Source organism: Candidatus Mycoplasma haematobovis (genome assembly GCF_001645765.1).
In the GTDB taxonomy this organism is placed as follows: Bacteria; Bacillota_I; Bacilli_A; order Mycoplasmatales; family Mycoplasmoidaceae; genus Eperythrozoon_B; species Eperythrozoon_B haematobovis.
Map to the genome: position 1 here is coordinate 1 of NZ_LWUJ01000010.1, position 115,343 is coordinate 115,343.

General features: G+C 32.0%; 186 protein-coding genes (1 of these 186 running past the window's edge). 170 read left to right on the forward strand and 16 right to left on the reverse strand.

Annotated features, from left to right (window positions below):
* A partial coding sequence (locus tag A6V39_RS00260; RefSeq protein ID WP_370664254.1) for a DUF3713 domain-containing protein occupies nt 1-1,350 on the reverse strand: 1,350 nt, incomplete at its 3' end.
* A gap of 174 nt (nt 1,351-1,524) precedes the next feature.
* On the opposite strand from A6V39_RS00260, the gene A6V39_RS00265 reads away from it, so the two are divergent.
* The 11 genes from A6V39_RS00265 to A6V39_RS00315 all read left to right on the forward strand — a co-directional run bounded on the left by A6V39_RS00265 (nt 1,525) and on the right by A6V39_RS00315 (nt 8,288).
* A complete protein-coding gene (locus tag A6V39_RS00265; RefSeq protein WP_187149665.1) occupies nt 1,525-2,211 on the forward strand; it encodes a hypothetical protein in 687 nt (228 codons plus the stop codon).
* 6 nt (nt 2,212-2,217) lie between these two features.
* Entirely contained in the window at nt 2,218-2,841 is a 624-nt protein-coding gene (locus A6V39_RS00270) for a hypothetical protein (protein ID WP_187149666.1), read from the forward strand.
* Nucleotides 2,842-2,866: 25 nt separating this feature from the next.
* Nucleotides 2,867-3,505: a hypothetical protein gene (locus A6V39_RS00275; protein ID WP_187149667.1), complete on the forward strand. Its 639-nt coding sequence runs from the start codon at nt 2,867-2,869 to the stop codon at nt 3,503-3,505.
* 28 nt (nt 3,506-3,533) lie between these two features.
* Complete coding sequence (locus A6V39_RS00280) at nt 3,534-3,998, forward strand: hypothetical protein (protein ID WP_187149668.1); 465 nt, start codon at nt 3,534-3,536, stop codon at nt 3,996-3,998.
* 7 nt (nt 3,999-4,005) lie between these two features.
* Entirely contained in the window at nt 4,006-4,695 is a 690-nt protein-coding gene (locus A6V39_RS00285) for a hypothetical protein (protein WP_187149669.1), read from the forward strand.
* Nucleotides 4,696-4,782: 87 nt separating this feature from the next.
* Nucleotides 4,783-5,229: a hypothetical protein gene (locus A6V39_RS00290; protein ID WP_187149670.1), complete on the forward strand. Its 447-nt coding sequence runs from the start codon at nt 4,783-4,785 to the stop codon at nt 5,227-5,229.
* A gap of 6 nt (nt 5,230-5,235) precedes the next feature.
* Nucleotides 5,236-5,649, forward strand: coding sequence for a hypothetical protein (locus A6V39_RS00295; protein WP_187149671.1), 414 nt, complete (start codon nt 5,236-5,238; stop codon nt 5,647-5,649).
* Between the two features lie 6 nt (nt 5,650-5,655).
* The gene (locus tag A6V39_RS00300; protein ID WP_187149672.1) at nt 5,656-6,216 is read left to right on the forward strand and encodes a hypothetical protein; all 561 of its coding nucleotides are present in this window, start codon (nt 5,656-5,658) and stop codon (nt 6,214-6,216) included.
* A gap of 76 nt (nt 6,217-6,292) precedes the next feature.
* Complete coding sequence (locus tag A6V39_RS00305) at nt 6,293-6,949, forward strand: hypothetical protein (RefSeq protein ID WP_187149673.1); 657 nt, start codon at nt 6,293-6,295, stop codon at nt 6,947-6,949.
* Complete coding sequence (locus tag A6V39_RS00310) at nt 6,949-7,623, forward strand: hypothetical protein (RefSeq protein WP_187149674.1); 675 nt, start codon at nt 6,949-6,951, stop codon at nt 7,621-7,623. Before A6V39_RS00305 ends, A6V39_RS00310 begins: the two co-directional genes overlap by 1 nt.
* A 101-nt stretch (nt 7,624-7,724) precedes the next feature.
* A complete protein-coding gene (locus A6V39_RS00315; protein ID WP_187149675.1) occupies nt 7,725-8,288 on the forward strand; it encodes a hypothetical protein in 564 nt (187 codons plus the stop codon).
* On the opposite strand, the gene A6V39_RS00320 is transcribed toward A6V39_RS00315, so the two are convergent.
* Nucleotides 8,285-10,273, reverse strand: coding sequence for an iron ABC transporter substrate-binding protein (locus tag A6V39_RS00320; protein ID WP_187149676.1), 1,989 nt, complete (start codon nt 10,271-10,273; stop codon nt 8,285-8,287). The genes A6V39_RS00315 and A6V39_RS00320 overlap by 4 nt on opposite strands.
* A 128-nt stretch (nt 10,274-10,401) precedes the next feature.
* Here A6V39_RS00320 and A6V39_RS00325 point away from each other — a divergent pair, with 128 nt between their 5' ends.
* The 79 genes from A6V39_RS00325 to A6V39_RS00715 all read left to right on the forward strand — a co-directional run bounded on the left by A6V39_RS00325 (nt 10,402) and on the right by A6V39_RS00715 (nt 52,328).
* Entirely contained in the window at nt 10,402-11,073 is a 672-nt protein-coding gene (locus A6V39_RS00325; protein WP_187149677.1) for a hypothetical protein, read from the forward strand.
* A 1-nt stretch (nt 11,074) separates the two neighbouring features.
* Complete coding sequence (locus tag A6V39_RS00330) at nt 11,075-11,734, forward strand: hypothetical protein (RefSeq protein WP_187149678.1); 660 nt, start codon at nt 11,075-11,077, stop codon at nt 11,732-11,734.
* Nucleotides 11,721-12,107, forward strand: coding sequence for a hypothetical protein (locus A6V39_RS00335; RefSeq protein ID WP_187149679.1), 387 nt, complete (start codon nt 11,721-11,723; stop codon nt 12,105-12,107). Before A6V39_RS00330 ends, A6V39_RS00335 begins: the two co-directional genes overlap by 14 nt.
* A complete protein-coding gene (locus A6V39_RS00340) occupies nt 12,100-12,522 on the forward strand; it encodes a hypothetical protein (RefSeq protein ID WP_187149680.1) in 423 nt (140 codons plus the stop codon). The genes A6V39_RS00335 and A6V39_RS00340 overlap by 8 nt, the downstream gene beginning before the upstream one ends.
* 3 nt (nt 12,523-12,525) lie before the next feature.
* The gene (locus tag A6V39_RS00345; RefSeq protein ID WP_187149681.1) at nt 12,526-13,173 is read left to right on the forward strand and encodes a hypothetical protein; all 648 of its coding nucleotides are present in this window, start codon (nt 12,526-12,528) and stop codon (nt 13,171-13,173) included.
* A gap of 35 nt (nt 13,174-13,208) precedes the next feature.
* A complete protein-coding gene (locus tag A6V39_RS00350) occupies nt 13,209-13,862 on the forward strand; it encodes a hypothetical protein (protein WP_187149682.1) in 654 nt (217 codons plus the stop codon).
* Complete coding sequence (locus A6V39_RS00355) at nt 13,862-14,524, forward strand: hypothetical protein (RefSeq protein ID WP_187149683.1); 663 nt, start codon at nt 13,862-13,864, stop codon at nt 14,522-14,524. Before A6V39_RS00350 ends, A6V39_RS00355 begins: the two co-directional genes overlap by 1 nt.
* A complete protein-coding gene (locus tag A6V39_RS00360; protein ID WP_187149684.1) occupies nt 14,524-15,171 on the forward strand; it encodes a hypothetical protein in 648 nt (215 codons plus the stop codon). The genes A6V39_RS00355 and A6V39_RS00360 overlap by 1 nt, the downstream gene beginning before the upstream one ends.
* Before the next feature lie 60 nt (nt 15,172-15,231).
* Nucleotides 15,232-15,894, forward strand: coding sequence for a hypothetical protein (locus A6V39_RS00365; RefSeq protein ID WP_187149685.1), 663 nt, complete (start codon nt 15,232-15,234; stop codon nt 15,892-15,894).
* Nucleotides 15,895-15,921: 27 nt separating this feature from the next.
* Nucleotides 15,922-16,566: a hypothetical protein gene (locus A6V39_RS00370; protein ID WP_187149686.1), complete on the forward strand. Its 645-nt coding sequence runs from the start codon at nt 15,922-15,924 to the stop codon at nt 16,564-16,566.
* Nucleotides 16,566-17,228, forward strand: a complete 663-nt coding sequence (locus tag A6V39_RS00375; protein WP_187149687.1) for a hypothetical protein — start codon at nt 16,566-16,568, stop codon at nt 17,226-17,228. Before A6V39_RS00370 ends, A6V39_RS00375 begins: the two co-directional genes overlap by 1 nt.
* 5 nt (nt 17,229-17,233) lie before the next feature.
* The gene (locus A6V39_RS00380) at nt 17,234-17,896 is read left to right on the forward strand and encodes a hypothetical protein (protein ID WP_187149688.1); all 663 of its coding nucleotides are present in this window, start codon (nt 17,234-17,236) and stop codon (nt 17,894-17,896) included.
* Complete coding sequence (locus A6V39_RS00385) at nt 17,896-18,237, forward strand: hypothetical protein (protein WP_187149689.1); 342 nt, start codon at nt 17,896-17,898, stop codon at nt 18,235-18,237. Before A6V39_RS00380 ends, A6V39_RS00385 begins: the two co-directional genes overlap by 1 nt.
* Nucleotides 18,238-18,798: 561 nt before the next feature.
* Complete coding sequence (locus tag A6V39_RS00390; protein WP_187149690.1) at nt 18,799-19,149, forward strand: hypothetical protein; 351 nt, start codon at nt 18,799-18,801, stop codon at nt 19,147-19,149.
* 42 nt (nt 19,150-19,191) lie between these two features.
* Complete coding sequence (locus A6V39_RS00395; RefSeq protein WP_187149691.1) at nt 19,192-19,770, forward strand: hypothetical protein; 579 nt, start codon at nt 19,192-19,194, stop codon at nt 19,768-19,770.
* 3 nt (nt 19,771-19,773) lie between these two features.
* On the forward strand, nt 19,774-20,457 hold the full coding sequence (locus A6V39_RS00400) for a hypothetical protein (protein WP_187149692.1): 684 nt from the start codon (nt 19,774-19,776) through the stop codon (nt 20,455-20,457).
* 28 nt (nt 20,458-20,485) lie between these two features.
* On the forward strand, nt 20,486-21,034 hold the full coding sequence (locus tag A6V39_RS00405) for a hypothetical protein (RefSeq protein ID WP_187149693.1): 549 nt from the start codon (nt 20,486-20,488) through the stop codon (nt 21,032-21,034).
* Complete coding sequence (locus A6V39_RS00410; RefSeq protein WP_187149694.1) at nt 21,034-21,372, forward strand: hypothetical protein; 339 nt, start codon at nt 21,034-21,036, stop codon at nt 21,370-21,372. Before A6V39_RS00405 ends, A6V39_RS00410 begins: the two co-directional genes overlap by 1 nt.
* Complete coding sequence (locus A6V39_RS00415) at nt 21,372-21,692, forward strand: hypothetical protein (RefSeq protein WP_187149695.1); 321 nt, start codon at nt 21,372-21,374, stop codon at nt 21,690-21,692. The genes A6V39_RS00410 and A6V39_RS00415 overlap by 1 nt, the downstream gene beginning before the upstream one ends.
* On the forward strand, nt 21,692-22,114 hold the full coding sequence (locus A6V39_RS00420) for a hypothetical protein (protein WP_187149696.1): 423 nt from the start codon (nt 21,692-21,694) through the stop codon (nt 22,112-22,114). Before A6V39_RS00415 ends, A6V39_RS00420 begins: the two co-directional genes overlap by 1 nt.
* A gap of 7 nt (nt 22,115-22,121) precedes the next feature.
* On the forward strand, nt 22,122-22,631 hold the full coding sequence (locus A6V39_RS00425; protein ID WP_187149697.1) for a hypothetical protein: 510 nt from the start codon (nt 22,122-22,124) through the stop codon (nt 22,629-22,631).
* A gap of 84 nt (nt 22,632-22,715) precedes the next feature.
* Nucleotides 22,716-23,252 carry a hypothetical protein gene (locus A6V39_RS00430; protein WP_187149698.1) on the forward strand — a complete coding sequence of 179 codons (537 nt, stop codon included), beginning with the start codon at nt 22,716-22,718 and terminating at the stop codon, nt 23,250-23,252.
* The gene (locus A6V39_RS00435) at nt 23,252-23,989 is read left to right on the forward strand and encodes a hypothetical protein (protein ID WP_187149699.1); all 738 of its coding nucleotides are present in this window, start codon (nt 23,252-23,254) and stop codon (nt 23,987-23,989) included. The genes A6V39_RS00430 and A6V39_RS00435 overlap by 1 nt, the downstream gene beginning before the upstream one ends.
* Entirely contained in the window at nt 23,990-24,655 is a 666-nt protein-coding gene (locus A6V39_RS00440) for a hypothetical protein (protein ID WP_187149700.1), read from the forward strand.
* A 130-nt stretch (nt 24,656-24,785) separates the two neighbouring features.
* On the forward strand, nt 24,786-25,457 hold the full coding sequence (locus A6V39_RS00445; RefSeq protein WP_187149701.1) for a hypothetical protein: 672 nt from the start codon (nt 24,786-24,788) through the stop codon (nt 25,455-25,457).
* A gap of 33 nt (nt 25,458-25,490) precedes the next feature.
* Entirely contained in the window at nt 25,491-26,165 is a 675-nt protein-coding gene (locus tag A6V39_RS00450) for a hypothetical protein (RefSeq protein ID WP_187149702.1), read from the forward strand.
* A gap of 3 nt (nt 26,166-26,168) precedes the next feature.
* Nucleotides 26,169-26,849: a hypothetical protein gene (locus A6V39_RS00455; RefSeq protein ID WP_187149703.1), complete on the forward strand. Its 681-nt coding sequence runs from the start codon at nt 26,169-26,171 to the stop codon at nt 26,847-26,849.
* The gene (locus A6V39_RS00460; protein ID WP_187149704.1) at nt 26,839-27,078 is read left to right on the forward strand and encodes a hypothetical protein; all 240 of its coding nucleotides are present in this window, start codon (nt 26,839-26,841) and stop codon (nt 27,076-27,078) included. The genes A6V39_RS00455 and A6V39_RS00460 overlap by 11 nt, the downstream gene beginning before the upstream one ends.
* 204 nt (nt 27,079-27,282) lie before the next feature.
* Entirely contained in the window at nt 27,283-27,537 is a 255-nt protein-coding gene (locus A6V39_RS00465) for a hypothetical protein (RefSeq protein WP_187149705.1), read from the forward strand.
* Nucleotides 27,538-27,579: 42 nt separating this feature from the next.
* A complete protein-coding gene (locus A6V39_RS00470; protein WP_187149706.1) occupies nt 27,580-27,852 on the forward strand; it encodes a hypothetical protein in 273 nt (90 codons plus the stop codon).
* 45 nt (nt 27,853-27,897) lie between these two features.
* Nucleotides 27,898-28,317, forward strand: coding sequence for a hypothetical protein (locus A6V39_RS00475; protein ID WP_187149707.1), 420 nt, complete (start codon nt 27,898-27,900; stop codon nt 28,315-28,317).
* Between the two features lie 15 nt (nt 28,318-28,332).
* Nucleotides 28,333-28,971, forward strand: a complete 639-nt coding sequence (locus A6V39_RS00480) for a hypothetical protein (protein WP_187149708.1) — start codon at nt 28,333-28,335, stop codon at nt 28,969-28,971.
* On the forward strand, nt 28,964-29,680 hold the full coding sequence (locus A6V39_RS00485) for a hypothetical protein (RefSeq protein WP_187149709.1): 717 nt from the start codon (nt 28,964-28,966) through the stop codon (nt 29,678-29,680). The genes A6V39_RS00480 and A6V39_RS00485 overlap by 8 nt, the downstream gene beginning before the upstream one ends.
* Entirely contained in the window at nt 29,680-30,039 is a 360-nt protein-coding gene (locus A6V39_RS00490) for a hypothetical protein (RefSeq protein ID WP_187149710.1), read from the forward strand. The genes A6V39_RS00485 and A6V39_RS00490 overlap by 1 nt, the downstream gene beginning before the upstream one ends.
* 37 nt (nt 30,040-30,076) lie before the next feature.
* A complete protein-coding gene (locus tag A6V39_RS00495; protein ID WP_187149711.1) occupies nt 30,077-30,703 on the forward strand; it encodes a hypothetical protein in 627 nt (208 codons plus the stop codon).
* A gap of 3 nt (nt 30,704-30,706) precedes the next feature.
* Nucleotides 30,707-31,111, forward strand: coding sequence for a hypothetical protein (locus tag A6V39_RS00500; RefSeq protein WP_187149712.1), 405 nt, complete (start codon nt 30,707-30,709; stop codon nt 31,109-31,111).
* Between the two features lie 7 nt (nt 31,112-31,118).
* Complete coding sequence (locus A6V39_RS00505) at nt 31,119-31,745, forward strand: hypothetical protein (protein ID WP_187149713.1); 627 nt, start codon at nt 31,119-31,121, stop codon at nt 31,743-31,745.
* A complete protein-coding gene (locus A6V39_RS00510; protein WP_187149714.1) occupies nt 31,745-32,038 on the forward strand; it encodes a hypothetical protein in 294 nt (97 codons plus the stop codon). The genes A6V39_RS00505 and A6V39_RS00510 overlap by 1 nt, the downstream gene beginning before the upstream one ends.
* 9 nt (nt 32,039-32,047) lie before the next feature.
* Nucleotides 32,048-32,461: a hypothetical protein gene (locus A6V39_RS00515; RefSeq protein ID WP_187149715.1), complete on the forward strand. Its 414-nt coding sequence runs from the start codon at nt 32,048-32,050 to the stop codon at nt 32,459-32,461.
* Nucleotides 32,461-33,081 carry a hypothetical protein gene (locus tag A6V39_RS00520; RefSeq protein WP_187149716.1) on the forward strand — a complete coding sequence of 207 codons (621 nt, stop codon included), beginning with the start codon at nt 32,461-32,463 and terminating at the stop codon, nt 33,079-33,081. The genes A6V39_RS00515 and A6V39_RS00520 overlap by 1 nt, the downstream gene beginning before the upstream one ends.
* 6 nt (nt 33,082-33,087) lie before the next feature.
* Nucleotides 33,088-33,402, forward strand: a complete 315-nt coding sequence (locus tag A6V39_RS00525; RefSeq protein WP_187149717.1) for a hypothetical protein — start codon at nt 33,088-33,090, stop codon at nt 33,400-33,402.
* Entirely contained in the window at nt 33,402-33,875 is a 474-nt protein-coding gene (locus A6V39_RS00530) for a hypothetical protein (RefSeq protein ID WP_187149718.1), read from the forward strand. Before A6V39_RS00525 ends, A6V39_RS00530 begins: the two co-directional genes overlap by 1 nt.
* 3 nt (nt 33,876-33,878) lie before the next feature.
* Nucleotides 33,879-34,292, forward strand: a complete 414-nt coding sequence (locus A6V39_RS00535) for a hypothetical protein (RefSeq protein ID WP_187149719.1) — start codon at nt 33,879-33,881, stop codon at nt 34,290-34,292.
* A gap of 468 nt (nt 34,293-34,760) precedes the next feature.
* Nucleotides 34,761-34,943 carry a hypothetical protein gene (locus A6V39_RS00540; protein ID WP_187149720.1) on the forward strand — a complete coding sequence of 61 codons (183 nt, stop codon included), beginning with the start codon at nt 34,761-34,763 and terminating at the stop codon, nt 34,941-34,943.
* Nucleotides 34,943-35,470: a hypothetical protein gene (locus A6V39_RS00545; RefSeq protein WP_187149721.1), complete on the forward strand. Its 528-nt coding sequence runs from the start codon at nt 34,943-34,945 to the stop codon at nt 35,468-35,470. The genes A6V39_RS00540 and A6V39_RS00545 overlap by 1 nt, the downstream gene beginning before the upstream one ends.
* A gap of 4 nt (nt 35,471-35,474) precedes the next feature.
* The gene (locus A6V39_RS00550; protein WP_187149722.1) at nt 35,475-35,759 is read left to right on the forward strand and encodes a hypothetical protein; all 285 of its coding nucleotides are present in this window, start codon (nt 35,475-35,477) and stop codon (nt 35,757-35,759) included.
* Nucleotides 35,760-36,272, forward strand: a complete 513-nt coding sequence (locus tag A6V39_RS00555) for a hypothetical protein (RefSeq protein ID WP_187149723.1) — start codon at nt 35,760-35,762, stop codon at nt 36,270-36,272. It begins immediately after the preceding gene.
* A 3-nt stretch (nt 36,273-36,275) separates the two neighbouring features.
* Nucleotides 36,276-36,524, forward strand: coding sequence for a hypothetical protein (locus A6V39_RS00560; RefSeq protein WP_187149724.1), 249 nt, complete (start codon nt 36,276-36,278; stop codon nt 36,522-36,524).
* Nucleotides 36,525-36,541: 17 nt separating this feature from the next.
* Complete coding sequence (locus A6V39_RS00565) at nt 36,542-36,889, forward strand: hypothetical protein (protein WP_187149725.1); 348 nt, start codon at nt 36,542-36,544, stop codon at nt 36,887-36,889.
* Between the two features lie 33 nt (nt 36,890-36,922).
* Nucleotides 36,923-37,426 (forward strand): hypothetical protein, encoded by a 504-nt coding sequence (locus A6V39_RS00570; protein ID WP_187149726.1) that lies wholly within the window; start codon nt 36,923-36,925, stop codon nt 37,424-37,426.
* Nucleotides 37,427-37,438: 12 nt separating this feature from the next.
* The gene (locus tag A6V39_RS00575) at nt 37,439-38,077 is read left to right on the forward strand and encodes a hypothetical protein (RefSeq protein WP_187149727.1); all 639 of its coding nucleotides are present in this window, start codon (nt 37,439-37,441) and stop codon (nt 38,075-38,077) included.
* Nucleotides 38,077-38,526 carry a hypothetical protein gene (locus A6V39_RS00580; protein ID WP_187149728.1) on the forward strand — a complete coding sequence of 150 codons (450 nt, stop codon included), beginning with the start codon at nt 38,077-38,079 and terminating at the stop codon, nt 38,524-38,526. The genes A6V39_RS00575 and A6V39_RS00580 overlap by 1 nt, the downstream gene beginning before the upstream one ends.
* A 3-nt stretch (nt 38,527-38,529) precedes the next feature.
* Nucleotides 38,530-39,108, forward strand: a complete 579-nt coding sequence (locus A6V39_RS00585; protein ID WP_187149729.1) for a hypothetical protein — start codon at nt 38,530-38,532, stop codon at nt 39,106-39,108.
* Between the two features lie 2 nt (nt 39,109-39,110).
* Nucleotides 39,111-39,716: a hypothetical protein gene (locus tag A6V39_RS00590; protein ID WP_187149730.1), complete on the forward strand. Its 606-nt coding sequence runs from the start codon at nt 39,111-39,113 to the stop codon at nt 39,714-39,716.
* Complete coding sequence (locus tag A6V39_RS00595; protein WP_187149731.1) at nt 39,716-40,348, forward strand: hypothetical protein; 633 nt, start codon at nt 39,716-39,718, stop codon at nt 40,346-40,348. Before A6V39_RS00590 ends, A6V39_RS00595 begins: the two co-directional genes overlap by 1 nt.
* Before the next feature lie 9 nt (nt 40,349-40,357).
* On the forward strand, nt 40,358-40,819 hold the full coding sequence (locus A6V39_RS00600; protein WP_187149732.1) for a hypothetical protein: 462 nt from the start codon (nt 40,358-40,360) through the stop codon (nt 40,817-40,819).
* 10 nt (nt 40,820-40,829) lie between these two features.
* Nucleotides 40,830-41,423: a hypothetical protein gene (locus tag A6V39_RS00605; protein WP_187149733.1), complete on the forward strand. Its 594-nt coding sequence runs from the start codon at nt 40,830-40,832 to the stop codon at nt 41,421-41,423.
* Between the two features lie 6 nt (nt 41,424-41,429).
* Nucleotides 41,430-42,107 carry a hypothetical protein gene (locus tag A6V39_RS00610; RefSeq protein ID WP_187149734.1) on the forward strand — a complete coding sequence of 226 codons (678 nt, stop codon included), beginning with the start codon at nt 41,430-41,432 and terminating at the stop codon, nt 42,105-42,107.
* Nucleotides 42,108-42,168: 61 nt separating this feature from the next.
* A complete protein-coding gene (locus A6V39_RS00615; protein ID WP_187149735.1) occupies nt 42,169-42,324 on the forward strand; it encodes a hypothetical protein in 156 nt (51 codons plus the stop codon).
* Entirely contained in the window at nt 42,278-42,565 is a 288-nt protein-coding gene (locus A6V39_RS00620) for a DUF31 family putative serine protease (protein WP_187149736.1), read from the forward strand. Before A6V39_RS00615 ends, A6V39_RS00620 begins: the two co-directional genes overlap by 47 nt.
* A gap of 112 nt (nt 42,566-42,677) precedes the next feature.
* On the forward strand, nt 42,678-43,109 hold the full coding sequence (locus A6V39_RS00625; RefSeq protein WP_187149737.1) for a hypothetical protein: 432 nt from the start codon (nt 42,678-42,680) through the stop codon (nt 43,107-43,109).
* Nucleotides 43,110-43,152: 43 nt separating this feature from the next.
* Complete coding sequence (locus A6V39_RS00630) at nt 43,153-43,491, forward strand: hypothetical protein (RefSeq protein ID WP_187149738.1); 339 nt, start codon at nt 43,153-43,155, stop codon at nt 43,489-43,491.
* Nucleotides 43,491-43,886: a hypothetical protein gene (locus A6V39_RS00635; RefSeq protein WP_187149739.1), complete on the forward strand. Its 396-nt coding sequence runs from the start codon at nt 43,491-43,493 to the stop codon at nt 43,884-43,886. The genes A6V39_RS00630 and A6V39_RS00635 overlap by 1 nt, the downstream gene beginning before the upstream one ends.
* Complete coding sequence (locus A6V39_RS00640) at nt 43,887-44,510, forward strand: hypothetical protein (protein ID WP_187149740.1); 624 nt, start codon at nt 43,887-43,889, stop codon at nt 44,508-44,510.
* A 21-nt stretch (nt 44,511-44,531) separates the two neighbouring features.
* Nucleotides 44,532-45,230, forward strand: a complete 699-nt coding sequence (locus A6V39_RS00645; RefSeq protein ID WP_187149741.1) for a hypothetical protein — start codon at nt 44,532-44,534, stop codon at nt 45,228-45,230.
* 5 nt (nt 45,231-45,235) lie between these two features.
* Nucleotides 45,236-45,691 (forward strand): hypothetical protein, encoded by a 456-nt coding sequence (locus A6V39_RS00650; RefSeq protein ID WP_187149742.1) that lies wholly within the window; start codon nt 45,236-45,238, stop codon nt 45,689-45,691.
* Nucleotides 45,691-46,353, forward strand: a complete 663-nt coding sequence (locus A6V39_RS00655; protein WP_187149743.1) for a hypothetical protein — start codon at nt 45,691-45,693, stop codon at nt 46,351-46,353. Before A6V39_RS00650 ends, A6V39_RS00655 begins: the two co-directional genes overlap by 1 nt.
* Nucleotides 46,343-46,783 (forward strand): hypothetical protein, encoded by a 441-nt coding sequence (locus tag A6V39_RS00660; protein ID WP_187149744.1) that lies wholly within the window; start codon nt 46,343-46,345, stop codon nt 46,781-46,783. The genes A6V39_RS00655 and A6V39_RS00660 overlap by 11 nt, the downstream gene beginning before the upstream one ends.
* On the forward strand, nt 46,783-47,424 hold the full coding sequence (locus tag A6V39_RS00665) for a hypothetical protein (protein WP_187149745.1): 642 nt from the start codon (nt 46,783-46,785) through the stop codon (nt 47,422-47,424). Before A6V39_RS00660 ends, A6V39_RS00665 begins: the two co-directional genes overlap by 1 nt.
* Nucleotides 47,425-47,428: 4 nt before the next feature.
* The gene (locus A6V39_RS00670; protein WP_187149746.1) at nt 47,429-47,851 is read left to right on the forward strand and encodes a hypothetical protein; all 423 of its coding nucleotides are present in this window, start codon (nt 47,429-47,431) and stop codon (nt 47,849-47,851) included.
* Nucleotides 47,851-48,270, forward strand: a complete 420-nt coding sequence (locus A6V39_RS00675) for a hypothetical protein (RefSeq protein ID WP_187149747.1) — start codon at nt 47,851-47,853, stop codon at nt 48,268-48,270. Before A6V39_RS00670 ends, A6V39_RS00675 begins: the two co-directional genes overlap by 1 nt.
* Before the next feature lie 130 nt (nt 48,271-48,400).
* On the forward strand, nt 48,401-48,796 hold the full coding sequence (locus tag A6V39_RS00680) for a hypothetical protein (protein WP_187149748.1): 396 nt from the start codon (nt 48,401-48,403) through the stop codon (nt 48,794-48,796).
* A 5-nt stretch (nt 48,797-48,801) separates the two neighbouring features.
* A complete protein-coding gene (locus A6V39_RS00685) occupies nt 48,802-49,269 on the forward strand; it encodes a hypothetical protein (RefSeq protein ID WP_187149749.1) in 468 nt (155 codons plus the stop codon).
* A 2-nt stretch (nt 49,270-49,271) separates the two neighbouring features.
* Nucleotides 49,272-49,835 (forward strand): hypothetical protein, encoded by a 564-nt coding sequence (locus tag A6V39_RS00690; RefSeq protein ID WP_187149750.1) that lies wholly within the window; start codon nt 49,272-49,274, stop codon nt 49,833-49,835.
* A gap of 2 nt (nt 49,836-49,837) precedes the next feature.
* Nucleotides 49,838-50,239 (forward strand): hypothetical protein, encoded by a 402-nt coding sequence (locus tag A6V39_RS00695; RefSeq protein WP_187149751.1) that lies wholly within the window; start codon nt 49,838-49,840, stop codon nt 50,237-50,239.
* On the forward strand, nt 50,239-50,868 hold the full coding sequence (locus A6V39_RS00700; RefSeq protein ID WP_187149752.1) for a hypothetical protein: 630 nt from the start codon (nt 50,239-50,241) through the stop codon (nt 50,866-50,868). Before A6V39_RS00695 ends, A6V39_RS00700 begins: the two co-directional genes overlap by 1 nt.
* Nucleotides 50,868-51,260: a hypothetical protein gene (locus A6V39_RS00705; RefSeq protein WP_187149753.1), complete on the forward strand. Its 393-nt coding sequence runs from the start codon at nt 50,868-50,870 to the stop codon at nt 51,258-51,260. The genes A6V39_RS00700 and A6V39_RS00705 overlap by 1 nt, the downstream gene beginning before the upstream one ends.
* A gap of 24 nt (nt 51,261-51,284) precedes the next feature.
* Nucleotides 51,285-51,935 (forward strand): hypothetical protein, encoded by a 651-nt coding sequence (locus tag A6V39_RS00710; RefSeq protein WP_187149754.1) that lies wholly within the window; start codon nt 51,285-51,287, stop codon nt 51,933-51,935.
* Between the two features lie 9 nt (nt 51,936-51,944).
* Nucleotides 51,945-52,328 carry a hypothetical protein gene (locus A6V39_RS00715; protein ID WP_187149755.1) on the forward strand — a complete coding sequence of 128 codons (384 nt, stop codon included), beginning with the start codon at nt 51,945-51,947 and terminating at the stop codon, nt 52,326-52,328.
* Nucleotides 52,329-52,330: 2 nt separating this feature from the next.
* On the opposite strand, the gene A6V39_RS00720 is transcribed toward A6V39_RS00715, so the two are convergent.
* The gene (locus tag A6V39_RS00720) at nt 52,331-53,611 is read right to left on the reverse strand and encodes a hypothetical protein (protein ID WP_187149756.1); all 1,281 of its coding nucleotides are present in this window, start codon (nt 53,609-53,611) and stop codon (nt 52,331-52,333) included.
* A 62-nt stretch (nt 53,612-53,673) separates the two neighbouring features.
* Here A6V39_RS00720 and A6V39_RS00725 point away from each other — a divergent pair, with 62 nt between their 5' ends.
* From A6V39_RS00725 to A6V39_RS00805, 17 genes are all read left to right on the forward strand, one after another.
* Nucleotides 53,674-54,063, forward strand: a complete 390-nt coding sequence (locus tag A6V39_RS00725; protein ID WP_187149757.1) for a hypothetical protein — start codon at nt 53,674-53,676, stop codon at nt 54,061-54,063.
* A gap of 1 nt (nt 54,064) precedes the next feature.
* On the forward strand, nt 54,065-54,724 hold the full coding sequence (locus A6V39_RS00730) for a hypothetical protein (protein ID WP_187149758.1): 660 nt from the start codon (nt 54,065-54,067) through the stop codon (nt 54,722-54,724).
* 5 nt (nt 54,725-54,729) lie between these two features.
* Nucleotides 54,730-55,404: a hypothetical protein gene (locus A6V39_RS00735; RefSeq protein ID WP_187149759.1), complete on the forward strand. Its 675-nt coding sequence runs from the start codon at nt 54,730-54,732 to the stop codon at nt 55,402-55,404.
* A complete protein-coding gene (locus tag A6V39_RS00740) occupies nt 55,404-55,820 on the forward strand; it encodes a hypothetical protein (protein WP_187149760.1) in 417 nt (138 codons plus the stop codon). Before A6V39_RS00735 ends, A6V39_RS00740 begins: the two co-directional genes overlap by 1 nt.
* Nucleotides 55,821-56,431: 611 nt before the next feature.
* Complete coding sequence (locus A6V39_RS00745) at nt 56,432-57,265, forward strand: DUF31 family putative serine protease (protein WP_187149761.1); 834 nt, start codon at nt 56,432-56,434, stop codon at nt 57,263-57,265.
* Between the two features lie 45 nt (nt 57,266-57,310).
* Nucleotides 57,311-57,499, forward strand: a complete 189-nt coding sequence (locus A6V39_RS00750; protein ID WP_187149762.1) for a hypothetical protein — start codon at nt 57,311-57,313, stop codon at nt 57,497-57,499.
* Nucleotides 57,493-57,930, forward strand: a complete 438-nt coding sequence (locus tag A6V39_RS00755; RefSeq protein ID WP_187149763.1) for a hypothetical protein — start codon at nt 57,493-57,495, stop codon at nt 57,928-57,930. Before A6V39_RS00750 ends, A6V39_RS00755 begins: the two co-directional genes overlap by 7 nt.
* Nucleotides 57,931-57,933: 3 nt before the next feature.
* Complete coding sequence (locus tag A6V39_RS00760; RefSeq protein ID WP_187149764.1) at nt 57,934-58,437, forward strand: hypothetical protein; 504 nt, start codon at nt 57,934-57,936, stop codon at nt 58,435-58,437.
* On the forward strand, nt 58,437-58,946 hold the full coding sequence (locus A6V39_RS00765) for a hypothetical protein (protein ID WP_187149765.1): 510 nt from the start codon (nt 58,437-58,439) through the stop codon (nt 58,944-58,946). The genes A6V39_RS00760 and A6V39_RS00765 overlap by 1 nt, the downstream gene beginning before the upstream one ends.
* Entirely contained in the window at nt 58,946-59,554 is a 609-nt protein-coding gene (locus A6V39_RS00770) for a hypothetical protein (protein ID WP_187149766.1), read from the forward strand. The genes A6V39_RS00765 and A6V39_RS00770 overlap by 1 nt, the downstream gene beginning before the upstream one ends.
* Before the next feature lie 78 nt (nt 59,555-59,632).
* A complete protein-coding gene (locus A6V39_RS00775) occupies nt 59,633-59,980 on the forward strand; it encodes a hypothetical protein (protein WP_187149767.1) in 348 nt (115 codons plus the stop codon).
* A gap of 56 nt (nt 59,981-60,036) precedes the next feature.
* The gene (locus A6V39_RS00780; protein ID WP_187149768.1) at nt 60,037-61,302 is read left to right on the forward strand and encodes a type I restriction endonuclease; all 1,266 of its coding nucleotides are present in this window, start codon (nt 60,037-60,039) and stop codon (nt 61,300-61,302) included.
* Nucleotides 61,303-61,448: 146 nt separating this feature from the next.
* A complete protein-coding gene (locus tag A6V39_RS00785; RefSeq protein ID WP_187149769.1) occupies nt 61,449-61,850 on the forward strand; it encodes a hypothetical protein in 402 nt (133 codons plus the stop codon).
* Between the two features lie 4 nt (nt 61,851-61,854).
* A complete protein-coding gene (locus A6V39_RS00790) occupies nt 61,855-62,511 on the forward strand; it encodes a hypothetical protein (RefSeq protein WP_187149770.1) in 657 nt (218 codons plus the stop codon).
* A gap of 324 nt (nt 62,512-62,835) precedes the next feature.
* The gene (locus A6V39_RS00795) at nt 62,836-63,192 is read left to right on the forward strand and encodes a hypothetical protein (RefSeq protein ID WP_187149771.1); all 357 of its coding nucleotides are present in this window, start codon (nt 62,836-62,838) and stop codon (nt 63,190-63,192) included.
* 70 nt (nt 63,193-63,262) lie between these two features.
* Nucleotides 63,263-63,736, forward strand: coding sequence for a hypothetical protein (locus A6V39_RS00800; protein WP_187149772.1), 474 nt, complete (start codon nt 63,263-63,265; stop codon nt 63,734-63,736).
* Nucleotides 63,737-63,847: 111 nt separating this feature from the next.
* The gene (locus A6V39_RS00805) at nt 63,848-64,486 is read left to right on the forward strand and encodes a hypothetical protein (RefSeq protein WP_187149773.1); all 639 of its coding nucleotides are present in this window, start codon (nt 63,848-63,850) and stop codon (nt 64,484-64,486) included.
* A 75-nt stretch (nt 64,487-64,561) separates the two neighbouring features.
* Here the strand turns inward: A6V39_RS00805 and A6V39_RS00810 are convergent, their stop codons facing one another.
* Nucleotides 64,562-64,957, reverse strand: a complete 396-nt coding sequence (locus A6V39_RS00810; protein ID WP_187149774.1) for a hypothetical protein — start codon at nt 64,955-64,957, stop codon at nt 64,562-64,564.
* Nucleotides 64,958-64,962: 5 nt separating this feature from the next.
* Complete coding sequence (locus A6V39_RS00815; protein WP_187149775.1) at nt 64,963-65,445, reverse strand: coiled-coil domain-containing protein; 483 nt, start codon at nt 65,443-65,445, stop codon at nt 64,963-64,965.
* Nucleotides 65,446-65,560: 115 nt separating this feature from the next.
* Between A6V39_RS00815 and A6V39_RS00820 the strand changes: the two genes are divergently transcribed.
* From A6V39_RS00820 to A6V39_RS00835, 4 genes are all read left to right on the forward strand, one after another.
* A complete protein-coding gene (locus A6V39_RS00820) occupies nt 65,561-65,821 on the forward strand; it encodes a hypothetical protein (RefSeq protein ID WP_187149776.1) in 261 nt (86 codons plus the stop codon).
* A 68-nt stretch (nt 65,822-65,889) separates the two neighbouring features.
* Entirely contained in the window at nt 65,890-66,543 is a 654-nt protein-coding gene (locus A6V39_RS00825; protein WP_187149777.1) for a hypothetical protein, read from the forward strand.
* A gap of 482 nt (nt 66,544-67,025) precedes the next feature.
* On the forward strand, nt 67,026-67,196 hold the full coding sequence (locus A6V39_RS00830) for a hypothetical protein (protein WP_187149778.1): 171 nt from the start codon (nt 67,026-67,028) through the stop codon (nt 67,194-67,196).
* Nucleotides 67,197-67,272: 76 nt separating this feature from the next.
* Nucleotides 67,273-67,668, forward strand: coding sequence for a hypothetical protein (locus tag A6V39_RS00835; RefSeq protein WP_187149779.1), 396 nt, complete (start codon nt 67,273-67,275; stop codon nt 67,666-67,668).
* Nucleotide 67,669: 1 nt separating this feature from the next.
* On the opposite strand, the gene A6V39_RS00840 is transcribed toward A6V39_RS00835, so the two are convergent.
* On the reverse strand, nt 67,670-68,305 hold the full coding sequence (locus A6V39_RS00840; RefSeq protein ID WP_187149780.1) for a calponin homology domain-containing protein: 636 nt from the start codon (nt 68,303-68,305) through the stop codon (nt 67,670-67,672).
* A gap of 24 nt (nt 68,306-68,329) precedes the next feature.
* On the opposite strand from A6V39_RS00840, the gene A6V39_RS00845 reads away from it, so the two are divergent.
* The gene (locus A6V39_RS00845; protein WP_187149781.1) at nt 68,330-68,917 is read left to right on the forward strand and encodes a hypothetical protein; all 588 of its coding nucleotides are present in this window, start codon (nt 68,330-68,332) and stop codon (nt 68,915-68,917) included.
* Here A6V39_RS00845 and A6V39_RS00850 read toward each other — a convergent pair whose 3' ends face one another.
* The gene (locus tag A6V39_RS00850) at nt 68,918-70,174 is read right to left on the reverse strand and encodes a hypothetical protein (RefSeq protein WP_187149782.1); all 1,257 of its coding nucleotides are present in this window, start codon (nt 70,172-70,174) and stop codon (nt 68,918-68,920) included.
* Between the two features lie 86 nt (nt 70,175-70,260).
* Between A6V39_RS00850 and A6V39_RS00855 the strand changes: the two genes are divergently transcribed.
* The 3 genes from A6V39_RS00855 (at nt 70,261) to A6V39_RS00865 (ending at nt 71,736) form a co-directional block, all read left to right on the forward strand.
* Nucleotides 70,261-70,614, forward strand: coding sequence for a hypothetical protein (locus A6V39_RS00855; protein WP_187149783.1), 354 nt, complete (start codon nt 70,261-70,263; stop codon nt 70,612-70,614).
* Nucleotides 70,614-71,111: a hypothetical protein gene (locus tag A6V39_RS00860; RefSeq protein WP_187149784.1), complete on the forward strand. Its 498-nt coding sequence runs from the start codon at nt 70,614-70,616 to the stop codon at nt 71,109-71,111. Before A6V39_RS00855 ends, A6V39_RS00860 begins: the two co-directional genes overlap by 1 nt.
* A 178-nt stretch (nt 71,112-71,289) precedes the next feature.
* Entirely contained in the window at nt 71,290-71,736 is a 447-nt protein-coding gene (locus tag A6V39_RS00865) for a hypothetical protein (protein ID WP_187149785.1), read from the forward strand.
* A gap of 7 nt (nt 71,737-71,743) precedes the next feature.
* On the opposite strand, the gene A6V39_RS00870 is transcribed toward A6V39_RS00865, so the two are convergent.
* Nucleotides 71,744-72,994, reverse strand: a complete 1,251-nt coding sequence (locus A6V39_RS00870; RefSeq protein ID WP_187149786.1) for a hypothetical protein — start codon at nt 72,992-72,994, stop codon at nt 71,744-71,746.
* 66 nt (nt 72,995-73,060) lie between these two features.
* On the opposite strand from A6V39_RS00870, the gene A6V39_RS00875 reads away from it, so the two are divergent.
* The 7 genes from A6V39_RS00875 to A6V39_RS00900 all read left to right on the forward strand — a co-directional run bounded on the left by A6V39_RS00875 (nt 73,061) and on the right by A6V39_RS00900 (nt 77,324).
* Nucleotides 73,061-73,744, forward strand: coding sequence for a hypothetical protein (locus A6V39_RS00875; RefSeq protein WP_187149787.1), 684 nt, complete (start codon nt 73,061-73,063; stop codon nt 73,742-73,744).
* Nucleotides 73,745-73,747: 3 nt separating this feature from the next.
* Nucleotides 73,748-74,443, forward strand: coding sequence for a hypothetical protein (locus tag A6V39_RS00880; protein ID WP_187149788.1), 696 nt, complete (start codon nt 73,748-73,750; stop codon nt 74,441-74,443).
* Nucleotides 74,427-75,113: a hypothetical protein gene (locus A6V39_RS00885; RefSeq protein ID WP_187149789.1), complete on the forward strand. Its 687-nt coding sequence runs from the start codon at nt 74,427-74,429 to the stop codon at nt 75,111-75,113. The genes A6V39_RS00880 and A6V39_RS00885 overlap by 17 nt, the downstream gene beginning before the upstream one ends.
* A gap of 34 nt (nt 75,114-75,147) precedes the next feature.
* The gene (locus A6V39_RS05925) at nt 75,148-75,270 is read left to right on the forward strand and encodes a hypothetical protein (RefSeq protein WP_281178725.1); all 123 of its coding nucleotides are present in this window, start codon (nt 75,148-75,150) and stop codon (nt 75,268-75,270) included.
* 136 nt (nt 75,271-75,406) lie between these two features.
* The gene (locus A6V39_RS00890; RefSeq protein WP_187149790.1) at nt 75,407-75,889 is read left to right on the forward strand and encodes a hypothetical protein; all 483 of its coding nucleotides are present in this window, start codon (nt 75,407-75,409) and stop codon (nt 75,887-75,889) included.
* Nucleotides 75,890-75,992: 103 nt separating this feature from the next.
* Nucleotides 75,993-76,667 (forward strand): hypothetical protein, encoded by a 675-nt coding sequence (locus tag A6V39_RS00895; RefSeq protein WP_187149791.1) that lies wholly within the window; start codon nt 75,993-75,995, stop codon nt 76,665-76,667.
* 3 nt (nt 76,668-76,670) lie between these two features.
* A complete protein-coding gene (locus A6V39_RS00900) occupies nt 76,671-77,324 on the forward strand; it encodes a hypothetical protein (RefSeq protein ID WP_187149792.1) in 654 nt (217 codons plus the stop codon).
* A gap of 60 nt (nt 77,325-77,384) precedes the next feature.
* Here the strand turns inward: A6V39_RS00900 and A6V39_RS00905 are convergent, their stop codons facing one another.
* Complete coding sequence (locus A6V39_RS00905; protein ID WP_187149793.1) at nt 77,385-78,608, reverse strand: hypothetical protein; 1,224 nt, start codon at nt 78,606-78,608, stop codon at nt 77,385-77,387.
* Between the two features lie 49 nt (nt 78,609-78,657).
* The gene (locus A6V39_RS00910; RefSeq protein ID WP_187149794.1) at nt 78,658-79,926 is read right to left on the reverse strand and encodes a hypothetical protein; all 1,269 of its coding nucleotides are present in this window, start codon (nt 79,924-79,926) and stop codon (nt 78,658-78,660) included.
* 100 nt (nt 79,927-80,026) lie between these two features.
* On the opposite strand from A6V39_RS00910, the gene A6V39_RS00915 reads away from it, so the two are divergent.
* On the forward strand, nt 80,027-80,674 hold the full coding sequence (locus tag A6V39_RS00915; RefSeq protein WP_187149795.1) for a hypothetical protein: 648 nt from the start codon (nt 80,027-80,029) through the stop codon (nt 80,672-80,674).
* A 63-nt stretch (nt 80,675-80,737) separates the two neighbouring features.
* Here A6V39_RS00915 and A6V39_RS00920 read toward each other — a convergent pair whose 3' ends face one another.
* Nucleotides 80,738-81,916 carry a hypothetical protein gene (locus A6V39_RS00920; protein ID WP_187149796.1) on the reverse strand — a complete coding sequence of 393 codons (1,179 nt, stop codon included), beginning with the start codon at nt 81,914-81,916 and terminating at the stop codon, nt 80,738-80,740.
* Between the two features lie 152 nt (nt 81,917-82,068).
* On the opposite strand from A6V39_RS00920, the gene A6V39_RS00925 reads away from it, so the two are divergent.
* From A6V39_RS00925 to A6V39_RS00945, 5 genes are read left to right on the forward strand one after another with little or no spacing between them, the layout of a single operon-like run.
* A complete protein-coding gene (locus A6V39_RS00925) occupies nt 82,069-82,449 on the forward strand; it encodes a hypothetical protein (RefSeq protein WP_187149797.1) in 381 nt (126 codons plus the stop codon).
* A gap of 1 nt (nt 82,450) precedes the next feature.
* Nucleotides 82,451-83,074 (forward strand): hypothetical protein, encoded by a 624-nt coding sequence (locus A6V39_RS00930; RefSeq protein ID WP_187149798.1) that lies wholly within the window; start codon nt 82,451-82,453, stop codon nt 83,072-83,074.
* Nucleotides 83,064-83,444, forward strand: a complete 381-nt coding sequence (locus A6V39_RS00935) for a hypothetical protein (RefSeq protein WP_187149799.1) — start codon at nt 83,064-83,066, stop codon at nt 83,442-83,444. The genes A6V39_RS00930 and A6V39_RS00935 overlap by 11 nt, the downstream gene beginning before the upstream one ends.
* A 1-nt stretch (nt 83,445) precedes the next feature.
* The gene (locus A6V39_RS00940) at nt 83,446-84,093 is read left to right on the forward strand and encodes a hypothetical protein (protein ID WP_187149800.1); all 648 of its coding nucleotides are present in this window, start codon (nt 83,446-83,448) and stop codon (nt 84,091-84,093) included.
* Nucleotides 84,094-84,096: 3 nt separating this feature from the next.
* Nucleotides 84,097-84,780, forward strand: a complete 684-nt coding sequence (locus tag A6V39_RS00945) for a hypothetical protein (RefSeq protein WP_187149801.1) — start codon at nt 84,097-84,099, stop codon at nt 84,778-84,780.
* Between the two features lies 1 nt (nt 84,781).
* Here A6V39_RS00945 and A6V39_RS00950 read toward each other — a convergent pair whose 3' ends face one another.
* On the reverse strand, nt 84,782-85,927 hold the full coding sequence (locus A6V39_RS00950) for a hypothetical protein (protein WP_187149802.1): 1,146 nt from the start codon (nt 85,925-85,927) through the stop codon (nt 84,782-84,784).
* 140 nt (nt 85,928-86,067) lie between these two features.
* On the opposite strand from A6V39_RS00950, the gene A6V39_RS00955 reads away from it, so the two are divergent.
* The 6 genes from A6V39_RS00955 (at nt 86,068) to A6V39_RS00980 (ending at nt 89,911) form a co-directional block, all read left to right on the forward strand.
* A complete protein-coding gene (locus A6V39_RS00955) occupies nt 86,068-86,658 on the forward strand; it encodes a hypothetical protein (RefSeq protein ID WP_187149803.1) in 591 nt (196 codons plus the stop codon).
* A 146-nt stretch (nt 86,659-86,804) separates the two neighbouring features.
* A complete protein-coding gene (locus A6V39_RS00960; protein ID WP_187149804.1) occupies nt 86,805-87,416 on the forward strand; it encodes a hypothetical protein in 612 nt (203 codons plus the stop codon).
* Nucleotides 87,416-88,054: a hypothetical protein gene (locus A6V39_RS00965; RefSeq protein WP_187149805.1), complete on the forward strand. Its 639-nt coding sequence runs from the start codon at nt 87,416-87,418 to the stop codon at nt 88,052-88,054. Before A6V39_RS00960 ends, A6V39_RS00965 begins: the two co-directional genes overlap by 1 nt.
* A gap of 61 nt (nt 88,055-88,115) precedes the next feature.
* Nucleotides 88,116-88,727 carry a hypothetical protein gene (locus tag A6V39_RS00970; protein ID WP_187149806.1) on the forward strand — a complete coding sequence of 204 codons (612 nt, stop codon included), beginning with the start codon at nt 88,116-88,118 and terminating at the stop codon, nt 88,725-88,727.
* A 2-nt stretch (nt 88,728-88,729) separates the two neighbouring features.
* Nucleotides 88,730-89,311, forward strand: a complete 582-nt coding sequence (locus tag A6V39_RS00975; RefSeq protein WP_187149807.1) for a hypothetical protein — start codon at nt 88,730-88,732, stop codon at nt 89,309-89,311.
* Nucleotides 89,312-89,314: 3 nt separating this feature from the next.
* Complete coding sequence (locus tag A6V39_RS00980) at nt 89,315-89,911, forward strand: hypothetical protein (RefSeq protein ID WP_187149808.1); 597 nt, start codon at nt 89,315-89,317, stop codon at nt 89,909-89,911.
* A gap of 276 nt (nt 89,912-90,187) precedes the next feature.
* On the opposite strand, the gene A6V39_RS00985 is transcribed toward A6V39_RS00980, so the two are convergent.
* Entirely contained in the window at nt 90,188-91,435 is a 1,248-nt protein-coding gene (locus A6V39_RS00985; protein ID WP_187149809.1) for a hypothetical protein, read from the reverse strand.
* A 113-nt stretch (nt 91,436-91,548) separates the two neighbouring features.
* Here A6V39_RS00985 and A6V39_RS00990 point away from each other — a divergent pair, with 113 nt between their 5' ends.
* From A6V39_RS00990 to A6V39_RS01000, 3 genes are read left to right on the forward strand one after another with little or no spacing between them, the layout of a single operon-like run.
* Nucleotides 91,549-92,223, forward strand: coding sequence for a hypothetical protein (locus tag A6V39_RS00990; protein ID WP_187149810.1), 675 nt, complete (start codon nt 91,549-91,551; stop codon nt 92,221-92,223).
* Between the two features lie 2 nt (nt 92,224-92,225).
* A complete protein-coding gene (locus A6V39_RS00995) occupies nt 92,226-92,831 on the forward strand; it encodes a hypothetical protein (protein WP_187149811.1) in 606 nt (201 codons plus the stop codon).
* A 3-nt stretch (nt 92,832-92,834) separates the two neighbouring features.
* The gene (locus tag A6V39_RS01000; protein ID WP_187149812.1) at nt 92,835-93,488 is read left to right on the forward strand and encodes a hypothetical protein; all 654 of its coding nucleotides are present in this window, start codon (nt 92,835-92,837) and stop codon (nt 93,486-93,488) included.
* A 1-nt stretch (nt 93,489) separates the two neighbouring features.
* Here the strand turns inward: A6V39_RS01000 and A6V39_RS01005 are convergent, their stop codons facing one another.
* Nucleotides 93,490-94,695, reverse strand: a complete 1,206-nt coding sequence (locus tag A6V39_RS01005; RefSeq protein ID WP_187149813.1) for a hypothetical protein — start codon at nt 94,693-94,695, stop codon at nt 93,490-93,492.
* A 54-nt stretch (nt 94,696-94,749) separates the two neighbouring features.
* Between A6V39_RS01005 and A6V39_RS01010 the strand changes: the two genes are divergently transcribed.
* The 14 genes from A6V39_RS01010 to A6V39_RS01075 all read left to right on the forward strand — a co-directional run bounded on the left by A6V39_RS01010 (nt 94,750) and on the right by A6V39_RS01075 (nt 103,075).
* A complete protein-coding gene (locus A6V39_RS01010; RefSeq protein WP_187149814.1) occupies nt 94,750-95,394 on the forward strand; it encodes a hypothetical protein in 645 nt (214 codons plus the stop codon).
* Between the two features lies 1 nt (nt 95,395).
* Nucleotides 95,396-95,728 (forward strand): hypothetical protein, encoded by a 333-nt coding sequence (locus A6V39_RS01015; protein ID WP_187149815.1) that lies wholly within the window; start codon nt 95,396-95,398, stop codon nt 95,726-95,728.
* Nucleotides 95,729-96,007: 279 nt separating this feature from the next.
* The gene (locus tag A6V39_RS01020; protein WP_187149816.1) at nt 96,008-96,382 is read left to right on the forward strand and encodes a hypothetical protein; all 375 of its coding nucleotides are present in this window, start codon (nt 96,008-96,010) and stop codon (nt 96,380-96,382) included.
* A 191-nt stretch (nt 96,383-96,573) separates the two neighbouring features.
* Complete coding sequence (locus tag A6V39_RS01025; RefSeq protein ID WP_187149817.1) at nt 96,574-97,077, forward strand: hypothetical protein; 504 nt, start codon at nt 96,574-96,576, stop codon at nt 97,075-97,077.
* A gap of 70 nt (nt 97,078-97,147) precedes the next feature.
* Entirely contained in the window at nt 97,148-97,732 is a 585-nt protein-coding gene (locus A6V39_RS01030) for a hypothetical protein (RefSeq protein WP_187149818.1), read from the forward strand.
* Nucleotides 97,733-98,356, forward strand: coding sequence for a hypothetical protein (locus A6V39_RS01035; RefSeq protein WP_187149819.1), 624 nt, complete (start codon nt 97,733-97,735; stop codon nt 98,354-98,356).
* Between the two features lies 1 nt (nt 98,357).
* The gene (locus A6V39_RS01040) at nt 98,358-98,954 is read left to right on the forward strand and encodes a hypothetical protein (protein ID WP_187149820.1); all 597 of its coding nucleotides are present in this window, start codon (nt 98,358-98,360) and stop codon (nt 98,952-98,954) included.
* The gene (locus tag A6V39_RS01045; protein ID WP_187149821.1) at nt 98,954-99,553 is read left to right on the forward strand and encodes a hypothetical protein; all 600 of its coding nucleotides are present in this window, start codon (nt 98,954-98,956) and stop codon (nt 99,551-99,553) included. The genes A6V39_RS01040 and A6V39_RS01045 overlap by 1 nt, the downstream gene beginning before the upstream one ends.
* Before the next feature lie 3 nt (nt 99,554-99,556).
* Nucleotides 99,557-100,201: a hypothetical protein gene (locus A6V39_RS01050; protein ID WP_187149822.1), complete on the forward strand. Its 645-nt coding sequence runs from the start codon at nt 99,557-99,559 to the stop codon at nt 100,199-100,201.
* 2 nt (nt 100,202-100,203) lie between these two features.
* Nucleotides 100,204-100,815 (forward strand): hypothetical protein, encoded by a 612-nt coding sequence (locus A6V39_RS01055; protein WP_187149823.1) that lies wholly within the window; start codon nt 100,204-100,206, stop codon nt 100,813-100,815.
* Nucleotides 100,816-100,848: 33 nt separating this feature from the next.
* Entirely contained in the window at nt 100,849-101,472 is a 624-nt protein-coding gene (locus tag A6V39_RS01060) for a hypothetical protein (RefSeq protein ID WP_187149824.1), read from the forward strand.
* Nucleotides 101,473-101,477: 5 nt separating this feature from the next.
* Nucleotides 101,478-102,080 carry a hypothetical protein gene (locus tag A6V39_RS01065; RefSeq protein WP_187149825.1) on the forward strand — a complete coding sequence of 201 codons (603 nt, stop codon included), beginning with the start codon at nt 101,478-101,480 and terminating at the stop codon, nt 102,078-102,080.
* Between the two features lies 1 nt (nt 102,081).
* Nucleotides 102,082-102,474, forward strand: a complete 393-nt coding sequence (locus tag A6V39_RS01070) for a hypothetical protein (RefSeq protein ID WP_187149826.1) — start codon at nt 102,082-102,084, stop codon at nt 102,472-102,474.
* Nucleotides 102,464-103,075, forward strand: a complete 612-nt coding sequence (locus tag A6V39_RS01075) for a hypothetical protein (protein WP_187149827.1) — start codon at nt 102,464-102,466, stop codon at nt 103,073-103,075. Before A6V39_RS01070 ends, A6V39_RS01075 begins: the two co-directional genes overlap by 11 nt.
* On the opposite strand, the gene A6V39_RS01080 is transcribed toward A6V39_RS01075, so the two are convergent.
* The gene (locus A6V39_RS01080; RefSeq protein WP_187149828.1) at nt 103,076-104,320 is read right to left on the reverse strand and encodes a hypothetical protein; all 1,245 of its coding nucleotides are present in this window, start codon (nt 104,318-104,320) and stop codon (nt 103,076-103,078) included.
* Between the two features lie 43 nt (nt 104,321-104,363).
* Between A6V39_RS01080 and A6V39_RS01085 the strand changes: the two genes are divergently transcribed.
* Complete coding sequence (locus A6V39_RS01085) at nt 104,364-105,047, forward strand: hypothetical protein (RefSeq protein WP_187149829.1); 684 nt, start codon at nt 104,364-104,366, stop codon at nt 105,045-105,047.
* Nucleotides 105,048-105,668: 621 nt separating this feature from the next.
* Here A6V39_RS01085 and A6V39_RS01090 read toward each other — a convergent pair.
* A complete protein-coding gene (locus A6V39_RS01090; RefSeq protein ID WP_187149830.1) occupies nt 105,669-106,280 on the reverse strand; it encodes a hypothetical protein in 612 nt (203 codons plus the stop codon).
* 165 nt (nt 106,281-106,445) lie between these two features.
* Between A6V39_RS01090 and A6V39_RS01095 the strand changes: the two genes are divergently transcribed.
* The 18 genes from A6V39_RS01095 to A6V39_RS01180 all read left to right on the forward strand — a co-directional run.
* The gene (locus A6V39_RS01095) at nt 106,446-107,087 is read left to right on the forward strand and encodes a hypothetical protein (protein ID WP_187149831.1); all 642 of its coding nucleotides are present in this window, start codon (nt 106,446-106,448) and stop codon (nt 107,085-107,087) included.
* A 37-nt stretch (nt 107,088-107,124) separates the two neighbouring features.
* Nucleotides 107,125-107,541, forward strand: a complete 417-nt coding sequence (locus A6V39_RS01100) for a hypothetical protein (RefSeq protein WP_187149832.1) — start codon at nt 107,125-107,127, stop codon at nt 107,539-107,541.
* 1 nt (nt 107,542) lies between these two features.
* Nucleotides 107,543-108,178, forward strand: coding sequence for a hypothetical protein (locus A6V39_RS01105; RefSeq protein WP_187149833.1), 636 nt, complete (start codon nt 107,543-107,545; stop codon nt 108,176-108,178).
* Nucleotides 108,179-108,208: 30 nt separating this feature from the next.
* A complete protein-coding gene (locus A6V39_RS01110) occupies nt 108,209-108,856 on the forward strand; it encodes a hypothetical protein (protein WP_187149834.1) in 648 nt (215 codons plus the stop codon).
* Entirely contained in the window at nt 108,844-109,482 is a 639-nt protein-coding gene (locus A6V39_RS01115; protein WP_187149835.1) for a hypothetical protein, read from the forward strand. The genes A6V39_RS01110 and A6V39_RS01115 overlap by 13 nt, the downstream gene beginning before the upstream one ends.
* A complete protein-coding gene (locus A6V39_RS01120; protein WP_187149836.1) occupies nt 109,472-109,861 on the forward strand; it encodes a hypothetical protein in 390 nt (129 codons plus the stop codon). Before A6V39_RS01115 ends, A6V39_RS01120 begins: the two co-directional genes overlap by 11 nt.
* The gene (locus tag A6V39_RS01125) at nt 109,861-110,523 is read left to right on the forward strand and encodes a hypothetical protein (protein ID WP_187149837.1); all 663 of its coding nucleotides are present in this window, start codon (nt 109,861-109,863) and stop codon (nt 110,521-110,523) included. The genes A6V39_RS01120 and A6V39_RS01125 overlap by 1 nt, the downstream gene beginning before the upstream one ends.
* A 12-nt stretch (nt 110,524-110,535) precedes the next feature.
* Nucleotides 110,536-111,192, forward strand: a complete 657-nt coding sequence (locus tag A6V39_RS01130; protein WP_187149838.1) for a hypothetical protein — start codon at nt 110,536-110,538, stop codon at nt 111,190-111,192.
* 2 nt (nt 111,193-111,194) lie between these two features.
* Complete coding sequence (locus tag A6V39_RS01135; RefSeq protein ID WP_187149839.1) at nt 111,195-111,848, forward strand: hypothetical protein; 654 nt, start codon at nt 111,195-111,197, stop codon at nt 111,846-111,848.
* Between the two features lie 51 nt (nt 111,849-111,899).
* Nucleotides 111,900-112,475, forward strand: a complete 576-nt coding sequence (locus A6V39_RS01140) for a hypothetical protein (RefSeq protein ID WP_187149840.1) — start codon at nt 111,900-111,902, stop codon at nt 112,473-112,475.
* 3 nt (nt 112,476-112,478) lie between these two features.
* Nucleotides 112,479-113,342 (forward strand): hypothetical protein, encoded by an 864-nt coding sequence (locus A6V39_RS01145; RefSeq protein WP_187149841.1) that lies wholly within the window; start codon nt 112,479-112,481, stop codon nt 113,340-113,342.
* 62 nt (nt 113,343-113,404) lie between these two features.
* Nucleotides 113,405-113,584 (forward strand): hypothetical protein, encoded by a 180-nt coding sequence (locus tag A6V39_RS01150; RefSeq protein WP_187149842.1) that lies wholly within the window; start codon nt 113,405-113,407, stop codon nt 113,582-113,584.
* Nucleotides 113,585-113,595: 11 nt separating this feature from the next.
* Nucleotides 113,596-113,847, forward strand: coding sequence for a hypothetical protein (locus A6V39_RS01155; protein WP_187149843.1), 252 nt, complete (start codon nt 113,596-113,598; stop codon nt 113,845-113,847).
* Between the two features lie 190 nt (nt 113,848-114,037).
* Nucleotides 114,038-114,241, forward strand: a complete 204-nt coding sequence (locus A6V39_RS01160) for a hypothetical protein (protein ID WP_187149844.1) — start codon at nt 114,038-114,040, stop codon at nt 114,239-114,241.
* On the forward strand, nt 114,229-114,549 hold the full coding sequence (locus A6V39_RS01165) for a hypothetical protein (protein WP_187149845.1): 321 nt from the start codon (nt 114,229-114,231) through the stop codon (nt 114,547-114,549). The genes A6V39_RS01160 and A6V39_RS01165 overlap by 13 nt, the downstream gene beginning before the upstream one ends.
* The gene (locus tag A6V39_RS01170) at nt 114,542-114,736 is read left to right on the forward strand and encodes a hypothetical protein (RefSeq protein WP_187149846.1); all 195 of its coding nucleotides are present in this window, start codon (nt 114,542-114,544) and stop codon (nt 114,734-114,736) included. Before A6V39_RS01165 ends, A6V39_RS01170 begins: the two co-directional genes overlap by 8 nt.
* Nucleotides 114,737-114,747: 11 nt before the next feature.
* Nucleotides 114,748-115,011, forward strand: a complete 264-nt coding sequence (locus A6V39_RS01175) for a hypothetical protein (protein WP_187149847.1) — start codon at nt 114,748-114,750, stop codon at nt 115,009-115,011.
* Between the two features lie 80 nt (nt 115,012-115,091).
* Nucleotides 115,092-115,343: the 5' end (the start) of a hypothetical protein gene (locus tag A6V39_RS01180; RefSeq protein WP_187149848.1), read on the forward strand. Its footprint extends 420 nt past the window's final position; only the first 252 of its 672 coding nucleotides appear in the window; the start codon lies at nt 115,092-115,094; its stop codon lies beyond the right edge, outside the window.

The following is a 115,343-nucleotide window of genomic DNA, read 5'->3' on the forward strand; positions in this document are numbered from 1 at the left end:
TGATCCATTTCTACGGGCTCCAGCACTATCAACAGCAACTGCATGTATTCCTGCTTGGTTTCTGATAAAGATTCACGGAGAATCTTTAATCTCTACAGCATCAGCATATTTGTTGCCATTGCCATTGTTGAAAATATTACTCTTATCTACAGCTAGTGTTCTGGAGTTGGAGTTGGCAAAGAATTCAAATAATTTACTCTTATGCGAACTTACCGAACTTGATTTATCCTTTCCGTTTATGTATGTAGTGTGACCTTCGTTAAGTAATTCTTTTTGATATTTGTAGTTAGCGGCGGCCGCAAATTTAACAAATCAACTACCATCATACATATTTGATGCTTCCATATACAATGAAGTGCCACTATCATCTGTGTAAAGATTAGGGACATAAAGATCTTTACTTGGTTTAGTTTGAGAAGTCTTAATTACAGTCCCAAAGAACTTCTCAAATTTAGAAGCAGTACTTAACTTACTTCCATCAGTTGCATCAAAATAAGGAAACTCATAACTAGCTTTTGAAGGGAAATCAGCTCCTAAATCTTTTTTTCAAACTGTCTCTAACTCTGCTCTAGTAGCATTCTCTTTGTATTTTCATAAAGACATCCATACATAGAATGGTTGTACTTCCTCAAATCATTCTTTGTAAGCTCAATTAATGAAATCAAATTTATCTTTTTGAAAATGCTCTAATGAAGGATTATTAATAACATTTCTAGTAACTAAAGGATAAAATCCAATCTTACTTCAGTTATTACTATCCTCTAGTTCTGATTTGGAGAAGAAGTGTGAATCTCTAATAAAGGAAGTATTAGATCTATTAGGGTCGTAGTGTCTATTAAGAGTAAAGTTATTTTGATCAAACTCTAATATCTCTTTCTTTAAGAATTCATAACTACTATTATTAAGCTTTCGCCTAATCATATCTTCTCTAGTACCGCCATTTTCATCCAAAATTCTATTAATAGCTGGTTTACCTGTAGGATGTCTCTTAGTTAAATCAGCTAATTCTCTTTCAAAGTCTTTTGCTTCTTTTGAAGCAAACTCTGAATACTTATTTCTTAAATAAGAGCTATTAGTTTTTCTTAAATAGTTACCTACTATATCTCTAGCAAAAACTCCTTCGATAGGAGCTTTCATTTGATCTACATTAAAGATCTCTCTAGTAAATTCATCAAATCCAAATCTTTCTGCAAATCTAAGACTATATGCTCCTCTTCTTTTCTTAAATTCAGAAAAATATTGATTCTTTCCTCATGCACTATATTTACTAATAAGAAATAAAGGAGTAGTAGATAATCCTGCAACAGAACCAGCTAATATAAATTTCTTAAGAAAGACTCAATTCAACATAGTCCAATAAAGCTAAATGTTTATATTTAAAAGAAGCAATAGCTCTTGAATACTAAGCACTCCTACTTTATTAAATATTTTTAAATATTAAGGCAGTTGAAATATTTAATGCTACAAATAAGAATTTTTAATAGTACATTACTAAACAACAAGACAATATAAAAGAAGAGTAATATGTCAGTAATTACTAAAGTATTAGCAACTGGTGGAATTTTAGGTGCAGTTGGAAGTGGTGGCTATGTAGCCACCTACTTACTATCTAATAATTTTACTGATAAATCAATAAAGAATAAAGAAGACGATAATTCTTTAGGTAAATCACTAAGAGATAAAGGACATACATTATTAGATTTTGATACTAGTAAGACTGAAAGCGATAAAGCAACCTGAAATCCTATTCTTGTTGCTTATTCCAAAAGTAACAAAAAACTAAATGGAAAAACAATTAATGTAGCTGGCGATGCTCCAACTCCCGAAAATATTAATGATCTTAAAAAAGAGTGCGCTAAAGCTACAGCATCTAGTGACTACAATAACGATACTTTATTAATTACAGAACAATTTTGTATGAGGCCTATATCTATTAAAGAATTAGCTGAAAATAATCGTGCCACTCCTTTAGATGCAGATGTAACAAATGAAAATGACTCCGATAAATGAGATATTAAAGTGGATAAATATTTGGAAACGACAGAAGAAAAAAGAATTACTAATGTCACTTTAGAGACTAAATCTGAAACAAATCAAAAAGCAAATAGAGATAAATTAAGAGCAGAATGTAAGAAGTTTGAAATTATAAAAACTCACGAAACAGACTTCCATACTAAATACGAAAAATACCTTGCTTGATGTGTAGTTTAACAAACAATGAATACTCCTGTTAAATCTTTAATTGGTCTTAGTGCTGTAGGTGGAGTTGCTGGTGGGTGTTATGCTATTAGTCAACAATTATCAACAAAAAGTATTAACGATAAATTAAAGGATAACGGATACAAAATACTAACTGATAGCAGTGGAGATTGAGGCAAAATATTAGCTCAATACAAGTTAGTGGCTACTGGTAATAGCGCCCTGAAGTTTGCTGGTGTAACCATAGAGTCTGAGGCAAATCTTCAAGAGCAATGCAAAAAAGTTCTTAAAGAATCTTCCTCTAACAGTGATAGTTACAATAGAGGTGCCAAATGGTGTACAGTTCCAAGAGATATGAAAGATATGTTGAAAAGCAAAGGATATAGATTTTTAAGTACCGTTAATAATACGGATAATATAGATCAAAGCGAATGGAATGCAAGATTAAATGCACATAATGACGATACAAAAAATGAAAAATTCACAATTTCTCCTACTTCAGGCAATAAACTAACTCACGTTAAGGGAGACAGAGACAAAATGAGAGATGCATGCAGACCCCTAGAAGCTAAGAAACATTATGAACAAAACTTTGAAGCAGACTTAAAAAAAGCAATGCTTTGATGTTCAGAACCTAATTAAAAAACTAGTTAAATAATTAGTTCTTTTGAATCCTAAATATTTAGCCTTAGTTGGGGGAGGGGTCACTACTATTATTGGCAGTAGCTTTGGTGCTTATTACTTATCACAAGACAAGACAATTGGTGATAAATTAAAGAAATTAAATAGTAACTTAATTGAAACAGTCGATGAATATGAAGTTGCCTTTAAAGAAAATAAAAGCACTAAAGAATTCACAAATCTAATAAGTTTAGATAATGAAAAAATAACAAGTGATAGTACATTAGTCGCAGGTGGTAAAGCTTTAAAGGCTTGGTGCGAAAAACAATACAAAAAAGGATTATCTAAGGGTAATATTGAAGAATTAATAACTAAGGTAACTAACTATTGCTCTGAACCTCCTGTAGACATATCAGCAAAATTAAAAAAACAAGGTAAATCTTTAGCAGGAGAATGAAGTTCACAATTAGTTGCTGTAAAACAAAAAACCGATGATACTTTATTAGGAGAACTGCAAAAAATAAACAGAGGAATCAAAACAATGAACGATGAAAATCAAGCTCCTGTGATTGAAGCTCTAGAAAAATGATGTAATGACAATGTTAAGACTAAATTAACAGATGACAAGCAAGATACAACTTGAAATAAAGTAGTTCCTCGTTGTATAGAAGATGCTACAACATAAACTAAAGGGTAAATAAAATAATCAAACTATGGATCCAAAACAACTTCTACTTATTGGTGCAGGTACGGCTGTTGTAGGGGGAGGTGCTACAAGTGCTTACTTTCTTATTCCTGAGAGAAAAGAGGCAACAGTTGAAAGCCAAAGTTCTGGTGAAGTGGTGAAGAATACAACAAGTTTAAGAGCAACATTAACAGGAGTAGAGTTCCTAAATACAAAGGATGATACACATAAGACAGCTTGGGGCAAATTGGTTGATAAATTCCACGAATTAGGAGAAGCCGGTACAATAAAAATTAGTGCAAGTATTGCTCCAAAAAGTAGTAATCCGGACAATAAAGATTCAAATATTAAGATACTTAAAGATGCATGCGATGCACTACTTGCTATGACTGAATTTCAAGACGGAGATAAAGATATAGCTAAAAATTGATGCTCTACCACTTCTCCTTTATTAGCTGAAGCGAGGCCTAACCCAGCATCAATAGGTTCATAACAATATCTTGAATACTAAATCATTATTATCCGCTTCCTTAGGTGTCAGTACCATTGGAGGCGTGGCGACTGGTACTTATTTTCTTTGGCCAGACAGTAAATCAGAAAGCATTAAAGCATCAGAACCTTTAAGTGCCAATAACAATGGAAATATTGAAAGTAAACTACAAGAAAATCAATATGAAATACTCGATAGTGGTGCTTCTGAATGGGCTCAAATAGTATCAAGTTACAAAACAGTAGTATCGAAAAGACAAAATTTAAAGTTTGTTGACTTTGATGGTTCTGAACCATCCGACACAACTACTCAACCAAGAAAAACTGCAGCCAATATATTAAGCGAAAAATGTCAAGAAATTCTTAAAACAAATAAAGACGAAGATTACGAAAAAGCAGAAAAGTGATGTATTAAACCACAATCAGTATTTGATAGATTAAAAAAATTATCTTCAAATCCTTTAGTTACAACAGAAGATGATAAGAGTCAAGATCTTAAATGGGAAGAAAAGCTTAATAAACATAAAGAAGCTAATGAAAATCAAATTGAATCCCTAAAGGTTAGTGGATTTGATGCTAAACAAAAAGAAGAAAAAATAAAAGCTATCAAAGTTGAATGTGCAAAATTAAATGCAAAGAAAACTTATGAAGAAGATTATGAAGTTGCTTTAGAAAAATCTAAATTGTGATGTGCAATTTAGGTAGTTTGTTAATACAAGATTCAAATACTCAAAAGATAAAAAACTAACTCTTTAAAGAATCTAGTTTACTTCAACCACAATGAGCTAGTGGTTAAATCTCTGCTTGTTACTCTATTTGCTGTTGGAGCAATAACTAGTTCAATAGTCATAGGTAAGAATCTTATTGAAGAAGCTCCATTAGCTGGATTACCAAAACAGCAACAACAAAAAGACCCAGAAAATATTAAAGAATTATTGACTAACAAGGGTTATGGATTCCTAGATGTTGAAGGCAAACAAGATGATGAAAAATGAACAAATTTAATTAATAAATATATTTCACTTAAAGATGAGAACAAAATCAAAAAAATTAAAGATTTAGAATTCAAAAGTAAAGGAAATTCTTTCAATAACGAAGATATTCAAACATTTAAGACAAAATGTCAAGAATTATTGAGAACACAAATAACTAAAGGCAATGAATTTGAATTATCAAAACAAAATACTATTGATTGATGTACTGACAAAACCTCTAGACCTATTAATGTCAGTTAATAGTTAGTGAGCTTAAAACAAGTAGCAATAATTGCAGTTACTGCTACATTAATTAGTGGTGGAGCAGCAATAGGTACTTATTTTCTTGCTCCTCCCGCAAAAACTAAACCAAAAGGTATTAGAGAGGCATTAATAGAAAAAGGAGTCAAATTTCTAAATGTTGATACGAATTCAAATGAACATGATGAAATCTGAGAATCTTTAATTTTGCTTTTTCTAGCTCCAAATAAAGACCGCTTAACAAAAATAACTGCTCCCACTATTAAGAATAGGTTAAATAAAGATGCTAATTTGGTTGCTATTAAAGAAGCATGTACTAATTTATTGAATGAAAAAGAAGTTGATGATACAAGAATAAAGATGGCAGAAGATTGATGTGCTTTAGAAGTCAATCTTCTTGCTAGTCCTTTGCGAACTTAATTAGTTTTGATTACCAAAAATGTTGCTCTTGTTGGAGCTGGTACTGCAGTTATTGGTGGCAGTGTAGCAGGAGGAGTTTATTACATTAATTCTGGAGATACTATTGGTATTACATTATCTAAAGAAGTAAAGTTACTAACTTCAAATAGTGAAGAACTGTGAGATTTAAAGTTAAATACTTACAATACCGAAAGAAAAAGCACTAATCCAATTGTGCTTAACAAAAATGACTGGACTGGACTTCAAAATTGATGTACTAGTACTTTAAATAAGAAGTTTTCTACTAAAGATAAAGAATATGAAAATGCAAAAATATTATGCTCAGTTCCTTCAAATAAAGAAAAGCTAAAGAAATTAAATAAGACTTTAACTGGAATAACTTGAAAAGAAAAAGAAACGTCCTATCGTAGCGCAAGTGATAACTTAATTTCAACAATAAATAAGGCTACTGCTACAGAACAACAAATACAAAATTGATGTAATAATGCTATTAATGAAGAATATGAGTCAGATAATAAAAATAATTATTCTTTAACTCTTAAATGATGCACTAAAGAAGGTGCATAGTTGGAATATATTCATGCTCATGAAAATAATTTATTTTATGACTAAAAATAATACAAAAATTCTACTTAATTAAATTATGAATACAATAGCAAGAGGCATAATAGGTTTAAGTGCGATTGGAAGTGTGGTTGGTGGAGGCTTTGCCGCAAGCCATTATCTTTCAACCGACAATATTGAAAGCAAACTTAAAGCAAACGGATATCAATTATTAGATAAAGGATCTGCAGATTGAAACGCGATATTAACTAGTTATTCAAAAAGCAGTTCTTTAAAATTTGAAGGTTTTGATGGTACAACAAGTGGCAGTAGCACAAATACAAAACCAGTTGATGTTCTGAAACAAAAATGTGAAGAAGCTCTTAAATTTAATTTATCAAAAAAAGATGATAAAGACCTTTACAAAAAAGCAGAAAAGTGATGTATTAAACCACAATCAGTTGTTGAACGTCTTAAATATTTAGGCTTTGAAAAACTAGATACAACAACCGCTAATCCAGAAGGAGATAAAGATGATGCATGAGATACAAAACTTAGTGAACATAAAGTTGCAAAAGAAAATAAACTTGCAGAAATAACAACGGATATCGAGAAAAAACCAAATAAAGAACAAAGGCCTGTAATTAAGAAAGCATGCGCAGAAATATTCAAAAAGAAAACATATGAACAAGAATATGAAGATTCATTAGCTAAAGCAAAACTGTGATGTTCAAATGAAACCGAAAAAACTAAGTAATGGCTTTAAATTTAGGAATTAAAGGGAAAATAGCTTTAGGGGCTGGTAGTTTAGGAGTTATTGGTGGGGGAGGAGGTATTCTTGCAAATCATATACTATCTGGTGATACTATTAGAGATCATTTAAAGAAAACAGGCTTTACTGTTCTTGAAGATAGTGCTACTGAATGAACATCTATATTAACTGACTATATCAAAGCGGTACAGACAAACACTTCACTTAAATTTGAAGGGTTTAATGGTGCTGTAGGACAAGAAGCAAAATTAAAGCAATTTTGTAAAGAATTATTAGATAATAAACACAAAACACAGGAAACTAATAATAATTTCAAAAAAGTGGCATGATGCATTAAAGAACAGACAGTATCTGATTATTTAGGAATTGAAGGACATAGAGTATTTAATGTAACAACTACAGGAACAAACGATGATAATGGTAAGTGAGATCAAAAAGCAAAAGACTACAGTAAATTAACAGATAGTGATGGAAATAAAAAAATTACTAGTCTTTCTTTAAGTAAGAGTAATCTAGATACAGTCAGTGATGAAGACAGAAACAAAGTTAAAGAAGCTTGCAAAGGATTAAATGGCAAAAAACATTTTGAAGAAGAATTTGTGCATTCAAAAAATTTAGTAATTAATTGATGTTCAGAACCAAAGTCTCTAAAAAAATAAATCTATCTTTGCATAATTAGAAACATTTTCATAGTTCTTTATTTAAAATCCAAGTAAATTATCATTTGTCTTATTAAGTGCCTTAATCAGGAAGGTTCTTAATGTGTCGGGCACTAAAAGCATATGTGGCCGTCAGTACTGTTATCATAATAGCATCTCTAGCTTACAAAGCAAGTCCATTAGTAATTTATCAAACAACTAATAAAGATTACTTAAACTCTTTAGGATATCAATATCTAGGAGACAACCATAAATTTAATCAATGAAAAACTAATTACTCTTTATTCAAAAAGAGTCTTAGTAAGAGTGTATCAATCTTTGAACACATAAATGATGATCTTAAAGGTGCATATTTATTAAAGAGATGATGTGATAAGAATGTTGGGGCTAGTCTGAGTAGTCAAGAAGATTTCAAATTAGTAAGAAAACATTGTGTAGTAAATCTAAAGAATGTAATTCTTAATTCACCTACCATAAAAACTATAGATGATCTAGATTCCGACAAAAGAAAACAACTCCTAAAAAATAACAAAGGAATTTGCCATTCAGATATGAAAGAATTGGTGCACTGATGTGTCAATAGTTTCAGAATGGCACATATTCCAAGAAACTATGGATCATTAGTAAAAGTTAAAGGTTGTTGTTCAATAGATACTTCTCTTTAGTTACACTGAATTGTTGATGCTGTTGATCCGCCATTTGAATCTCTACAGGATTTGTTGTTTATGAAAGCTTCATGCCAATAATTTCCTCAATCCATAGCTTTTTTGTAACAATTGTTATTATCTTTACTATTCTTAAAATCTGGATCGTATTGTCTTTGAAATATATCGACTAAGTTATCTAGCAATAAATTTAGAGCAATAGGAGATCTAAGGCCTTCATTTCATAAGTGATATTTGTTGTAACTAACTGGATATCCATTACTACCTATTTTGCTAGCATCTATTGTTTCTTTGGATTTAAGTAAAGTTCCAAGAGATTTTAAAGTTACTGCATTCTTATCGTTAATAAGATTTCAGTCTTCTGGGTTTGCTAAGACTAATAGACTATCTGCTTGATTTTCAAATTGAAATAAATTACTTGAATCTAAATTAACATTGCCGATCTTTCATCATCAACCGTTGTCATCAACAGAGAATATTTCATCCTCTAAAGATATTTCACCATCTTCATGTTTATGAGACAAATCTTTATCTAAATTTTTTGGCAATACTTGTTTCAAACCTATATCCGTATAAAGGAATGGAAACTTAGACATTGATTGAATAGTTGCTTCTCCTGCGCCAAATGAAGAAGGAGGATAAGTAACTATTGCAAAAGCTTTACTTTTGCTATTATTAATTGACTGTGATGATTGTCTTAATTTAGCAGGTTCAAAATCACTATCTACCACTTCAATCTTTTTGAAATAATCTCTAATAGCTGTAGTTCTGTCTTCCAAATTCTTTGCCATAGCTTGGGCATTTTTGAGTGCATTTTGCATAAATTCTTTTCTTGGGTCATTAACAAAATCAGTTGCAAAATTATTTTTGCCACTTCTCTTTACGTATTCATCAATAAGAGCTGCAAACTGAAATAAGAAAACTATTACTTCTTTTTGAGAGCCTTCTGCTAGTGGGGCAGAGCCGGGTAAAGTTTGTTGCTCTAGAGCAGGATGGTGAACTAATTTAATTGAAGAAGATGGAACAAGTACAGGCGCTGAAGCCTGTTGTATGCTTGAAATATAAGCTGCTTGTCATGTTTTTGGTGGTGGTGGTGTATCTTCGATTCAACTATTTAAAGTATCTCTTTCTTCTTTAGTAAATATTGTTCTTGCATACTTTTCTGCTAACTGCTTGTCTTTTGTAATATCTAGAGCAAATAAATTCTTATTCTTGATTCACTTCTCTATCTCTAATCTATTTAACCTATCCCCAGTTTTTGTAAATAAATCATTTCAAAAACCTATATACTTACCAAACCTATAAAGAGAATTAATACTTTCTTTATCATATTTAGCAATATATTTCTTAAATTCAGTAGCAATCTTCTGATCCTGATCCTGATCCTTCTTACATGTTTCATCATCACTACTACTAGTCTTTTGCATATCTTCTTTGAAACAATTGAATACATTCTTTGAAAAAATAGTATAGGGATCTCTTGCAGCTCTGTAGTTAGTAATTATTAAGTCTTTGTATGCTGGTAATGAATTAGTAGATTCATTAATATCAACAAAATCATCAGCAATAAATTGTTCTAAGAAAAGTATTGATGTGCTCCTATTGCTTCATTGCTGATCGTTTTTGAATACTAAACCTGTTTCGTATAAGTCTTCATTTCATAAGCTGGGACCAAATTCTTTAACATTTCCTAACAAATCATCAAGTCTTTTTTGTAATCCTTCCTTTAATTTTTTCTTTTCTGGTGAAGTATGTTCATTAACCACTAAGTAATCATTGACATTTGTTAAATAGTCATATAGAGTAGTTTTTTTAAATTGATAGGGATAATAGTCAGGAAAGATTTGTAAGCTTAGTAGTAGATCTGCTTGACCATTGTAGTTCACCATTATTTTGTAGTGAACATTAGTGGGATTGGAACCTAGAAATCCAATACCACTTAAGCAGGGAAAGGCAGAAGCAACTATTACTTTTTTGTTAAGCAAATAAAGGAAGGATTAAGAGTTAATATGTATTTACTTAAGGAGTTAAGTAGGTATTAGTTAATATGGGGCTTTAAGCCAAGAATCTTATTTATAAATTAACTTTTTTTAATTTTTTTAAGAGTTAAATTATGAGTTTGGCTACGAGAGGTTTAATTGGATTAGGCGCTATTGGTAGTGCTGTAGGTGGGGGATATGCATTAACTTATGCTTTTTCAAAAGATAATATCGGAAGCAAACTTGAAGCAAACGGATATCAACTACTAAGTAAAGATGCAAATAATAATGAATTTTGAACAGAAATATTAAAGAGTTACACCGCAGTTGTAGGAAGTAATAGTAGTTTAAAGTTTGATAGTTTTGCAGGTGGTGATTCTACATCTAATCAAGATTTAATGCAACAACTACAAGAACATTGTGAAAAGTCTTTAAAAAAAAGAATTACAGAAGACAACGAAAAAAAGGAAATTTACAAAAGAACAGAAAAATGATGTACTAAACCAATAGAGGTTTCAAAAAGACTAGATTGATTAGGATTTAAAGCTCTTGATGTCGATCAAAATAAAGATACACAAGTTGACGAATGAAATAGTAAATTAAACAAATACAAAGATGCTAAGAAAACCAAACAACCTACATTTCCTACTGGTTTAACTGACAATGTAGATGCTGATAACAGAAATAAGATCAAAAAAGCTTGTGAAGTCCCTTTAAAGAAGAAAACATATGAAGCAGATTATGAAACTTCTTTAGAGAATGCAAAAGAATGATGCTCAGTAAAAAAAGATAAACAAACAACTTAATTTGAGCTTCAAAACAAAATTAGCACTTGGTGCTGGTAGTTTAGGAGTTATTGGTGGAGGAGGTGCTGTAGCTAGTCATTTATTATCGGGAGAAACAATTAAAGATCATTTGCAAAAGAAAGGATTTACTTTTCTTAAGGATGATGCATCAGAATGGACAACTATATTAGCTAGTTACACTACAGCCATTAGCACTAAGCCAGACCTTAAATTTGGAGAATTTACGGGAGGCGATAATAAAGTTAAAGAATTAAGAGAACAATGTCAAGCATTATTAAATCAAAAACACAAAACACCAGAAACTAGCAAAAATTACAAAAAGACAGTATGATGTGTTAAAGAACAAACAGTATCTGATTACTTAAAGTTTGAAGGTTACGAAGCATTTAATACAGTTGAAGGAAACAGTACAAATGATAACGATTGAAATGAAAAGATTAAAGAATACAGCAAACATCCTGCGCCCCCTAACAAAAAAGTAATTAGTGGACTTACTTTAAGTGGCAATAATTTAACCAATCCTACTCCCGATGATAGGAAAAAAATAAAGGAATCTTGCAAAACTTTAAATGCAAAAAAACACTATGAGACAGATTTTGAAAGTTCTAAAGAATTAGTAATTCTTTGATGTTCTAAAGTCGTTAATAATGATAAATCTTAAGATCCCTTTAATAACTACTGCTGTAACTGGCACTATTGGAGGTATTATTGGTGTTACTTATTGAAAATCACAATCTAGCAATCTAAGATCAGATTTATTGAGCAAAGGAAAGCAACTATTAGATTTTGATGGAGATACAGATAACACAACTTGAACTAAATTAGCAACAAAACATAAAGAACAAACTACCACAACTCCAGCAATAGAAAAAATAACAGGATTAGATTTGGGAAGTGGTGATTGTATTGCTGAATTTAAAACCAAATGTAAAGAAATAGTTGGAAAGTCTCTGACAGATAAGGATATTGATACACATAGAAAAAATGCAGAGAACTGGTGTATTAAGAGTCCAAAGGCTTTAGGTAATGGCTAGTGTTTCACAAATCCTATTACTAGGAGGAGGTATTACAACAATCTCTTGTGGAGAAGGGGCTGGTTTTTATTTGTACTCTATACCTAATAATGTAGGGCAACTATTAACAAAAAATGGAAAGATACTATTAAATATTAAAGATAAGAAACATGATGGACAATGAAAAAAATTAGCTGAGAAACACAAAGGAAACACAGACCCTGTGCAAATTAAAGCAGGAGTTACTATTAACAAAATTCAAAATTTACAAATTGCTGAACCCCAATCAAATAAAGAAATTAATTTCTCTCCCCTAAAGACTAAATGCAAAGAATTATTTGAAACAAAAATATCTAAAAGAACTACTTTCGATACTGTTGTTAAGAATGAAGAAAATTGATGTACTTTAGAATCACCAATTCTTCAAAATAAATAACTTATGCCTTTACATAACAAAGCATTGATGGTAGGGGCTGGTTTTGCTGGAGTTTCAACTCTAACCGGCGCAAGCTTCGGTATTCATTCATCTTTACAAGACAAGACAATAAAGGATAGATTAATAACATTAGGAAAGAAACCAATAGATAATAAAGATGTGTTTGAAGTAGCTTACAAAGAGAATAAAGAAGAACAAGGATTTAAAGAATTAATAAGTGCTACTCAAGATATAGCCTTAGATGAAGGAGGACAAGCATTAAGTACTTGATGTAAAGCAAGTTTAGCATTACAACTAACAGAAGACAATATCAAAAAAGTATTACCTAATGTAATTAAGTATTGTTCTTTTCCTGCAAAAACAATCAAAGAAAAACTAGATAAATTAGGCAAAAAACTAACTAAAGATTGAAATAAAAAATGAGGCAAAATTAAGCCTCAAGAACAAGATAAAGGGCCATTACAACAGGATTTGTCAATAGTAAATACTGCAATTTCTAAAATGAAGGTAGATGAACATGAAGATGTATGAAAAATTGCTTTATCTACTTGATGTTCCCGTACTGTTAATAATACTCTACTAGTGAATGATAAACAAGATACTATTTTTGAAAAAATAAAAGTACGTTGTCTTGAAGAAGATAACGAATAGATTGTAAAATAACAAACCTTGTTAATTAAATTGATATGAGCACTTTAACAAGAGTTGTTATTGGAGCTAGCACATTAGGTGGGGTTGCTGGGGGTGGTTATTTATTGCATCGACAGTTATCGACAGACAATATTGAAAAAAAATTAACGACTAATAAGTATCAAATACTTGAAGATTCAAGTAAAGAATGAGAAAGTATATTAACTAGTTATCAAGCGATCGTAAGCGAGGACAGTAATAAACATTTAAAGTTCAATGATTTTAACGGAGGGTCAGGGCAATCAGACACTCTTAAAGAAAAATGTAAGGAAACTTTAAAAAAGCCTTCAAGTAGCAAAGAAGACTACGAAAGAGCAAAACATTGGTGTACTTCTCCCCGTACACTAGATAGTGCTCTTAAAGAACAAGGTTTCAAAACGCTAAGCACGGATACTGAAAACGATGAAATGGATAAGACAGAATGAGACAAGAAATTAGATGAACACATTAAAGATACACAAGATATCCAAAACAAGAAATTTAGCGTCCCTGAAATACCTGTTAAAGCGCCGTCTAAAAAAGATAAAGACACTAGAGCAGCTATAAAGAAACAATGTGCAAGCTTATTTGCTAAGAAACATTATGAAAAGGGCTTTGAATCAAACCTAGAAAAAGCGAAACTATGGTGTGCTATTAAGGAAAAAGAATAATGACTGTTATTGCTAAAGTTGTAGTTGCTGGAGCAAGCTTAAGTGCAATTGGTTGGGGTGGTTATGCTATTAGCCATTTATTATCTGGCAATACATTGGGCGAAGTATTAAAGGATAAAGGATATGAATTATTGAGTTTTGATATCTCCAAAAAAGATGATAAATCTACTTGAGATCCTATTGTTAAAGCATATTCCAGCTCCGCCACAATATTTGAAGGTACAAAGATAACTATTACTCCATCAACATCAAGCGCACCTAGTCAGGATAATGTTGATGCCTTAAAAAGAGCATGTGAAAAAGTTACTTCTTCAAAAAACTACAAGGATTCTGATTTGCTAATTGCGGAACAATTTTGCGTAACTCCGAAATCTATTAGAGAATTAATAGGCAAAAATAGAGTTACTTTAAAGGTTGAAAAAGATCAAACGGGAGAAGATAGTGAATGAGATATTAAAGTGCAAAAATATTTAACGTCTGGGGAAAGTAAAAAAATATCTGGTATTTCAATAACATCATCTGAACCAAGTGACGAAAAAGGAAAAAGAGATAGACTAAAAGAGGCTTGCAGTACTTTAGGGGGAAAGAAAACTTATGATACAGATTTTCATACTAGTTTACCAAAATTTATAGATTGATGTTCAGTTCCTAAGAAACCTTAATGAATTCATTTGGTAGATTAGCTATTGGTCTTGGCACTATAGGCAGTGCAGTTGGGGGAGGTTATGCACTTCATCGACAGTTATCGACAGAAAGTGTTAGCAAAAAATTATTAGCAAATGGGTACGAGTTATTAGATAAAGACAGTCAAGAATGGACAACAATATTAACTAATTACAAGACAACCGTAAGCACCAATCAGGATTTAAAATTTGGAGAATTTATTGGCGAACCAAGTAAAGAATCAACTCTTAAAGAAGAATGTAAAAAAGCACTTGAAACTTCATCAAGCGATACTTCAAACTACAAAAAAGCAGAACATTGATGCACCAAACCAAGATCTTTAGAAGATGTGCTGAAAAAACAAAACTTTAGATTATTAATCATCAAAGATAATGACGACACTGAAGATCAAAATGAATGAAACAAAAAATTAGATTCCCATCACCAAGCAACTGGAGAAAATCAAAATAAAAAATTTAGCGATCTTAATATAGCCTCTGGAGGCGCTTTAAAGAAAGATAAAGGTGAGAGAGATGAAATAAAAAAGAAATGTAAGGAACTAAGGGTCAAAAAGCATTATGAGCATGATTTTGATTCAAATCTAGAAAAAGCAAAGCTTTGATGTGCTATTGAAAATAAACAATAGACGTCCATAAAAAAATAACTCTTTATTCATAAAGTAAAAATAGCAACTCCAAATAAATTTATGTTTCTTCATAACAAAGCACTAGTGGCTGGTTCTAGTTTTGCAGGAGTTTCAACTTTATTTGGTGCAGGCTTTGGTATTCATTCATCTTTACAAGACAAGACAATAAAGGATAGATTAATAACATTAGGAAAGAAACCAATAGATAATAAAGATGTATTTGAGGTTGTCTTCAAAGAACACAAAGATAAAGAAGGCTTTAAAGCGCTGATAAATGTTGATGAAAATATAGAATTAGATAAGGCAGGAGAAGCTTTAAGTACTTGATGTAAGAAAAATCTAGCTCTTCCTTTAACAGAGGATAACATCAAAAATATATTGCCTAATGTAGGCAATTATTGTTCTTTGCCCGCAAGAACAATTAAAGAAAAACTAGATAAATTAGGCAAAAAATTGGTTCAAAACTGAGCTACAAAATGAGCAGAGGTGAAATCTGATTCCGAACGTTCAGGATTAAAAAAAGACCTACAAATAATAAATCCTTCAGTCGAAAACATGAACGCAAATGACCACCCAGAAGTATGAAAAAATGCCTTGTCTGCTTGATGTTCTAATACTATAGATAATACTTTGTTAATTAATGACAAAGATGATGCTATTTTTAAAAAAGTAGAGGAACGTTGTCTTGAAAAAACTACTACACAAAATAGCGCGACAAAATAAAATCCTGAATTTCATTAATTAATAATAATGAGTGCCTTAACAAGAGTTGCAATCGGAGTTGGTGCGATAGGAGGAACTGCTGGGGGTGGTTATTTATTGCATCGACAGTTATCGACAGACAATATTGAAAAAAAATTAACGACTAATAAGTATCAAATACTTGGAGATTCCGACAAGGAATGGACAAATATATTAATCAGTTATCGTGCAACTGTAGTAAGCAATAAAGATTTACAATTTGACGATTTTACGGGTACAGAAAATAGCGAGAATACCCTTAAAGAAAAATGCAAAGATATTCTTCAAAAATCTGCAAATATAGAGAAAGATTACAAAAAAGCAGCTCAATGATGCGTAATTCCTAAAACCTTACCAGAATTATTGATTCAAGATAAATACGAAAAATTAGATACCAATGAAGGGGATGATTTAGTAAATCAAAAAGAATGAAATGACAAAATAACAGAACACAATAAGAAAGATAAGAATCAGACAAAAAGATTTACTGATTTAGAAGGCGTTACAGGCGACACAATGCAACAAAATGAAGCAGGCAGAAAAGCCATAAAGAAAAAATGCAAAGAATTAGAGAGCAAAAAGCATTACGAACAAGACTTTTCTGCCAACTTAGAAAAAGCAAAGCTTTGATGTGCTATTGAAAAAAGTAAATAATGACAATAACTACTAAATTAGTTTCGACTGGTTTGGCAATCAGTGCTATTGGAGGGGCTGGCTACACAGCGAATTATTTTTTAAATCAAAATACATTAGGAAAAGCTTTAGAGGCTAAAGGACATACTCTTTTAAATTTTGATACTAATAAGAAAGATGATAAAGACACTTGAAATCCAATTGTTCTTGCTTATTCAAAATCTACAACAAAATTTGAAGGAACAACAATAACTATACCGCCCTCTTCTTCAGAAACTCCCAACCAAGAAAATATTAATGAATTAAAAAATGCGTGTGCAAAAGCTATATCTCTAACTAACTACAAAAATCCTACTGCATCAGTTGCAGAACAATTTTGTGTAACTCCTAAGACTATTGAAGAATTAGTAAAGAAAGATAGAGATGTATTGAATTCAACTGCAAATACAAATAATCACGATAGCAATTGAGATTCAAAAGTAACTGAATATTTAAGTGCAGAAGACAATGAAAAAATTACTAGTGTCTCAATAACTAGTTCTGAACCCAGCGACAAACCAGCAAAAAGAGAGAAATTAAAGGCAGGTTGTCTAGGAATAAAGAGTAAGAAAACATATGAACCAGATTTTCATTCTAATTTGGCTAAATTTACAAAATGATGTTCAAATCCTAAAAAACAATAAAGATTATGAGCGCTACTATTAGAGGGCTAGTTGGTTTAGGAGCCTTAGGTGGTGTGGCTGGTGGTGGTTATTTATTGCATCGACAGTTATCGGCAGACAATATTGGTAAGAAATTAGAAGCAAACGGATACAAGTTACTATCTGAAACTGAAGATAGTGTTTGAACAAAAATATTAGAGCACTACAAAGGAAGAATAGAGGCCGGAAAGAAAGATCTTCAATTTGACGATTTTGATGGAAAAACCCCACCAAGTAACACTACTGATGTACTTAAGAGTAAATGTAAAAAAGTTCTTGCAGAAGTTACAGGAAATGAAGAAAATTACAAAAAAGCAGAAAGATGATGCACTCTACCTAAGCCATTAACTGAAATCTTAGAAAAAAAGGGATATAGAATTTTAAAGTCAGATGCTGCAAAAGATGACGATCCAAGTGAATGAGATAAAAAATTAGAGGCTTACGATAAGTCTGATGAAACATCAAAGAAATTTAGTGATTTAGATCTGAAAGCTCCTTCCAAAAATTTAGAAAAAGATGCAAAAACTAGAAATAAATTGAAGGAAAAATGTAAAGCATTAAAGGATAAGAAACATTATGAAAAAGACTTTGAAACAGAATTAGACAAATCTATTCTTTGATGTGCCATTCAAGTTAAAAAAGCTGAATAGTGACGTCCCCGCTCAGGGCATTCTCTATTCTTGGTACCTTTAGTGTAATAGGAGGTGCAAGTTCTATAGCTTTAGGTGGCTTAACATATGGGTCTTATGCACTACTTGCGCCTTCCAATAATATTAAAGATATATTACTAGAAAAAAATAAGACACCTATAGATTTAAATAAAAATGATGAATTTCTTAAAGCTTTAACACAACAATATCATAGTAAGAGTCCAGCCGGAAAAAAAGAAATTGAAAACTTTACTTTAAGTTCTGCAAACGACTTCACTAACTTCAAAAATAAATGTGATGAACTCCTAAATACTCCTAAGAAGCATCTAATGTTCCTGTAACAAGATTACTAGAGTCAAAAAATAGAAAATCTTTAACAGATAGCGATAGCACAGAATGAGGTCAAAATTGGGGTAAATTTAGAAACGATTACAAAACTGTTGCCCCTACGGATCCTTGAATCATAACAGATTGAAATAATGCTAAAAGTTCTAATGACGTTCCACAATCGTTCAAAGATAACTGTAATACCAACCTAGCCAAAGAGTTATTAAATACTAACCATCAATTATTGCCTCAAATAGAAAAGTACTGTACAAAATTTAAATAATGCCTAGCACTTTAGCAAAAATAACTATTGGAGCCACTAGTATTGCGGGCATTACTGGTGGAGGAGTTGGAACTTATTTATTATTGCAAGACAAGACAAGACAATAGAGGATAGACTGAAAAGACAAGGAAAAGTATTAATCCAAGAATCAAAACAATATCAAATAGCTTTCAAAGAACTAAAGTCAAAACCTGAATTCATACAAACCATTAATAATGAGTATGTTAACAGTGATAGCGATCATAATATAGGTGGTGCAGCGTTAAGAGATTGATGTAAAGAAAAGTTAACATTGCCTTTAACAAGTGAAAATCTGAATAATTTATTACCAAAAGTAAGTGATTATTGTACTATTCCTCCTTTAACAATAGGTGAAAAAATAGATAGGAATGGTAAGAAATTAGTCAGTGATTGAAATACTAAATTTAAATTAATTAAATCTTCAGCAAGAGATTTACAAACTGATTTAAACGATACTAATAAAGAAGTAACAGACATAAATCAAACTAATCAAGAAAGTAAAGCTATTAAAGCTCTTGAAAAATGATGCAAAGACCAGATTGAGTTAAATTTATTGAGTACAAATGTGGAAGAAACTTGAACAAAAGTTGAAACGCGTTGCATAGAAAACAAAAATAGCTAGTAAGAATTCTGATAATAGTTGATCTTTGCATTTAATTTAAATATGGCTATTAAACAAATTGCTATTCTTGGAACAACTACCACTGTAGTTGGTGGAAGTTTAGCAACTGGTTCTTATCTTTTACTAAGAGACAATTCCATAAGAAAGCAAATACTTAATGAAAATAAGAAAATACTAGACATTGCTGAAACTAATAATACTCTTTGAGAAATAAAGTTAAGTGCTTACACCAGGGAAGAAAAAAGAAATAATGATTTAAGTCTTACAACAGACGACATAAAAAATTTAAAGGAATGATGTACCAAAACTTTAGCAAATACATTTAATAATAAAGATGACAAAAGCTTTAAGAGTGCACAAGTATTATGTACAGTACCCACAAATAAAGAGAAACTACTTAAAGATAATAAGACAATAGCCACTTCTGCCCATTGAGCCAATAAATTATCTGCTTACAAACAACCAAATGAACAAACTTTAATTCCAGCAATTAGTAAAGATACTGCAAAAGCTAAAGATATTGAAGATTGATGTGCATTTGCCATTAATGACGAATACACAAAAGATACTGAGAATAATTATTCTTTAACACTTAAATGATGTACTGTACAAGGTAGTTAATTTATGAGTGCTTTAACTAGAGGAGTAATTGGGGTTTGTGCTTTAAGTGGTGTTTGCGGTGGAGGATATGGTTTACATAAATTATTATCAAATGACAGTATTGAAAGCAAACTTAAAGCAAACGAATATGTACTACTTACTAATAGTATTGAACATGAAAAACATTGAGATGAGATATTAGCATCATACAAAGCAACTATTCAAGCTGACAACAATAGTAAATTTAAATTTGATAATTTTGTTATTAGCAATACTCAACCTAATGCAGAAGACAAAACCAAACTAAAAGAGCATTGCAAAAAAACTCTAAAAAAAAGAACATTTGAAGATAACGAAGAAGCAGAATACAACAAAGCAAAAAGATGATGTGTTATTCCTTCAACAGTATCCGAAAAATTAGCTACTGATAAATTTGAAGTACTAGATACAACAACAGGAGATGGCGCCACAAATAAGCATGATAATGAATGGGCAAAAAAGATAAAGGCCTACATAGATAGTAAAAACACAAACAAAATAGCTAGTTGAACAAATGGTGCACCAACACAAGACAATAAAGAAGATAAAGAAAAACTAATTAATAAGTGTAAGGAATTAGTAAATACAAAAACACATCAACCAAACTATGAAAAAGCTTTTGAAGATGCAAAAAATTGATGCATAATGCCTAAAGAGTCTGGCAGCTAATAAAAATAAAAAAACAACAATAAGATAGATGAATTCTAAGATTGCTTTATTAACAGTAGCAAGTATAGGAACTGCAGGAGGAGTTGATGGCCTTGGTTATTGATATTCTATACCTAAAGACCTAAAGGATTTATTAATTAAAGAAGGAAAACAATTATTAGACGTATACGGAAATACAAGTGATGCAGAATGAAAGAAATTAGCAGATAAATACAAAGGAAATGAAGCAACAATAACCCTTAATGTCGATAAACAGGTAAATAAGATTGGAACTTTTAGAATCGATGCTTCAGACACTGATGGATTTGCAAAATTAAAGAATAAGTGTAAAGAGCTTTTTGAAAAGAAAATATCAGATAAAGAAGATTTCAAAACTGCTAAACAAGATGCTATTAATTGATGTATTGATAAATCAGATGCACTTACAAAAGAATTAAAGTCAGTCCAAACTTCTACTAGAGGTGGATCAGGTGCAGGACAGGGTGTCAGAACAGATGGTACAGTACAACAACAATTAAGCCATAGTGCCTCTGGAGAACGTGGCGCACAATCATCAGGGCCAGCTCCAAGTAACTAATGGTAGGAATTAGATCTTCATTATTTTCAATACTTAGTGTTAGTGTCTTAGGTGGTGTAGCAACAGGTGGGTATTTTCTTTTTAAACCTGGAACTTCTGAAAATGTAAATACTTCCAAAAATACAACTGAAAATTCTTCTCCTAACAGAGTACAAAACAATTTAAACGAAAGCCAAACACAAGATCAAAATCTTGGAACAAGAGGTGCTTCTAATAGTGAAAGAAATAATGTGTCTGATCCTGCTCAAACACAACCTTCATCAAGTAATCCACCTGCTGCTCCAAGTCAAGGTGCAGGAGGAGCAGGTGACAGTAGTGTTCAATTACCTTCTAGATAATGAATTTAAAGACATCACTATTTGCTTTGCTGGGGGTTAGCACTGTTGGTGGGGGTGTAGCTGGTGGCTATTACTTATTCAAACCAGATACAAACGCTATTAAGCAATCATCTATTAATCAAAAAGATACAGTAGCTATAGATTCAGAGAGCGGAACATCTAAAGACGATTTAACAGCATTACAACCAAAAACTCCTGCAAGCACTACTCTACAAAATCAACAAAGTAACTCTCAAGCTCAATTACCTAGTGGTGGCTCTCCTGCTTCGCCTTCAAATATAAATCCTTCTCCAGAGAATGCAGGAACCTTAACAGGTTAATGGCAAATAAATTAATACTATTTTCAATACTAGGAGTCTGAACATTAAGTGGTATAGGAGTTGGAAGTTATTTTCTTTGAAAACCAGAATTACCTAAAGATATATTGGAATTGTTGAAAAAAGAAAACCTAACTCCTTTAGATACAGAAGGTACTACACATGATGAAATATGAAAGGAATTAATAAAAAAACATGTAACTTCAAGTAGTAGTGTTGATGCAACCAGAAAAATAAGAAATATATATTTTTCAAGAACAGCATCAACACAAACAAGTGCTGAAGATATTAAAGTTTTGAAAAATAAATGTAAAGGATTATTCAATCAAAAAGTAACAAATGATACTAAATTTAATACCAATAAACAAAATGCTATTGATTGATGTACTACTCAATCTAAATTTGCTCAAAATACTCAAGAATAATTAATAAATGAATACCAAAACTGCACTTATTAGTATTGGTGGAATAGGCACATTAAGTGGTATAGGTGTTGCAGGTTTTTGATTTACACAACCTAAAAATATAGGTGAATACCTGACTTCAATTGGAAAAACCTTACTTGATACTAAAGGTAACACTAATGAAAAAGAATGAAAAATACTCTATACAAAACATAAATTAGAAACTGTACCGCAAGCAGAATCAAAAATAGCAAAATTATTATCAACAGATATAGGAAATAATGAAAGTGCAGGCATTACTAAGTTAAAGCAAGAATGTGAAACACTCTTCAAAGAACCAATATCTAAGAACGATGATGAGTTCAAAGCCAAAAAAGAAAAAGCAACCAATTGATGTACTTTAGAATCTCCAATAATTGAAGAAGCCAATAAAGCAACTGCAAATCCTTCAGGAAATTCTGGTAGCTCCTCTGGCCAAGGTAGTGCAGATCCAGTTGTTTCAACCTCTAGAACAACAACACAAAATGGCCTTGGATAATAATCTATAAAAATTGCTAAAGTTTAATGTACATAATCTCTATTCTTGTTGAACTTTAAAACTATAAATGAAACCATTTAAATAATGGCTAGTCCCAAACAAGTTCTATTAATTGGTGGAGGTCTTACAGCTGTGGTTGGTGGTGCCGGCGGAACAATAGCTTACTTTTCTTCACAACCTAAGAATATAGGTGATTTACTTGTCAAAAAAGGAAAAACACTTTTGAGTATTAAAGATAATACCAATGATGACCAATGAAAAAAATTAGTTGATAAATACAAAGGAGATTCAGAAACGATAACACTTACAGGAGGCACAAAAATTAATAAGATAAAGAACTTTACTATTGCTAATCCACAACCAAGTGGCACTGCCAATTTTAAAGATTTAAAGAACAAATGTAGAGACTTATTCAAAACTGAAATAAGTAAAGGAGAAAAATTTGAAAATCTTGTAAAGGGGGTTGAAGATTGATGTACTTTAGAATCTCCTGTGCTTAGTGAACCTGATACACTCGCTGTAACAAAACCAGATACTGGAAGTTCAATTCAAAATTCTAGAGTAGGACAAGGTGCTGTATCTGGTGGAGGAAGTGATTCATCACAACCTTCACACACTTAATGACTTCAAAATCATTATTACTAACTGTAGCAGGAGTTAGCACGCTGGGCGGTGTTGCAGCGGGTGCTGTTGCTTTATTTAATAAAAAAGAACCAAGTAATGTTAAAGAACTGCTTATTAATAAGGAAAAAACACCATTAGATGTTGTTGGAAATACAAACGATAAGCAATGAAAACTATTAGCAAATAAATACAAAGGGAATAACAGTCCCATTCAAATTACAGGAGAAAAGAGCATCAATAAGATCGCAGGCTTAACTATCCAAGATCCAAGAGCTGGTGCTGAAGTTGATTTTGCAGTTCTAAAGAGTAAATGTAAATCTTTATTTGATACAAAAATAAATAATGATGAAAGCTTTAATACGGTTGTGGATAATGCTGAAAATTGATGTACTTTAGAATCTCCTGTACTTGAACAAGCACAAAAAACAATACCTGCAAAACCAAGTAATATGAAAGAATTTATTAAAGGCAAAAACTGAGAACCATTAGATAAGAGTGATAATAGCAATGACAAAACAGTCTGAGAAGCTTTAATTTCAAAATATTCAACCGTTTCAGAACCAACACAAAAAATAACAATAGATGGATTTAAATCTGGAAATGAGAATAAAGTAGCAAACATTAAAGCATTACAAACTGCTTGCGATAAACTTCTAGATAGTACTACAGATTTAGAAAGTAACGCAGAAATAGTGAAAAATTGATGTACTAAGCAAACTACCTTAAATAATTAAATGAATATATCCGTTAAAGTTTTATCTGCAGGAGCAGGCTTAGGTTTAGTTGGTGGCGCGGGCGTTACTGCTCATTATCTCTTGAATGACAACTCTATTGGAAAAGCACTAAAGGATAAAGGACATACATTACTAAATTTTGATATCACCAATACACAAGATAAAGCAACTTGAGATCCTATTGTTAAAGCTTATGTAAGCAGCAATAAGAAGATTAACGATGTAACAATTGTCATCACTCCAAGCGATGGAACGCCGACACAAGACAATGTTAATGGTTTAAAGAAAGCTTGTGCAAAAGTGATTGAATCAAAAAATAATAATGAAACTACTTTACAAAACGCTGAACAATTTTGTGTAACTCCAATAACTGTTAAGAGTTTGGTCGAAAAACAAAGAACTGTCTTAGATTCTACAGCAAGCACTAATGAAACACCAACAGAATGAAATAACTTAGTAACCAGTTACTTAAATGCAAGTACAGACAAACAAATTTCTGGCGTTACTTTAGCACAGAACAACCCATCTGATGAAAGTGGAAAAAGAGATGCTCTGAAAAGAGGGTGTGAAGGGATAAAGAACACAAAAACACATGATACCAACTACCATAAACAATATGAACAATTTGTAAATTGATGTTCTGTTCCTAAAAAAATAATGGCATAAATACTAAAAATATCCCATCTAGTTTAGAAAAAATACTGTACTTTAAGAACAAATAGTATCTATTTATTAAAGATGAAACAAACTTTATTGCTGTAAATTGAATAAATAAGAATCTACTCAGTAATAGTAAGTGTTTCTAAATCTAACCTCCAAAGCCAAATTTGCCGTGGTTACTGGTGTAGTTAGTTTAGTTGGTGGTTCTGCCACTTTAATACATGACATAATAACAACTGAATCTGTTGAAGCAATTATTAAATTAAGAAACTTTGAACTAATAGATGATGATGCAAAATGAGCAGAAGTACTTGAAGACTATACTAGAGAAATCAAAACTCAAACAGATCTAAAAATACCTGATTTTGAAGGTGGAACAGGTAAAGTAGAAGAATTTAAAAAACATTGTAAACAAATACTTAGCATCAAATATAGAATAGCTGACTCTCTAGATTTAGTAGATTTAGCTTTATGATGCGTTAAGCAGCAAACAGTATCTGACTATTTAATCAAAAATAAATACACTCTTCTTAAAACTGATCATAGAGTGTACGATAAAGATAATCCCATGTGAGACAAAAAAATAAAGGAATATCTTCAGCTGCCTAAGGAAAATACTGAAGACAAGATATCAGAACTGAAAATAACAAATAGCTCTTTAGAAAGGGTAGATGAATCAGACAGAACAGCCTTTATTGAAGAATGTAAAAAACTAAGCAAAATTAAACATTTTGACAAGAACTTTGAACAATCATATACCTTAAGTGCTCTTTGATGCGCAGAAGCTCCAAAAGAAAATAAGTCTTAAATTTAACTTATTTACTAAAAGATCACAATAATCATGAGCGCTTTAACTAGAGGGGTAATTGGAGTTTGTACTCTAGGAGGTGTTTGCGGTGGAGGATATGGTTTACATAAATTATTATCAAATGACAGTATTGAAAGCAAACTTAAAGCAAACGAATATATACTACTTACAGATAGCGCTGATCATGAGCAATATTGGACTGAAATTTTAAAAAATTACAAATTAGTTGCGGCAACTGACAGCCCTTTTAAATTTAAAGATTTTACAGGTGAAGACAGTGTACCTGCAGGACAACCGGATGCTAAATCTAAGTTGAAAGAATTATGTAAGAAAACTACACAAAAAAGAACATTTGAAGATGACAAAGAAGTTGAATACAACAAAGCTAAGAAATGATGTGTTGTTCCTAAAACAGCATCAGAAATGTTAAAGGCAGAGGGTTTAACGATATTAGATACAAAAATTGCAGATGGAAAAACTAATCCAAATTCAACTGAATGAACAGCTAAAGTAAAGGACTACATAAAGAGTGACAATACACATAAAATAACTCAACCTGCTTGAGAAGGTGGTAAAGGACCTGAAAAATCAGAAGAAGCAGATATTAAAAAATTTATGCAACAGTGTGAAAAACTACATAATACAAAAACATATGAACAACATTATGAAACTATATTTAAAGATGCTAAGAGATGATGTGCAATATAGTGAATGCTATCAAATTTAGCACCAAAAGCTAAGGCGGCAGTTTTTGTTGGTATTGGAAGTTTAATTGCAGGATCTGGAACCCTAATATACGACATATTTACGACAAAGACTATCAAAGAATTTATTGAAACAAAACACTTTACAATATTGACTAGTAATAGTGAAGATAGCGATACTTGAAAAGCAATAATTCAAGATTACACAGAACAAATCAAAACTCAAAAAAAATTAAAGATAAATAATTTTGAGGGAGGAGATGAAAACAAAATACAAGAATTACAAAAAGCCTGTGAATCAATACTTAGTGTTAAATATAGAGTAGCTGTATCTAATGGAATAGTAAATCAAGTTCTATGATGTGTTAAACAACAAAAAGTTGAAGACTACTTAATCAAAAACAAATTTAATGTTCTTAAAACAACGGATACTGAAAATACAGGAGACGACCCTAAATGAGATGAAAAAATAAAAGAATACCTAAGAGTATCAGAAAATAATAAAGAAAAACAATTATCAGAAGTAACCCTTGAAAAAAGTAAATCTGGTACTATTGACACAGCCGAAAAGAAATCATTCATAAACGCTTGCAAAAAATTAAATGAAACTAAACATTTCAAAGAAGACTTCGTAAAATCATACCAATTAGCTACTTCTTGATGTGCAGAAAAACAAGGTGAATCTTAAATTTGCATTACTAGCAGGAATAAGTGTAAGTACTGCTGGAATAATTGGCATAGTTGGTTATTTCTTTTCTAGAGCTAAAGATTTGAAAGATATATTAAACGGAGAAGGCAAGAAACCTTTAGATTTAACAGATACTAAAGATGATGCAGATTGAGATAAATTAATTGAAAAATACTTAGGATCTAATAGTTTAAGGAAAAATAACAAAAATTGAAGGCGTAGATATTAAGCAAGATAGTAAAGATAACAAACAAAATTTAAAAAACAAATGTAAAGAACTACTAAAGACACCTATTTCTTCAGATGATACATTCAATAAAATAAAAACCACTACTATCAATTGATGTACAAAATCATCTGAGTTACTAATAACTAATGTTTAAAGTTAAACCAGTCTTATTAACTGTTTCGGGTCTTACAACATTTATTGGTGGTGGAGGGGCGGCTTATCTCCTATTGTTACAAGACAAGAGAGGATAACGAAAATATAGAATTTGCTAAAGAAACAGAAGAATATCAGTTAGTTTTCAAAGAACTTAGAAAAAATAGCGATTTTATTAATGACATCAAAGGCGAAACTAACAACATAACTTCAAACAGTGAATTTGTTGTAGGAGGAAAGGCTTTAGAGGCTTGATGTGAAAAAACAAAAAATTACTACAAAACGAAAAAGGTACTAGTACTTTAAAGAAAAAAAGTTAAAGATTACTGTGAAAGACGCCTAGCGATAATGGGAGCGAAAATAGAAAAAATGGGTAAAGCCTTTACCATCAGATGAAAAGAAAAATTAGATTCAATAAAGGTTAATGCAACTCAAAATGATCCGGAATTACAAAAAGACTTACAAGCGACAAGTAATGCGGCTACTTCTCTAGACTTAACAGACCAAAGAATTGTATATGATGTGCTCCAAAGGTGATGTGAAGGAAATCCTGTTCGAAAAGTGATTGAAGATAACGAAGACAAAATTTGAAACAAAATGGAAAAACGTTGTTTCGATTAACACTAAAAGCTTAAACAACTATTTTGTTATTAATAACTTAAACTAATGGCTATTAAACCAGTTTTATTGACTGCCCTGACCGCAGGAACTGTTGGTGGTGGAGCAACTGGAGTTTATTTTTTGCTTAAACCTGATGCACCTGTTGCAAAACCAAAAACCAAGACACTTAAAGAAGTGATGGGAACAAACGGTTTTGAAGCATTAGATACTGAAGGAAACACTGATAATGACACATGAAAAAAATTAATAGCAAAATATACAGCGGATAGTACGGCAGTAGAAGTTGCAAAAATAGCCATAACTGGAGAAATTGAAAAAAGTCCTAGTGACGATCATGTTGCAAATATTGATAAATTTAAGAAAGCTTGCAAGAATTTATTAGAGAAAACAGAAGGTTATGACGGAGATAAAGTAACTGTAATTAATTGGTGTAACAAGCAATCTAAATTAATAAGTGACTCTTAGAAGTGGACATAACCAATGATAGGAACTAAGCCAGCTTTATTATCCTTTGCAGGAGTGGCAACCGTTGTTGGTGGAGGTACTGGTGTTTATTTGCTATCACAAGACAAGACAACAATAAGAGATAAATTAGACAAAGAAAATATAGAGTTAATTAACAACGTAGATGAATACGAAATAGCTTTCAAAGAATTTAAAGATACAACAAATTACATAAATCTAATTAAAGGCGACAATGATCCTCTTAACGCTAGTAGTACCCAAAAGGATGGTGGATTAGCTTTAAAAAAATGGTGTGAATCCAATCTTAAACTTAGATTAACAACTCCTAATTCTGAAACAATTACCGAAAATATAAAGAAATACTGTTCTAGCTCCTTATTAACAATTGAAGCCAAATTAAAGAGAGGGAATAAATCATTAGTTGAAAATTGAAATGATAAATTAAGCAAGCTTAAAACCCCTTCCGATAATGGAGCATTATTAACAGATCTAAAAAAAATCAAAAAGGATCTAGAGAGTCTAGAGGTTCAAGATGTACATAAAGTACTTGAAAACTGATGCAAAAAACAAATTAAGACAAGATTAACCGAGGACAAAAATGATGCTGTTTGGACAAAGGTAAATAACCGTTGTTTGAAACAAGAAATTGACTAAATTAGTTGTTTCGTCCTTAGTTGGCGTTAGTACTTTAGGGGGTGCAATTGTTGGTGGTTATTACTTTATGCAACCTAACAATATTAAAGATGCTCTACAAGCAGAAAGCATAATCATCTTAGATACTGAAAGTAACCAAGAACAATGGGAAAAATTAGCTGAAAAGCATACAGGACAAACAGTTACAGTTAAATTAGATAAAGATATTCAAATTGCTACTATTGCTTCAATTGGAGATATCAGCTCAAAAACACCAGAAAACATAACAAAATTAAAGGATCATTGCAAAGAATTATTGAAAAAACCAGCTAAAGGCTCAGATTACGAAACAAATAAAGAGGCAGCAAAGAATTGATGTACTTTAGAATCTCCAATGCTTAAAGAAGAAGCAACACCTAAACCGGTTGTAGCACAAAGCTTAAGACAAGCATTGTCTACAGAAGGGTTTGAAGCACTAAATACTGATAGTGGTGCAGATGATGTAACATGAGGAAAACTTATAGATAAACACCTTGAAACAGGCTCTAGCACCATTACAAAAATAAATATTCCTAACCTTAAAACAAACGATCCTTCAAATAATAGGGTAAATAATATTGAAGCTTTAAAACAAGCATGCAAAACAATGTTAGATAAAACTACAGATTATGAAAGTGACAAAGAAATAGCAAAGAACTGATGCAACAAAAACACAAAAATAGTTAGCTAATGTTTGGAACTAAACAAGCAATATTAGCAATTGCGGGAGTTAGTGCTCTAGGTGGAGCATCCGTTGGATGCTATTATTGTTTTAAACCTAAAGCTCCAGAAAGCTCACAAACAACAAGTAGTAGTTCATTAAGCACCTCTACTACACAAGGAACATCTCCAAAAACAACAGATCCTGTCCAAAGAGAAGGAGATTCTCTTGCCGATGTTCCAAGTGCTATACAACCACCACTAAGAGGTCAAGATGCACCAATTGAAGGTAGTTCATCTTCCGGCTTAACTACTTCCACATCACCAACAACTACATCTGTTGGAAATGTTGATTCTCCTCAAGTTGGGACTGGAGGCGTTGGAGCCTAAATACCCGTTAACTAACAACCTTTAAATTTAAGTAATCATGGCTTTAAATATTAAGAATATTGCTTTAATTGGTGGTGGGGCTTCTGCTATTGCAGGAGGAAGTGCAGGAACCTATTATTTGTTACAAGACAAGACAATAGAGCATAAATTAATAAGGGAAGGAGAAAAAATAATCGAAAAAGATAATGAATACCTAGTTGCGTTTAAAGAACATAAATCTGATAGTAACTTCATAAACTTAATTAAAGAAAATGATAATTCTATTAGTGCAACTGGTGATGTAAATAAAGGAAAAGCTGCATTAAAGATTTGATGTGAAAGTAATTTAAAGCTAGACCTATCAAAAGAAAACATAGAAAAATCATTTGAAAAAGTTAAGAAATATTGCATTAAACCACCAATGACTATTGGTGCAAGAATTGAAAAATTAGGAAAAAAATGAGTTGATAATTGAAAGAATAAATTGAGTGCACTAAAACAACCACGAATTGATGAAGGTTTAGCAACAGATCTTGGTAAACAAGACAGTAATATTATTGCAAATGATCTTAGGGATTGATGTAAAGGCAATAGTGAAAAAGATTTATCTGACCAAACTACAGATGCTATTTGAACAAAAGTGGAAAGACGCTGTATAGAACCAAAACCTGTTTCTCAGGGCTAAGAGATGTCAACCAAAGTAATTGTTTCTTCTATAGCGGGAGTTGGTGTACTAGGCGGTTCAGTAGCAGGTACCTACCATTTTTTAAGTCAAAAATCTGAAGAAAAAAGTCTTGAACAAGTACTGACTGCTGAAAACAAAATACCTCTAAAGACATCTAGCAATACTGATGATGGCGATTGGGGTAAATTAGTTACTAAATTTCTTGCTACTGATAATTCTGTAACAGTAACAAAAATTAATGTTACTGGTATTGTTAATGCAAGTCTAGGTACTGGTAACAACAATACAGAAAATATTAGAAAATTGAAAAAAGCTTGTCAAGCTCTATTAAAGAAAACTAAAGACTATGCGAATGATAAAGTAATTGCAGAGAATTGATGTACCAAAGCTTCTCCATTACTTAAATAAATACTAAATGGCAATACCTAAACAAGCTTTATTTATAGGAGCAGGAGCATCTGCTCTTACTGGTGGAGGTATTGGGGTTTATTTACTATCACAAGACAAGACAATAGAGCATAAATTAATAAGAGAAGGGATAACTTTAATTAGTAACCAAGATGAGTATGAAATTGCATTTATGGAAAATAAAGAATTCAAAAACTTTGTTGCTGAAACCGGCCTTAATGCTAGTGATAAAGCGAATACTGGTGGTAATTCCTTAAATACTTGATGCAAGAAACATCTAAATATGGAACTTTCAGAAAAGAATATTAAAGATATACTTCCTAAAGTCAAAAAGTACTGTGCTAAGCCTTCTGAAAATATTGGAGAAAAATATATCAAACTTGAAAGGAAATGAATAGAGAAAACAGGATGAGAAACAAAACTTAGCGCACTCAAAAAGGCCAACCCAAATGATGAAAATTTAAAGCAGGACTTGAAGGTTCAAAATCTAGATGGAACGGACGGTAATAACCCAGCAATAAAGGCCTTAGAAGATTGATGTAATAAACAAAAAGAAGTTAAATTAGTAAACGATAAAGAAAATACAATTTGAGAAAAAGTAAAAGGACGTTGTTTACAGGATTTAAGTAGTTAGTGATTACTAAATTAGTTGTTGCTTCAATAATAGGGACAAGCGCTATCGGTGGAGCATCCGTTGGATGCTATTATTGTTTCAAATCTAAAGCTCCTGAAAGCTCCCAGTCAACAAGTAGTACAAAAGGCCAAGTAACAAAAGATATTAATTCTAATAGCCTTCAAACATCTTTAGCTCCCGAAGGAAGCGCAGGATCAAGAACAACACAAGATCCACCTGCTACAACATCTGCTCCTCAAATAAGCGCATCAGGGGTTAATAGTGAGCCTGAAACAGTTTCACCTACCCAATAGTTTGGCGTTTTGACATCTTTAAAAAAAGTATTAATAAGTTTAGGTAGTGCTGGTGCTATTACAGGGTTAGCAGTTGGAAGTTATTACTTATCAAAGCTCAAATCCCCAAAAAACATAAGAGATAAATTATTAAAGGAAGGATTAACGCCTCTAGATACAAATGCAGTAAGCGATAAAGACGATTCAAAATGAACAGTACTCGTGAAAAAACATGCAGATCCAGCTAATAATAGCAAAAAAATAAAAAATTTACCTCTTTCATCAAATGCAAATCAAAAACCTATTCCTACTGACATCATAGAAATAAAAAATAAATGCAGAAGTTTACTTTCAACTCCGGTATCTAGTGAGGAAGATTTTGAAACTGATTTGCAAAATGCTAGAGATTGATGTACTAAAGAATCAGAATTTGCTAAAGAATAATGGCTTTAAGTACTAAGAACATTGCATTAATTGGGGGTGGTGCTTCTGCTATTGCAGGAGGAAGTGCAGGAACCTATTATTTGTTACAAGACAAGACAATAGAGCATAGATTAGCAAGTGAAGGAATAACATTGATAAATGGTAAAGATGAATATGAAGCGGCATTTATGGAAAGAAGAAACAATGAAGCATTTAGAACAACAATAGGCAATGTTAATGCAGACACCACTTCAGAGAATGGTTGAGGAATATTAAAGAAATGATGTGAAGATAATTTGAAACTTGATTTATCCGAAAAAAACGTCAAAAATACATTACCAAAAGTGAAAGAATATTGCGCTAAACCTTCTTTAGATATTGAAACAAGATATATTAAGTTAGGTAAGAAATTAATAACAGAAAATGGTTGAAAAGAAAAATACAGAACCCTTAAATCCGGAAATAACAATATAGATCAAGAAATAGGAATTGTATCTTCCGCAATTGCTGATGACAGTGACAATACAAAAGCTGGTAAAGCTTTACAAAAATGATGTAATCAAAAAATAAAAACTCCATTGGTACAAGATAAGACAGATGAAATTTGGAAGAAAGTTGAAACTCGTTGTTTACAACCTTAATTAATTATGACTACTAAGTTGATTATTTCAACTATTGCAGGAATTAGTACTCTAGGTGGAGCATCCGTCGGATGCTATTATTGTTTCAAATCTAAAGCTCCTGAAAGCTCCCAATCGACAGGTAATCAAGATACAGAAGCTCAGACACAAAAAACCGAAAGAATTGATACTCCTGTTGAACCTCAAGGACCTTTACCTGCTACAACAAGCTTACCTGCCCCTAGAGAAGGTCAAGATCCTGTAGTAACACAACCTCCTTTACAAGGTAGTCCAGAAGCCGGTGCACGTGGAGAAACAGGTCCTAGTGGTCCTACGGCTTAATGACTGTCAAAACAATAGGTTTAACAGTAGCTGGTATTAGTACTGTTAGCGGAGGAGTTGCTGTTGGCAGTCACTATTTACTTAAACCTACAAAATCAAAAAACATAGAACAATTACTAAGAGAAGATAATTTAAATCTCTTAAATACAACTGATAGCAAAACAGACAAAGATAAATGAGAAAAACTAATTGAGAAGTTTTTGGCAGATAGCACAAATCAAATTGAAAAAATATCTGCAACAATAAATAGGGCTACTGATAACAACAATGTTGCAAACATTACTGCTTTAAAAAATGCATGTCAAGAATTACTTAAAAAAGAAGAAGGTAAAGATACAGATTTTGAAAAACATAAAAAATTAGCCAAAAATTGATGTACTAAAGAATCAGATTTACTTAAAGAACCAGCAACACCAATAAGTCAGCTAGGAGTTTCTGGGGCAATATCTCCTGCGGGTAGCGGTGTAAGTTAGTTTTTGTCCTCTTTAAAGAAAATATTAATAGGCTTAGGAAGTGTTAGTGCTATTACAGGGTTAGCAGTTGGAAGTTATTGCTTATCAAAGCTCAAATCCCCAAAAAACATAAGAGATAAATTATTAAAGGAAGGATTAACGCCTCTAGATACAAATGCAGTAAACACTCAAGATGACGAAAAATGAAAGATATTAATAAAAAAACATTTAGATTCAGCAAATAGCAACAAAAGAATTCCGTCTTTAACTTTTTCCTCTAGGGCAGCTCAAAAACCTATTGATTCTGACATTGCGGGAATCAAAAGTCAATGTAGCCGTTTATTAAGAATAAAAATAACTAAAGATGAAGACTTTGAAACTGATTTACAAAATGCTAAAGATTGATGTACTAGTGAATCAGAATTTGCTAAAGAATAATGGCCTTAAATACTAAGAATATTGCTTTAATTGGTGGTGGAGCCACAACTATTTTGGGAGGTAGTATGGGAACTTACTATTTATTGCAAGACAAGACAAGACAATAAAGCATAAATTAATAAGAGGAGGATATTCATTAATATCAGATGATAAAGAATATCAAGTAGCCTTCAAAGCATTTAAAGATGTTGAAGAATTAACCAAATTAATCACAACAGAAGAAAAAACCATTAATGCACAAAGTGAAATTCAAGAAGGAGCTACTTATTTAGAAAATGATGTGAAAAGACTCTAGAAACAAGCCTATCTGATACTAATGTCAAAAACTTAATAGAAAAATCACAAAAATACTGTACTAAAGCTCCATCAAAAATTAAAGATAAACTTACTAGAATTGGTAGGACTTTAATTACAGATTGAAATGCAAAATTAGATGCATTAAGTAGTGGCCCACAAAATGATGACTCTTTGAAAAATGACTTAAATCAAGAAGATTCAAAAGTTACAGACTTTACTACACCAGATAAAGAAACTGTTGCTAATACTCTTAAAAAATGATGTGAAAAGAATATTGAAACACCATTGGCTTCCGAAACAATGGAAACTATTTGAGCTAAAGTAGATAAACGTTGCTTGCAACCTAAAGAATAATGAATACAAAAGCTATTCTTATTAGTGTTGCTGGAGTAAGTACATTAAGTGGTATAGGAGTTATAGGTTTTTGACTATCTTCTCCAACTAATATTGGAGAATCTTTAACTTATGAAGGAAAAACATTACTTGATGTAAAGGGAACCAAGAATGAAGCAGAATGAAAGATACTATTAGCTAAACATAAAGAGAATACCACACCACCTCCTGAAGACCAAATAACCAAGCTTACAATAAGTTATATTGGTGATAATGAAAATACTGGTATTGCTAAATTAAAATCAAAATGTGAAGAATTATTTAAAGAACCAATATCCAATAATGATTCAGAATTCAAAACCAAAAAAGATAATGCACTTAGTTGATGTACTTTAGAATCTCCAATTCTTAAAAAAGAAAAAAATAAACCAAATACATCCGCAGTCCCACAACCTAATTCTCCTTCCGCTCTAGGAACACCACAAAGAACTGATGTAGGTGCGGGCGGTGCAGGAGTAGGGTCAAGTCAACCAAGCGAAAATCACTAATCTTATGTTCGGTATTAAGCAAATAGTCATAGTTAGAGCAGGAGCCACAACTGTTATTGGTGGTGGAGTTGCTGGAACCTATTATTTATTAAAACCTAAAGCTCCAGAAAGCTCCCAAACAACAAGTAATAGTTCATTAAGCACATCTACTACACAAGGAACATCTCCAAAAATAACAGATCCTGTTGTTAAATCTCCTGCAGAAACAACCCCTAATCCTTCTTCTTTAAGCAACCAATTACCTAATCCAGCACCACAACAAGAACATAGTGATAGCACTGCTGGTTAGATGACTACTAAATCAATCCTTTATGCAGTGGCAGGAGTTAGTGTTGCAGGTGGTACATTAGGTGGTGGCTATTATTTACTTAAACCAAAAGCATCTGAAGAAACTAATGCTGTTATTGCTCCTGCTGGAAATATACCACCTAAACCTTCTGAACAAGACGATAGATTAACTAATCCACTGCCAAAACAACAAAAAACTATACAACAATTATTCAAAGATGAAAGCATAGCTCCTTTAAATACAGGTGATGGAGAAGAGGATAAAGAGAATTGAGGAAAATTAGTTGCAAAATTTCTGGAAAGCAGCACAGCTCAAACAGAAAAAATATCTGCAGACATTAAGGCAAATAAAGGATCTACCGATAACACTGCTGCCAATATTAAAGCTCTCAAAGGTGCATGTAAATTACTACTTGATAAACAAGAAGGTTCTGAAGATTTCGAAAAAAATAAACAATTAGCAACAAATTGATGTACTAACGGTTCAGAGTTCTTACAGCCTCCAAGACAGTAATCTATGTCTTTAAAGATAGCATTAACATGCGGTAGTGTTGCTACTGTTGTTGGCGGAAGTTATGGTGCTTATTACTTATTACAAGAAAAAACGATAGAGAATGAATTAACTTCAAGGAATTTAAAACTTATCAAAACTGATGACGATTATCAAATTGCCTTTAGAGAAGAAAAGGATACACCTGCCTTCATAACTCTACTTAATTCCATAAACAAAACAGGAGAAGAAGCAATTACTTCAAATAGTGTATAGACAAAGGAGGAATAGCCTTGAAGAAATGATGTAAAGCTAATTTAAGTCTTTCAAAAAATAAAGATAATGAAAAAACTTTACAAAGCGTTGAAAAATACTGTGTCAAGACTCTATTTACTATTAAAGACAAAATGAAGAGAAAAAGAAGAAAATTAGTTGAAGACTTAAGTCAAAATTTATCCACACTTAAATCTTCAAGTGCAGATGCAGATCTTCAGAAAGACTTAGGGTCTATTAATTCAGAAATTAAAGACATTAATGCTGCAAATGAAGATGTGGTTAAAGAGGCTTTAAGAATATGATGTGATAACAACATTAAAACTGATTTAACTAAGGATAAAGAAAATGAACTTTGAAAAAAATAAATAGGCGTTGTTTAGGGCCTGAAGGATAAAGTTATGAATGCAAAACTTGCTATTGCTTCTGTTGCGGGAGTTGAAACTATAGGAGGTGTTGCTGGTGCAGGCTATTGATATTCACAACCAAAAACTTTAAAAGACTTATTACTTTCAAAAAATATTAAATTACTTGATGTTGTCGGAAGCGATAGTGATGAAAATTGAAAAACTTTAGCTAACAAACATAAAGGACAAGAAGCCATAAACATTAACGATACTGAAATCAAAAGAATTGAAGGGTTAAATATTACTACTACAGGAACTACTGTTAACTTTGTCTATTTAAAGAACAAGTGTAAATCATTATTAGATGAAAAAATATCAAACATTAAAGATCCTAAAGTTACTGAAAAAAATGTAACAGACTGATGTACTGAACAATCTCCAATACTTAAATCTCAACCTGCAAGTAAAAATCAATTAACATCAGTTCCTGTCCCGCCTCCAGTCGGGCCGGGAACAGGCGATAGAGGTGTAAGTGATCCTGGTCAAGGAAGAAGTTAATAGTACTTTAATATGCCTAATGCTAAATTAGCTCTATTAATAGGTGGTGGCATATCTACTGTTGTTGGAGGTGGTGCCGGTGTTTATTACTTAACAAAAGACAAAACAATAGAGGATAGCTTAAATAGAGAAGGATTTAAATTTGCCCAAACATCAATTCAATACCAAGTATCCTTTAAAGAGTTAAAGAGTGAAGCAGATTTTATTAATGATCTCAAAACCCTTACTCCCGCAATAACAGCAGATAAAGAACTATCAGAAGGAGAAACTGCTTTAAAGACTTGATGTAATGCAAAAATTAAATCTTCTTTAAGTGAAGAGAATGTACAAGCATTAACAACAAAAGTCAAAAAATATTGTGTTGTACTACCAGTAACAGCAAAGGCTAAATTAATTAATAATAATTACATTCCAGTTACAAATTGAGATAGTAAATTTGAATCAATCAAAACTGACACAGATGGATCTATCAAAGCAGATTTAGCAAAAATAAAAGACACAGTTAAAGATCTAAATAATTCAGGCCAAAAAGCAGACATATTGGTCGCTTTGGAACAATGATGCAAACAAAATGAAGATACTAATTTAAATGTTAATGATGCAGATACTATTTATTCAAAAGTACAAACAAGATGCTTTAATAAAGAATAATGATATCTCTTAAACCTCTCTTAATTGGCGGAATAGGCTTGCCTATTCTTGGGGGAGCAGGTTATGCTTGTTTTGTATTCATTCAACCTAAAAACCTAAAAGAAGAATTAAAGAGAGATAAGTTTACACCTCTATCAATTGAAAAAGGTCAAGACAAAGACATTTGAACTAAATTAGTAAAAGAATATTCCAAAACTACCACTAATCCAAAAATAGGAAATTTAACAATAACACTTTCTGCTACTGAACCTACAGATGAAGAAATTGAAAAGCTTCAAAATGCATGTAAAGGTTTATTTGAGAAAAAGAAAGGCGATAGTAATTATGAAACAGATTTAAATTTAGCAAAAAATTGATGTATTAAAGAATCCACAAAAATATCTAATACACCTAATATTATTTCAAATCCTGCACCTGCCGGAAGTGAAGCAAAACCTTCTGTTCCTTAAATTATGGCTCCAAAACAAATTGCTATTTTAGGAACAAGTGTATCTGCAATAGGGGGTGGTATTGCAACTAGTACATACTTTCTCTTGCCAGATAACTCTATTAAAGCTCAAATAATTAAAGAAAATAAGAAAATACTGGATTATGGTGCAAAATCAGAATTTTGAGAAATCAAACTACATACTTTAACTTCTGCGTCTACCACACAAAAGTACAGCACCACACTAGCCGGCAATACTTGAGATAAATTAAGAGATTGATGCAAAACATCTCTTTCAAAAGGATTTACTGAGAAAAATAAAGACTACACAAGCATCAAAGATCTATGTACGGTTCCTACAAATAAAGAAAAATTAGCAAAAGAAAATAAGAATATAGCTGTAACAAGAGAATTGACACAAAAGGTTCAAAGTTACAAAACTACAGGGAATAACGCATTATCTATAGATATTTCTGGAAATGATAATGCAATAGCAAGCAATATGGAAATATGGTGTCAAAGTGCCTTAGAAAATGAATATACAGAGACAAACAAAAACACTTACCCATTAACACTTAAATGATGTACTAGAGAAGGGAGATAAATATGAAGCCTGCTATAGTTAAAGGAATTATTGGAACTATAGGAGTTGGTGGTGTAGTTGTTGGGGGTTATTATGGTTCTGGATCATTATTCCCACCAAAAATTCCTGCCGAAAAGCCAAAAGCCAGCATAAGAAATTTGATAACTAATACCGGAAGAACAGTCTTAAACAATCAATCTAATAATGGTTTATGAGGAATCAAATTAAACACATACGAGCTATTATTTAAATCTCCTAAGAAAATAAATCTTGAAACTGAAGATGAGGAAGGATTAAAGAAATGATGTGATGATGCTACAAAAAAAGAAACTGAAGACAAAAATGACAATGATTATTCAATAGCACAACAATTATGCACAAGACCAACAAATAGAGAAACATTACAAAAGAAATCAAAAACACTAGCTGATGATCAAGATTGAGAAAGAAAAGCGGAAGAATACAAGGCAGCAGGAACAGCAAATGTTATTACAGAAATAAAAAATAGAAGTGAAGCAACTCCACAGCAAATAAAAAATTGATGTGAAAAGACTTGAGATGAAGAAATTTTAGAAATCGAAGATACTTACAACCTAGCAGTAAAATGGTGTACTAAAGAAGGTCAATAATGAATATACATCCAGTAGCAAAAGGTTTAATTGGACTAGGAATTTCTGGTGGGATAGCGGGTGGAGGATATGCTCTTTTTCCATCAAGTACAAAAAATGAAATTACTAAAGAATTAATTTCAAAACATTACACAATACTCACTAATGATCCATCAAACAAGACTCATTGAGACTCAATAATAGCTAGTTACAAAGCACTTACTACTCCACCTCAAAATTCATTGAAGTTTGCAGAATTAACTGGTAATGAAGATGATGCTGTAAGCAAATTACAAGGAATATGCAATAAGTTACTTAACCCATCATCTTCAACTACTTTAGACACAGACAAAAAAGCAGAAAAATGATGTGTTGAACCAATATCTGTTTCAGCAATATTAGAGAAAAGAGGCATTAAACAAATAGCTAATAGTGCTCAAACTAATTGAGAATCAAAAATAATACTTCATAGAAGCGAACAAGATACTAACAAAAAGATTTCAAATTTATCAATCGGAACAACTGGTACAATAAATCCAGAGCATTTAACAGATATCAAAAATAAATGCAGAGATATAGGCAACAAAAAGAATCATGAAGACAAATACGATGAAAATCTAACTAAATTCACATCTTGATGTGCAAATACATAATTATCAAGTATGAAACCAATAGTAATTAAAGGAATAGCGGGAACCTTAGGTGCTAGTGGTTTAGTGGTAGGTGGATATTATGGTATTGAAGCTTTATCAAATGAACATATACCAGTAATAATAAGAAATACTATTGAAAAAGAACTAATAAAGGAAGGATACACAATATTTAGTCTTAATGAAAGTGAATGACAAACTAAATTTGAATCCTTTAGAGACGGAGATAAGTTAGAGGCTTTTGCAAAAGCTTTGAAAGAATTTAAAGGAAATAGTTTTGTGGTTGCAAAAAGTCAAGCTAACACGGAAGGAGGAAAAGAATTGAAAAATTGATGTATAGCATTACTTGATTTAGAAAAAGAAAAACAAACCGAGAATAAAACTATTGAAAATGCCAAGAATTTTTGTGCTGAAAAACAAACACCCAAACCTAATATAAGACAGGGCAATCCAGAGCCTGGAAGTGCAGGATAAATAAATATTTATGCTTTCAACACCTAAATTAGTTGGAATGGCGGTGGCTAGTGTAGGTATTGTTGGTGGAGCTGTAGGGATAAATTATGCTTTAAACCCTAGTGTTCCTGCTCCAGAAAAAACTACTTTGAGAAAACTAATAACTTCAGCAAACAGAACTCCTTTAAATAAAGATTCAACAACTTGAGACATTAAATTAATCACATATACTAATTCTATAAGGTCATTAAAAAAGATAACTCTTACGCCTGAAGATGCAGAAGGTTTAAAGACATGGTGTACAGATAACTTAGACAAGGAGTTTGAAGTTTCAAAAAAAGATGAAAGTAATTATTCAATAGCTATCCAAATTTGCACTAAACCAACTAACCAAGAAAAGTTAAAGAAAAATTCAAAAACAGTATTAACAGATAGTGGATGGGATACGAAGGCTAATACATACAAAAAAGGAAATATAGAAAACCTTACTATTCCGACAATAAGCGATAAAACAAAAGCTACCGAAAAACAAATAAAGGATTGATGTACAGATACTTTAGGAAAAGAAATTGAAGATAATGAAACTATTTACAACACAGTTGTTAAATGATGTACAACTGGATAATTGATTATGAAGACATTAATAATTAAAACATCTATTGCTTTAGTTGGTGCTGGCGGCCTTGGATTAGCGGCTCATCAAAGTTACAAAGCATTAACAAGCCAAGATACTTCTGCCGCAAAGAACAAGAATGATAATAGTAAGAAAAATAAAGATAAATTAAACGAAGATAAGTACGAAGTATTAGGATTTGAATCTACTAATGATCAAAAATGGACAAATATATTAAGTAGCTATAGAACAGTAACAAGTAAACAAGAATCCTTAAAGTTTAACAATCTTACTGGTAGCGAATCAGATGCAAAAGAAAGACTACAAAGAATTTGCAGTGATGCTTTAAATTCAGAAAATGTTAATGATTATGAAAAAATAAAAAAATGATGTGTTGTTCCAATAGATATTTCTAGTTTATTAACTAAACGAAGTTTTGTTATTTTGAAAACAGATAACAATGTTTCTTCGGACAATAGTTCTTGAGAAAAGAAAATAAAGAATTACAAGAAATTAGATACCGATACTTTAAAGATTGATGGATTAAGTTTGACTAACAATAAAGAACAAGCAGAAACAAGTGACTACACAAATATCAAAAATAAGTGTAACGAAATCAAAACAAAGAAAAGTCATGAAGAAAATTTTGAAGATCTCTTAAAAAAATTCAAAACCTGATGTGCAGACAAAAACTAATTAAGGTTATTCATATACAAAAAAAATAAATCTATAAGAAACAGCTTCACTTATTCTTTTTATGAGTGTACGTACTAAAGCCATTGGCTTAACATTCCTAACCGTAGGAAGTGCAATAATTGGAATTCATTTTTGACCAGAAGAAGTAACTGTTTCAGAATTAGATAAAGTTGATTTTCCTCAAGAAAATATTCCTTCCAACTCTAGTAACATCTAAAGAAGTAGATAATCAGGAAGAAGAAAAGAAAGCCAAAATAAGAGAAAAAGCTAGGAAAGCTTTTGCAAGAATGAATGACTATTCATTCAGAATATTCTCTCCTTGTGGTAAAGGAGCTGGATGAGTATTAGATTATGAAATACCTAAAAATGGAGGCTGTCCAACTACTTGATATATGGCTGCCAATGCACATGTTCTAACTAAATTTAGATTCTCCACAAATACTTCCAATATCTGATAGAGAAACTAGATATCTAAGACACAAATATAGAGATGTAGATCATTCACATCTTTCTCTATGAGATAGTTCTCATGCTACATGTCAATCTACTGATTGATATGGTTACTTAGATATGAATATTTCACAACAAGCCTGAGGCGCAAAAGAAAAAGATGATTATGGTGCTGTTGCTACAGGAAAAATGAAAGAACCTAGACTATTCTATGCTGCCTTTAATTACTTAGAAAAAAGAGAAATAAATTATGATCACTTCTTAGACCTCGCAGTTCTAGAACTTGAATTTAATAGTGAAGAAAGTGAAAGAAAAGCTACTGGTGGCTTTGCCAATAAATACACTCTTAAGTCTAATAATGCTATTAACTTATTCAATAAACCTTTAGAGGCAAAATACTCTAAAGAAGAACTAGACAACCTAACTGAAAACTTCTATCACTTAGCCTATCCTTACAAAAAAGGCGATAAATGAAACTACTCTACAAACTTTGATGAACCAAATGCTATAGCGGGGTCAATTAGTAGACAAATCATAAGACTGATGAGATAAAAATAAGAAATATCTAAGAGGATTTGTAGAGGCTAAACAAGTAATGAAAGGTGGTTTAGTGTGAAATAGTAAACAATATAGAGAAGCAGGTCACTTCTACAAATTAAAGAATATTGCTTTAGGTCAAGGTTCCTCTGGGGGCATATTTACAGACTCAAATGGAGATGCTGTAGGTATTATTTCTGTTGTTGCAACTAATGCTCCCCACTCCTGAATAGCTCCATTTAGATCTACTGGTTTTGTTAGTGATGAATTTAAAACTCCACCATACGATTTAATTCTAGGAGGTATTGAAGGACAAAGAACCTCCTATAAGCAACAAGTAGAAACCTTTAATAAGAACACTTGATTAAAGGCAAAAGGTTGAAATAATAAATCATAATGACAACAGCTTTAAAGATTGGAATAGATGCTACTTTGGGTACGGGAGTAATAGGCGGCACTGCCGGCATTACTTATGCTCTATCTCAACCTAAAAACCTAAAAGAAGATCTAAAGAGAGGAGAACATAAGCCATTAGATACTAAAGCTGATGACAGTTCTTGAGAAAAATTAGTAGCTAAATACACTAATACAGGGGAAGTAAGTAAGATTGGAAAAATAGCAGACTTAAATATTGAAGCAAACACTAGTCCTGCCAAAAATCCACATCCAGGAATTGCACAACTTAGAACAAAATGTGAAGAATTATTCAAAAAGACACGTAAAGATAAGGATTATGAAAAACATAAGACAAATGCCATTAATTGGTGTACTAAGAAAAATATTACTGAATAGATGGGTCCTAAACAAATTGCCATTGCTGGCTTAGGAGTTAGTGCAGTTGCAGGGGGAGCTGGTTTTGCAATTCAGCAAAGCTACAAAACGTCAGCCACTCAAGATAATAAAGATAGTGTCGAAAACCAAGAAGAAAAAATAGGTGATAAATTAAAGACTGCAGGAATTGAATTAATAGCCACGAATGCTGAAGATAAATTTTGAAAAATAGCTTGAAATGAAAATAAAGACGATCCAGATGTAAAGGGATCTAATCCTATTGCTACTAATGCAAATACTTTAAAGACTTGATGTACGGGAGCTTATCAAAAACCAATAAGCAATACAGAGGACTCAGAAAAAGTTAAGAAATTATGTGTTGTTCCCCCTTTAACTATAGAGGCAAAACTAAAGAAAGATAACAAAACATTTACAACAAATTGAGAAAATAAGCATGGCCAAGTCAAAACTACTCCAGGCCTGATAGATAAACTAAGAGAAGTTGAAACTGGCTTATCTGATGTAAATGATACTACGAAGGGAAAAGCCGCTTTAGAAAAATGATGCAATAATCAGAAACCTGCTGAATTAGAACCCGATACTTACCTAGAGAAATACAAAGAAATAGTAAATCTTTGTGTTTAATTAATGCTTAAAGCTTACTAGATGGAAATTAAATCTTTGGCAGTTAAATCTGCAGCAGGATTGATTGGCATTGGTGGTACTGGAGTTGCAATTCAACAAGTCTACAAGTCATTAACAACTACAGATAATAAAGACGATACTGAAAACAAAGAGAAAACAATTGCAGATAGATTAACTAATCAAAAAATAAATTTAATTAAATCAGAAGAAGGTTACCAGTTGGCTTTCAAAGAATTAAAGAAAACTCCTGAGTTTATTGCAGCAATAAAGAATAGCGAGAACAATGTTACAGATAAGTCTTCTTTGTCAGAGGGTGGTAATGCTGTTAAATCATGATGTAACAAAAATTTAATTGCCCCTTTATCTCAAGATGGTGTTGATGATTTAATTGAAAAAGTTAAAGATTATTGTTTAGATAGACCAGCAACAATAGTAGAAAAATTAAAGCAACAAGGAAAACAATTAGTAACCCAATGAAAAGAAAGATTAACTTCTTTGAAAACTACAGATGATGCAACAAAATTACAACAAGAATTGGCAGTAATAAACCCTAAAGTAGTTGCACTAGATAAACCAACTGAAGAAGAGGCATCACAAGCACTTAAGACATGATGCGATAATAAATCTACTACCAAAATAATTGAAGATGCAAATGATGAAATTTTTGGAAAAGTAGAAAAGCGCTGTTTCGAAGCTCCTAAACCGGCTGGAGACATTTAAAATAAATGGCACTTAAACCTATATTGACCGCTATTGCTGGAGTAGGTACTATTGGAGGAGTAGCAACAGGTAGTTATTATCTTTTACGAACTAATGAAGACAATAAAGATACAGAAATAAAAGTAGTAACTCCTAAGTCATTACTACAAGAACTGGCGGGAGATGATTTTGAAAAGTTAAATACCGCTACCGATAATCCGGAACACGATAAAGAATGAGGAGAGTTAATAAAAAAATATCTTAATCCTGGAAATATAAAAAAAATTAATTTAGCTACCCCAATTACGGCGGGTGATGGCAAGACTGCAGATAATATTCTTGCATTGAAAAACGCCTGCAAAACATTACTACAAAAAAGTGAAAATATTGTTGATAAAGATAAAGAAATGGCCAGAAATTGATGTAACAAGAAATCTGCTTTAATTCCTAAAGCAACTGAAGGTAGTTTGCCTAGAGCATAATGTTAGGAACTAAACAACTTGCCTTTATTGGAATAGGAGCTACAGCTATTGCAGGAGGTAGTGCTGGTATTTACTATTTTCAACAAAACAAAACAACAATAAGAGATAAATTAAATTCAGAGGGAATTAAATTAATTAGTACAGATGAGGAATATTGAGTTTCATTTAAAGAAACTAAGAAAGACCCAGAATTAATAAATTTAATTAAGAATGGAGATAATACATACGATACTTGAGATGCAAGAAAAGGTGGTAATTCTTTGAAAGTTTGATGTGATAATAATCTAAAGCTCAATATTCCAAAAGAAAATGCCCAAACATTATTAGATAAAGTAAAGAAATATTGCTCTAAGCCGCCTTTAACAATTGGGGAGAAAATAAGTAAATTAGGAAAGAAATGAGTAACTAAATGGAATGAGAAATTGGAAGCGTTAAAGAAACCAAATGTGGACACAGAGTTAGTGGGAGAACTTAAAAAAATAAATGACAAAGTTACGGGCTTAGATATTTCTGACACACAAGCAGTTATTAAAGCTCTTGAAGATTGATGTAAAGGAAATAATTCGAAAAGATTAATTAGCCCAGAGACTGATGCAATTTGAGCTAAATTAGAAAAACGTTGTTTCGAAACATCCACAACTACCCAAAAAAATGACGGCTAAATTTATTGTTTCAGCAGTAGCTGGCACTACTGTACTTGGTGGAGGTATTGCAACAGGCACTTATTATCTTATGAAATCTAATGAAAACAATAAAGATACCAAAGTAAATGTAGTTGCAAAAACATTATTACAAGAATTGACAGGCGCTGACTTTGAAGCTCTAAATACTGATCCTGCTAATTCTGAACACGATACTGAATGAGGTAAATTAGTTGAAAAACATCTTAAACAAGACTTTACGGCTGTTCCAAAAATAGCAAATATCAATATAGTTGCCGGAACTCCTCCGACAAACAATACCGCCAACATTAAAGCCTTAAAGGCTGAGTGTAAAAAAATGTTTGAAAAAACCATCAATTTTGAAACTGATAAAGTAACTGCAAGAAATTGATGTAATAAAAAATCAAAAATATTAGCTACTCAAGATTAATGGCAATACCTAAACAGGCTTTAATGGTTGGAGCGGGAACAACAACTCTTGCTGGTGGCAGTGTGGGAGTTTATTTCTTAGCACAAGATAGGACAATAGGACACAGAATAGTTTCAGAAGGTGAAACACTAATTAGTGAAAAAGAAGACTATCAAAAAGTTTTTAAAGAATTCAAAGATGAAAAAACACTAACAGATTTAATATCAACTAGCGAAAAAGTAATAAATTCTGGTAGTTCATTACAAGAAGGTGGAGAAGAACTAAAAAAATGATGCGACAAAAACCTAAACACACCTCTAAACGATCCTAAAGCTAAGGATTTAATAACAAAAGCTAAAAAATATTGTACTAAACCGCCTTTAACCATCAAAGAAAAGTATCTCAAAAAAGGCAAGAAGTTAGTTACAGATTGAGGAGCAAGACTAACAAAAATTAGTACAGGCAATACTGGCGGAAACCAAAAACTAATAAATGATTTGAAAACAAAAAATTCATCAATTGAACGATTGGATAGTTCAACAACACAAAGCGCAACTAAAGCTCTTCAAGATTGATGTAATGATCATATAGATAAACAATTATCAGAAAACTCTATAGATTCAATTTGAACTAAAGTTGATACACGTTGCTTAGAAGAGTAAGCAAATGAATACTAAATTCTTATTATTAGCAACCACAGGTACTGGATTGCTTGGGGGAGTGGCTGGAGTTGGTTATTGATATTCGCAACCTAAAAACCTAAGAGAGTTATTACTTAAAGAACAAATAAAGCTACTAGATACTGAAAGCGATAAACATGATACACAATGAAAAGAGTTAGCTAAGAAGCACAAAGCGGATGCGAACGGACGTACTAAAGATAACAAAGAAATTAAACAAATTAAAGATCTAAATATTACTGGAGAAAACGATTCAATTAAATTTTCTGAACTAAAGGCTAAATGTAAATCATTACTTGAAACACCAATAGCAGATAGTGAAGAATTTAAAGAAATCAAAAATAGTGTAATTAACTGATGTTCTGAAAAATCTCCATTTTCTAAAGCAACCCCTGCTATTGGAGGATAATGACACCTAAAACAATAATAGCATCTATTGCTGGTACTGGAGCTTTAGGTGGAGTAATAACCGGTGGTTATTTCTTTATGCAACCAAAAAACTTAAAGGATATATTGCTTAAAGAAGGGGGCAAACCGCTATCAGTTACTGATAAATCAAATGATGATATTTGAACTAAGTTAGTAAAGAAATATACAGAAATGGATGATACTAATCCTTCCATAAAAATTAAAGAATTAACCCTTAAGGGAAATAAATCAAAACAAGAAGCAGGAGATATTGAATTACTTAAGAAACATTGTAAGACTTTATATGAAACACCTATATCTTCTGGAGATACATTTGAAACTAACAAAAAGCATACTCTAAATTGATGTAATGAAAAATCAGAAATGTTAAAGGATATGGTAGCTCAAGCAAGTGGTTAACAATATAAGTAATACAAAAACAGCTTATTTAAAAGCAAACCATTAATAGGCTCCATTTTTTAATTTATGAATCCTAAGGCAATTATTGGCTCAATAATTGGTGTTGGTACTGTTGGAGGTGTTGCTGGGGTTGGTGCTATGGTGTATTCTCCAACCCAAAACCATAAGAGAATTATTACTTAAAGAACAAATAAAACTACTAGATACTGAAGGCACAACAAATGATGGCAATTGAAAAGTATTAGCTACTAAACATAAAGAAAATACTGTTACTCTCGCCGACGGAAAAACAATTGCAAAAATTAATCAATTAGTAATTACTGATTTAGAGGGAAATCAAGGAGTTAATTTTTCCCTTTTGAAAGAAAAATGTAAGACTCTCCTAGAAGAATCTACATCTAACAAAGAAACAGCCACCCTTAAAGATAATGCAATTAATTGATGTTCTGAAAAATCTCCACTATTACCAAAACCTAGCACTACTTCGGCAGTAAGACCTTCTGGAGACGGTAATTCAAGACCGTAACATTAATGAATCTTAAATATTTAGCAATTGGAAGTGCTAGTGTATCTGCTATTGGAGGGGTAAGTTATGCTGGCTTTGTATTTATGAAACCTAAAAACCTAAGAGAAGATTTAGCGAAGAATAACTACAAAACTCTATCTACCGATAAAGGAAAAGACAAAGAAACTTGAACTAAATTATTAACAGAATACGAGAAAAATCAAAATCCAAAAATAGAGGGTTTAGATTTTGCTGGCTCTAGTGATACAGATGCAAAAGTAGAAAAACTGCAAGAGGCATGCAAAAAACTATATGAAACAAAAAAAGATGCTCAAAATTATTCGACTTTACTTGATACTGCTAAAGCTTGATGTATTAGTGACTCTAAAAAATTAACTAATACTGCTGCTACTGTAGCTTCGGCAGATAGATCTGCTGGCGCAGGGGTTGTACCAGGAGTCCCAGGTTCCACTACCAGTGGTGGTGGTCATTAATTATGCTATTTAAACAAGTTGCAATAGCAGGCTTAGGTGCTTCTGTAATTGGTGGAAGTGCTACAGGAATTTATTTTCTTACTAAAGATAACTCTATTAGAGCTGAATTAATAAAGAGTAACAAGAAATTATTGGATTCTGCAGCTCCTCAAGGGCTTTGAGAGATAAAGTTACATACTTACAATAGTGAACGTAAATCAAAACATGAATTAAATCTTACTTCTTGAAGTGATCTAAAGAGTTGATGTACCAGCACATTATCACAGAGCTTTTCAAAAGGAGACAAAAATTATGAAAGTGGCTTAACTATATGTACAGTTCCTATTAACAGAGAAAAGCTACTTAAAGAAAAAAAGAATCCAGCTGAAAGTCGAGATTGAGCAGGAAAAGAAACCAAATACAAAACAGAAGGTAATGGTGTTAATGCTATTCCAAATTTAGCAGATAACAAAGCTACTGCAGATGAGATTAGGGATTGATGTAATGGAGCTTTAAATAATGAATATCAAGAAACAGGAGGCAACTATGCTCTTACTCTTAAATGATGTACTAAAGAAGGACAATAAATATGAAATCAATAATAATCAAAAGTACTATTGGAACCCTAAGTGTAGGTGGACTAGCGACTGGTAGTTATTATGGTTGACAAGCTTTCAATAAAGAACCAACAATTAAAGATTTACTTGTTGCCAAAAACCTTACTCTTTTTGAAATGAGTGATGTGAGTGCATGACAAACAAAATTTGACACTTTCAGAAAGGATGATAACAAGTTACCAAAATTATCTACAGCTCTAAAGGAAGGTAAAGCTAGTTTTGAAGTATCTAAAGAAAGAGATAATGCGGATGGAGGACAAGAGTTAAAGAATTGATGCGAGGCTGTATTTAAATTAAAAAAATCAGAAGCAAAAGGAAACAAAACCTTAGATAATGCTGAAATACTGTGTTCTGAACCTAAAGCAAACAGATAATGCATACAGCAATAAAGGGAGTTGTTGGTAGTATAGGTGGCGGAGGATATGCAGTTAATTATTTATTAGCAAGTAATGAACTTGCAGATAAGTTAATTCAAAAAGGTTACACAATACTTCCTAGCGACTCTGAACATTGAAAAACTATCTTAACTAGTTACAAAACTGTAGTTACAGCAGATAACAAGTTAAGATTTGGTACTTTTGCAGGAACAGGAAATAAAGCTGAAGAAGAACTATCAAAATACTGTCAAAACTTACTTAAACCCCATACTTCTGAAAATATCAAAGACCCAGATAATTACAAGAAAGCAGAAAAATGGTGTGTTACTCCTGTAACTGTTAAAGATATCTTAAAACATGAAAAATACGTACCAATAAATATTGATACATCAAATAATCAAATCGCAAAAAATAGTGCATGAGAAGCAAAAGTAAAGCTACATAAGAAATCAAATACAAAAATTAATAATTTAGGATTAAGTACAGATGAAAATACAGTCACAGAAGAAGATATCAGAAAAATTAAAGAAAAATGTACTGAAATAGGGGGTAAGAAAAATCATGAAGCAGAATACGAAACAAACTTAGAGCACTTTAAGAATTGATGTTCAAATAAATCAAATTAATGACTTTAGAAACAAAAATGGCTTTAGCTACTATGGCAAGTGTAGGTGCTATTGGTGGAGTTTTAGGAATTGGTTATGCTCTTCCAAAACCTAATAACCTAAAGGAAGCATTAATTAATGAAAATTTAACTCCTCTTTCAAAAAGTGATACTACTCATGCAGACATTTGAACAAATTTAGCAAAAAAATATGCCGAATCAGGTTCAACACCAAAAATAACAGACTTTGATTTAGAATTAGAGGGACAAAATCTTAAAGCGGGAGAATTGGTAAAGCTTCAACAAAAATGTGAAGATTTATTTATCAAAAAACCGAAAGACAATAACTATACAAGTTCTTTGGATTTTGCAAAAGCTTGATGTGTTAAAGAATCAAAGAAACTTCCTTCTTAAAGTAAATAATTTCTTGAAACAATAATGAGTAACGTTGTTAGAGTAGCTGTTGGTTTAGGTGCAATAAGTGGTGTGGCAGGTGGTGGCTTACTTCTTAATAAATTTTTATCTACCGAGGATATTCAAAGCAAATTGAAAGCAAATAGTTTGGAGATATTAGATAGCAATAACAACGATGATATCTGAAAGAAAATATTAGCTAGTTACAAAGAAGTATCAGCAAAAGAACCAAAATTCAAATTTTCTGGAGAAGAGGTTAGTGACGAGACAAAATTAAAAAAACAATGCGAAGACACACTTAAGAAAAAAGCAGGAGAAGATAATGAAAGTAATAATTACTACGATAAAGCCAAAAGGTGGTGTACAGTTCCAACATCAGTTGAAAAAGTTCTTGGAAAAGAGCGAATCATTTTAAGTACAGATACTACTCCAACTAAAGATAAAGAAAACCAAGCAGAATGAGATGAAAAAATAAAAAAATATACAGACCAAACTAATAAAGACAAAATAGATAATTTAGATTTAGGATCAAAAGCAATTACAGATGTGAAACCTGAAAACAGGACCAGAATCCGAGAAGCATGTAAGAAATTAAACGAAAAACATAGCTTTGAAGAAGGTTACGAAGAAGCGATAAAGAAATCACAAACTTGATGCTCTATAGAAAAAAAGTAGCCTAAAGAGATGGCAATTAAGCATATATTAATAACAGACGTTGGTGTTAGTACAATTGCAGAAGGAGTGGGTGTTGGTTTCTATTTAACTAATAATTACACAATTGAACAATTATTAAATAAAGAAAATCCAAAAAAAGTTAGTTTGAAAAAAGAATTAGCAAATAAAGCAGAATGACTTGAAAAATGAAAAGAATATATCAAAGCAAACAAAACTGGAGAAAACTTTAAAGATGAAGATGCTTGAAAATTAAAGGAATGAAATACTATCAAAACACAAGAAAATCAAGTTCCAGATGCATTTGCTGAAAAATGTGAAGAAAAATTAAATGATAAAGTAGCTGGCTCAAAAGACCCTAAATATATTGAATTTGTTGGATGATGTGTTAAATAACACTATCTTCTCTTTCTTTGCGCTGGCTTCTTAACCATATTTGAAAGATCTACACCCTCCCCTTCTTCTCCATTTCCTTCCATTGGCACTGTAAATTTGTCTTGCATAATTTTTTCAAAAGCTCTTGCTAATTCATCAAAACTTTGATAGCCAATACTAAATGCAGATTTTGCTATATTTGCTAATTCATCTACAAATTGTTTTTGTTTTTCTTCATCTTGCCCAAAAGCTTCTAGGAACTCAAGGTTTGCTTTTCCCACTTTTGTTTTCTTTTTTGATTCTTCCTTAACATTAGACATATATTTATTTATGGCATCTTTTGCTCTTTCTTTAATTGCCGTTATAGGGCTATCAAAAGAGTTAGGCATACTCATTAAAGATTTCAACGCATCACCCACTAGATAACCAAATACTTCCTCTTTGCTTTGTGGAGATCCTTTTGATTTCTTGAGGGACTCCTTAATATGTTCTTGTTCTAATTGAGGCTCTTTCTGCTCTTCATCTTCTACTTTTTCACCTTTTTGCTGTTTTTCTTCTCGCTCTTTCTTTTCTTTTTCAGCCATATCTTTTTGTTCTTTCAATAAATCTTCAATTATTTCCTTTGCATCCTTAGGTTCTTCCATAATTCTCTCTAATATCTCCTGCATTGCTTCTTGTCCCATATCCTTGAAAGCATCCGTATTCTTATCTACTAACTCAGAAAATTTCTCTACTGCCCCCATAAATTCCTCATTTCCCATCAAATCTGCCAACTTACCTCAATTATCAAAACTACCAAACATAGCTCACAAAGCGCCTCCTCCACCCCCGCCCAAGAAAGTACCTCACTTAAATAGAGATAGCCTTAATTTGTCTCAATCTTTAACCATTTGGGGAATATTCTTTATGAATTCAATAAATTTATCTCTAAATCAACCATAAACTATCTCTCCCCAAGCAACAAGTTTTTCATAGAGCTTAACTGCTCCAGATTTAAGCCCATCAGGCCCAAAATAATTATTTAATCACTCTTTGAAAGCGTCTTTAGATGCAACTATTGAAGATCCCCATCCAAAAAGAGTTTCACCTAACTGATTTATTCCATTCAAGAAAACACTATCTCCTAACAATTGCTTAATAGGTTCAAAAGAATCAGCAATAGATGTTCTTGCTTTATCAGAATTAAAAGTAACTACAGTAAATGCTCCTATTGTTGTAACTCCTGTTAAAGTAACTGATAATCCTTGCTTGAAACCAACGCCTGTTGTTCTAACGGATAGGGGGGGGGTAAATCTTAATTGCAAAAGAAAGTAATATTAACTTTATTCTTTTTACTTAGCAATAACATAAGTAAAAGATAAGAATAATGTTAAGTACTGGAAAATTAATAACTGGAGTTGCGGCTGTTGGTGTAACGGGCGGAGTGGGAGTCGGGAGCTTTTTTCTTTTAAATAAATCAAAACAAGAACCAAAAAAGAAAAAAATAAGCGAATTATTAACTGGGAAAACTTTAATAACAACCCAGAATAAAACTGGGGCCACTAAAGCTTGAAATAAATACAAAACAGATGAAACCAAGCAACAAGAAGGTAATATTTGAAAATTAAGCGATTGAAGCGCTCTTTCTGATAAGAATTCAGTGCCTGAGAGTCTAGTTACTCTTTGCAACCTAAGGAAAGATGATGAAGTAAGTGGTACTTCTGATTCTGCATATACTAATTTTGTTGATTGATGCACTATAGAAACTGCCAACTAATATGATTACTTTAAGAAGCGCAGGAATTAGTGCTGGTTTATTGACTGGTGCTACAGGTTTAACATGTGGAGTTGGCTATTCAACTGGTTTATTTAACTCAAAAGAATTATCAAACCCAAATACCCAAATAAGTAAATTATTGGACAGGGAGGGCAAGTACGTTTTATTATCTATCGAAACAGGAGATGATGCAGGATGAAATGAGACCTGAAAACAGTACAAAGAAGACAATAAATCTCAAGATGATGGACAAGACAGTTGGAAAGTTGATGGATGAACAAAAGCAGATGTAGCCGATGTTCCTGCGGGATTTAAAACTAAGTGTTCTAAAAAGAAAGATATTGAAATACCAAGTATTGAATCTCAAGAATACACTGACTTTATTAAGTATTGCACAAGACCAAAAACAGTACAAGAAATCCTAAGGCAAAAAGGCTTTAGCCCTTTAAAAGACGATAACAACACCAAATGAAAAGAGAGAGTAAGTAGATACAAAGATTCAAACAATCAACTCCCTAAAGCAAAAATTGAATCGAGCGAAAGCTCGCCAAATTTTGAGACTTTAAAAAATGGTTGCGAAGCAGCCCTTAGTTTAAAGACCACCGAAGAAGGCTACAATGAAACTCTTGCACCTACCAAAGAATGGTGCGGAACCCAATAAACAATATGGCATCACTAAATAAAGGAATAATAATTGCTTCAACAATAGGAGCTGGAGGAATTGGAGCAGGAAGTTACTATGGTTATCATACTTTCAACAAAGAAACAAAGGATCATCAACAAAAACCACCAATTGTTAATATTGGTAGCAAATTAAAGAGTGAAAAATACACTTTATTAAAGGCTGATAGCAAAAATTTCAATGAAGTATTAACTAATTACAAAACATCAATTAAATCCCCTGATACTCCAGATTTTGAAGGATTTAATGGGGAAGGAAAGGACAATGAAACAGCCGAGGCTATTTTATTAAGACATTGTCAAACTATTTTGAAAAATGAGAAACTTGATAGTGGAGATTATGCAAAGGCTAAGAAATGATGTGTTGAACCAATAACTGTTACATCATTATTGAAAGCGAGGGGTGTTACTGCTCTAGAAATAGCTGATTCTCCAGGAGAGCTACAAACACAATGATCAAATAAAGTTAAGGCATACAGAAGCAGTCAAGAATCTAGAATTGAAGGATTAGCATTTACCAGTTCTAAAGAAACTTCTCCCACTTCTGATGAAATAACGAATATCAAAAACAGTTGTAAAGGTATTAAAGATAAGAAAAATCATGAAGATAAATTTGAAGAGAACTTAAAGGCCTTTAAAGCGTGATGCTCAAATAACTAATGACAACTGGATTAAAGATAGGAATAGGGGCTACTTTAGGCGTGGGGGCGATTGGTGGTACTGCAGGAATTGCTCATGTATTGTCACAACCTAAAAACCTAAAAGAAGATTTAGAAAAAGATAGCCAATTTGAGTTCTTAGATACTAGTTCAGAAACAACTAATAAAGATAATGGGTCTTGAACAAAATTGGCTGAAGAGCATGCAAAAACATCAGTTAAAGGTGGGGTATCAAAAATAAGTGGTTTAGATATTCAAGCGCCTCCTGCCTCAACCACTCCCCATCCAGGTATTGCTCAACTTAAAGAAAAATGTGATTTATTTTTCAAAAAAACCAAAGATGATAAGGATTATGAACAAGCCAAAAAAGATGCCAAGAATTGATGTAATAAGAAATCTTCTCTATTAACTACATAAACAAATACATTTAATAACAAAAGAATAAACCTAAAAGATTTGTATTCTTAATTATAACTTTCAATAAAGCAACTAAGGTTGTTATTCCAACACTATCTTTTGCTACTGTTGGAATTTGCAAATTATGAAGTTCAAACTCTTGAGAACCAGAAATTCTTCCATATCAAATAATTTACCTATTATTGAAAATTCATTTTAACTTCCTGTAACAAGAGATAATCCAAAACCTATTACACAAACAGAAACCATAACATCAGTTAGTAAACCAGAAGAACAAAAAAGAATAGATAAAGAAATAGCTCAAAAAGCTTTTGCAAAAATAGATGAATACTCTTTCAGAATATTCTCCCCATGTGATATGGGAACAGGATGAATATTAGATTATGAACTTCCAGAAACAGGAAGATATCCTACTACTTAATATATAGCTATTGTTGCACATGCAGTAAATAAATATAGGTTCTCTACTAACCCTTACAACCAAGAACTACCTTATTCTGTAGAGAGCACAAAAACTAAGAAAAGACTATAGATTTAAATACTCTGGTTATTCACTATATGATGATGTTCAAAACACATGTAATTGAGTAGATAGATATGGTTATTTTGATATGAATATTGCTAAATCTTCAAATGGCGAAGAACTAAGAGGTGAATATGGTGGTTACCATAATCATAAGATGGAAGAACCTAAACTATTCTTTGTAGCAATAGGCTTATTTGATGCAAATTCAGAACTAAATATATCTGAAAATAACTACAAAGATTTTGAAGTACTTGAAATTAAATTTAATGATGAAAATTATGCAAGAAAAGTAACTAACGGCTTTGCTGATAGATATGGAATTGAATCTAAAGAAGCAATAAATATATTTGCTAAACCTCTTGAAGATAGATACACCCAAGAAGAAATAAGCAAATTAGATGAAAGTTTCTACAATTTTGGTTATCCAATGAAAACCAATGTAGTAAATAAATATGGACATGCAATTGGCTGAGATGAAGAAAAAGCAGAAGGACATAAATTATCTTATGACTACTGAAGTGATTACCATTCTCAAGGACAAAAGATAATTAATGGTTATGGAGATGCTAAGAAAACTTGAACCATGAAGTGAAATGGTAAAGAAGGAGAAGATATAGGACACTTCCGCTTATTAAAGATAAATAAGAAGCATAGATTAATGGGAGGTGCTTCTGGTAGTCTTTACACAGATAAAGAAGGTAATGCATTAGGAATATATGCTGGCGGAGAAATTAATGAAAAGAATGCTTTTGTTATTCCTCTAAGAGTAAACGAAAGAAAAGAAGCAGATTCTATTAAGTCTCCTAAATATGACTTAATATTAGGAGCTCCAAAACAAAAATCTTCTTACAAAGAACAAATAGAAGCATATGGTAAGAATACTTGATTGAAAGCCAGAAACTGAGAGCATAAATCTTAAAGATCCAGTCATATAAAGTCAAATTTTTCCAGTATTAATTAACTAATGGATCTTAAGAAAGTAACACTAGCAGGTGGTGGTGTTACAACTATTGTGGGAGCTGGAGCAGGGACATTTTTCTTGACACAAAACAAAACAACAATAAAGGATAGATTAGTTTCAAAAAACATAAATCTAATTGGTTCTGATGCTGAATATCTGCCTGCTTACAAAGAATACCAAGATGTTTGATAACTAAAGAAAGCTTCAAAAATTTAATTAAAGATGGAAATAGTGAAACAGGTACTTGAAAAGAACAAGAATGATCAGATGCCTTGAAAAAATGATGTGAAAAGAACTTAGTTCTTAAATCTGCTGAAAATCAAGAAAAAGTAGAAAAATATTGTATTAAGCCTCCTTTAACAATAAAGGAAAGAATAGAGAGATGTGGGAAAAGAGTAGTTACGGATTGAGACGATGAAAAACTCGAAAGAATGCTTCAATCAGATTTTCAATTTTTTACAGATTTTGCTTTTGCGACAGGTACAGTTCTTAATCGATTTAATAAATCAGAATTTAAAGCTGCACTAATACAATGATGTACAAGTAATATTAAAATTGAATTAAACCATACAAACGCTAACGATATCTGAACTAAAGTACAAGCGCGTTGTTTAGATTCTTAATAAATGACAACTAAGTTTATTGTTTCAACTGCTTTAGGAGTGAGTGCAATTGGTGGTACTGCAGGTATTGGTTATTGATATTCTTTACCTAAAGACCTAAAGGAATTATTAATTAAAGAAGGAATAAAGCTATTAGATGTAGATAGTACTAAAGATGATGATAATTGAAAAAAATTAGCAGAAAAATACAAAGGAGAAGGAGAATCCATAACACTAACAGATAATACCGTAATAAAGAGAATTAAAGATTTCAAAATCGCTGATCCTGCGCCTAATAACGCTATAGATTACACAAAATTAAAGGATAAATGTAAGAAATTATTCCAAAAACCAATAGAGAAAGAAGAAGCATTTGATACTGCAAAACAAAATGCAAAAGATTGATGTTCTAGTGACTCAGATGTATTTAAGAAGGATTTAGCGCCTGCTTCCAGAGGATCTTCAGTAGGAAACGTAAATCCTGGATCTGTTGGTAGTGGCGATGATCGTGGAGGAGTTGGGGGATAATGACGCCTAAATCAATATTACTTACTGTATTAGGTGTTAGTACTGTGGGAGGAGTAGCAACTGGTGGATACTTCTTCATGACTCCTTCAAATCTTGGCGAGTTATTGAAATCAGAAAAAATAAACTTATTAGATCCAAATAAAGATGAAGAAAAATGAAACAAATTAGCCTCTAAACATACCACAGGAGAAATAACTATTACTCTTGAAAATGACCAAATTGAAAAAATTAAGACAATCGAAGGATTAGGAGATATTAGTACTCAAACAGAAATAAAAGTTAAATCTTTAAAGGATAAATGTAAAGAATTATTAAATAAATCAATAACTAAAGGCGATAAATTTGAAGCGGATAAACAGGCGGCGATAGATTGATGTTCTGCTGATTCAAAAATATTTAAAGAAAAAGTGCCAATAGCATCATCCTCTCATGCCTCTTCTCCAACCAATGTTGATGGTGGGCGTGGCGCTGGACAAGTAATTCCTAGCTCTTCTGGACATAGTGGATAATGACTCTTAAGACTGTTAGTTTAAGTGCATTGGGAGCAAGCACTATAGGAGGGGCGGCAGTTGGTGGCTATTTATTTACAAAATCTTCCGACGTAAAAAAAGTTACTTCATCACAAAAACAAGAAGCAAATGCTGTATCCATTCAGAAACAAATAGAGACTAGTGGTAGGACAATGTTAAATACTTCCGAATCAAAACATTGAAATATCAAAGTAAATACATACAAAACAAAACTTCAAAGCGCTGTTACATTAACTAGCGAAGATGAAGAAGGCTTAAAGACATGATGCACCGAAACCCTTAAAGTTGACTTCAAAAATGAAAGAGATAATAACTATTCTCATGCAGAACAATTGTGTACTGTTCCAACTAATGAAGAAAAACTACTTAGCGAATCAAAACAACTAGCTGAAGAGAATGATTGGGAGGAAAGAGCACGAGCCTATAATACTGGTGCTACAGATGAAAATTTAATTAGTAGCATAAATAAAAATTCTGCTGACAAAACAAACTTGAAAGAATGATGCGAAAAAACATTTAAAGAAGAAATCTCCGAGACAGGCAATACCTATATTGCAGCAAAACAATGATGTACTAAGACACAATAAATTTAAAGTTAACTAGTTTCAAATACCACAGGAAATGGCAAATAATGGATGTGATAAATCATCCTCTTTATTTCGATAGTGGATATTAGAAAAGTAGCATTTGTAAGTGCTGATACCACGACTCTTGTGGGCGCCGGTGCAGGGACATTTTTCTTGACACAAAACAAAATGACAATAAAGAATAGATTAATTTCAAAAAAAATAAATCTAATTAGTTTTGATGATGAATATCTACCAGCTTTCAAAGAATACAAAGATGAAGAAAGCTTCAAAAATTTAATTAAAGATGGGAGTAGTGAAACAAGTTCATGAAACGAACAACAATGAGCAGAAGCTTTGAAAAAATGATGCGATGATAACATTGAAACTGAATTAAATCAAACAAAAAGTGATAAGACATGAAAAAAGTGGAGGAACGTTGTTTAGATTCTTAAAAGTTAAGGCAAGGGTTTAAAATGTCTTCTTTTTGAGGTTAAATTTTTTTGGAAGAAATCAACGAATTTGAACTAGAAAATTTAGTAATAAACATACTTAAGTATCACGGTTATCAATATACTCTAGGTGACTTTATTAACAGAAATGATAAATCTGAAATAATTCTAGAAGAAGATTTAATTAACTTTCTTTCAGACTCTCAAATTGCATCAGAAGTAATAAATTCTTTAAAGGAGCTACCAATTTTTTTTAGTGGAATAAATTCTGTTATTTGAGATTGCATACAACAGGGAATTTGAGTATCTTCTCTTGAAAAACTAATACCTCTAATAGATTTCAAAAATGTAGAAAAAAATCACTTTAGAGTAGTAAACCAACTAAGTATCAACACTGGCAGAAATACAAGAAGACCAGATGTAATAATTTACATAAATGGACTTCCCTTAATAGTATTTGAACTCAAATCACCAAAAAGAGACGACACAATTCTTAATGCAGCATATAGACAACTAACTTTAGCTTATTTAAGTGACATACCTGAACTCTTTAAATACAATCTTTTTCTAGTAATTAGCAATGGATATAGGCATAAGTATGGAATTATTAATGATTATCTACAAGCCTGACATACATGAGATAATGGTTATTTAAGCTCTTTTCTAGAGTATTTATTCGACAAGCATACATTGCTTCACTACATAAAAAATTCCGTCTACACGACAAAGCAGGGATACGTTAATTTAACAGATGGTGCAACTTATGGAAAAATTTATTGAATACTAAATTGAATAAATGTGATCATTGAAAAAGCAAATAATCAAACAATACCTATTGAAAATATTCAACCCAACTATCAAACCATTATGCTACTTAGGTCTTTGAGTAATTCTTGAATATTAGAAAATTATTCAATAATTTATTTCGTTGACAAAAATGACAAATGGTTAAATAATCTCATCTTTGAATCCAATGAATTTATTAGTTTTGACTCAACAATCAAGGGAACTTTAGAACCCAAAAAAATCTATTTATTAGATATTCAAGATTACATAAAGGAACCTTGCTTAATTACTGATTCAAATAATCTAATTTGTATTTCGCATAAAGAATACAAAAACGTCAAATTTAATTGATGAACAGCATGAAAAATGAAAATTAAACACCTACTTAAAAGAAAGAATACTGAAGAACAATTTTACTATGAACCCAATTACAAAACATTATTAGATTACATAAGATTTGCTTGTCCTAATGCTATTCATTTAATAGGTCAAGCACATAAATGTGACAGAATTTTTCCTAGCCTTTCATAAAAGTGACTGGGTTTAGCTGTTTTATTATTGCCAGTTTTCATATGAGCAATAAAAAGATAATCATTCCTAACTTATTAACTATTAATAATTTTGTGAATAAATTTACTTTTCAATATTCAAAGGCCAATAAAAGAAAAAATTAATTAATGACAACATCTCTAAAGATTGGACTTGGTGCTACTATAGGTACAGGAGTAGTAGGCGGAACTGCAGGAATTAGTTATGTCTTATCTCAACCTAAAAACCTAAAGGAAGATTTAGAAAGAGGAGAACATAAACCACTAAATATTAAAGGTGACGATGCTTCTTGAAAAGCTTTAGTTGATAAATATATAGCTGATCCACAAACGGGAGGTGTTGGCAAAATAAAAAACTTAAATATAGTAGCACCTACTCCTCCCGAAACACAACCACACCCAGGAATTAAACAACTTAGAGACCAATGTGAAAAATTATTCAAAAAAACTAATAAAGACAAAGATTACCAACAGGCCAAAATAGATGCTACTAATTGATGTACTAATAAAAATATTTCTGTAACTGCTTAATAATATGGGCACAAAACAAATTGCTATTGCTGGTGTTGGAGCTAGTGCAATTGCGGGAGGCGTTGGTGGAGTTTATTATCTAAATCTAGACAAAACAATAAAGGATAAATTAGCCAGCAATGGCATAGAGTTAATTAAAGAAAATGAAGGCTACCAAGTAGCCTTTAAAGAATTAAAGAATGATAATAACTTTATTACAGCCATCAAAACACATACTGGTAATATATCAAATACCTCTAGCTTAACAGATGGAGGAATTGCCTTAAAGACTTGATGTGAAAAAACTTTTGATACTAATTTAAATCACAAGGATGCTAATTCTTTATTCGAAAAAGCAAAAAGTTACTGTGTTGCAAGACCTTTAACAATAATAGCTAAATTAGAAAAAGAGGGCAAGAAACTTACAACTATATGAACTGATAGAGTGAAATCATTGAAAACAAAAAATAGCAATAATGATGACTCATTACAACAAGACTTACATTCTAAAGATAACACAATTAATAACCTTGACAACCCTTCTCAAAAAGAAGATAACGCTCTTAAGAAATGATGTGAAGATAATTCCAAAAAGAGATTAGTAGAAGATGAAAACAATGAAATTTTTGGAAAGATAGAGAAACGTTGTCTAGATGAAACAAAGCCATCCGGAACAATTTAGAAATTGATGATAAGACAATGGCAAATAATGGATGTGATAAATCATCCTCTTTATTTCAATAGTGGATATTAGAAAAGTAGCATTTGTAAGTGCTGGTACCACAACTATTGTAGGCGCTGGTGCGGGGACATTTTTCTTGACACAAAACAAAACAAAACGACAATAAAGGATAGATTAATTTCAAAAAAAATAAATCTAATTAGTTCTGATGATGAATATCTACCAGCTTTCAAAGAATACAAAGATGAAGAAAGCTTCAAAAATTTAATTAAAGATGGGAGTAGTGAAACAAGTTCATGAAACGAACAACAATGAGCAGAAGCTTTGAAAAAATGATGCGACAAAAACCTAGTCCTTAAATCTGCTGAAAATCAAGAAAAAGTAGAAAAATATTGTATTAAGCCTCCTTTAACAATAAAGGAAAGAATAGAAAGACGTGGAAAAAGAAGAGCTGTAAATTGAGATAATGAAAAATTGGATAGAATGCTACAATCAGATAATCAATTATCTTCAAATCTTTCTGAAGTAAATATAGTAAATTCCGTTAATTTATTTGGTAGTGATAAACAAGTAGCTAAAGATACGTTAATAAAATGATGTGATAATAATATTGAAGTCGCATTAAATCAAGACAAAAGTAGTCAAATATGAAAAAAAGTGGAAAGACGTTGTTTAGAATAGAAATTTATTAATTTTTAAAAATTGATTTTTGATTGTAATTTAGAAAAACACAATACAAGTAATAAAGTTTATGGTATCTAAACCTTTATTGGCAACAGTTGCAGGAATTAGTACTGTAGGTGGGGTGGCAGTTGGGGGATACTTCTTAATAAAACCTTACAATACTGATAAGGTTGTTGAATCTAGAGATCCAGAAACATCTCCCCAAAGCTTGAGAGAAATGTTGGCTAACAAAAATCCTTTAAATACTAGAGAAGCAACAGATGATTTAATATGGGGGAATCTTGTGGCTAAGCACTTTGAATCTACAATAGATCAAAGTAAAAAAATACAAATAACAGGTCTTAAATCTCCAAATTCTGAAAATAACAAAAACGACAATATTGTAGCATTGAAGGCAACGTGTGAAAATCTCTTTGTGAAAACAGAAAATTATGAAAATGACAAAGAAATGGCAGAAATGTGATGCACTAAAGAGTCCTCATTACTTAAATCTGCTCCAAGTAGTTCTGTGCCAGCGGCACCTGGCCCTTTACCTAGCTAAACTGCGAATATTAATAAACCTTAAAACTTTAAAGGTAAATATTATTCAGTAAATTGTTAATTGAGTTAATACTAAAAGTAATATCAAATTAGTTACCTTTTCTTAAATTTAATGGCATTAAATATTAAATATATTGCTCTTGCTGGAGGAGGTACACTTACTTCAGTTGGCGGAGGATTTGGAATTCACTATTTATCAAAAGACAAAACAGTAAGAGATAAATTAATTTCCTCAGGAGAAGAGTTAATTAGTACCGAAGCAGAATATCAAGCAGTATTTAAAGTATTCAAAAACGAAGCTGAATTGACAACCGCAATATCCAAAACCCCTACAACAATAACTGCTGCAAGTTCTGAAGAAGATGGAGGTAATGCTTTAGAGACTTGATGTAATGAAAGTTTAAGTGTTTACTTAACTGATTCAAAATCTAAAGATCTAATAACCAAAACTAAAAAATACTGTACTAAAGCCCCTACAAAAATTAAAGATAAATTAATCAAAAAAGGTAAGAAATTAGTTACAGATTGAAGTGCAAAATTAACAAAAATTAAGACTGCTGATGGACATCAACAATTATTAAGCGATTTACAAACTAAAAATCGTGATGTTGTTGCTCTTGATGGCGCTACAGCTCAATTAGCTGTAAATACACTTGAAATTTGATTTAATGAAAATATGGATAAACAGCTCGCAACAGATACTAGATTTGAAATTGAAACTAAAGTAAATACCCGTTGTTTTGAAGAGTAAATAAATTTAGAAAAAACGATTTAATTATTCTTTGAAAAAGTCACAAAAACATAATTTAAGACAATGGCCAAATTATTATCTTCTATTCTTCTTAACTAACGCTTTAATAGACTGTTCATCAAAATTAGCTGTTCCACATCCCTCTTCATCATCTTTACATTCCTTTGTAAATCTATTATTAAATTGTTCTACAAAAGCCAATTCTTCCATGCTTGTTGGAAATTTGACATCATAAGCTTTCCTTGCTACTTTTGCCAAAGCATTTATTAATGCCTCTTCATTGTTATTTAAAGCTTCCAAAAACTGTTGTTTAGCAGAATTAGTTGTCTTTCCTTTTTGCTCTTTTTGAACATCTTCTTTAATAATTTTCAAATATTCATTCATATACTTACGTGCTATTTGTTTAATATTCACATCCCCCATTCAAGAACCTCTAATTCCAACTAAATTAGTCAAAGCCTCACCAATCATATTTCCTAATACTTGTTAAGGTGTTTGTGGCTTTCCTCCTTTAGCAGATGAAAAAGCTCTTGAATTTCTTGCTGTTCTAATTGAGGCTCTTTCAGTTCTTCATTCTCTTCTTGTAATTCCTTATCTTTTTGTTCTTCTTTGGCTTTATCAGCCCTTTCTTTCTGCTTCTCTAATAATTCTTTTGCTGCTTTTTGAGCTTCTTCAGGGTCATCTAAATACTTCTCAATAATTTCTTTCATTTCATCCTGATCCATTTTGATAAATGTTTCATCATTCTTCTCTACTAAATCAGCAAAAGTAGACATCATCTCACCAAAGTCTTCTCTCTCCATTAATGCTGATAGCTTGTCTCAATTATCTCCAGATCCAAACATGGCTCACAATGCTGAGCCACCTCCCCCGCCCAAGAATGTTCCTCATTTGAATAATGAAAGTCTTAGTTTACGTCAGTTTTGAACCATATCTGGAATATTTGAAATAAATATCAAGAACTTTTCTTTGAATCACCAATAAACTATTTCTCCTCAAGCATGTAGCTTATTGTAAAGATTTACTACTCCAGATTTAAATCCATCTGGACCTAAGTAATTATCAAGTCATGCTTTGCAATCATCTTTAGTAGCAACAATAGCACTACCTCATGAATGTAAAGTAGAACTTACTTTACTTATTCCACTTAATAAAGTATCATTAAATAATGCTTCTTTGACAGGGCCAAGCGCTTTAATAATAGATTCTTTACTGTTACTAGAATTAAAAGTAACAACAGTAAATGCTCCTGCTGTTGTAATAGTTGTTAAAGTGGCTGATAATCCCTGCTTAAAACAAAACCCTGCCGCTCTAACAGATGGGGGTGAGCTTTAATTGCAAAAGAAAGTAATATTTACTACATTATTTTTACTTATTAATACTAGAAGTAAAAGACATTGCTCATGATAGGTACTAGTAAACTAACAGCAGGCGTAGTTGCTATTGGTTCTTTGGGGTTTATTGGGGGAGCTGGTGCATATATAGGTGGTGCGTTTGATAGTACAAAAGAGCAACCAAAAATAATCAAAACCACTATTAATATTAGCCAACAACTAAAGACAGATGGTTTTTCTGAATTAAATCCAGATATTGAAGGGGGTGATTGAACTGAAATATTAAATGCATATAAACAAGCAACTAATAAAACTTTTTCTGGGCAAACTGAACCTGAGTTGAGAGCTAAATGTAAAGAGGTATTGAAATTTGAAAACGCAAATACTAATTATTCTTCTGCAAAAATGTGATGCGTGAAAAAAGAAAAGATGAATGCAATACTAGATAGAGGCGGTTACACTACATTGAAGGCTGATGAAGCTGTTGTTTATAGAGAAAAAGAAGAGTGAGGCAAAAAGATTACAGCATTAAAGAATTTAAATCCTAAACCATTTACAGAACTGGAGGGAAAAATAAAGGAAAGTAGCGATCAATTAGACCACAATATTGGATTGTTACGCGGAGAATGTGCAAAAATAAAAATTAATGAAATTGATACAACTGACGCAACATTTGAAAATAAATTTAACTTAATCAAAAAATGATGTTCAATTAAGAAATAACAAAAATATTTATCAATCTGATTTAAATAAAAAACTAAATACTTCCTTAAATTTAACTATTAAGTTATTTGAAGACCACAAATTTCATTTATTTAATAAAAGAATAAATTAATTATGACACAAGGAGCAAAAATTGGAACAGGAGTTATTGAAGGTGGCATAGGAACTGCTTATGCTTTAAAGAAACCCAACTCCTGCATCAATTCAACAACAAATAAGAAATAGCGGTAGAACTATATTAGATATTGGAAAAGATGACCACTGAAATATTAAAGTAACTGCTTACAAAACGGAGATTCAGAACATTACCAGCATAACTACGAAAAATGAAAACGGCTTAAAAAGTTGGTGTAATACTGCTCTTAAAAGTGATTTCAAAAATGAGAAAGACATTGACTATTCAAATGCAAAAAAACTATGTACTGTCCCAACCAATAAAGAAAAATTACTTAGTGTTCCAAAAGAGTTAGCTGGAGATTGAGATGCAAGAGCCTACAATTCAGGTGCTGCTGATGGAAACATCATCAGTACTAAGTAAGGGCTCTGCCAATGAAACAAACATAAAAAAATGATGTGAAGAAATATTTGATAAAGAAATTTTAGAAGAAAATAATCCCTACACTGCGGTCAAAAAGTGATGCACCAAAGGGTAATAAATAAACATTATCTAGAGCAGTACTTTTATTAAGTATAAAGAAAATGAATTAATTAAATTTAAATCTAAAAAATATGACTATTGGAACAAGCAAAATAATCATTGGAATTGCAACTACTAGTGTCGTAGGGAGTGCAGGTGCAGGCACTTATTATTTCTTAACACGTACAAAAGAAGTATCTATTAAAGACTTAATAAAGACCACCAATCCAACACAAGAATTGTTGAGTAATAGTAATAAGGGTAAGAATAATAAAGTTTGAACAAACTACAAAACTAGCAATAATACTAAGCCTCAAGGGCAAGATGAATGACAAATAGCTGAATGAAAAGGAAGTACAGGAACTACTGAAAATAACGTACCCGATAATTTAGTTAACAAATGCCAAGAGAAAGTGAATGATAAAGTTAAAGACAAAGATGATCCAAAATTTAAAAATTTTGTAAGTTGATGCTTAGTAGATAAATAAACTAACTTCCTAAACAAATATCACTTATATTTACATATCTATCTGAATTTGTTGCCTCTAAAATTGCTTCTTTTTGATTATCACATCAATCCTTAATTAATTTTTTCTTTGCACTGACGTCGCCTGTCCCGGTCCTAATATTTTTTAAATCAGAAACTAAACCCTTAGTGTAACTATTTAAAGAATCTAATTTAACCTTTCATTTATTATTATCACCAGCTGTAGTAGTGTCGTCAGCTATGAAAGTCTTTAATTTATCTCCAAATCAAAGAGAACAATAAGCTTTAAAGTCTTGAAAATTATTATCTTTTTCGCTTGTAAACTTAGAATCGTAAATCTCTTTGCATCCCTCTTTCATCAAATTTCTAATTGTTTCATCTGCATTCTCAGTTGCGCTCTTGTCCTTTGCTTTCTTTAACTTCTCATTGCCACTTAGCACTTTAGCACTCTCAACTTTAAGCTTTTTCCACTTTTCATCCCAAATACTATTCTCACTTGTATCCATCTTTATCAAAGCGACTGAAAACTTATCTCTAATGGTCTCTCCACTAGTCATGTATATATAAGAGGTAACACCAGCTGTACCTGCGGCTCCAGTAAAACCTAAACCAACTACGGCCTTTAAAGCTTTAGACATAACTTTACTTTTAATTTAATACTAATGCATTCAATAGCAAAAACAGGAATAGCTCTTACGCTGTTAACAGGCACTAGTGTAGCTGCCTATTACACCAAAGACTACTTCAGTGAAAGAATAGATCAAAAACTACAAGGAATTAGAGTTAATGATGAAGCAGGTTGAAGTAAGAAACAACAAGCAATAAAGAAAGCATCCGCTGCTCCTAATGCTCTTGTTGACGACCTAGCAAAAATTAAAGAAGATATAGAGAAGATTAAACAATGATGTCAAAACAACTATAGAGCTTATTACGACGGAGAAAAAGACACAAGATTCAAGAATGTTCAAACTTATTGTATCTACAACAATAAAGATAAATTACCTGAAGGAGTGATTGAAGAAAATGGAGATTGAACTACCGCAAATGGAGTATTAACTAGTAAACAACCGGCCGACAATCTATCTACAAAAATGCAAGAAATTAAAACAAAATTAAGTGGAGTTACACCTCCAAATACAAATGCTCTTAAAGAATGATGTTTAGCTTACTATGAAGAGATATGAAAAGAAACAAAAACTGACGACTTCAAAGATGCAGAAACTTACTGTGTAAAGAAAACTAGTCCTTAATTATTTACCTCTAACAAACATATCCGCTGTCATATCAAAGTCTCCTTCTTCATTCTCTAACGCCTTCTTAGTAAAACTATTTTCAAATTCTTTCATAAAGGCTTCAGCCATTTCTTTTTCTGTTACTTCTTTTCCATTTGATTGAGGAGTTGGTAACTTTCTGTAAGCTTTTTCTGCAACACCAGCTATAGCACTAATAAATGCAAATTTGTTTTCCTTAATAACTTCAGCAAACTGTTGTTTTGGTGTGCCTTCTTTTTTTCTAGATTGTTCTTGCTTTATGTCTTTATCAATTAAATCTATATAGTCCTTCATACCTTCTATTGCTGCTAAATAAGGGCTTTTCCCCTCAATTGAAGACTTAGATTTACTATTAAACAAACCAACTAATTTCTTTAAACCTCCTGAAACCATATTTCCAAATACAGCTTTTGTATCTAGTGGGTTGCCACCACTTGGAGGTTTAAATCTTTCTTGAATTTCTTCTTCTGTTAATTGTTCTTTCTCTTTCTCCTCTTCTGACTTATCTTTTTGTCTTTCTTCTTGTTTCTTTAATAATTCTTTAGTTGCTTCTTTAGCTTCATCTGTTTCATGTAAGAATTTCTCAAATATTTCTTTAACTTCTTCAGTATCCATCTTTTCAAAAGCATCACTATTATTCTCCATTAACTTTCCAAGATCGCCCATAATCTCTTCAAAATCAGGCCTTCCCATTAATTCACCTAACTTATCTCAATTATCTCCAGAACCAAACATAGCTCATAAAGCGGAACCGCCTCCTCCACCCAAGAATGTTCCTCATTTGAATAAAGATAGTCTTAATTTACGTCAGTTTTGAACCATATCTGGAATATTCGTAATGAATTTCCAGAACTTATCTCTAAATCATCTATAGACTATTAATCCTCAATCATTTAATTTTTGGTAAAGAGTTACTGTTCCAGACTTAAATCCATCTGGACCTAAATAACTATCTAATCATTCTTTGAAAGCATCTTTAGATCCAACTATTGCTGATCCTCATTCCTTAAAGGTCTCTGTAACTTTCTGTATTCCATTTAATAAAGTATCATTAAGTAAGGCTTTCTTAACAGGGTCTAAAGATTCAAGAATAGTTGAACCAGTATTTCCTGAATTAAGAGCTACTGCTGTAAGTGTACCTACAGCAGTCATTCCAGATAAGACTGCTGATATACTTGACTTAAAGCTTGAACCTGCTACTCTAGTGACTAGGGGGGAGGTGAATCTTAATTGCACTGAAATAACAAGAACTCTATTATTTTTATGTACCTAAAAACAGTAATTAATACAGGAAAGTCCTAAAAGAGAATGTACACTTATTAATGAATATTAAATTACTTACTTCTGCTGTTCTTGGCTTTAGTGCTTTAGGAGGAGGTGTAGCGGGATGTTATTATTACTTTAAGCCTGAATCTTCTGAAAACACTCAAAAAGATAATAGTAACCCTAATTCAGAAGGAAATTCAAATAATCAAGTAGATACATCTAGAAGGGGACAACAAGTTTCTCCAACCCCTCAAAACCCTAGTCCAAGCGCTGACCCTGCTGGTGGCTCTGCTCCGGCAGAATCAGCTCCATCTTCACAGCCTTCCGTTCCAGTTGGACAAAGTCCTAGCAATACATTAACACCATCTAGTATACCCTCAGGAACTCTAGGCCCTAGTGCTAGTGGTTAATGAAAACTAAAAAAATACTTAATACTTGTGCTGGTTTAATTACAGTAGGTGGAGCATCTGCAGGTGGTTATTACGCATTCAATTCCATTAAAGATGAAAAAGCCATTCCATCCGAACAAAAGGACGACCTATCCGAAAAGAAATCTACAGGAACAAAATCAACAAAAAGCATGAGACAAATTTTGAAAGATAGTGGTTTACATCCTTTAGATACTTCAACAGACAAAGATAATAGTAGTTGACAAAGTTTAATTGAAAAATTTATTAGTGGAGGCTTAGATGAATCTGAAAAAATAGTTGCATTAATAGGAAGAACAAGCGATCCAAGACAAGATGGTCCTACGAATATGAAAAATATAAGAGATGCATGTAATAAGCTATTTGAAAAAACCGAAGATAAAGATACTGACTTTGAAAAAAATAAAAAATTAGCAGAGAGTTGGTGTACTGCGGAATCTAATCTTCTTAAGGGGGCAGGTTCATTACGACGTTCTTAATAACAAATAATTCTTTAAAGCGTAAATAAAAGCTGTGAGATTGAATGATCAAGAAATCTCTTGCCATTAAACTAGCTAGTTTAATTATTACTGGCGGAATAGGTTTAGGAATATTCGGTAGTCAATATTTTCAACGGACTTCAACGGAAAAATAGGAGGATATCTTCTAAAAAGAGGGTTGGAAATAACTAATTATGATGACCCAATTTGAGATGAAGAATTCGAAAGATACAAAAAAGAAACTAACAATGAAGATGGATTAAAGTCAGCAAAAGAACTACGAAATAAATGTAAAGAACTTTTTGAAACTAAATTTGACGAATCAAATGATGATTTATTATCATTTGATGAAGACTTTTGTATAGGAAAAACAAAGCTTTCAAAATGAATAAATGACAAAGGAAAGAAAATAGTTGATTTTGAAAAAGACAAAAGTATCTGAACTAGACTAGTTTCTTCAAATCCTGAAAACCAACAAAAAGCAAAAGAAATCAAAATAATTGAAAATATTTCTGACTCCAACGATTGAGAACAAAAAATGATAGATTATTGTAAAGGGACCGATTGAAACCAAGAAATACGAAAAGTAGACTATATGTCTATTATTGCTCTTTGCACAATTTAATTACTATTTAACCCTGCTTTTTTAAAGTCTCTGATAAATCAACAGATTCACAATTATTTTCATCTTTACAAATTTCAGTTACAGATCCTTCAAGACCCTTAACAAATTCATCGGTTAAAGTTTCAATATCTGGCTTCTTATTAGTTATCCCTTGATATGCTTTCATAGCGGCCTTGGCTAAAGCATCAATAAATTGTTTTCTTTCCTCTTCGTTTGAAAGAATATCTAAGAATTGCTTTTTGACCTCAGAACTCTTATTCTTTCTAGTCTTTACGTCATTTTCAATATTTGCAAGATACTCCTTCATTCCTGCCTCAGCTTTTTCTTTTATTAAGTTTGAACTTACTCCAAATAATGAATAAGGCAAATCAACCAACCCCTTTAAACTATGTTGCACCATATTGCTAAATACTTGTCCAGGAGTTTCAGGATTTCCTCCCTTCTGAGGATTAAACTTCTCTGAAATCTCTTGAGTACTTAATTCATCTGATTTTTCTTCCTCTTTTTTCTCAGAATCCTTCTTATTCTCCTCTTTCTTTTTCTCTTGTTCTTCCAATAATTCTTTTGCTGCTTTTTGAGCTTCTTCTGGATTATCTAGATATTTTTGCAAAATATCTTGAATACCTTCAGACCCCATGTCTTTGAAAGCTTCTTCATTATCTTGAACTAACTTATTAAAGTCATTCATCATATCTTCAAAGTTAGGATGGCCCATTAATTCACCTAACTTATCTCAATTATCTCCAGTTCCAAACATGGCTCATAAAGCAGAGCCGCCTCCTCCGCCTAAAAATGTTCCTCACTTGAAAAGAGATAGTCTTAATTTTTTTCAATCCTTAACCATCTGAGGAATATTCTCAATAAATTTAAGGAACTTAGTAGCAAATCAGTTGTAGACTATCTCTACCCATACTTTAAGCTTTCCATAAAGTTCTGCAACTCCTGATTTGAGACCATTTACATCAAAATAACGACCTAATCAATCGATAAATTCATCTTTGGAATTAAATATCGACTCACCCCAACTTTTGAATGTATTGCCTAGATTAATTAATCCGGAAGAAAGAATGCTAGCTTCAAAAGCTTTCTTTAAGGGATCAAAGGCATTACCTAATGATTGCTGTGCTTGAGAAGAATTAAATATGACTGCTGAACATGTTCCTATTGTTGCTAAACAAGTAAATGTAGCAAATAATCCTTGATTAAAGTTAGCTCCAAAAGTTCTGACGACTAGGGGGGGGGTAAATCTTAATTGCATCTATTATCTTTTAAGTTACTAAAAAGTAGAATTGTTTCCTACAAAGAACTAATAAAACTGTAGGTAATGAATCAAGCTAATAGAGCACTTGCTCTAGTATCCGCATTCGGAGCAGTGGGTGGTGTTGGTGCTTATGCTAGTGGTTTATTTGGTAATAAACCTGACAAGCCAAAAGCACAAGAAATACAAGAAAAACCTAAACCAAATATTAATAACAGATTAACAGAAGAAGGATTTAAAGTATTAGGCACTACTAGCGAATACAATAATGATTGAAATGATGTACTAGTAGAATACAGAAAAGCCACTGTTAAATCCTTCACTAAAGAACAAGAAAGAGAAAAAACAAGAGAACAATTACAGGAAGATTGTACAAAAACATTGCAAGAAACATCAGAAACAGAAAGCAGTTACAAGTTAGCCAAACAATGATGTGTTAAGAAAGAATCAATTAATATAATTCTTGGTAGAGCAAAGAGAAAATTATTGAAACTTGATGCTCCGGAAGATCCAGCAGAAAAGCAACATTGAACAGATAAAGTAGCAGAGTTGAAAAAAAATAAGACTAAATTTGATGCTATTAAAGACAGAATAAAGGAAACTGAAACTACAGAAGGAGAAAATATTACTGTTCTTAAAGAAGGATGCAAAAATTTAAAAATGGAAAGTACAGAAACTACTTCTGATGAATTTGAAAACAATTTCCCACTTGCTAAAGAGTGGTGCTCTGTTGAGAGCAACATTAAATAGCATTTGCGGTTAAAGTCTGCAATAGCAACAACTGCTATTAGTCTTGTTGGAGGTGCAGGTGCAGGTGCTTATGCAGGAGGATTACTTGAATTTATTAATAATGGAAGAGAGATAATACTAATATCCTCAACATCAGAAAAAAGTTCTCCCCTTAGAGATAAATTAGAAGAAGAAGGATTTAAAGTACTAGATACTTCTCAAGATAGTGATGAATGAAAAGAAGTACTAGCAGAATACAGAAAAGCAACAACAAGATCATTTACTGGTGTATCTGATGCACACATAACTGAAGCACAATTAAGAAGTAGATGTGCAGAACATTTAAAGCAAAAATCTAATGCTGGTCATGGTTACTCATTAGCAAGACAATGATGTGTTAAGAAAGAGAAAATGATTAATGTATTTAAACGAGGTAAACGAAGAATACTAAATGTTGATACATTAACCAGAAGAGATTTTCCTCTTTGAGAAAGAAAACTTAAAGAACTTCAAAGAAATAAAACTAAATTCAAGAATATTAGTGTTCCAATAGAGGAATCGGAAAGAGCAAAAAACGAAAATATTAATGCAATTAAAAAAGAATGCTGATGATTAGATATAGATGGTATGGAAACTACAAGTGATATGTTTGAAACTAATTTCAAACTAGCTTGAAAATTATGTTCTGTAAAACAAAACCCAAATGAACTTAGCAAGTAAATCAGCAATAGCTACTGCTGCTCTTGGTGGGGTTGGTTTGACTGGAGCTTATGCAGGTGGACTATTTGATAAATCAACAACACCACAACAAACAACAATAGTCAAAACTACATTTAAGAAGATTCTGGAAGCAGAAGGATTTACAATACTAGATACTAGTCAAAATAACCAAGATTGAAATACTGTACTAGTAGAATACAAAAAAGCTACAGAAAGATCATTTACTGGTAGTAAGCAAGCAAATAAACTAGAAAATGAATTACGATCTGATTGTGAAAAGGCATTAGTCCAAAACTATGAAGAGAATGGTAATTATCGCGAAAATGTAAATTACAAAAGAGCAATACAATGATGTGTGAAAAAAGAAACGATGAATAAAGTTCTTGAGAACGGAAAAATGAGAATATTGAAATTTGATGCCACAAGTAACGAAACAGCAGAACAAGGCCTGTTACAAAAAAAATTAAACAAATTGAGTGAAGAAAATAATAAAGGTTTTAATGCCCTTAAAAAAGCAGTAAATCCTACTATAACAACAAGCGATGCAAACAGTATTGAAACTCTTAAAAAAGGTTGTGAAGCCTTACAAATAAATACTCTTGAAACTATTAATGATAAATTCTTAGATAATTTCTATTTAGCTAAAGAATTTTGTTATGTTGATAAATAACAAATTTTAGTTAGGCTAAGATATTGTTTAAATAATGGCTTTTCCTGTTATTAAATCATCTATTTTTGTTGCTCTTTTAGGTGCAATCGGGGGTGGTGTGGCTTTTGCTAGTGGGTTATTAGGAAATTCGCGACAAGCAGACAAGCAAAGATTTTAAAGATCTCTTAGTTGTTAGTCATTTATCTCCTTTAGACACTAATTCCGAAGAAGGATGAGATTCTATATTGGAGTCAATAAATAAAGGGGAGAATAAACGCTTGTCAGATCCTGACATTAACATTGACCTTAGCACAATGGACATTAAGAAACTAAAGCAAAAATGTGAAGAATTTTTCAATTACGATTTCTCCAAAATTTCTGGAGGAGGAAGAAATTTAGAAAATTATCGAGTTTTTGCTTTTGCTGGTTCTTTATGTGTCAAAAAAGAGAAAGTTTCTGATGTGTTAAACAGATTTTGAGGCCCTAGCGCACTAAAGTCCACTGATGATAATTCCATTTGAAAAGAAGTATTAATGTCTTATGATAGTCTTACAATACAATTTGGAATAGGCAAAGGCGTTGATGATTCTTCCGAACGCATAGAAGTGGAAACAGAAAACTTAAGTGATGAGTATATTGAAAAAGTTAAAGGTTTTTGTGAGAAAGAATATTTAAAACTTAAAGATAAAGAAACTACGGAAATTAGTGTTCCCGTCTTTATAGTGGAGAAAGGATTCTGTTACGGAAATTGAAATAATTACAGAAAACACCTTGAAAATAAAGACACAAAAAGATAATTTAAATAAAGGGTTTGAAATTTACATTTTCCACTATCCATACATATTTGAAATAACTTATTGAAATTAACATATTTTCATAAAAGAAGAAAACATATAGATAATGACACAAGCTGGTAAAGCAGTTGCTTTAATATCCACATTTGGTGCAATTAGTGGGGTTGGTGCTTATGCTGGAGGTTTATTTAGTAGTAGTAGTAGTAAAGCACAAGAAACAAAGTCTGCTGCAACAATAATAGTAAAGGTAAGTAATAGAAGTAGCTTGGAAAAAGAGGGTTTTGAAGTTTTAGACACTAGTAAAGATAGTCCTGAATGAAAAGCAGTATTGGAGGAATACAAAAAAGCAACAGTTAAGTCATTTACTAAGAAGCAAGAAGCAGATAAATCTGAAGAATCACTAAGAAACAATTGTAAAGATATATTAGATAAAGAAAAAGATACTAATTACCCTTTAGCAAGGCAATGATGTGTTAAGAAACAAAAAATAAGTGAAGTTCTTAAGAAAGGAAAAAGAAAACTATTAAATTTTGAAGAGTCTGAAGTAGAGGGGGAGAAAGTACATTGAGAAGCGAAAATTGCAGAGTTAAAGAAGGATAAGAGTAAGTTTGCTTCCATTAGCGGAAACATAAAGGATCAAGAAACAGAAGTTGGTGACAACATTAAAGCATTTAAAGCTGGTTGCAAGGCACTAGAGACCGACACTATTGAAACAACAAACGATAAATTTGAGACAAATTTTGCTTTAGCTAGAGAATGATGTTCTGTTGATGAACAATAACAAATGACACTAATAGGAAAATCAATTGCGACGACAGCAGTTGTTGGAACTATTGGTGGAGTAGGAGCTTACGCAGGAGGTTTATTTAACATTAATAGTGATAGTGATAAAGCACAAAAAGTAGACCCTCCAAAAGAAGTAGTTTTCATTAGTAGCAGATTAACAGATGAAGGATATGAATTATTGGATACTGAAAAAGCAGGATCAGCTGGTTGAGATGTTGTATTATCTGCTTATCGAAAGGCTCAAACCAAAACTTTTTCCGGAAGCCCAGAAGTTAGTACAGAAGAATCAGGACTACGTAACAAATGTAGAGTTGCATTAAAGAAAGATGACGATAAGAATTACTTATTAGCAAGGCAATGATGTGTTAAAGAAACTACTGTTAATAAGATCCTAGAAAAGACACATAAATTATTAAATGCAACACAAGTTGTGGAAGGAGAGGCAGAAAAGTGAAACAAAAAATTTGAAGACCTAAAGCAAGCGACTGATGAATTTAAAGAACTTAGAGAAAAAATGAAAGCTACTTCCGCAAATGTTGAAACTTTAAAAGCAGAATGTAAAGAATTAACTACACCAGAAGTTAAGACCACTGAGGAAAAATTCAATACAGTACTTACCCAAGTTAAAGAATGATGTGCTGTTACAAAGTAATAAAAAGAATTACTAATTCCTGAATTTATTTGCTTTGACAATAATTTAAGTATTTGCAAGCTAAGATTTACTTACCTTAGGTTTTTGAACTACTCCTTCCAAACTTACAGCATTACTACTATCTTCTCCGTCTTTAATAGGAACTGTAAACGTACTTTGCATTGCTTCTTCAAAAGCTTTAGATAAAACTTCAAATTCTATCTTACCTGTCTTTTCTGTCTTACGGAAAGCTTTTTCAGCTACTTTACCTAGTTCTCTTATCAATTCTTCTTTTTTTCCATTTATTGCATCTAAGAAAGCTTTATTTGCTCTTCCTACCTTAGTATCTTTTTTGGCCTCTTCTTCGATATGTGCCATATATTTATTCATCGCCTCTTTAGCCTTAAATTCAATGGCTCCTTCAAAAGAAGATAAGTTAGTTAATCCTTGAATAGCATTACCCATTAAATAACCTAATACTTCACCTTCATTTTTTGGAGATCCTTTAGGTTGTGCGAAAGACTCATGTATTTGCTCTTTCTTTAATTCTTCTTTCTTATCTTCCTCCCTTTTGCCTTCATTTTTCTTATCTTGTTCTTCCAATAATTCTTTAGCTATTTCTTTTGCTTCTTTAGGATCTTCCATAATTTTCTCTAATATTTCTTTCATTGCTTCTTCTCCCATATCTTTGAAAGCATCTGAATTCTTATCCACCAATTCAGCAAACTTTTCCACTGCCCCTGTAAAGTCTTCATTACCCATTAATTCAGATAACCTTCCTCAATTATCAAAACTACTAAACATTCCTCACAATGCTCCTCCCCCGCCACCACCTATGAATGTGCCTCACTTAAACAGAGATAGTCTTATTTGTTTTCAGTTCTCAACTATTTTGGAAATATTCTTTACGAAATCAATAAACTTGTCTTTAAACCAAGTGTAGACTATTTCAATTCAACCATAAAGTTTTTCATAAAGAGCTACAACTCCTGATTTAAGACCATCAGCTCCTAAATAATTATGTAATCATACTTTGAAATCGTCTTTAGTAGCAACAATTGCTGTTCCTCATTGATATAGTGTATCTCCTACTTTACTTATCCCACTTAATAGAACATCATTAAGTAATGCTTTCTTAATTGGCTCAAGTGATTGAATAATTGAATCTTTTGAACTACCAGCATTTAATGCAACTGCTGTTAAAGTTCCAACTGTTGTTATTCCAGACAAAACAGCAGATAAACTCTGCCTCAATCCAGAACTAGCAACCCTAGTGTATAGGGGGGGGGTGAGTCTTAAATACAAAAAAGTAATATGGCGCTTATTATTTTTACTTCTTGATATCTATGTAAATTTACTTCCTACTTTTCTTGGGTGGTGTTGATGGAACTTTTTCTCTTATTGAAATGCCCTCCTCTCCGTCTCCATCAGTAGCTTCAACTGTAAATTCCTCTTCTAAAATCTCTCCAAATTTCTTTGCTAAATCTTCATATTTAACTTGTTGACTAGGTTTTTTAATTGCCTCAAAAGCTTTTTTGGCAGCTTCTGCAAGGGATAATATAAATGCTGTTTCATTATCTTTAATAGCATCTAAGAACTTCTGTTTTACATCTGATTTTCTTGCTTTCTTCTCAACATCTTTTCTAAGAGTATCAATATATTCCTTCATTTTCGTTTTTGCAGTATGTGCAATATCTGTATCTCATAACTTAGTTGGCGATATATCCACCATGCCCTGCAAGGCACTTCCTACCATATCTCCAAATGCCTCTGTGGGATTATTAGGAGAACCACCACCAGAATTCTTAAATTTCTCAACAATCTCTTCTTTCTCTAGTTCTTCTTTAGGCTCTTCATTTTCTTTGCCTTCTTTCTTTAGTTCCTCTTTTTTCTTTTCATTTTTCTCCTTTTGTTCGTCTAACAACTCACCTAAAAGCGCCTCTGCTTCTTTAGGATCATCTAAGATTGCTTCAAACATTTCTTTTGCCTCCTCTTCATTCATTTCTGAAAATGCTGCACCATTCTCTTCAACTAACTTAGAAAACTTATCTACTACTCCCTCAAATTCAGGATTACCAATTAAATCTGCTAACTTACCTCAGTTATCTCCAGATCCAAACATAGCTCATAAAGCGGAACCGCCTCCTCCACCTAAAAATGTACCTCATTTGAATAAAGACAATCTCAATTTATCCCAGTTCTTTACCATATCTGGGATATTTCCTATGAATTTAATAAATTTATCTCTAAATCATTCGTAGACTATGGTAGCTCATGCAACAAGCTTATGATAGAGTTCAGAAACACCAGATTTAACTCCATCAATTCCTAAATAACGTTGCAATCAACTACGAAAATCATCTTTAGATCCAAAAATAGCTTGTGCCCAACTATTAAATGTATCTCCTAATTTATTAATTCCTGAAGAAAGAAAACTAGCTTCTCATACTTTCTTTAAAGGATCAAAAGCACTACCTAATGATTTTTGAGCTTGTGCAAAGTTAAATACAACCGCAGAACAAGTTCCAGCTACAGTTAATCCAGTAAAGGTAGCAGATAATATTTGATTAAAGTTGGCTCCAAAAGTTCTGACGACTAGGGGGGGGGTGAGATTTAACTGCACAAGCAGATTACATTATTTTCATAAAAGTATGAGGAACTAATTAAATTTGTTCCTAAAAGATAAGACTTTTTTAAATAACAATAGTAAGTTTTAAGACTAAATGACAACTTTAGGAAAAGCAGGTATAGCAATTGCAAGTGTTGGTGCTGTAGGAGGTGCAACTACTTATGGAATTTATGAATTTAATAAAGCAGATACAGAAAGCAATCAAGAACAAACTTCATTAAATAATTCTGTTAGCTTCAAAGACAAACTAGGAGTTTCTGTTCTTAGTTTAACCGGAGAAACAGAACAAACACAGTGAACTACAAGACTTAAAGAACTAAGTGAAGCCATCACCAATTTACCGGCCGATTTAACTAGTTTAAAGACCGGAAAAGGATGGAAAGATTTGCAACAATGGTGTAATACAAATAGTACTAGCGTTGAAGTAACAAGTACTAATTATCAAAATTTTGAGACATTTTGTACTTGAAAAGTAGGGGATAAAGATTGAACTGGAAAAATTAGTGCCGACACTCCAAACACAGACCAAAAATGGGGCACTGCTCACGCAGCTTTAAAAAAGAAACCAGAAAATACTTTATCAAGCGAGTTGAAAGAGATTCACAAAAAAACAAGTAGCACTGAAGACGAGCACGCAGACAAAAAAGCTATGCATAAATGATGTATTGATTCCTACAAGAAAATTTGAACTGGGGAAAGTGATGAAACCCTTAAAGAAGTTAAAGAATATTGCAAAAATTAATACCTAATAATTCATTAGAATCAGACAAGGAAAACCTTTGATTTATTTAAATTAATACATTAATTATTTCTTTTCATTTGATAAAGCTTTAACTAATTCATCTGCATCACAATCTTTTCCTCCTTCGCATGGAATTGTAAGTGCTTCAATGAATTTTTGAGTTAAAGCCTCTATTTTTAGCGATTCTGAAGATCTATAGGCTTTAACAGCAGCGGTAGCAAGAGCATTAACCAACGCTTCTTTTTCTTGAGCAATAATATCTAAAAATTCTGACTTAACTGAAGGTTTTCTAGATCTTTTAGCTTTCTCTTTTTCAACATCATTTTTCAAAGATTCTAAATATTTTTCCATGCCTTCCTTTGCTTTAGATTCAATTTCTAAATTTGATCCACCAAAAGAAAAATAAGATAAAGATTGAAGTTTCTTTAGTCCTTCAGTAACCATATTACTAAATACGGCCGGAACTGTAGGTGGTTGTCCTGCCTGTGAAGGATTAAATTTCTCCTTTATTTCCTCAACACTTAATTCTTTTGATTTTTCCTGCTTTTCTTCGTCTTTCTTCTCTTCTTGTGACTTATTCTCTTTATCTTTCTCTTCTTTTTCTTTTCGCTCTTTTTGTTCCTGTAATAAATCTTTAGCAGCTTGTTTTGCTTCTTCTGGATTATCTAAATACTTTTGCAAAATATCTTCAACATCTTCTGGTCCCATCTCTTTAAAGGCTTCTTCATTATCTTGAACTAATTGATTAAAATCATTCATCATTTCCATAAAATCAGGATGACCCATTAAATCACCTAACTTACTTCAATTAGCTCCTACGCCCAGCATAGATCAAAGTGCAGAACCCCCTCCACCTCCTAAGAATGTACCTCATTTAAATAGAGATAATCTTATTTGTTTTCAGTTCTCAACTATTTTGGGAATATTTCCTACAAATTCTAAAAACTTATCTCTAAATCATCGATAAACTATTCCTGCTCAATTATGTAACTTTTCATAAAGAGCTACAACTCCTGCTTTAAATCCATTTACATCAAAATAACGATTTAATCAATCGATAAATGCATCTTTGGAATTGAATATCGAACCACCTCAATCTTTGAATGTATTATTTAAATTAAAAATACCTTTTGAAAATAAGTTAAAGATATATGTATTCTTAATTGGCTCTAAAGCTTTACCAATAGAATTTGCTTTATCTAAATTAAATGAAATGGTTGAGCATGTTCCGACTGCAGTCATTCCAGTTAAGACTGCAGAAAAACTATGTTTAAGCCCTGAACCAGTTATTTTGGCTGCTAGGGGGGGGGGTGAAACTTAAACACATTATTTAATTAGAGATATGAAAAATAAAGGAATATAGTCTCAGTTTTTAAAAGTTAAGTAATATAGATATGATAGTTGCGGGGAAAATAGCTGGTGGAGCTATATTTGTCGGCTTAGCAAGTGGTGCTATTGCTGGTAGTTATCATTATTTAACTAGTGAAAGTACTTATTTTGATTTACTCAACTCCGAAACTCCGTCAAGAAGATTAATAACTACTACAGATAAGAATACAGAAACAGAAGCCTGAAAGAAATACAAAGAAAACAATGATGGTAAAGGGGGAGGTCAAGATGCTTGGAAATTAAAGGACTGAAACACAAAAAAAGGAGAAACAAACACACTTGAAAGCTTAATTACAGAATGTAGCAATAAGACTAAAGATAAAGCCAGAAATAAACAAGACCAAAAATACAAACAATTTTTAAGTTGATGTTCAGTAACTAAGTAATATGGGACTTACTTTAAAAGTTGGTAGTACTATTGGAGTTGCTGGATTAGCCGGAGGAGGTGCGGTACTAGCATACAGCTTTTCTGGTAACTCTAAATCAGTAAGAAATGAACTTGAAAAAATAGGATATTACGTTCTTAAAGACAGTGATTTAACAGAAAAATGACAAAAAGTATTTGATGCGTACAGAGCAAAACCAGAAGGTAGCAAAAAATTTGATACTAACGTTGCTGATTTACCAACTTTAAAGAAAAAGTGTAAAGCTTTATTAGATACCGATTTTAAAAAAGAAACTGATTATTCAGTAATTAAGAAATGATGTGTTAAAGAAGAAACCATTGAAGCCATGTTAACTAGAAATGAATATGAAAAAATAGGCGCAAGTAGTGCTAGTGGAAATAATGAAAAATGACAAGCAAAAGTGACTGCTTTAAAGAATGATACAACATCAACCAACAAAATTATTACTACCTTTAATAGTGGAAGTACTAGTGAAGTTTCTCAATTAGAGACTGCCTGTGGAAACTTAAAAATGGCAGATACAAAAACACATTCAGATGATGAATTTGAAAAGAAATTTATTCAGGCAAGAGATTGATGTTCAATAAAGAAAAATGCTAACTAAAGTTCTAATAGGAGTTGGAGGAACTGGGGTAGTGATTGGTATTGGTGCTGGTAGTTTAATCTATCTTAACCAAGAAAGCACTATTAAAGCACTGACAGATATACATGCAAAAGGAAAAACATTCTTAAATAAATCTAATAAGAGTAATGGTACTTGAACAGTAGGTTGAGGCCATTACAAAACAGACAACACTCCTAAAGGTAAAGAAAAGGGCAAAGACGAATGAAAGTTAGATGATTGAGACACAAAAAACGCAACAGATGCTGTTCCTGATAGTTTTGTCAGTGCTTGTGAAAGCAAATTTAACTCTCCTGCGAAAGATCAAAATGACACAAGATACACCAATTTTATAAGGTGATGTTCTAGATAATATGCCTTCTGCAACTAAGATAGCTTTAACAGTGGCTGGCGTTGGTGCTGTAGGAGGTGGAGTAGGATTAAGTGTTCATATGCTTAGTTCAGAAGATACCTCTTCACTTAAATTTAAATTAACTTCAGAAGGCTTTAATACTTCAATAAGTGCTACCGAATGAACAGAGATATTTGGAGAGTATGACAAAACATCAAATAAGAATGTTTTTCAAGTTAAAGCAGGAGAAACAAAGAATGAAGAATGATTAGAGAAAAAATGCAAAGAAATTCTAGATAAAGAAGATAAACAAAATACTAATTACGGCTTAGCAATACAATGATGCGTTAAACCAGAAAAAATAAGTGATATTTTAGGAAACAAAAAAGGTAGATATAGATTACTTGATACTGATGTTACAGAGACTGGCAAAACAAATGACAAAATTGCTTGAAATGAAAAAATTAGACTATTAGGATTGCCAAATAACAGTGGTGCAAAAACAAGTTTAGCAGTTCAATTAAGTAATTCTGATGAAATTGAAAAAATTAAGGAAATCAAAGGAAGATGTGCAACAATAAATGCTTTAAGGACAACTAGCCAAGGGTTCGTAGATAAATTTAATTTAGCAAAACAATGGTGCTCAGTTTTGAAAGAAAATAACTCCTAAATAATGAGTAATTTAACAAAAGTTGGCGTTGCTACAGTAGGTATAGGAACTGCTTCAGGAGCTGGTATAGCGGGATATTTACATTTTTCAAAAGATGATTTTTCAAATAAATCACAAGAATTAGCGCTTGATAATAGTAACAACTATGAAGCCCATCTGAAAAAACAAGGAAGAAGCTTACTTCCTCAACTCTCAACTCATTGAAAGACTTTAGTAAGTAAATATTCTTCAGAAGGAGATGGATTATTAATATCCATTAATGGACAAACAATACAAAAAAATAATCTTCAGGAAGAACAATTAAAGTCTTGATGTTCTGAAAATTCTTCAAAGCAATTCACAAGCGCTAAAGATGATAATTATCAAAGAGTATCTGCATGATGCACAGAACCTAAGACTATCAAAGATTTAATAGGCAAGGATAAAGTTGCTTTAAATGATTCGGATCCTACAGGCACAACTGGTGGCGAAGATGAATGAACAGAAAAAGTAAATAAATACAAGGATAGTCAAAATAAGGATTTAATAAAGGAAATAACTCAAGACAGAGAGGGTAATGATATTGCTGTCCAAAACTTTAACGATGCAGGAAAATTAAGAGCATGATGTAGATTTTCAAAAACCAAACATTTCAAACATGAAGAAGATGAACGTTATCTGAAATACATAAAGTGATGTACTAAATAGATTACTTAGTCAATACTTCAGTTAATCCATCAGCGTTACAATCATCTCCATCTAAACAAGGTATTGTAAGTACTTCTGCTAATTTTTTCTTTAAATCTTCTGGTTTTCTACTATCGCTTATTTGATAAGCCTGAGTTACAGATTTTGCAAGAGATTTAATAAATAGTTCTTTTGCATCCTTAATAGTATCAAGGAAATCTTGTTTTGCCTTAGATACTTTTGAATTTTTGGCTGCTGTTTTCTTTAAATCTTCTTCAATAGCAGAAATATACTCTCTCATTCCATTTTCTATTTCTGACTCTATAGACTTAATAGGACTATCAAAAGAAGAAGCATGCTTAGAAGCGAGCATTTTTTCTATTCCTTTTGAAACCATACTATTAAAGACAGCGCCAGGCGTTTCAGGCTTGCCTCCTTTTTTAGGATTAAATTTATCTTGAATCTCTTCTGAACTTAATTCTTTTTTTGGCTCTTTTTCCTCTTCTTTCTTTTGCTCATTCTCTTTATTCTTCTCTTCTTGTTCTTTAATTAATTCTTTAGCGGCTTGTTTTGCTTCTTCTGGATTATCTAAATATTTCTGAATAATATCTTGGATGCCTTCAGACCCCATTTCTTTGAAGGAATCCTCATTATCTTGAACTAACTTATTAAAGTCATTCATCATATCTTCAAAATCATCTCTACCCATTAATTCACCTAACTTATCAAAATTTGCCCCACTACTAAACATAGCCCAAAGTGCAGAACCCCCTCCACCTCCTAAGAATGTACCTCATTTAAATAATGAAAGTCTTATTTTCTTCCAATCTTTAACCATCTGAGGAATATTTGAAATAAAGACTAAGAACTTATCTCTAAATCATCGATAAACTATTCCTCCTCAATCATAAAGCTTACGATATAGATCTACTGCTCCAGATTTAAGACCATCTGCACCTAAATAATTCTTTACTCATTCTCTAAAGTCATCTTTAGAGTTAATTATTACAGTAAATCAATCTTTGAGTGTATCTCCCGTTTTCTTTATTCCATCATACAAATAACTGTTCAAAAATACTTGCTTAACTGTCCCAAATGCACTATCAACAGTATTCTTTGCTCTATCTAAATTAAATATGACAGCAGTAGATGTCCCTGCTGCTGTCATACCAGAAAGAACTACAGAAACACTAGGTCTAAAAGCAATACCACTTGTTCTGACGGCTAGGGGGGGGGGTGAGTCTTAATTGCACATCTTTATTTTTACGTTATTTACCTAAAAGGACAATAAGCACAAATAAATTCAAAATGAGTCTAACTTTAAAAGTTAGTAGTGTTATAGGCACTTTAGGAGTTGTTGGTGGAAGTGCAGCTATTGTTAACCAATTAACCAAAGAACATCAAACAATTAAAGATGCTTTAACTAAAGTGGGATACCATGTACTAGATTTAGAAAAAGAAGATAGTGATTGAGATACAGTAGTAAATGCCTACAAAGCTACTTTAAATCAATCCAAACCTTTTGGAAATATTACAGATAAGGTAGGCTTGAGAAAGGAATGTAAAAAATTGTTAAATTCTGATTTGAACAATAAAGCAAATTATTCTTCAGCAAGCAGATGATGTGTTAAAGAAGAAACAATTAAAGCAATGCTAACTAGAAATAAATACAAAGAATTAGGAGAAGCAACTTCTGAACCAAGCAAAGTTAAATGAACAGAAAAAGTTAGACTCTTAAAAGAGGCAAAAGATAATAAAATTATAGTTACTTTCAACGGCACTAAAGATGAAGAAACATTAGCCAACAAATGCAAGTCTTTAGATAGCATCAAAACACATGCAGATAATGAATTTGAAGTTAAATTTATTTGGGCAAGAGAATGGTGTTCAGAAAAATAATTAGTTGTGACGAATCATACGAAAGTATCTTTAATATCAGTTAGCATCGACACTATAAAAGAAAGTATTTATCTATCTAACAATTATTCAATAGTTTCAATTAGATTTTGGTGCTCTGTCTAGAGTAAGTTAGGAAGGGGTTTCATATGAATGCTGATGATAAGGCCTTATTGGCGACATTCGGTATAGGCTTAATTGCAGGAGGTAGTTATTTTGGTTATTCGTATTTATTTGGTCCCAAAGATGATGAAAGCTTTGCTAGTTTATTAGGCGAATCAGTTCTTACATTAACAGGTAGTACAAATAAAACAGAATGAGAAGCAAGGTTAAAAGAACTACAAGCCAAAAAAAGCGAACTTAGCGGAACTTTAATTTCAATAGCTGATCAAAATTGAGATGATTTACAGACCTGATGCAGACAAAATAGCAACAAAAATCTTAAAAAAGATGTTAACTACGTAGGTTTTGAAGAGTTTTGTACTTGAAAAATAGGAGATAAAGAATGAGTAGGAAAAATCTCATCAGATACCCAAGTAGCAGATGATAAGTGAAGTAATGCACATAGAGAATTAAATAGAAGAGATAGGAGAAGACTTTCTCCAGAATTACAAAAAATACAAGTAGTAGATATTAAGAAGAAACCTGACAATAAAGCTATGCATGATTGATGTACTGGTACCTATAAGAAGATTTGAAGAGGTGAAAGTAGTAGAGATTATGCAGATGTACAAGAATTTTGTAAGTCAACTGCAAAATAATGCTTAAATCTACTGCCATTAAAGGGGTAATTGGTGTTTTAGGAGTAGGAGCCATTACAACTGGTGCAGTATATGCCAACTTGCCTAGTAGCATTGAAAGTTACTTAAATAAACAAGGCAGAACCTTACTTACAGGTACTGAAGATAAATGGGAAGGAGCAAAGAGTAAGTATGCCTCCGAAGGTGATGACTTATTAATAACTATTAATAATCAAAAGATTGCAAAAGATCAATTAAGTAACAAACAATTAAAGAAATGATGTGAAACAAATTCAAAAAAATCATTTAGTAACATTGATGATGAAATTTATCAAAGGGTATCGTCTTGATGTACAGAGCCAAAAACAATTGCGCAATCATTAAAGGGCAAACGTCCATTGAATGATACCGAACCAGCCAATAGTCAAAAAAATATTGATGAGACAGAGTGAGAAAAAAAGAAAGCGACTTACAAAACAGCAAATAGTAAAGAATTAATAAAGTCTATTGAAAGCAACAATTCAGAAGGATCTGAAATTGCCGCAGGGACTTCCATAACAACCACACAACTAAGAAAGTGGTGTGAATTTTCTAAATCAAAACACTTTAAGCATGAAAAGGATAACAGATATTTAAGATACCTAAAATGGTGTGTTTAATTAACTACAATATTTTTTACTTAACTAAAGAAATAAATTTGGATTCTAAAAAGACATCAGTATGCATTTAATAGGGAAGGTAGGTAGTGTTATGGGTGCTATTGGTATTGTAGGTGGGGGAGTGGCCGCTGTTAATCACTTCTACAAAGGTTTCAGAAATGTGAGCGAAAGACTAACGGGTGCGGGTTTTAAAGTTCTAGATATTAATGGAGATGCTTCTGAATGACAAACTGTTGAAACAGCATACACACAAGAATCAAGGGCAGATAAGAAATTTAAAGAAACATTAACTACTGCTAAAGAAAATTGCAAAATTGCTTTACAAAATAATCCTAGTGATGCAAGTGCCTACCCATTAGCAAGTAAATGATGTGTAAAGGTTGAAACAATGGAACAAATGTTAACCAGAAATGAATACACTAAATTAACAAAAGTGCCTGCAGATACGACAAATAAAGAAAAATGGCAAGAAAAAATAGAAAGTTTAAAGAAATACTCAGGAGAGGAAAAAATTAATATTGACTTTACAAAAACAGTTGATGAGCAAATAGCTGAACTTCAAGGAGAATGCGACAAAATAACGGCAGAAACAATCAAAACTCATAACACAGACGACTTTGAAAAGAAATTCATTCAAGCAAAAGAGTGATGTGCGACAAAAAATAGCTTGTAATTATGCCTATTTCAAAAGCTGGAAAAATAGTTATTGGTGCATTAGCTACTGGTGGTGTAAGTGGTGCTGGCGCTTATTTACACCATATATTAACAAAACCAACAATTAAAGATAAATTAGAGGGCACTTTAATAGGAAAAGATGAGACAAGCATATGACAAGCAAGAGTTACTAAATTAACATCAGATAATGCAATAATATCTGAAACACTCAAAGCTATTAATAGTGGAGGCGATAACAAAGCAACCAAAATCCAAAATTGATGTGAAATTAACTTAAGAAATACATTTATTTCTGAAGAAAATAAAGGCTTTAAAGAAATACAGAAATATTGTGCTTACAATATCAAAGAAAAAGCTGGAACTGTTATTGAAATAAATTCTTGAGACAATACAAGAAATAATGCAAAACTTAAAGATCAAACTAATAATATTCAATTATCGCCATCAATGTCAAAGGTGAAGAGTGAATTAACAAGTAAACAAGATGCTCTTAAAGAATGATGTAAAGAGGTCTATGAAAAACCCTTTAAAGGAGAAAAAGATCAAGACTATTTAGATACAAAAGCTTATTGTGTTGCTTAATTAATGAATCATTTAGCAAAGGCAGGAATAGCTACTTTAAGTGCTGGAGCTATTGGCAGTGCTGGTTATGGAGGATATGTTTATTTTTCTAAAGATAGCTTTGCAAGTAAATTAGGAATTTCTTTACTTAACTTAACTGGAGATAGTAATGAAGCTACTTGAGGAGAAAGGTTTAAAGAATTCAATAGTACAACTACAGGTTTAGATCCAAGCTTAAATAAGACATCCATCAAAAAATGAAAAGACTTACAAAAGTGATGTAACGATAACAAAAATAATTCCTTCAATAAAGGAGACCAAAAATTTCAAAATTTTGAATCTTTTTGTACTTGAAAAATAGGTGACAAAATAACAAGTAATATACCTAAGGATGCTGGACCAGAAGTAGACGTATGAAAAACTGCACACACCCAATTGAAAACAAGAAGTCAAGGTAAAACATTATCTGAAAAATTACAAACTGTATTAACAACAGAAGCTGGAACAGATAAAGCTGATCAAAAAGCTATGCACAAATGATGTACTGACGCTTACAAAAATACTTGAAGAGGAAATAATGATGAAACCTTTAAAGAAGCAAGTGAATATTGCAAGTCTTAGTTTTTGAAAAACAGGATAAAGTAAAGAAAATCATTCTAAATTCTTAAGAGCCAACTATCATCAAAGGTGCTACAACAATCGCCAACAGAGATTAAGCAATATTAACAAAAAAGTTGAAAATTACAAGAAACAAAAGGCAGATACATATCTAATAAGACAAAAGAAAAATACCATTAATGTCAAAGTTCTAAGAACTTAATGTAAATCCTCTAAAGATAAACATTCCAAATACGAAGAAGATTCAAGATATCAAAAATTCTTAATGTGATGTGCAAACTAGCCTTTCTTATTTAGTAAACCTGCAATATCTACTTCGGCACAGTCTTCATTGTCTTGACATACAGTTGTAAACGCACCTTCCAAAGCTTTCGCAAACTCTTTTGCTAAGTCTTCTAATTTTGGTTTCTTGGTAATATTTGAAGCTGCAATCATTGCATTTTTTGCTAATGCATCAACAAATTGAGTTTCTGATGCTTGAATAATATCTAAGAATTGTTTTTTGGCAGAAGGTTTTGCATTTTTTCTTTTTGTCTCTTTTTCAACATCACTCCTAATATCTTGAATGTATTGATTCATTGCTGCTTTCGCTTTATTTCTTGCTAGATCTAAACTAAATCCACCAAAAGAAGAATAAGGTAAATCTAATAAACTACCTAACCCCCTTTCAGCCATACTTCCTAATACCTCTGCAGTAGTTTGTGGATTTCCTCCTTTCCTAGGAGAAAAAGCATCTTTAATTTCTTGCTCCTCTAATTGTGGTTCTTTGTCTTCCTGAGTTGGATCCTTCTTAGCCTCCTCTTTCTTTTCTTCTTGTTTCTTTAGTAACTCTTCAGTAGTTTTTTTAGCTTCGTCTGGTTCATCTAGAAATTTTTCAATTATTTCTTGAAGTTCTTCAGACTCCATATTATTAAATGCTTCATTATTCTCCTCTACTAACTTAGTAAGTGAAGACATAATTTCTCCAAAGTCATCTCTTTCCATTAATTTAGAAAACTTATCAAAGTTTTCACCACTACTAAATACAGCCCATAAAGCAGAACTACCCCCACCTCCTAAGAATGTACCTCATTTAAATAATGAAAGTCTTAATTTGTCTCACTCTTGAACCATCTTTGGAATATTCTTTACAAACTCAATGAACTTAGTAGCAAACCAGTTGTAGACTATTAATCCTCAAGCTTGTAACTTCTCAGCTAATTGTGCTACTCCAGATTTAAGACCATCTGCACCTAAATAACGCTCTATTCAACTCTTTAAATCATCTTTAGCACCAACAACTGCAGATCCTCAATCTTTTAGTGTTGTTGCTACTTGTGCTATTCCATCATATAGAGGGCTTGCTTTAAGAACCTTTACAAACTTATCTAGAGGCTCACTAACTTTTTCAGATGCTAAATTTGAACTAAATATTACTGTTGAAAAAGCTCCTGCTACAGTAAGACCAGATAATATTGATGATATTCCTTGTCTAAATCCAGAAGTAGCTACTGTGGTTACTAGGGGGGGGGTGAACCTTAATTGCACTTTATTAAGAAATAAAGGGATATAGATTTAATTTTTAGAGTTATTCGATAAAAGAATAAACAACTATTAACCTTAAGTATTAATTACATATTTAAAAATAACACCCACAAATAATGACACAAGTAGGTAAAGCAGTTGCTTTAGTTTCAGCACTAGGAGCTGTTAGTGGAGGAGTTGCAGTGGCTAGTGGAGCGTTTAATCAATCAGAAAAACAACAACCTCAACAAATAACAAAAGATGTAATTACTATTAGTAGCAAGTTAGCAAGTGAAGGATTTGAAGTATTAAGTACAGATAAGAATAGTGAAGAATGAAGAAAAGTATTAGAGGACTACAAAAACGCTACAGACAAATCATTTACTAAGACTAAAGAAGCAAATAAGACACAGGAACAGCTTAGAAAAAATTGCAAGGATATATTAGATAAAGAAGATTTAACTGGAGATAATTATCAATTAGCTAAGAAGTGATGTGTTAAGAAAGAACCAATAAGCAAAATACTTGAAAAACAGGGGTACACATTACTGAAATTAACAGATGATGAAAATACAGAAGAAAAACCACATTGAACAGCAAAAGTTAAAGATTTAAAGCAAAATAAAGAGAAATTTGAAGCAATTAAGTCAACAATAAAGGACGAAGAAACTGCAACAGAAGAAAATATCAAAGCCCTTAAGAAAGGTTGTACAGACTTACAAATAAACCAAACAGAAACTACTAGTGATACATTTGACAAGAATTTAGATTTAGCAAGGGATTGATGCTCCATAAAGACAAATAAAGGCTAACAATGAGTATAGGAGCTAAGTTAGGTATGGCTACACTAAGTGCTGGGGCTATTGGTGGTGCTAGTTATGGAGGGTATGTTTATTTTTCTAAAGATAGCTTTGCAAGTAAATTAGGAATTTCCATACTTAAATTAACAGGTAAAGATGATGAAACTATTTGAGGAAAAAGATTGGAAGAATTGAAGTTGGCAACTGGTTTACCTACAGATCTTGAAGCCCTTAAGGCAAGTGGGAAAACTTGAAAAGACTTACAAAAATGATGTGCAACAAATAGTAGCAAGAGCTTTGAAAGAACAACTAATTCTGACTACCAAAACTTTGAAAAATTTTGTACTTGAAAAATGGGAGATAAAGATTGAAATAAAAAGATTGATTCTACTGTCAGAGAAACAGAAGATAAATGGGGCACTGCGCATACTAACTTAAAAGCAAAAGCAGATAGCGATTTATCAGAAAGCTTAAGAACAGTCAAAAATACAGTTGTCACCAGTGATAGACAAGCAGATAGAAAAGCAATGCATAAATGATGTACAGATAACTACAAAAAGACTTGAATAGGCAATGATGATAAAGAATTTAAAGAAGTTCAAACTTATTGTCAGGCTTAATCTATGAAATCAATTGCTACTAAAGCATTAATTGGTGTTCTTGGTGCCGGAACTGTTGCTACAGGAGTGGTATTTGCCGCTTTGCCGGAAAGTTATGAAAGCTATTTAAATAAACAAGGAAGACCTTTGCTTACCGGCGATTCTGGAGAATGAGAAAAAGTAAAGACAAAATATAGTCAAGAAGGAGATGATTTATTAATAAAAATTGATGGTAAAGAAATCAAAAAAACAGAATTACAAATTGATCAGTTAAAGACTTGATGTTCTCAAAATTCTAAAAAATCATTTTCCAATACTAAAGATTCAATTTATCAAAGAATATCTGCTTGATGTACTAAACCAAAAACTATTTCAGAACAAGTTGAGAAAGGGATGCTAAACGATGAAGAATCACCAACTGCAGAGTCAACTACTACTGAAAATATAGATGAAACGACATGAAAAATAAAGGCAAAAGATTACAAAACAACTACAGAATCTTACTTAATAAAAATAATAAATGATAGAGGTGAAGAGGGAGAAGTTATTGTAGCAAATTCAACAACTGCAATTGAAACCAAAAAATTAAGAGCTTGATGTAAATATTCTAAAGCTAAACACTTTAAGCATGAAGAGGATCAGAGGTATTTAACCTATAAAAAATGATGCGTTAATTAACTTAATCTTTAACCTCCAAAGCCTCAACCAAACCACCTGCATCGCATTGTTCTTCATTTTCACAAGGAGCTGTTAATGCTTCCACAAACTTATCAGTTAAAGTCTTTAATTTCAAATCAGTTGCATTATCGTAAGCTTTTTTTGCAGCGATAGCAAGAGTATTAACAAACTCTTCTTTTTTATCCTTTATGATATCTCAAAATTTTGCTTTAACAGATGGTTTTCTGTTTGATTTTTCCTTCTCTTTTTCAACATCTGCTTCAATTTTTGAAAGATATTCATTCATTGCTTTTCTTGCCATATCTTCAGGAGGCGCAAAAGAATAACTATTTGATAATAATTTTTTTAAGCCCTGTGTAACCATACCACTAAACACAGCAGGCACTGTTGGTGGTTGACCTGCTTGTGAAGGATTAAATTTCTCCTTTATTTCTTCAGAACTTAATTCTTGCTTCTCCTTCTTTTCCTCTTGATCCTTTTCATTCATCTCCTTTTGCTCTTTAAGTAATTCTTTGGCTGCTTCTCTTGCTTCTTCTGGATTATCTAAATACTTCTGAAGAATATCCTCAATTCCTTCTGAGCCCATCTCTTTAAAGGCTTCTTCATTATCTTGAACTAATTGATTAAGATCATTCATCATATCTTCAAAGTGAGGATGACCCATTAAATCTCCTAACTTACTTCAATTAGCTCCCGTACCAAACATAGCTCATAAGGCAGAGCCTCCACCACCTCCAAGAAATGTACCTCATTTAAATAGAGATAGTCTTAACTTATCTCAATTCTTAACCATCTCTGGAATATTCCCTATGAACTCAATAAACTTAGTAGCAAACCAGTTGTAGACTATATCTACCCAACTATGAAGCTTATTGTAGAATTCAACTGTTCCAGACTTAAGACCGTCTGGCCCTAAATAACTCTTTACTCAATCTCGAAAATCATCTTTTGAATTAATTATTACTGCAAATCAATCGCCAAAAGTTTCTGTAGTCTTCTTTATTCCATCATATAGATAACTATTAGTAAATGCTTCTCTAAATATTCCTAAAGAACTAGTAATAGTTTCTTTAGCTCCAGAAGAATTAAGAACTACAGCAGTACAAGTGCCTGCTGTAGTAAGGCCTGATAATACTGCTGATATACTAGGCTTAAAACTTGAACCAGCTGCCTTGACAGCTAGGGGGGGGGTGATCCTTAATTGCATATATTATTTTTACAAATTAAGCAATAAATCTTGTAAGAGTCTATTAATAGAGTAATGACACAAGCAGGTAAAGCAGTTGCTTTAGTTTCAGCACTAGGCGCTGTTGGTGGAGGAGTTGCAGTGGCTAGTGGAGCGTTTAATCAATCAGAAAAACAACAACCTCAGCAAAAAACAGAAGATGTAATTACTATTAGTAGCAAGTTAGCAAGTGAAGGATTCGATACTAATGTAACTGACACAGAGTGAGAAGCGCTACTAAATGCTCATAATGCAGTTCAAGATGGCAATATCTTTGAGGCGACAAGTAGTGAACAAAAGGATAAGGCATGACTAACTAAAAAGTGTAGAGGTGCTTTAGGTAAAGGAGAGGAAGATAGTGCTAATTACTTATTAGCAAGACAATGGTGCGTTAAAGAAACTTCAATAAGCACTCTTTTTGGTAAAGAGGGTAGCAAACATAAATTATTAAGTACAGACGAACGAAATACTGAAACAAACCAAAGCGAATGAACTCAAAAAATTAATAGCTTAAAAACTAATGATTCAGAAAAACAAAAATTAAAAGTTAAATTAGACAAAGGAGATGCAGAAAATATCGTTGAAATAAAAAAAGTATGTGCAACTATAGTAGCCACAAAAACAACAGTGAAAGAATTTAATGAAAAACTTGAATTAGCAAAGAATTGATGTTCAGCTTAATATGGCAATAACAAAAGCTACTAAATTAATTGTTGGATTGTTGGCTACTGGTGGTGTAAGTGGAGGAGTTGCAGGAAGCTATTATTTACTTAAACCTAAATCTTCTGAAGACTCAACACAAACAACTGATGGTAAGCAACAAGATACAGTTCTTCCCGCAAAACCAGATAGTGAGGATCAAACCAAGGGAGATTCCGGTACCCCATCAAGAGATACAGACTCTTCTAGGCCAGAACCAGGTAGTTCTAGTAGTGCGCCTGATCCTGTTGTTCAACCGCCTTCACAACCCGCAGATGCTGCAGGAGGGGGACCTTCTTCTAGTTTAGGTGTGTAGTACTAATTTTTCTTTAAGTTTAAATACCAATTATTAACAATAAAATACTTTCTGTTCAATAGTAAACAATGCTATTGCGAAAGAAAATAATTATTGCTAGTGGTTCTTCAGCTACTTTGCTTGGCGGTACATTAGCTATACCGTTTCTTGGCAACTTCTTTTAGAGAACAACTAATAAGAAAAGGATTCAAGCCAGTCACTAATTAATCACACAAAATAAGTAGCGTTGATTCTACAATCTTAGATAGTTATGGTGTTTACAAAACTAACAAAAACGGCATGCAAGAATTCAATGTAGTAAAGTGATGCCAAGAACATGAAGAAAAAATAGAAGACAACGAAAAGTTAATGAAGCAAGTTGCAGAAATATGCTTTGAAACATTAGATTCTAAATTGAAAGGAATAAACAGAAGAATAATACTAGAAAAATCAGAATCCTCAGAATGAAATAAAGGGTGGAAAGCATTTAAAGTAAACAAAGTAACCACAAATAGTGCCTATTGAAATTTGAGTCTAGAATCAGATACTGCTACAGAAGAATTTAAAAAACAATGTATAGAAAACAGCAAAAAACCATTCACTGATGAAAATAAAAAACTTTTTGACGAAGTAAGAGAGTATTGTTCGACAACTTGAATACCTAGACCTAACTAAAGTTTAAGAAAGATTAACTTACTTTGTTAACACTCGAAGCCATATCCCCGAGTAATTCTCTTAAATAATATAATAAAAGGACCTTTTCGACAAGCAATCATGGCATTGAAAAGAAAGATGTTTATTACGAGCGGTACTTTTGTTGCTTCATTAGGTGGAATATTATTTGCTAATCTACCAACTTTGGACGATTGGACGATTGGACGATTCCTATTAAAGAACGATTAGTAAAGAAAGGTTTTAAGCCAGTCACTAATTGAAATAATAAAGAAGACAGCCTTGACACTGACCTTCCCAAAAAATATGGAATTTACAAAACTACCAACTGAGGTAGAGAGTACAATATTTCTCAATGGTGCAAAGAAAATGAAAACCAAACTGGCAATAATCCTGAACTAACAAAAAAGGTTGAAGCATTATGTTTTGAAACAATGGCTTCACAACTTAAAGGACAAGGAAAAAGAATACTTTTGGAACAAGAAAAAACAAGCTGAAAGAAAAACTGAGAAAAATTTAAAGCAAGAAGAGAAACTGCTAATTACGCTTATTGAAGTTTCTCATCAAATTTATTAAAGTCTGAAAATGCACCGGATGATTTCATAAGACGTTGCAGAGACAATAGTCAAAAACCATATACTGATGAAAATAAAGGATTATTAAATGAAATAGAACTATTTTGCACAAATAGTCCTTAACTTTTTTGTAATAAGAGAATTAAATAGCTCTTATCTCTAAAAGAAGACATAATCCTAGAAAAGCATAATAATGGGTCTTGTAGGAAAGATTGGAAGTGTTGTTGGAGTTTTAGGTGCCTTGGGTGGTGGAGTAGCTACTGTTAGCTACTTAAATAGAGATAATACGACCATAGAGGACACATTAAAGAAAGTAGGATATCAAATTTTAGACAATACAACAAGCGAATTAACCAAAGTGTTAACCGCTTACAAAGAAATACCCAATAAAGAAACAGTATTTGGAGAGATTGCAAATGAAAATGGTCTACTATCTAAATGCCAAGAAATACTTAAACAAAACGACAAAAAGAATTATCCCTTAGCACGTAGATGATGTGTTAAAGAAGAAACTATGGATGCTATGTTAAAGAGAAATAGTTATACACCTATTGGTGCAAGTGGTCAAGATGGAAATAATGCAAAATGACAAGCAAAAGTAACACTTTTGAAAAAGGACAAAAACAATGAAATGAAACTAACATTAGGCACTACTAATGATGTAGATGTTTTAGAAAAAGCTTGTCAAGCATTACAAATTACCCAATCAAAAACTCATGCGAGTGATGATTTTGAAGAAAAATACATCAAAGCAAGTAAATGATGCTCAGAAAAATAAATGCCTAGCGCTACCAAAATAATTGCTACAGTTGCAGGAGTTAGTACAGTTGGTGGTGGAGTAGGTTTAAGTATTCATTTACTAAATAAATATCCAACAATAAGTACTAAGCTAACATCAGAAGGTTTTGAATTAGCTTCCACTGAACAAGACTGAACAAAATTATCAGAAGCACATAATAAACTTGTTGCTCCTACAGATAAAGTCTTTAAAGAAGAAGGTACTGCTAATAAAGATTGAAAATGGTTGAAAAGTAAATGCGAAAAAGCTTTAAGTAGCGAAGAAAATGATCAAACTAATTACAAGTTAGCAAGACAATGATGTGTTAAAGAAACAGACGTAAACGCTATTTTAGGAAAAACAAAAGGAAAATTTAAGATATTAAGTTCAAATACGACATCAGCAGATTCAAATAGCTGATCTGAGAAAGTTCAAAATTTAAATCAAGATACTACAGCTATCAGTGCACTAGGTCTTCAAAAAACAGGAACTAAGAACATTTCTTTTGACGATCTTAAAGGCAAGTGTACATCAATACTTACAACCAAAACAACTGCTGGCGACTTTAATGATAAGTTTGAATTAGCCAAAAAATGATGCTTTATTTCAAATACCGCCTCTTAATATGCCTTTGCCTAAAGCTGGAAAAATAGCAATTGGGTTAATATCAACTGGCGGAGCATGTGGCGGTATCACATATGGTTGCATTGAACTTACCAGTATAACTATTAAAGAACGTTTAAAGGGCGCTTTAGTTAGTAGAGGTGAAACAACAAAGTGAGGTGCTAGAGTTGTTAAATTAGGAAGCACCAATGATGAAGATATATCTGAATCACTTAAAGAAATAAAGAAGAATAATAGTCGTGAAAAAATAGAAGGCTGATGTTACAAAAATATAGATAGTAAATTTAAAGGAGAGAAGGATCCATTATTCCTAGAAGTACAAAAATTCTGTACTTACGACATTAAAGACAAAATAACTATAGTAGCTAATGATGAAGGATGAAATAGCGGAAAGAATAATGACAAACTCAAAAAAATAACTGCTGAGACTAAATTATCAAACACTATGCAAAGTATTAAAGCTAAATTAGAGGCAAAGCCCAATCCAGAAACAGATGCACTTAAGAATTGGTGTAAATCAGCTTATGACAAACAATTCAAAGGAGGTAAAGATCAAGACTATTTAGACGCTCAGGCATATTGCCAAGCCATCCAATAATGAGTTATTTAACTAAAGCAGGAATGGCTGTATTAAGTGCAGGAGCTATAGGTGGAGCAAGTTATAGTGGTTATGTTTATTTTTCTGGTGATAGTTTTGCCAAAAAGCTTGGCGTTTCTGTACTTAACTTAACTGGAACTGATAATTCAACAGAATGAACTACAAGATTAAATGAGTTAAATGCAAAAACTTCTGGACTAGATAAGTCATTAGAGAAGTTAAAGAATAAGACTTGACAAGAACTACAAAGTTGATGCAATAGCAATCAAAGCAATAAATTTAATAAAGAGACAGATACTCTTTATCAAAACTTTGAAGAATTTTGTACTTGAAAAGTAGGTGATAAGCCTTGAAGCAATAAGATTGCATCTACTGTTGTTGAAACACATCAAGATTGAGGAACTGCACATGCAGCACTAAAAGGAAAAGACAAAAACAACCTTTCTCCGGAGTTAAAGAAAGTTTACGAAGCTGAAAGTACAGATAATAAAGACAAAAAAGCCATGCATAAATGATGTACAGATAACTACAAAAAGACTTGAACAGGAGATAATGATGCAACTTTAAATGAAGTTAAAGAATACTGCAAAACTGCCTAATTTATGTTGAAATCACTTGCACCTAAGTTGGTTATTGGTGCTCTTGGTATAGGTTCTGTAACAGCCGGAACTGTTTATGCTTTTCTACCTAACAAATATAGTCATTACTTAAGTAGTAAAGGCAGAATACTACTTACAAAAGGATCAAGCAAATTTGAAGATTTGAAGAATAAATATGCTTCAGAAGGTGATGGTTTATTAATTACTATTAACGAAAAAGAAATACCAAAAAACGAACTAACAAAAGAACAACTAGAGACTTGATGTCTAGCTAACTCAAATAATACCTTTACTAATACTAAAGACAAAAACTATCAAAGAGTATCGGCTTGATGTACAGAACCAAAATCAATTAAAGACTATATAGATAATAGCAAAACTGTTTTGAATGATGAAGAGGTAAATGCAGGTGATCATCCAAACAAAACAGATTGAGAGGCCAAAAAAGATGAATACAGTAAATTAAAGACTAATGATTTATTAATTAAAGCTATTTCTAGTAGTGCTGAAACTGGAGAAGATATTGCAGCAACTAATTTAGATCAAGCAAGTAAATTAAGAGCTTGATGTAAACATTCAAAAGAAAAGCATTTCAAACACGAAGAAGATCCAAGATTCTTAAAGTACTTGAAATGATGTACTAAATAACAATGGCATTATCAAAAGCTAACAAAATAGTTGTTGGTGCATTAACTACTGGTGGTGTGAGTGGAACTGGAGCATATACATACTATGAATTAACAAGACCAACAATTAAAGATAAATTAGGAGAAACATTACTAAGTTATGAATCCAAAGATGCAGATAAATGAAAAACAAGATCAGTTACTTTATCTAAAGACAATGGTAATTTATCTAAAGAACTAAAGAAAGTTAAAGATGGAACAGATACGGATGATTCAAGGATCAAAGGATGATGTCAAACAAATATTAATAATAAATTTACTTCTGACAAAGACCCTATATTCTTAGAGGTACAAAAATACTGTACCTATAACCTTAAAGACAAAATAGAAAAAACTATTGACACAAGTTCTTGAGAGGCATCAAAACATAACAAAAAATTAAAGGGTCTTCAAAACAACGAGGGATTATCTGACGAAATGAAAAAAATTAAAGCGAAATTAGCTGATGGAGCTATTGGTAGAGATGAAAATGCTCTTAAAGAGTGATGTAAATCCTCTTATGAAAAACCTTTTAAAGGTGAGCAAGACCAAGACTATTTAGATACTAAAGAATATTGTGTAAGTAGTGATGGATAATGAAATACCTTTTCAAAAATTACTTAAATTAATATGAATTTAATTACTAAGGTAGCTAGTGTTGGGAGTGCTGTAGGTATTGTTGGAGGAGCAGTAGCTCTTACTAATCATCTTTACAAAGGCTTTAGAGACATCCGTGAAAGACTTGCTGGTTTTGGTTATCAAGTTTTAAAGTTTGATGGAGATGCAGATGAATGATCTAAATTAGATTTAGCCTACAAAGCAGAAAGCACTTCAAGCAAAAAATTTAGTGGAACAGTAACAGACCTTAAAGAACAATGCAAAATTATTCTGACAAGAGGCCCAAATGATGACATTTACAACTTAGCAAGAAGATGGTGTGTTAAAGAGGATTCCATTAAATCAATACTAGAGAGAAACAAATACACTAAATTGGAAAAAACCTCATCTAAATCTACGGAAAGATCAAAATGAGAAGAAAAAATAAATGCAATGAAAGATGCCCCCACAGAAACCATCAAAATTGATATTGATTTCAACACGGGAGATACTAATAGTTGAATTACGGCACTTGAAAAAGCCTGTGATGCATTAATGGAAGATAGTATCAAAACCCATAATCAAGATGAATTTGAAAAGAAATACATTCAAGCTAAAAGTTGGTGCGCTGTAAAGCAAGAGGGCTCTAATAAATAAAGTTAATGACACTAGGAGGTAAAGTTGTTGCAGTAGCCACAACATTAGGAACAATAGGTGGTGGAGTTGCTTTAACAAACCACTTAATTACCCCCACTAAACCATTAGGCAAAACTACTAGCGAAAGATTAACTTCTGAAGGGTTTGATGTAAATGTAACTGATTGACAAACAATATTTAATGCTTACAACAATAATCAAAATACTCATTTATTTAGCTTAAATAATGGAGAGCAAAAGAGCAAAGAAACACTTGAAAGAAAATGCCAAGCAGCACTATCTGAAAGGGATGCTAAGGATACAACTTACAAATTAGCAAAACGTTGATGTGTTAAAGAAGAAGCGGTAGGTGTTATTTTAGGAAAATTACAACTAAATGTTTTGAAAACAGAAACAGATGAAGATAATGAAACACATTGAAGTAGCAAGGTAGAAAGAGTTAAAGACATTTTGGATGTCGCATCTAAATTAGGAGTTTTAAAGACTGCAGATGAAAACACAAATATCACCAAAATCAAGCAAGAATGTGCAAAAATAATTAAATTTAAGACTACCTCTGCAGAATTCGATGAAAAATTTAAACTAGCTAAAGAATGGTGTTCTGCATAAGATGGCCTTGTTAAGCGCCGGAAAGATAGCTACTTACACAATATGTGCTGGAGTAGTTGGGAGTGCAGGAGTGGGAAGTTATTGTTATTTAACTCGTTCAACAGAAGTAACAATTGAAGAATTAATAAAGACAGATGCAAAGGATAAACAGTTTATAGGGGCAAGCGATCACGGAAAAGTACATGCTGGATGAACTCAATACAAAACAGACAATACATCTAGAGGTACTACAAAAGGTAAAGATTTTTGAAATTTAGAAAATTGAGCAGAACAACATAATCAAGAAAATGTTCCGGAAACCTTTGCAAAGGAGTGTCAAGAACAAAAGAAAGCAAAAGTAATTGGTAAAGAAGATGCAAAATACACAAACTTCTTAAAGTGATGTGTTAAGTAATCTATCTGCAACCTCAAAAATATTAATTGGAGGAACTACATTTGGAGTTATTTCTGGGGGTGCAACGTTAGGTAGTTATTTACATACATCAAAAATCACAATAAGTTATAGATTAACTTCCGAAGGCTTTAGTCTAGATGTAGGTGATGGATGAGATGAAATAGTAAAGGCTCATAATCAAGCTAAATCCCCTAATATTTTTGAAAACAAAGAAGTAACTAATAAGGATGCAACCTGACTTAAACAAAAATGCAAAGATACTTTAAGCAAACATAAATCAGATAATACCAATTATCAATTAGCTCAAAGATGATGTGTTAAGAATGAAAACATTGAAAGTATTTTAAAAAGAGCAGGATACGAACCACTAAATACTGAAGACAGTAGAATAGACAGAGAAAATTGAATAAGAAAGATAGAATTACTTAGAGAAGAAAATCCTCCTGTTACAAAACTAACCACAGATGTTTCAAATAGTAATGAAGATACAAATATAGTCGCAATAAAGAAAGCTTGTAAAGAACTAAACAATACAAAAACTATAGATGAAGGATTTATTGAAAAATTAAAGCAAGCTAAATATTGGTGCTCGGTACGTTAATTATTTTCTTTTCTTCATTTTTGGAGCAAAATTAGGTACTTTATCTTTTAAAGATACACCTTCTCCCTCGCAATTATCCCTGCATTCTTCAGTATAGTCACTCTCTAAAATAGACCCTAATTCTTTAGATAATTCTTCAAAAGTAACTTTTCCTCTTAACTCTACTCTTTTGTAAGCTTTAACTGTTGAATCGGTCAAGGCTTTAATTAATTGTCCTTCTTTATCTTCCTCTAAGGCCTTTAAGAATTCTTGCTTTGCTTTATCAGCTTTACTTTTTACTTCTCCTTTAGATACTTCTTTCTTAAGATGGTCCACATAATCTTGCATTGCTTTTTTCGCAGTATTTTCAAGACTACCTCCAAAAAAAGAATTTGACAAATCAACTAAAGATTGTATTCCTCCACCTAACATGTTTTGAAATACTCCCTGTGGGTCTTTAGGGGATCCACCTTTTGAAAATGCTTCTTTAATTTCATCTTTACTTAATTCATCCTTCTTCTCATCTTCTTTTTTCTCTTTATTTTTTTCTTTTTGATCTTCAAGTAATTCTTCAGTTATTTCTTTAGCTACTTCAGGATTCTCTAAAAATTGCTCTAATATCTCTTGTGCTTCTTCCTTATCCATAGAGGCAAAAGCCTCTCCATTATCTTCAACTAATTTTGAAAATTTCTCAGCAATATCTGCAAACTCTGGATTGCCTAGTAATTCTCCTAACTTATCTCAATTCTCACCGCTACCAAACATAACTCATAAAGCAGAACCCCCTCCTCCACCTAAGAATGTTCCTCACTTAAATAGAGATAATCTTAATTGTTTTCAATTCTTAACCATTTCCGAAATATTGGAAATGAATTTAAGAAATTTATTAGCAAATCAATCGTAAACTATATTTGCTCAAACATGAAGCTTCTCATAAAGAGTTGCTACTCCAGACTTAAGACCATCTGCACCTAAATAACGCTCTACTCAACTCTTTAAATCATCTTTAGCACCAACAACTGCAGATCCTCAATCTTTTAGTGTTGTTGCTACTTGTGCTATTCCATCATATAAGAGGCTGGCTTTAAGGCCCTGTATAAATTTATCTAAAGACTCACTAACTTTTTCAGATGCTAAATTTGAACTAAATATTACTGTTGAAAAAGCTCCTGCTACAGTAAGACCAGATAATATTGATGATATTCCTTGTCTAAATCCAGAAGTAGCTACTGTGGTTACTAGGGGGGGGGTGAATCTTAACTGCATATCTTTATTTTTACTTAGCTTAAATACCTAAAAGTAAGAATATATGGCATTAAGTGGAACAGGAAAAATAATGGCTGGTGCAACATGTGCTGGTATTACTGGCTGTGCAGGAATAGGCACTTATCTTCATTTAAATAATTCAAAAGAAGTAACAGGAACAAGCACTATTGAACCAGTAACTGCTGAAAATATAAGTCAAAAACTAGGCAAAATTGGTTATCAAGTATTGAAAACAGAGGGGGCTGACGATGATGCTCAATGAGATGCAATATTAATAGCTTACAACAAGATACAACAAAAAGGGGAAATATTTAGTATTAGTACAGTTGGCAAAATTGAAACAAGAGATAACTTAAAGTCTGAATGTAAGAAAGCTATTGATTCAGATTCCTCAGAAAACACTAATTACTCTTTAGCCAAAAGATGATGTGTTAAACCAGAATCAATAAATGAAATGTTGAAAAGAAATAGGCATACAAAATTAGATAACAACAATGCAGGCATAAATAAGAAAAAATGAAAAGAGAAAATTTCCTTAATCAAAGATAAAGCAGAAGAGATGCAAAGTATGGGTTTAGTTTTTCAAGATAACGATGATAATAATGTAGCACTTCTTGAAGCTACATGTGAAAAGTTAAAGATTGATAGTACCAAAACTCACGATGATAAAGAATTTGAAAAACACTACACACAAGCGAAAAATTGGTGTTCTTTAGAAGATAGTTAATTTAATTTGATATATTAAAGTTCAATTTCCTATGGACTCCTTTACAGTTAAATTAATCGGTCTCCTTGTTGGTATTTTTACCAGTAATTACTTACAGCGAACTCCGGTAAAAATATAGATCTTTTAAAAAAACAAAGACTTAAAAAAGTATCTTAAAAAGGGAAGAAGCATATTAGATAAGGGTTATGAAATAACCGATTATGACGATTTTATTTGGAAGGAAGAATTTGAAAGGCATTGAACAAAAAATGGTTCCTCAGGCATAGATAATAATCTTAACGTAGCAGGACCAAAATCCTCAAAAGAACTAAAGAAAATATGTAAAGAACTTAAACTTGATAATGTATTTTTTAGTAACAACAATAGATGATACTTTGTAAATTAGTGGTATTTATCAAGATCAAAATTAATTCAAAAAATCGTTTCTGTTAATGGAAATCCACTACCTTGCGATAAGGTTGCAAAAAACTCAAACCCCAAAAACTATTGGGATTAGTGACAATAATCTAAGAGAACAACAATGGATTATTGTAGACAAATTGATTGAAATAGAGAAAAACGTAGTCTTAAAAGAGATGACAAATTAGGCAAAATAAAGTCATTTTGTAAAAAACAATATTCTTATCTCTTCTTAACTACACACCAAGAAGAAAGATACCCAGCTATTTTGTAATTCTTAGGAATATATGGTTCTTTAGCTTTTCTCCTACATCAACCTCTAACTCTTTCACCACTCTTATCTTGATCATCACCTATTAAATCTCCAAATAAACCTGACTTTATTATTTCATCCTTATGATTTGTGAAAGCAGAGAATCATACTTCTTTTTGATTCCTATTAACCTTAACATCTTCAATTAATTCCACCCCTTCTTGTTCCAAAGCATATACTCCCAAAGTCATAGTACAATAATTCCTAGCTAAATCTAATAAATAACCAGAATTGGACTTTAAAGAATTAGCACATCAATTCTTAAATACAAAAGCACCTTCCTTATCATTAATATGATCGGCAGAAACTATATTCTTACTAATTAACTCTTCTTTGAAAGTTAAATAGAGCTTTATTCATTTTTCAAATTTAGGCTTTGCAGAATCAAAAATAGTTCTACGTCCTTCTGCTGCTAAAGAAGTAGCTACCGAAGGTTTAGTTAAATTTCAAACACGATAAGCAACAGCAGACGAAAACACTACTGCTCCACCAGAAAATAATAGATACTTCTTAATCTCCAAATAACCTATGAAATCCCTAAATTTTGTGCCTAAATATTTGTTCCTTTATTTAAATAAAGTTAATAAATATACAAGTGTTGACAATACTTACGAAATTATGATAGCCCCAAACTTTACTATATAGTAAGAAACAATATAGGTATAAAAACTTTATCCAAACAAAGCATGATTACAACAAAAAGTTTAGGTATAGGAGTCGGAATAGCTACTGGAGCCGCTGGTTTAACTGGCCTAGTAGGCTATTCCACAGGCTTATTTGACTCAAATATTCAAATATCTAAATTATTAGAGCAAGAAAACAAATACACTTTACTACTAACTAGTGGAACTGATAATGCTAGCGAATGAGAAACAGCTTGAAATAATTACAAAACTGCCAATACCGATAAGGCACTAGGAAAAGATAAATGAAAACTTGAAGGATGAAAAGTAGGAGGTTTAGAACAAATGCCTGCCAACTTCAAAAGTATTTGTAGTCAAAAATCTCAAGAAAAAATAAAGGACAAAAAGGATCCAAAATATCAAAATGTTATTGATTACTGTTCTAGACCAAAAACACTTCAAGAAGTATTAGCAAAAGAAGGAATTAAGAACTTATTAAATACTACTGGAGAAGACGAAGCATGAAGAACAAAATATGCTACTTACTCAACATCAAGCAATAAACTACCTAATGGCGTAGAAGGAACTGGTAGTGATTACACAAAATTAAGAGATGGTTGCAAAAATGCAATTGCACTCAAAACTACTGATAATAATTATCAAAAATCTTATGAACCATTCAAAGCATGATGTCTAGCAAACTAAAAGAATTAGTCCATTTAATTTCTAAAAAGTAAAGATTATGGCTTTAAATACAATAGGTAAAGTAGCTATTGGTGCCGCTTGCACTGGAATTGCTGGGAGTACGGGAGTAGGATGCTATTTTTTATTTAAACAACCAACACCTATAACAATTAGTAAATTAATAGAGCAAGAACACAAAGGCAAGGAAATATTAAGTAGTACTAATAAATCAAAAGGAGTACAAGCTTGAACTAATTACAAAAATAACGCATTAAATAAGAATAAACCAAAAGATCAAGATGCTTGAAGCATAACTGGTTGACCAGTAACAGAGCCAAGAGCTGGCACCACTGTAAGTGAGGCTCCTGATGGTTTAGTTGCAGCTTGTCAAAGCAAGAAAACAACAAAAGTTAAAGATAATCAAGATCCAACATACAAAAATTTCGTTGATTGATGCTTAGTAAATAAAGGTTAATATGCAACCAGTTTGAAAAGTTGGTTGCGTTGTTGGCGCTTTGGGAGTGGCTGGAGGAAGTGATATAGCTATTTCTAGTTACCTAAATAAAGGATATTCAAATATTAGCGAGCGATTAACGGGAGCTGGCTACAAAGTTCTAGATGTTAATGGTGATGATTCTGAATGAAGGAAAGTCTTAGTCGCTTACAATAAAATAAGAGAATCTACAGATATATTTACAGGAAGTACTGCTACCCAAGAAACAAAACCCAATTTAATAAGTAAATGTAAAGAAGTATTATCTCTTAATCCTACTGAAGAAACAAACTATACATTAGCAAAAAGATGATGTGTAAAGGAAGAATTAATGAAAGATATGCTAACAAGAAATGGATACACTAAATTAGTAACAAGTAGCACCGGTAATAATAAGCCTAAATGATTAGATAAAGTAAGAAGACTAAGAACAGAAACAAAAGGAGCACATACTATTGCAGTTGAATTAAAGAATAATGATGATCAAGATATTGCTGCATTAGAGGTAGCATGTACAGCTTTAAATATTGACGCTGTCAAAACACATACAAACAAAGACTTTGAAAAGAATTATGTTTATGCAAAAGAGTGGTGTTACGAAAAGAATAACAGTCAATAAAACGAATACAAACGTTCTTATTTAAATAACGTGGCTTCATTGAAAACTGTAGCTATAGGAATTGGATTAGCTACCGGAGTAGCGGGTGTTGCTGGTATAGTTGCTCACTCAAAAGGTTTATTCAACTCAAATACTCAAATAAGTGAATTATTAGAACAAGAAAACAAATACGCTTTACTGCCTGCTAATAGTGGAGAATATGAAGCAGAATGAGATGCGGCATGAAAAAGATATGCTGATAACAGCAATAATACTCCTAGTAAAAAAGACAAGTGAAATATTCCAGCCGAAGAAGGATTAAGTGCTGAAAAAGCTTCACAAACATTTAAGAATGTTTGCCAACAAAAAGCAACTGAAAAAGTAAAGGCTAGGACAGATCAAAAATATATAGATATTACTAATTATTGTTCAAGGCCTAAGAAACTAAGTGAAGTATTAAATAAAGAAGGTATTGAATTACTAGCAACTACTGGAAAAGAAGTGGAATGAAAAGCCAAATTTAATTCATACAAAACATCAAATAATCAAATTCCTGGCGCGACTTCTGCAAGTGCAACAGATGAAGAACAACATTTCACTAAATTAAGAGAAGGTTGCAAAGTGGCTTCAGATATCAAAACTACAGACAATAATTATTCCAAAACTTATGCCGCAGTTAAAGAGTGATGCAAGGTATAGGAAAAGCTATTACGGCAGTTGCTGCTTTAGGTGCTGTTGGAGGTATTAGTATAGGCAGTTACTATGCTTTAAATAATTCACAAAATATTAAAGGAAGACTGGAAGAAGAGAAATTTACTGTATTAACTTCTTCATCTGCTCTTATAGATTGAACAGCTGTATTAAATAAATACAAACAAGAACAAACAAATACTTTCACTGGTAAAGCAGATGCAGGTAATAACGTAAATGAAGATTATTTACAATCAAAATGTTCAAAAATTTTAAATAATAAATCTGATGACACTAATAACTACAAACTAGCGAAACGTTGATGTGTTAAAGAGGAAACAATAAATGCTATTTTACAAAAAAGAGGATACACAGTATTAAGTACTACTGAAGCAAAATCAGAAGAAGTGCCTGCTTGAGAAGCTAACCTAAAAGAACTTCAAAAAGACACTAATAAATTCAAAGCAATTAAAGATAACATAAACAAAATACAAAAATCCGAAAATATTACGGCTCTTAAAGAAGGTTGTAATTTATTGCAAACAGGAACAATCAAAACAACAGATGGTAAATTTGAAGAAAATATTAAATTAGCTAGTCAATGATGTTCTTCAAAAAAGAAAGATGGTAAATAAGATAGCTATTGGTGTTGCTAGTACCGGTGTATTAGCAGGTGCGGCAACGGGCAGTTATTTCTACTTAACTAGCGGATATACCATTGAAGCATTATTTGAAAAGAATAAAGGAAACAAATCTAACTTAACAAAAAGTTCTGCAAATAAAAATTTGTGACTTGAAAAGTGAAAAGCTTACATTACTGCTAACACACCATCAGGAACAATAACTAAAAATAATTCTTGAAATGTGTCAGATTGAGAAACCAATAAAAACAAGAATACAGAAGTGCCGGAAGCATTTGCTGAAAGTTGCGAAAGTAAATTAAAGGATAAAGTAACAGGCACAGAAGATCAAAAGTATAAAGATTTTCTAAATTGATGCGTTAAAGATAATTAATGGCTTTACCCAATACAAGTAAATTAATTTACGGTGCTATAGGAACAGGGGTTCTAGGAGGGGCAGGATTAGGAACTTATTATCACCTAAGTAGTTCAGAAGAATCTTCTGAGAAAACAGTAATTATCAATAATGTTGAAAAGAAATTACAAGAAATCGGTTATTTAGTTCTTAGTTCTAATAGTGAAGATAGACTTTGGGATACAGTATTAGAGGAGTACAACAAAATACAAACACAAGAAGAAATATTTGCCGATAGCACACTTACAAAAGAGACAAAAAACGGACTGAAAGAAAAATGTAGATTGGCACTAGAGATTGATCCTTCAAATGAAACAAACTACAAATTAGCAAAAAGATGGTGTGTAAAGATAGAAAACATTCAAGAAATGCTAACTAGAAACAAATACACAAAACTAGGTGAAAGTAGTGAAATCACAAATAAACCTAAATGAGAAGAAAAAGTTAGCAAGATTAAAGCTATTGAACAAACTCAAAGAAACATTGATGTACAGTTTAAGAATAATAATGAAGATGTAGGACTTCTAGAAGCAAAATGTAAATCATTAAATGTTGATAGCATCAAAACTCATTCCAGCGAGAACTTTGAACAGCACTATATTCAAGTTAGAGATTGATGTGCTACAAAAAATGATAGCTAACAAATAACATTTATGAATTCAGTTGCAAAAGCCGGAATAGCTCTTGGAGTTTTAGGTGGGGCTAGTGGCTTAGGATATGTAGCAATACAACAATTTACAACAACAAATGATATTGCTAGTAAATTAGCTAAAGAAAACTATCAACTATTAAATAATAGTTCCAGCGACTGAACACAAATATTAGCTTCTTACAAAGAAGTTATCAAAACTAAAACAGAATTAAAGTTTGGCGATTTTGATGGTACTACTCCTACAACTGATACTGAAAAAGAATTACAAAGATTATGTAATGAAGCTACTAAATTAGATCTATCTAAAGATACTAACAATACTACTTACAATAAAGCAAAGAAATGATGTACTAAACCAAAACCTTTAACAAGTGTATTGAAAGATAAAGGTTACAGAATGCTTAAGACTGATGCGCAAGGAGATCATGAATCTGATTTATGAGACACTAAACTAGAATCTTACAATACTTCAACCGCCAATGCAAGCAAGAAATTTAGCGGACTTGATCTATTAACTCAAAATGTTTTGAAAAAAGACGAAGCAACCAGAAATAAATTGAGGGAGCGGTGCAGAAACTTAGAGAACAAAAAACATTACGAAAAAGAATTTGAAGACAAATTAGACCAAGCTATTCTTTGATGTTCTACTGATAATTAATAATGAAAACAGGTGTTGCAATATCCGTTATTGGTGCAGGATTAGGAACATTAGGGGGCGGTGGACTTTTAGTTAACCATTTTTTCTTAAGATCTAGTGTAATCGATGTATTAACTGGCAAAGGACATACTTTTCTTAGTTTTGAAAAAGATGGTGACTTGGCTACTTGGAAAACAATTGCTAAAGCCTACCATAGTAGCACAAAAAATAGATTGGGAGATTTAAAGGTTACATTAGCGGAGGGTGATCAATCTACAACAGATCAAAGCGCTAAAGATTTAAGAAAAGCTTGTAAAGAAGTTATTGATTCCAAAGGCTATACAGATGCTACTTTACTATCTGCTGAGCAGTGATGTGTTAAGCCAATAACTATTAAAGAGTTAATAGGAAAGCACAGAAAAGTTCTAAGTTTAGACATAAATACTGACGAAAATCAGCCGGAATGAAATAAGAAAGTAGAAGATTATTTGAGAGATGGAGCAAAAAATAAAATACCTAGCACTACTTTAACTGCTCGTACTGAAAACAATAATACAAAAGAAAATAGAAAAAAACTCAAAACTGACTGCAATACATTAACTGGAAAGAAAACACACGATGCGAATTTCCATGAAAATTACTCACAATTTAATGAATGATGTACAGTATCTAAATAATAATTTCTTTAAATTACTAATAGACAATTTATTAAAAATCACGTCTCTTTGATGATCTTTAGAAAATTTTTAGCGGCTATCGGCTATATTGTTTCTTCGTCTGGGGCTGGGGCTACTTGCTGATATTTGGCACAACCAAAAACAATAGGAGAAGCAATAACTAAGATAGATACCTTAAGTTCCACCCAAGAACATTTCGTAAATACTTGAAGGTTATTTAAGGATGATCGTAATTTTATGAACTGAGTTATTAGTGCGAGTAACAATTTAGATCATGCAAGTCCTACTTTTGAAAATGATGCTGCCAAAATAGTAAAGGAGTACTGCAAAGAGGTAACGGAGTTGCCATTAAACGAAATAAACATAAAAGAACTACTACCTAAAGCACTTACTTGATGTACTATTCCTAAACAAACAAAAGCAAATGTTACAGTGGGTGAAAACACTTCTTGAAATGAAATAACTGAATTAATAAAGGAAAAGGGAATTGAATCAAATAATGAAGTATTCATGGTAGGTGTTGATTATTCTGAATGAAAACGTGGTTTACAAAGAAAAACGCTCTATTGTTGAAATAAAGAAAAAGACGATTGAGAAATCAAGAAAGTAGGTGAGTTTTGTAGTTAGGCAATGAGTGTAAGAAGACTTCTTTACTTTAGTGGTGTAATTCCTACTGTTTTTGGGGGTGGTACACTAGGTTGGTGATTTGGCCGAGATAAAACAATAGAGGATGCACTAAGAAGAATTGGTCAAGTTTCTTTTGACAATGAAAAAGATTTCAGAACAGTTTATGATAGATTCAAAGATAGTGAGGGCTTTAAGCAAACAATTCCAAGCGCTAATTCATGAAAATCAGTTGTTGATTGATGCAAAGTAAATTTAGCTCTTGAGTTAAATGAAAAACATATCAAAGAAGTATTGCCTAAAGTACTTAAATATTGTACACAATTTAAAGAAATTGAATTTGAGGACACAAGATTTCCAAATTTTGGAGGGCTAATGTCGATAGTTAACGACAATACAAAAAAAATAAATGGCAGAAAAAATAATTTAGTTTTTATGTACGGAAAAGATAGTTATTGCGCAAATAATGTAGAGAATCCCGGAAATGGAACACAATTTAGAAAATGTACAGGGACCAGAAGTGAGTATCCTTTGTACGTTGAACCATATGGATTAATTAGTCCAAATGACAATGATAAATGAAAGCAAATGCTTAATAAATATTTGGGGAGTAATAACATTTTTCATTTAGATTTGAAAAATTCTGTAAGTGTAACAAGCCAAGAAGGACAAATAATAGAGCAAGAACAAAATATTAATAACCACAATATCAATGCATTATCAAAACATTGTCATAATAAATTACTACGTAACTCCTACAAAAATACAAAAGATTATGACGATGCTTTAAAGCTTGCTGTTACTTGATGTACAGATACAGGTTTAGACAAAGCAAAGTTAGACAAATTTCTTGAAGGAGAAAAAAAATAAATATTCTTAAATTCACATACATTATCAAATTTACTTAGAAGATAAAAGAGTATTTACATTTAATGTCTAGTACTTTAGTAAAGGCTGGTATTGGTTTAGCAGGAGTTACCACCATTGGTGGAGGTGTTACTGCCGCTTATTTAATTAATAACAAAGAAGTAGAGGAAACAAGACCTTCTACTATTCCTTCCGAAGCTGTTCCCCGAAACCAGATGAACCAAGATCAATTATTGATTTTTTAAAGGATAAGCAATTGGAGTTAATTGGAGACACAGAAGAACAAAAATGAACACCAAAATGGAATACATTTAAGACCGATTTTAAAAGCGTAAATCCTCCCTTAGGGTGAGTTATGGAAGATTGAGACAATAAAAAAACATCACCAACAACTCCCCCAGAATTCAAAAAATTATGCCAAGATAATGGTGCTAAAAAAATAAACAATAATGAAGATAGCAATTTTTCAACAACAGAGAAATACTGTACTAAAACATTAAGAGGTTAAGATACTTGTTTGTTGTTAGATCAAAGTTAACAACCCTTAATAATTTAAAAACAAAATATATGCCATCTCAAAAAACATACTTTATTTTTTAAAATAAAAATTTCCGTATTAACTACTCTTAATTAATGGCATTTTCCGTTGCTAAAAAAGTAGTGGTAGTAACAACTAGCATTATCTATTCACACAGTTTTTGACAGTTAATAGCATTAAAGAAGAATTAATTAAGAAACATAACGTCCCTTTAGATTTAACTGCTACTTCTGAAAAAAATTATGAACATTTACAAGAGTTAGCAAAGCAATACTTAGTGGCAAACCGTCAGGGAAAGAAAGAATTGACTTTAAGCTCTGCAACAGATACTAAACCCTTAAGAAAAAATGTTTGACTCTCTTAAATAGCAGTTCCAACCATAAAAATTTAACAAGCTCAGAAAACTGATGTACTGGAGAAAATGTACCAAGAAAAATATCAACCCTTATGAATCAAAAAAAGGACGGTACAGTTTGAAATTTTCCATGAAAAAGATTTAAAGAAAAGCACAATAACAAAAATCCAATAAGGATTTGGAATATCAGAAATTGAGAGGCAATAAAGAATAATGATGAGGTACCTAATGAAAAAATAAATATACTAACAACTAGTTCAGGTTCAGTAATGTTAGGTAAAATAGAAAAATTCTGTACTAAAGCAAATAATGACTAGCACATTTGTAAAAATAGCTAGCTTAGGTGGAGGGATAGCAACTGTAACAGGGGGCACCATTGCAGTTGTTTATTCATTGTCTGATTCTTCAAAAACAAAACCCAGTACCCAAAGCAATGGCGATGAATCTTCAAAACAACAAAATACTAAACAACCTCAATCAATTACTCAATTACTCAATTACTAACAAATAATAATTTGAAATTATTAAGCAAAAGCGAACCGAAAGATAATGATAAATGAAATACCAATTGACAAAAATTTCAACAAGCTAACAATAGTGATACTGCTCCAAGTGTGCCTTGGAACTTTTCAGATTGAAAAACAACTAGAGTAAAGACTACGGCTCCCGAGGAATTCAAGACTGAATGTGAAAAACATGGAGCACAAACAGCAATTAATGAACAAAATTCAAGTTACATAGCAACAAGTACATATTGTTCAAAAGGAATAGATGAATAAAAATCTTCTTATTCAATAGGAAGATCAATGTGAATTCAAAATTCACATAAAAGAGAAATTGTTCTTGCAAAAAATAATTAATGACCAAGACTATCAAAATTGCAGCAACTACTATTAGTGTTGGCGGTGTGGCGGTTGGTTCAGGATTTGGTATTCATCATTTAACAAAAGAAGAAACAAGCTCAACAGATAACAGTAAATTAGAGAAAAAATCCGTTACTCCTAGCAATTCCTTCTCAATATCATTAGGTGCATCTGTTCTTAATTTAGACGGAGGTTCAGATCAAATACAGTGAACCTCAAGACTTGAAGAATTAAAGAATGTTAGTTCC